General features: G+C 63.9%; 96 protein-coding genes, 15 pseudogenes and 1 other annotated feature (1 of these 112 only partly in view). Of the genes and pseudogenes, 62 read left to right on the top strand and 49 right to left on the bottom strand.

Annotated elements, in window-relative coordinates; all coding sequences use genetic code 11:
• The 12 genes from brxC to ACIDOCELLA78_RS97940 form a co-directional block, all read right to left on the bottom strand.
• Window positions 1-55: the 5' portion of a BREX system P-loop protein BrxC gene (brxC, locus tag ACIDOCELLA78_RS97995; RefSeq protein ID WP_201727547.1), read on the bottom strand. It extends 1,898 nt beyond the left edge of the window; only the first 55 of its 1,953 coding nucleotides appear in the window; it begins with the start codon at window positions 53-55; its stop codon lies beyond the left edge, outside the window.
• 26 nt (window positions 56-81) lie between these two features.
• Window positions 82-657 carry a BREX protein BrxB domain-containing protein gene (locus ACIDOCELLA78_RS97990; RefSeq protein ID WP_201727546.1) on the bottom strand — a complete coding sequence of 192 codons (576 nt, stop codon included), beginning with the start codon at window positions 655-657 and terminating at the stop codon, window positions 82-84.
• The gene (locus ACIDOCELLA78_RS97985) at window positions 638-1,426 is read right to left on the bottom strand and encodes a BrxA family protein (protein WP_201727545.1); all 789 of its coding nucleotides are present in this window, start codon (window positions 1,424-1,426) and stop codon (window positions 638-640) included. The genes ACIDOCELLA78_RS97990 and ACIDOCELLA78_RS97985 overlap by 20 nt, the downstream gene beginning before the upstream one ends.
• Entirely contained in the window at window positions 1,423-1,947 is a 525-nt protein-coding gene (locus tag ACIDOCELLA78_RS97980; RefSeq protein ID WP_201727544.1) for a BrxE family protein, read from the bottom strand. The genes ACIDOCELLA78_RS97985 and ACIDOCELLA78_RS97980 overlap by 4 nt, the downstream gene beginning before the upstream one ends.
• Before the next feature lie 47 nt (window positions 1,948-1,994).
• Entirely contained in the window at window positions 1,995-2,249 is a 255-nt protein-coding gene (locus tag ACIDOCELLA78_RS97975) for a transposase (protein ID WP_201727543.1), read from the bottom strand.
• 514 nt (window positions 2,250-2,763) lie between these two features.
• Window positions 2,764-3,291 carry a GNAT family N-acetyltransferase gene (locus tag ACIDOCELLA78_RS97970; RefSeq protein WP_201727542.1) on the bottom strand — a complete coding sequence of 176 codons (528 nt, stop codon included), beginning with the start codon at window positions 3,289-3,291 and terminating at the stop codon, window positions 2,764-2,766.
• Window positions 3,291-3,587 carry a DUF1778 domain-containing protein gene (locus tag ACIDOCELLA78_RS97965; RefSeq protein WP_201727541.1) on the bottom strand — a complete coding sequence of 99 codons (297 nt, stop codon included), beginning with the start codon at window positions 3,585-3,587 and terminating at the stop codon, window positions 3,291-3,293. Before ACIDOCELLA78_RS97965 ends, ACIDOCELLA78_RS97970 begins: the two co-directional genes overlap by 1 nt.
• 89 nt (window positions 3,588-3,676) lie before the next feature.
• Window positions 3,677-3,994 (bottom strand): DUF2274 domain-containing protein, encoded by a 318-nt coding sequence (locus ACIDOCELLA78_RS97960; protein WP_201727540.1) that lies wholly within the window; start codon window positions 3,992-3,994, stop codon window positions 3,677-3,679.
• A gap of 11 nt (window positions 3,995-4,005) precedes the next feature.
• A complete protein-coding gene (locus tag ACIDOCELLA78_RS97955) occupies window positions 4,006-5,145 on the bottom strand; it encodes a TrbI/VirB10 family protein (protein WP_249674929.1) in 1,140 nt (379 codons plus the stop codon).
• Between the two features lie 119 nt (window positions 5,146-5,264).
• Complete coding sequence (gene trbG / locus ACIDOCELLA78_RS97950) at window positions 5,265-6,245, bottom strand: P-type conjugative transfer protein TrbG (RefSeq protein ID WP_201727538.1); 981 nt, start codon at window positions 6,243-6,245, stop codon at window positions 5,265-5,267.
• On the bottom strand, window positions 6,242-6,952 hold the full coding sequence (gene trbF, locus ACIDOCELLA78_RS97945) for a conjugal transfer protein TrbF (protein ID WP_201727537.1): 711 nt from the start codon (window positions 6,950-6,952) through the stop codon (window positions 6,242-6,244). Before trbF ends, trbG begins: the two co-directional genes overlap by 4 nt.
• Window positions 6,949-7,365 carry a hypothetical protein gene (locus tag ACIDOCELLA78_RS97940; protein ID WP_201727691.1) on the bottom strand — a complete coding sequence of 139 codons (417 nt, stop codon included), beginning with the start codon at window positions 7,363-7,365 and terminating at the stop codon, window positions 6,949-6,951. Before ACIDOCELLA78_RS97940 ends, trbF begins: the two co-directional genes overlap by 4 nt.
• Between ACIDOCELLA78_RS97940 and ACIDOCELLA78_RS97935 the strand changes: the two are divergent.
• Window positions 7,321-7,437, top strand: a pseudogene (locus ACIDOCELLA78_RS97935) (HTH domain-containing protein); the annotation flags it as partial. The gene ACIDOCELLA78_RS97940 and the pseudogene ACIDOCELLA78_RS97935 sit on opposite strands and share 45 nt — an antisense overlap.
• A gap of 103 nt (window positions 7,438-7,540) precedes the next feature.
• Here the strand turns inward: ACIDOCELLA78_RS97935 and ACIDOCELLA78_RS97930 are convergent.
• On the bottom strand, window positions 7,541-9,217 hold the full coding sequence (locus ACIDOCELLA78_RS97930; RefSeq protein ID WP_201727475.1) for an IS1634 family transposase: 1,677 nt from the start codon (window positions 9,215-9,217) through the stop codon (window positions 7,541-7,543).
• A gap of 184 nt (window positions 9,218-9,401) precedes the next feature.
• On the opposite strand from ACIDOCELLA78_RS97930, the pseudogene istA (ACIDOCELLA78_RS97925) reads away from it, so the two are divergent.
• From istA (ACIDOCELLA78_RS97925) to ACIDOCELLA78_RS97900, 6 genes and pseudogenes are all read left to right on the top strand, one after another.
• Window positions 9,402-10,808, top strand: a pseudogene (gene istA, locus ACIDOCELLA78_RS97925) (IS21 family transposase); the annotation flags it as partial.
• Window positions 10,798-11,592 (top strand): IS21-like element helper ATPase IstB, encoded by a 795-nt coding sequence (gene istB, locus ACIDOCELLA78_RS97920; protein WP_013641220.1) that lies wholly within the window; start codon window positions 10,798-10,800, stop codon window positions 11,590-11,592. The pseudogene istA (ACIDOCELLA78_RS97925) and the gene istB (ACIDOCELLA78_RS97920), both read left to right, overlap by 11 nt.
• 247 nt (window positions 11,593-11,839) lie before the next feature.
• Complete coding sequence (locus ACIDOCELLA78_RS97915; protein ID WP_201727535.1) at window positions 11,840-12,148, top strand: DUF4326 domain-containing protein; 309 nt, start codon at window positions 11,840-11,842, stop codon at window positions 12,146-12,148.
• A 98-nt stretch (window positions 12,149-12,246) separates the two neighbouring features.
• Window positions 12,247-16,581 carry a strawberry notch family protein gene (locus ACIDOCELLA78_RS97910; RefSeq protein ID WP_201727534.1) on the top strand — a complete coding sequence of 1,445 codons (4,335 nt, stop codon included), beginning with the start codon at window positions 12,247-12,249 and terminating at the stop codon, window positions 16,579-16,581.
• Complete coding sequence (locus tag ACIDOCELLA78_RS97905) at window positions 16,581-17,675, top strand: toprim domain-containing protein (RefSeq protein ID WP_201727533.1); 1,095 nt, start codon at window positions 16,581-16,583, stop codon at window positions 17,673-17,675. Before ACIDOCELLA78_RS97910 ends, ACIDOCELLA78_RS97905 begins: the two co-directional genes overlap by 1 nt.
• Before the next feature lie 286 nt (window positions 17,676-17,961).
• On the top strand, window positions 17,962-18,891 hold the full coding sequence (locus ACIDOCELLA78_RS97900) for a DUF2493 domain-containing protein (RefSeq protein WP_201727684.1): 930 nt from the start codon (window positions 17,962-17,964) through the stop codon (window positions 18,889-18,891).
• A 74-nt stretch (window positions 18,892-18,965) separates the two neighbouring features.
• On the opposite strand, the gene ACIDOCELLA78_RS97895 is transcribed toward ACIDOCELLA78_RS97900, so the two are convergent.
• Window positions 18,966-19,175, bottom strand: a complete 210-nt coding sequence (locus ACIDOCELLA78_RS97895) for a hypothetical protein (RefSeq protein ID WP_201727683.1) — start codon at window positions 19,173-19,175, stop codon at window positions 18,966-18,968.
• A 318-nt stretch (window positions 19,176-19,493) separates the two neighbouring features.
• On the opposite strand from ACIDOCELLA78_RS97895, the gene ACIDOCELLA78_RS97890 reads away from it, so the two are divergent.
• The 3 genes from ACIDOCELLA78_RS97890 (at window position 19,494) to ACIDOCELLA78_RS97880 (ending at window position 22,327) form a co-directional block, all read left to right on the top strand.
• On the top strand, window positions 19,494-19,676 hold the full coding sequence (locus tag ACIDOCELLA78_RS97890) for a hypothetical protein (protein WP_201727532.1): 183 nt from the start codon (window positions 19,494-19,496) through the stop codon (window positions 19,674-19,676).
• Between the two features lie 160 nt (window positions 19,677-19,836).
• Window positions 19,837-19,889, top strand: a sequence feature (sul1 is cis-regulatory element that is thought to sense ions involved in sulfur or methionine metabolism; They are found in Alphaproteobacteria).
• A gap of 93 nt (window positions 19,890-19,982) precedes the next feature.
• Window positions 19,983-21,467 (top strand): SulP family inorganic anion transporter, encoded by a 1,485-nt coding sequence (locus ACIDOCELLA78_RS97885; protein WP_201727531.1) that lies wholly within the window; start codon window positions 19,983-19,985, stop codon window positions 21,465-21,467.
• Between the two features lie 11 nt (window positions 21,468-21,478).
• A complete protein-coding gene (locus ACIDOCELLA78_RS97880) occupies window positions 21,479-22,327 on the top strand; it encodes a universal stress protein (RefSeq protein WP_201727530.1) in 849 nt (282 codons plus the stop codon).
• A gap of 419 nt (window positions 22,328-22,746) precedes the next feature.
• Here the strand turns inward: ACIDOCELLA78_RS97880 and ACIDOCELLA78_RS97875 are convergent.
• Window positions 22,747-22,872, bottom strand: a pseudogene (locus ACIDOCELLA78_RS97875) (ATP-binding protein); the annotation flags it as partial.
• 227 nt (window positions 22,873-23,099) lie between these two features.
• On the opposite strand from ACIDOCELLA78_RS97875, the gene istA (ACIDOCELLA78_RS97870) reads away from it, so the two are divergent.
• Entirely contained in the window at window positions 23,100-24,626 is a 1,527-nt protein-coding gene (gene istA, locus ACIDOCELLA78_RS97870; protein WP_201727680.1) for an IS21 family transposase, read from the top strand.
• A 17-nt stretch (window positions 24,627-24,643) separates the two neighbouring features.
• Entirely contained in the window at window positions 24,644-25,390 is a 747-nt protein-coding gene (istB, locus tag ACIDOCELLA78_RS97865) for an IS21-like element helper ATPase IstB (protein ID WP_201727488.1), read from the top strand.
• A 144-nt stretch (window positions 25,391-25,534) separates the two neighbouring features.
• On the opposite strand, the pseudogene istB (ACIDOCELLA78_RS97860) reads toward istB (ACIDOCELLA78_RS97865), so the two are convergent.
• From istB (ACIDOCELLA78_RS97860) to ACIDOCELLA78_RS97840, 5 genes and pseudogenes are all read right to left on the bottom strand, one after another.
• A pseudogene (gene istB / locus ACIDOCELLA78_RS97860) lies at window positions 25,535-26,233 on the bottom strand (IS21-like element helper ATPase IstB); the annotation flags it as partial.
• Entirely contained in the window at window positions 26,223-27,752 is a 1,530-nt protein-coding gene (gene istA, locus ACIDOCELLA78_RS97855; RefSeq protein ID WP_201727493.1) for an IS21 family transposase, read from the bottom strand. The gene istA (ACIDOCELLA78_RS97855) and the pseudogene istB (ACIDOCELLA78_RS97860), both read right to left, overlap by 11 nt.
• 90 nt (window positions 27,753-27,842) lie before the next feature.
• Complete coding sequence (locus ACIDOCELLA78_RS97850) at window positions 27,843-28,199, bottom strand: LysR substrate-binding domain-containing protein (RefSeq protein WP_249674927.1); 357 nt, start codon at window positions 28,197-28,199, stop codon at window positions 27,843-27,845.
• A 192-nt stretch (window positions 28,200-28,391) separates the two neighbouring features.
• Window positions 28,392-28,544 (bottom strand): annotated as a pseudogene (locus ACIDOCELLA78_RS97845) (LysR family transcriptional regulator); the annotation flags it as partial.
• A gap of 92 nt (window positions 28,545-28,636) precedes the next feature.
• Window positions 28,637-29,812 carry a Fic family protein gene (locus ACIDOCELLA78_RS97840; protein WP_201727528.1) on the bottom strand — a complete coding sequence of 392 codons (1,176 nt, stop codon included), beginning with the start codon at window positions 29,810-29,812 and terminating at the stop codon, window positions 28,637-28,639.
• A gap of 720 nt (window positions 29,813-30,532) precedes the next feature.
• Between ACIDOCELLA78_RS97840 and ACIDOCELLA78_RS97835 the strand changes: the two genes are divergently transcribed.
• The 3 genes from ACIDOCELLA78_RS97835 (at window position 30,533) to ACIDOCELLA78_RS97825 (ending at window position 32,769) form a co-directional block, all read left to right on the top strand.
• A complete protein-coding gene (locus ACIDOCELLA78_RS97835; protein WP_201727527.1) occupies window positions 30,533-31,846 on the top strand; it encodes a site-specific integrase in 1,314 nt (437 codons plus the stop codon).
• 228 nt (window positions 31,847-32,074) lie between these two features.
• Window positions 32,075-32,617, top strand: a complete 543-nt coding sequence (locus ACIDOCELLA78_RS97830) for a DUF6088 family protein (RefSeq protein WP_307850849.1) — start codon at window positions 32,075-32,077, stop codon at window positions 32,615-32,617.
• On the top strand, window positions 32,614-32,769 hold the full coding sequence (locus ACIDOCELLA78_RS97825; protein ID WP_201727525.1) for a hypothetical protein: 156 nt from the start codon (window positions 32,614-32,616) through the stop codon (window positions 32,767-32,769). Before ACIDOCELLA78_RS97830 ends, ACIDOCELLA78_RS97825 begins: the two co-directional genes overlap by 4 nt.
• A gap of 81 nt (window positions 32,770-32,850) precedes the next feature.
• Here the strand turns inward: ACIDOCELLA78_RS97825 and ACIDOCELLA78_RS97820 are convergent, their stop codons facing one another.
• Window positions 32,851-33,867, bottom strand: a complete 1,017-nt coding sequence (locus ACIDOCELLA78_RS97820; protein ID WP_201727524.1) for a nucleotidyl transferase AbiEii/AbiGii toxin family protein — start codon at window positions 33,865-33,867, stop codon at window positions 32,851-32,853.
• The gene (locus ACIDOCELLA78_RS97815; protein WP_201727523.1) at window positions 33,860-34,453 is read right to left on the bottom strand and encodes a DUF6088 family protein; all 594 of its coding nucleotides are present in this window, start codon (window positions 34,451-34,453) and stop codon (window positions 33,860-33,862) included. The genes ACIDOCELLA78_RS97820 and ACIDOCELLA78_RS97815 overlap by 8 nt, the downstream gene beginning before the upstream one ends.
• Window positions 34,454-34,684: 231 nt before the next feature.
• Here ACIDOCELLA78_RS97815 and ACIDOCELLA78_RS97810 point away from each other — a divergent pair, with 231 nt between their 5' ends.
• From ACIDOCELLA78_RS97810 to ACIDOCELLA78_RS97785, 6 genes are all read left to right on the top strand, one after another.
• Complete coding sequence (locus ACIDOCELLA78_RS97810) at window positions 34,685-35,647, top strand: ArdC family protein (protein WP_201727522.1); 963 nt, start codon at window positions 34,685-34,687, stop codon at window positions 35,645-35,647.
• 224 nt (window positions 35,648-35,871) lie between these two features.
• Complete coding sequence (locus ACIDOCELLA78_RS97805; protein WP_201727521.1) at window positions 35,872-37,812, top strand: ParB/RepB/Spo0J family partition protein; 1,941 nt, start codon at window positions 35,872-35,874, stop codon at window positions 37,810-37,812.
• 24 nt (window positions 37,813-37,836) lie between these two features.
• Window positions 37,837-38,262 carry an IS66-like element accessory protein TnpA gene (gene tnpA / locus ACIDOCELLA78_RS97800; RefSeq protein ID WP_201727520.1) on the top strand — a complete coding sequence of 142 codons (426 nt, stop codon included), beginning with the start codon at window positions 37,837-37,839 and terminating at the stop codon, window positions 38,260-38,262.
• The gene (tnpB, locus tag ACIDOCELLA78_RS97795; RefSeq protein WP_201727519.1) at window positions 38,259-38,606 is read left to right on the top strand and encodes an IS66 family insertion sequence element accessory protein TnpB; all 348 of its coding nucleotides are present in this window, start codon (window positions 38,259-38,261) and stop codon (window positions 38,604-38,606) included. Before tnpA ends, tnpB begins: the two co-directional genes overlap by 4 nt.
• Window positions 38,607-38,687: 81 nt before the next feature.
• The gene (tnpC, locus tag ACIDOCELLA78_RS97790; RefSeq protein ID WP_201727518.1) at window positions 38,688-40,295 is read left to right on the top strand and encodes an IS66 family transposase; all 1,608 of its coding nucleotides are present in this window, start codon (window positions 38,688-38,690) and stop codon (window positions 40,293-40,295) included.
• Complete coding sequence (locus ACIDOCELLA78_RS97785; protein WP_249674923.1) at window positions 40,256-40,519, top strand: hypothetical protein; 264 nt, start codon at window positions 40,256-40,258, stop codon at window positions 40,517-40,519. Before tnpC ends, ACIDOCELLA78_RS97785 begins: the two co-directional genes overlap by 40 nt.
• Here the strand turns inward: ACIDOCELLA78_RS97785 and ACIDOCELLA78_RS97780 are convergent.
• Both ACIDOCELLA78_RS97780 and istA (ACIDOCELLA78_RS97775) read right to left on the bottom strand, forming a co-directional pair.
• Window positions 40,488-40,838: an ATP-binding protein gene (locus ACIDOCELLA78_RS97780; RefSeq protein WP_249674919.1), complete on the bottom strand. Its 351-nt coding sequence runs from the start codon at window positions 40,836-40,838 to the stop codon at window positions 40,488-40,490. The genes ACIDOCELLA78_RS97785 and ACIDOCELLA78_RS97780 overlap by 32 nt on opposite strands.
• 11 nt (window positions 40,839-40,849) lie before the next feature.
• Window positions 40,850-42,391 (bottom strand): IS21 family transposase, encoded by a 1,542-nt coding sequence (gene istA / locus ACIDOCELLA78_RS97775; RefSeq protein WP_201727517.1) that lies wholly within the window; start codon window positions 42,389-42,391, stop codon window positions 40,850-40,852.
• A 128-nt stretch (window positions 42,392-42,519) separates the two neighbouring features.
• Here istA (ACIDOCELLA78_RS97775) and ACIDOCELLA78_RS97770 point away from each other — a divergent pair, with 128 nt between their 5' ends.
• A complete protein-coding gene (locus tag ACIDOCELLA78_RS97770) occupies window positions 42,520-42,939 on the top strand; it encodes an IS5 family transposase (RefSeq protein WP_201727516.1) in 420 nt (139 codons plus the stop codon).
• A gap of 121 nt (window positions 42,940-43,060) precedes the next feature.
• On the opposite strand, the gene ACIDOCELLA78_RS97765 is transcribed toward ACIDOCELLA78_RS97770, so the two are convergent.
• The 5 genes from ACIDOCELLA78_RS97765 to ACIDOCELLA78_RS97745 form a co-directional block, all read right to left on the bottom strand.
• Window positions 43,061-43,351 (bottom strand): helix-turn-helix transcriptional regulator, encoded by a 291-nt coding sequence (locus ACIDOCELLA78_RS97765; protein WP_201727515.1) that lies wholly within the window; start codon window positions 43,349-43,351, stop codon window positions 43,061-43,063.
• A 109-nt stretch (window positions 43,352-43,460) separates the two neighbouring features.
• Window positions 43,461-43,679 carry a hypothetical protein gene (locus ACIDOCELLA78_RS97760; protein WP_201727514.1) on the bottom strand — a complete coding sequence of 73 codons (219 nt, stop codon included), beginning with the start codon at window positions 43,677-43,679 and terminating at the stop codon, window positions 43,461-43,463.
• Window positions 43,680-43,692: 13 nt separating this feature from the next.
• A complete protein-coding gene (locus ACIDOCELLA78_RS97755) occupies window positions 43,693-44,037 on the bottom strand; it encodes a hypothetical protein (protein ID WP_201727513.1) in 345 nt (114 codons plus the stop codon).
• A 79-nt stretch (window positions 44,038-44,116) separates the two neighbouring features.
• Window positions 44,117-44,359 (bottom strand): YMGG-like glycine zipper-containing protein, encoded by a 243-nt coding sequence (locus tag ACIDOCELLA78_RS97750; protein WP_201727512.1) that lies wholly within the window; start codon window positions 44,357-44,359, stop codon window positions 44,117-44,119.
• A 216-nt stretch (window positions 44,360-44,575) separates the two neighbouring features.
• Window positions 44,576-44,857 carry a hypothetical protein gene (locus ACIDOCELLA78_RS97745; protein ID WP_249675001.1) on the bottom strand — a complete coding sequence of 94 codons (282 nt, stop codon included), beginning with the start codon at window positions 44,855-44,857 and terminating at the stop codon, window positions 44,576-44,578.
• Between ACIDOCELLA78_RS97745 and ACIDOCELLA78_RS97740 the strand changes: the two genes are divergently transcribed.
• Window positions 44,738-44,995: a chemotaxis protein CheB gene (locus ACIDOCELLA78_RS97740; RefSeq protein ID WP_249674964.1), complete on the top strand. Its 258-nt coding sequence runs from the start codon at window positions 44,738-44,740 to the stop codon at window positions 44,993-44,995. The two genes, ACIDOCELLA78_RS97745 and ACIDOCELLA78_RS97740, sit on opposite strands and share 120 nt — an antisense overlap.
• Window positions 44,965-45,402, top strand: a complete 438-nt coding sequence (locus tag ACIDOCELLA78_RS97735) for a chemotaxis protein CheB (protein WP_249674917.1) — start codon at window positions 44,965-44,967, stop codon at window positions 45,400-45,402. Before ACIDOCELLA78_RS97740 ends, ACIDOCELLA78_RS97735 begins: the two co-directional genes overlap by 31 nt.
• A 207-nt stretch (window positions 45,403-45,609) precedes the next feature.
• Here the strand turns inward: ACIDOCELLA78_RS97735 and ACIDOCELLA78_RS97730 are convergent, their stop codons facing one another.
• Window positions 45,610-49,974, bottom strand: a complete 4,365-nt coding sequence (locus tag ACIDOCELLA78_RS97730; RefSeq protein ID WP_201727511.1) for a chemotaxis protein CheB — start codon at window positions 49,972-49,974, stop codon at window positions 45,610-45,612.
• A 368-nt stretch (window positions 49,975-50,342) separates the two neighbouring features.
• On the opposite strand from ACIDOCELLA78_RS97730, the gene ACIDOCELLA78_RS97725 reads away from it, so the two are divergent.
• Both ACIDOCELLA78_RS97725 and ACIDOCELLA78_RS97720 read left to right on the top strand, forming a co-directional pair.
• On the top strand, window positions 50,343-50,975 hold the full coding sequence (locus ACIDOCELLA78_RS97725; RefSeq protein ID WP_201727510.1) for a sugar transferase: 633 nt from the start codon (window positions 50,343-50,345) through the stop codon (window positions 50,973-50,975).
• A 253-nt stretch (window positions 50,976-51,228) separates the two neighbouring features.
• Entirely contained in the window at window positions 51,229-51,423 is a 195-nt protein-coding gene (locus ACIDOCELLA78_RS97720; RefSeq protein ID WP_201727509.1) for a hypothetical protein, read from the top strand.
• A 442-nt stretch (window positions 51,424-51,865) separates the two neighbouring features.
• Here the strand turns inward: ACIDOCELLA78_RS97720 and ACIDOCELLA78_RS97715 are convergent.
• A pseudogene (locus tag ACIDOCELLA78_RS97715) lies at window positions 51,866-52,060 on the bottom strand (IS256 family transposase); the annotation flags it as partial.
• Between the two features lie 248 nt (window positions 52,061-52,308).
• On the opposite strand from ACIDOCELLA78_RS97715, the pseudogene ACIDOCELLA78_RS97710 reads away from it, so the two are divergent.
• The 8 genes and pseudogenes from ACIDOCELLA78_RS97710 to ACIDOCELLA78_RS97675 form a co-directional block, all read left to right on the top strand.
• Window positions 52,309-53,118, top strand: a pseudogene (locus ACIDOCELLA78_RS97710) (IS110 family transposase); the annotation flags it as partial.
• Window positions 53,119-53,142: 24 nt separating this feature from the next.
• Window positions 53,143-53,391 (top strand): annotated as a pseudogene (locus ACIDOCELLA78_RS97705) (transposase); the annotation flags it as partial.
• 82 nt (window positions 53,392-53,473) lie between these two features.
• Window positions 53,474-54,508: an IS630 family transposase gene (locus ACIDOCELLA78_RS97700; protein WP_201727480.1), complete on the top strand. Its 1,035-nt coding sequence runs from the start codon at window positions 53,474-53,476 to the stop codon at window positions 54,506-54,508.
• A gap of 1,015 nt (window positions 54,509-55,523) precedes the next feature.
• On the top strand, window positions 55,524-56,609 hold the full coding sequence (locus ACIDOCELLA78_RS97695) for a patatin-like phospholipase family protein (protein ID WP_249674914.1): 1,086 nt from the start codon (window positions 55,524-55,526) through the stop codon (window positions 56,607-56,609).
• 18 nt (window positions 56,610-56,627) lie between these two features.
• Entirely contained in the window at window positions 56,628-57,365 is a 738-nt protein-coding gene (locus ACIDOCELLA78_RS97690; protein ID WP_201727507.1) for an acetoacetate decarboxylase, read from the top strand.
• A 41-nt stretch (window positions 57,366-57,406) separates the two neighbouring features.
• Complete coding sequence (locus ACIDOCELLA78_RS97685) at window positions 57,407-58,189, top strand: 3-hydroxybutyrate dehydrogenase (RefSeq protein WP_201727506.1); 783 nt, start codon at window positions 57,407-57,409, stop codon at window positions 58,187-58,189.
• Between the two features lie 189 nt (window positions 58,190-58,378).
• The gene (locus ACIDOCELLA78_RS97680; protein WP_201727505.1) at window positions 58,379-58,558 is read left to right on the top strand and encodes a DUF3309 domain-containing protein; all 180 of its coding nucleotides are present in this window, start codon (window positions 58,379-58,381) and stop codon (window positions 58,556-58,558) included.
• 197 nt (window positions 58,559-58,755) lie between these two features.
• Entirely contained in the window at window positions 58,756-60,432 is a 1,677-nt protein-coding gene (locus tag ACIDOCELLA78_RS97675) for an IS1634 family transposase (protein ID WP_201727475.1), read from the top strand.
• Window positions 60,433-60,731: 299 nt separating this feature from the next.
• Here the strand turns inward: ACIDOCELLA78_RS97675 and ACIDOCELLA78_RS97670 are convergent, their stop codons facing one another.
• A complete protein-coding gene (locus ACIDOCELLA78_RS97670; protein WP_201727483.1) occupies window positions 60,732-62,465 on the bottom strand; it encodes an IS1634 family transposase in 1,734 nt (577 codons plus the stop codon).
• 217 nt (window positions 62,466-62,682) lie between these two features.
• Complete coding sequence (locus tag ACIDOCELLA78_RS97665) at window positions 62,683-63,510, bottom strand: IS5 family transposase (protein ID WP_201727504.1); 828 nt, start codon at window positions 63,508-63,510, stop codon at window positions 62,683-62,685.
• A 1-nt stretch (window position 63,511) separates the two neighbouring features.
• Between ACIDOCELLA78_RS97665 and nhaA the strand changes: the two genes are divergently transcribed.
• Window positions 63,512-64,984, top strand: a complete 1,473-nt coding sequence (gene nhaA, locus ACIDOCELLA78_RS97660; RefSeq protein WP_249674911.1) for a Na+/H+ antiporter NhaA — start codon at window positions 63,512-63,514, stop codon at window positions 64,982-64,984.
• Here nhaA and ACIDOCELLA78_RS97655 read toward each other — a convergent pair.
• The 3 genes from ACIDOCELLA78_RS97655 to ACIDOCELLA78_RS97645 form a co-directional block, all read right to left on the bottom strand.
• Window positions 64,925-65,215 (bottom strand): hypothetical protein, encoded by a 291-nt coding sequence (locus ACIDOCELLA78_RS97655; protein ID WP_201727690.1) that lies wholly within the window; start codon window positions 65,213-65,215, stop codon window positions 64,925-64,927. The genes nhaA and ACIDOCELLA78_RS97655 overlap by 60 nt on opposite strands.
• A 277-nt stretch (window positions 65,216-65,492) precedes the next feature.
• Complete coding sequence (locus tag ACIDOCELLA78_RS97650; RefSeq protein ID WP_201727503.1) at window positions 65,493-65,873, bottom strand: type II toxin-antitoxin system death-on-curing family toxin; 381 nt, start codon at window positions 65,871-65,873, stop codon at window positions 65,493-65,495.
• Entirely contained in the window at window positions 65,870-66,100 is a 231-nt protein-coding gene (locus tag ACIDOCELLA78_RS97645) for a hypothetical protein (protein WP_201727502.1), read from the bottom strand. Before ACIDOCELLA78_RS97645 ends, ACIDOCELLA78_RS97650 begins: the two co-directional genes overlap by 4 nt.
• Before the next feature lie 226 nt (window positions 66,101-66,326).
• Here ACIDOCELLA78_RS97645 and ACIDOCELLA78_RS97640 point away from each other — a divergent pair, with 226 nt between their 5' ends.
• The 4 genes from ACIDOCELLA78_RS97640 (at window position 66,327) to ACIDOCELLA78_RS97625 (ending at window position 69,515) form a co-directional block, all read left to right on the top strand.
• Window positions 66,327-67,346, top strand: a complete 1,020-nt coding sequence (locus ACIDOCELLA78_RS97640) for a histidine kinase dimerization/phospho-acceptor domain-containing protein (RefSeq protein ID WP_283770797.1) — start codon at window positions 66,327-66,329, stop codon at window positions 67,344-67,346.
• A 317-nt stretch (window positions 67,347-67,663) separates the two neighbouring features.
• Window positions 67,664-68,767 (top strand): OpgC domain-containing protein, encoded by a 1,104-nt coding sequence (locus ACIDOCELLA78_RS97635; RefSeq protein WP_249674909.1) that lies wholly within the window; start codon window positions 67,664-67,666, stop codon window positions 68,765-68,767.
• A 116-nt stretch (window positions 68,768-68,883) separates the two neighbouring features.
• Window positions 68,884-69,126, top strand: coding sequence for a type II toxin-antitoxin system Phd/YefM family antitoxin (locus ACIDOCELLA78_RS97630; protein ID WP_201727500.1), 243 nt, complete (start codon window positions 68,884-68,886; stop codon window positions 69,124-69,126).
• Entirely contained in the window at window positions 69,126-69,515 is a 390-nt protein-coding gene (locus ACIDOCELLA78_RS97625; RefSeq protein WP_201727499.1) for a type II toxin-antitoxin system VapC family toxin, read from the top strand. Before ACIDOCELLA78_RS97630 ends, ACIDOCELLA78_RS97625 begins: the two co-directional genes overlap by 1 nt.
• 288 nt (window positions 69,516-69,803) lie before the next feature.
• On the opposite strand, the gene ACIDOCELLA78_RS97620 is transcribed toward ACIDOCELLA78_RS97625, so the two are convergent.
• Together ACIDOCELLA78_RS97620 and ACIDOCELLA78_RS97615 are read right to left on the bottom strand one after the other, a co-directional pair.
• Window positions 69,804-70,136 (bottom strand): hypothetical protein, encoded by a 333-nt coding sequence (locus ACIDOCELLA78_RS97620; RefSeq protein ID WP_201727498.1) that lies wholly within the window; start codon window positions 70,134-70,136, stop codon window positions 69,804-69,806.
• Window positions 70,137-70,492: 356 nt separating this feature from the next.
• Window positions 70,493-71,110, bottom strand: a pseudogene (locus tag ACIDOCELLA78_RS97615) (transposase); the annotation flags it as partial.
• A 555-nt stretch (window positions 71,111-71,665) separates the two neighbouring features.
• Here ACIDOCELLA78_RS97615 and ACIDOCELLA78_RS97610 point away from each other — a divergent pair.
• Window positions 71,666-72,529: pseudogene (locus ACIDOCELLA78_RS97610) on the top strand (IS110 family transposase); the annotation flags it as partial.
• A 275-nt stretch (window positions 72,530-72,804) separates the two neighbouring features.
• On the opposite strand, the gene ACIDOCELLA78_RS97605 reads toward ACIDOCELLA78_RS97610, so the two are convergent.
• From ACIDOCELLA78_RS97605 to ACIDOCELLA78_RS97595, 3 genes are all read right to left on the bottom strand, one after another.
• A complete protein-coding gene (locus ACIDOCELLA78_RS97605) occupies window positions 72,805-75,477 on the bottom strand; it encodes a plasma-membrane proton-efflux P-type ATPase (protein WP_201727496.1) in 2,673 nt (890 codons plus the stop codon).
• A gap of 129 nt (window positions 75,478-75,606) precedes the next feature.
• On the bottom strand, window positions 75,607-77,787 hold the full coding sequence (locus ACIDOCELLA78_RS97600) for a DUF3141 domain-containing protein (RefSeq protein WP_249674907.1): 2,181 nt from the start codon (window positions 77,785-77,787) through the stop codon (window positions 75,607-75,609).
• Complete coding sequence (locus ACIDOCELLA78_RS97595) at window positions 77,682-78,014, bottom strand: DEAD/DEAH box helicase family protein (RefSeq protein WP_374223213.1); 333 nt, start codon at window positions 78,012-78,014, stop codon at window positions 77,682-77,684. Before ACIDOCELLA78_RS97595 ends, ACIDOCELLA78_RS97600 begins: the two co-directional genes overlap by 106 nt.
• On the opposite strand from ACIDOCELLA78_RS97595, the gene ACIDOCELLA78_RS97590 reads away from it, so the two are divergent.
• From ACIDOCELLA78_RS97590 to ACIDOCELLA78_RS97540, 11 genes and pseudogenes are all read left to right on the top strand, one after another.
• Entirely contained in the window at window positions 77,946-78,116 is a 171-nt protein-coding gene (locus ACIDOCELLA78_RS97590) for a hypothetical protein (RefSeq protein WP_249674999.1), read from the top strand. The genes ACIDOCELLA78_RS97595 and ACIDOCELLA78_RS97590 overlap by 69 nt on opposite strands.
• A 357-nt stretch (window positions 78,117-78,473) precedes the next feature.
• Complete coding sequence (locus ACIDOCELLA78_RS97585; RefSeq protein WP_201727495.1) at window positions 78,474-79,151, top strand: hypothetical protein; 678 nt, start codon at window positions 78,474-78,476, stop codon at window positions 79,149-79,151.
• Between the two features lie 18 nt (window positions 79,152-79,169).
• Window positions 79,170-79,586 (top strand): hypothetical protein, encoded by a 417-nt coding sequence (locus ACIDOCELLA78_RS97580; protein WP_201727494.1) that lies wholly within the window; start codon window positions 79,170-79,172, stop codon window positions 79,584-79,586.
• A gap of 190 nt (window positions 79,587-79,776) precedes the next feature.
• Complete coding sequence (locus tag ACIDOCELLA78_RS97575) at window positions 79,777-81,111, top strand: DUF3141 domain-containing protein (protein WP_249674905.1); 1,335 nt, start codon at window positions 79,777-79,779, stop codon at window positions 81,109-81,111.
• Window positions 81,112-81,218: 107 nt separating this feature from the next.
• Window positions 81,219-82,748, top strand: coding sequence for an IS21 family transposase (istA, locus tag ACIDOCELLA78_RS97570; RefSeq protein ID WP_201727493.1), 1,530 nt, complete (start codon window positions 81,219-81,221; stop codon window positions 82,746-82,748).
• Window positions 82,738-83,532, top strand: a complete 795-nt coding sequence (gene istB, locus ACIDOCELLA78_RS97565; protein WP_013641220.1) for an IS21-like element helper ATPase IstB — start codon at window positions 82,738-82,740, stop codon at window positions 83,530-83,532. Before istA (ACIDOCELLA78_RS97570) ends, istB (ACIDOCELLA78_RS97565) begins: the two co-directional genes overlap by 11 nt.
• Window positions 83,533-83,623: 91 nt before the next feature.
• Window positions 83,624-83,818 (top strand): hypothetical protein, encoded by a 195-nt coding sequence (locus tag ACIDOCELLA78_RS97560; protein ID WP_201727492.1) that lies wholly within the window; start codon window positions 83,624-83,626, stop codon window positions 83,816-83,818.
• Window positions 83,818-84,798, top strand: a complete 981-nt coding sequence (locus ACIDOCELLA78_RS97555; protein ID WP_201727491.1) for a F0F1 ATP synthase subunit gamma — start codon at window positions 83,818-83,820, stop codon at window positions 84,796-84,798. The genes ACIDOCELLA78_RS97560 and ACIDOCELLA78_RS97555 overlap by 1 nt, the downstream gene beginning before the upstream one ends.
• A gap of 209 nt (window positions 84,799-85,007) precedes the next feature.
• Window positions 85,008-86,081: a universal stress protein gene (locus ACIDOCELLA78_RS97550; protein WP_201727490.1), complete on the top strand. Its 1,074-nt coding sequence runs from the start codon at window positions 85,008-85,010 to the stop codon at window positions 86,079-86,081.
• Between the two features lie 10 nt (window positions 86,082-86,091).
• Complete coding sequence (locus tag ACIDOCELLA78_RS97545) at window positions 86,092-94,548, top strand: GH36-type glycosyl hydrolase domain-containing protein (RefSeq protein WP_201727489.1); 8,457 nt, start codon at window positions 86,092-86,094, stop codon at window positions 94,546-94,548.
• Between the two features lie 181 nt (window positions 94,549-94,729).
• Window positions 94,730-95,447, top strand: a pseudogene (locus ACIDOCELLA78_RS97540) (IS6 family transposase).
• Between the two features lie 257 nt (window positions 95,448-95,704).
• Here the strand turns inward: ACIDOCELLA78_RS97540 and istB (ACIDOCELLA78_RS97535) are convergent.
• Window positions 95,705-96,451, bottom strand: a complete 747-nt coding sequence (gene istB / locus ACIDOCELLA78_RS97535; RefSeq protein ID WP_201727488.1) for an IS21-like element helper ATPase IstB — start codon at window positions 96,449-96,451, stop codon at window positions 95,705-95,707.
• Between the two features lie 17 nt (window positions 96,452-96,468).
• The gene (istA, locus tag ACIDOCELLA78_RS97530) at window positions 96,469-97,995 is read right to left on the bottom strand and encodes an IS21 family transposase (RefSeq protein ID WP_201727680.1); all 1,527 of its coding nucleotides are present in this window, start codon (window positions 97,993-97,995) and stop codon (window positions 96,469-96,471) included.
• Window positions 97,996-98,352: 357 nt separating this feature from the next.
• On the opposite strand from istA (ACIDOCELLA78_RS97530), the gene ACIDOCELLA78_RS97525 reads away from it, so the two are divergent.
• On the top strand, window positions 98,353-98,532 hold the full coding sequence (locus tag ACIDOCELLA78_RS97525) for a HigA family addiction module antitoxin (protein ID WP_249674903.1): 180 nt from the start codon (window positions 98,353-98,355) through the stop codon (window positions 98,530-98,532).
• A 57-nt stretch (window positions 98,533-98,589) separates the two neighbouring features.
• Here the strand turns inward: ACIDOCELLA78_RS97525 and istB (ACIDOCELLA78_RS97520) are convergent.
• The 5 genes and pseudogenes from istB (ACIDOCELLA78_RS97520) to ACIDOCELLA78_RS97500 form a co-directional block, all read right to left on the bottom strand.
• Window positions 98,590-99,383: pseudogene (gene istB, locus ACIDOCELLA78_RS97520) on the bottom strand (IS21-like element helper ATPase IstB).
• Window positions 99,373-100,901, bottom strand: a pseudogene (gene istA, locus ACIDOCELLA78_RS97515) (IS21 family transposase). The pseudogenes istB (ACIDOCELLA78_RS97520) and istA (ACIDOCELLA78_RS97515) overlap by 11 nt, the downstream one beginning before the upstream one ends.
• 97 nt (window positions 100,902-100,998) lie before the next feature.
• Entirely contained in the window at window positions 100,999-102,414 is a 1,416-nt protein-coding gene (locus ACIDOCELLA78_RS97510; protein ID WP_249674893.1) for an IS1634 family transposase, read from the bottom strand.
• 75 nt (window positions 102,415-102,489) lie between these two features.
• The gene (locus ACIDOCELLA78_RS97505) at window positions 102,490-102,858 is read right to left on the bottom strand and encodes an HD-GYP domain-containing protein (RefSeq protein WP_201727487.1); all 369 of its coding nucleotides are present in this window, start codon (window positions 102,856-102,858) and stop codon (window positions 102,490-102,492) included.
• 7 nt (window positions 102,859-102,865) lie between these two features.
• Window positions 102,866-103,075: a hypothetical protein gene (locus ACIDOCELLA78_RS97500; protein WP_214006261.1), complete on the bottom strand. Its 210-nt coding sequence runs from the start codon at window positions 103,073-103,075 to the stop codon at window positions 102,866-102,868.
• 1,112 nt (window positions 103,076-104,187) lie between these two features.
• On the opposite strand from ACIDOCELLA78_RS97500, the gene ACIDOCELLA78_RS97495 reads away from it, so the two are divergent.
• From ACIDOCELLA78_RS97495 to ACIDOCELLA78_RS97475, 5 genes are all read left to right on the top strand, one after another.
• A complete protein-coding gene (locus tag ACIDOCELLA78_RS97495; protein WP_307850837.1) occupies window positions 104,188-104,316 on the top strand; it encodes a hypothetical protein in 129 nt (42 codons plus the stop codon).
• 6 nt (window positions 104,317-104,322) lie between these two features.
• Window positions 104,323-104,451, top strand: a complete 129-nt coding sequence (locus ACIDOCELLA78_RS97490) for a hypothetical protein (RefSeq protein WP_307850848.1) — start codon at window positions 104,323-104,325, stop codon at window positions 104,449-104,451.
• A gap of 113 nt (window positions 104,452-104,564) precedes the next feature.
• Complete coding sequence (locus ACIDOCELLA78_RS97485) at window positions 104,565-105,143, top strand: site-specific integrase (RefSeq protein ID WP_201727486.1); 579 nt, start codon at window positions 104,565-104,567, stop codon at window positions 105,141-105,143.
• A 77-nt stretch (window positions 105,144-105,220) separates the two neighbouring features.
• Window positions 105,221-105,646 carry a hypothetical protein gene (locus tag ACIDOCELLA78_RS97480; RefSeq protein ID WP_201727485.1) on the top strand — a complete coding sequence of 142 codons (426 nt, stop codon included), beginning with the start codon at window positions 105,221-105,223 and terminating at the stop codon, window positions 105,644-105,646.
• Window positions 105,643-106,086 (top strand): DUF2442 domain-containing protein, encoded by a 444-nt coding sequence (locus tag ACIDOCELLA78_RS97475; RefSeq protein WP_201727484.1) that lies wholly within the window; start codon window positions 105,643-105,645, stop codon window positions 106,084-106,086. Before ACIDOCELLA78_RS97480 ends, ACIDOCELLA78_RS97475 begins: the two co-directional genes overlap by 4 nt.
• A gap of 174 nt (window positions 106,087-106,260) precedes the next feature.
• Here ACIDOCELLA78_RS97475 and ACIDOCELLA78_RS97470 read toward each other — a convergent pair whose 3' ends face one another.
• Complete coding sequence (locus ACIDOCELLA78_RS97470) at window positions 106,261-107,994, bottom strand: IS1634 family transposase (protein WP_201727483.1); 1,734 nt, start codon at window positions 107,992-107,994, stop codon at window positions 106,261-106,263.
• A gap of 209 nt (window positions 107,995-108,203) precedes the next feature.
• Here ACIDOCELLA78_RS97470 and ACIDOCELLA78_RS97465 point away from each other — a divergent pair.
• The 5 genes and pseudogenes from ACIDOCELLA78_RS97465 to ACIDOCELLA78_RS97445 all read left to right on the top strand — a co-directional run.
• Window positions 108,204-108,347, top strand: a pseudogene (locus tag ACIDOCELLA78_RS97465) (AAA family ATPase); the annotation flags it as partial.
• Between the two features lie 71 nt (window positions 108,348-108,418).
• Window positions 108,419-110,066: pseudogene (gene istA / locus ACIDOCELLA78_RS97460) on the top strand (IS21 family transposase).
• The gene (gene istB / locus ACIDOCELLA78_RS97455) at window positions 109,963-110,691 is read left to right on the top strand and encodes an IS21-like element helper ATPase IstB (protein ID WP_201727481.1); all 729 of its coding nucleotides are present in this window, start codon (window positions 109,963-109,965) and stop codon (window positions 110,689-110,691) included. Before istA (ACIDOCELLA78_RS97460) ends, istB (ACIDOCELLA78_RS97455) begins: the two are co-directional and overlap by 104 nt.
• Window positions 110,692-110,900: 209 nt before the next feature.
• The gene (gene istA, locus ACIDOCELLA78_RS97450) at window positions 110,901-112,241 is read left to right on the top strand and encodes an IS21 family transposase (RefSeq protein ID WP_283770795.1); all 1,341 of its coding nucleotides are present in this window, start codon (window positions 110,901-110,903) and stop codon (window positions 112,239-112,241) included.
• Between the two features lie 48 nt (window positions 112,242-112,289).
• Window positions 112,290-113,324, top strand: coding sequence for an IS630 family transposase (locus ACIDOCELLA78_RS97445; protein WP_201727480.1), 1,035 nt, complete (start codon window positions 112,290-112,292; stop codon window positions 113,322-113,324).
• The last annotated feature ends 111 nt before the right edge of the window (window positions 113,325-113,435 follow it).

Here is a 113,435-nt window from a genome sequence, read left to right as displayed (position 1 = left end):
CGATGGCGCGATAGATGTCCTTGCCGGCATCAAAGAGGGTGCGAATCTGGGTCATGGAGCTTCCTGTCGTGTCCTCTTATGTTAGCCGCCGACGTGGACCGATCGGTAGTTGCCGTCCTCGGGATAAAAGCCAAGGAATCTGAGCCTCGTCTTGCCCGTCCGAGTGCCCGGGTACAGGAAGACCGTGGGGACGTGGAACTTTCCCTGGAGCTGCGCCTCGATCGCTCCGATTCGGAGGTATGGGTGCAGGGCTTCCAGGTCGGTTACCAGCATGATCGTCGACGATTGGCCTTCAAGGGCGGCGAGCCGCTCTTCCAGCCGGGACTGAAGACGCCCCTGGGCCGTGAGCGCATTGGCCAGTGAGGCGTTTGTCTTCCCCCAGGAGAGGGGGGCCTTGTGGTCGGCCTCAAGCCAGACCTTGCGGAGTGGCGCCTTTGCCAGGATGTCAGCTATGTGCTCGGCGATGGAGAACGTCTCGACACGCCAGCCCGCGTTTGCCAGTTTGGAGGTCCAGGCTGGCATCAGCCGCTTTACCTCAATCAGCTGGCTCGGATGGAAGACGAGATAGAAGATCGGCTCGAAGCTTGCGTGCGCGAACTCACGTCCGGCTTCAATCCGGCGGATCAGCTCGTCGAAGTCAGCCTTTAGCGATGCCATCGGCAAGCTCCTCCATCGACTTGTATTTCCAGGATACCTGGGTAAGGCCGCCGGCTGATTGCACGATGAGCTCTCCCCGCAGGGATAGCCGCTTCAGCTCGCCAAGCGCGTCGTCGGACTCCAGCCCGAAGAGTCCCCAGTCCGGACTCCGGAGCAGGGCATGGTCGCTCAATCCCTTAAAATGCAAGTCGTGGGCAAGGACCGAGGAGACGATCGGAGTGATTCGAAAAGTGGTAATTGACCTAGCATTCGCCTTCATGGGTCCAAGAAGGCCGAAATCTGCACACGCTCCGAGCAGGTAGCGAGCCACACGGATAACCGTTGCTTCCGACCACCGGGTGGTCGTTCGGCCGTTCGACACCGCTGAAGTAACATAATTCAGGGAGTCCTCCTTGGAGACAGGGTTACCCCCGGCCGCATACTGATGCCAATAGACCTCACGGACGAAGTCGCCGAGGATAGGATTCGCGCGGCACGTGAAAACGAAGCAGAGCGCTCGAAAATCTTCCCGGGAGATACCTCCCGAAATGGCCTTAAGTAGCCTGGCGGGCAGTCCGCCATCGATGAGATATCTAGGACAGAATGCCTCAATTATAATATTGCGCAGTCGCCGCGCAGCCATCGTCGGAAAATCTCCGGAAGCGAGCGCGGCCTTGAGTAGATCCTGTCCGCTCATACCCGGATCCCAGGCGTGCAGCAGCTTTACGGTCTCGGGTACGAGACCGAGCCCGGCCTGGAGCTGTGTCGTGTATTTCCGCGCACCCGTCATCGCGGGTCCCTGAAATAGGGGAAGCACTGGATGCCGACCGCAAACGCGGCGGTATAAAGAGCGGCTGCCCCCGAGGCCCATTCCAGCCCCTCAAGCATGTCCGCCGGCCCAAGTAGGGTTGGCCCCTCCTTGGCTTCGACCGGGGTACCGGCAAGGCTTGCAAGCATGCCCCTCGCTGTATCGGCGGAGAACACGCTGTCGGCAAGCTTCTGGCCGGCAGCTTGCACGGCCTCATCTAGGCGTTGCTCGACGGTTTCAGGGAGGCGGAAGGGGTGGAAGGCGCGGCCTATGCCGATCCGCTCGTCGTGGACCCGCCGGGCGGCCTCAAGGACGCCCTGGTACCGGGCCTGAACCGCACCCGCGCCGAAGATCGGGGTCAGGAACGCCATGCTCGTCGGCGACATGAACCCGGATGCCCACCAACCCGCGTTGTCACGCTCGCCCAGCAAGCCGACGGCCAGTCTCAGTGAGACGATTCGCGTGACCGCAGCTTCGTCCCGGGCGGCGGAGTGTCCGTTCATGCATCTTCCTCTGCGGGTGGCTGATAGTACTCCCGCTATGTCAATCCTTAGTCGTCGCTGCAAGGTAAGTGCCCAACCACCGCAACTCGCGTCGACGGACGGCGCGGTGGTCGGGCGCTTACCGGCGGCATGGTCCGCTCGACCGTGCTCGGGTCGATCTCGATGCCGCCGTCGTCGACGAACCGCACCAGCCGATTCCAGAGGTTCAATGCGTAGCCTATGGCTTCGGCGGTCGAGCCGCGCGCGAACAGATTCGCGTGCCTCGTGCCTGCGGCCGGCGGCCGGAGATCTCGGTCATCCATATGGCGATCTCGGCCGCCTCCACGTCACAGAACAATGGGCGCGGCCCCAGCCGCCGGTCGTGGCGACGCTAGTGCTTGAGGAGCCGCTGGGGGGCGGGCGTGACACCACAGTCCGCCGAGTTGTGCAGGTCCCGCAAGGAGGTGACCTGGTTCCGGATCTCGTTGATGATCGGCGTCGGGTTGTTGGCCTGCTCGTCGGTGGACAGGTTGGGGGGATCGCCGAGCCCCAGGCTTGCTTGCCCTTGCCCTTCTGCTTCCTGGGCGAAGGCACGGGGGCCACGTAAAGCGGGTCGCGGCGCCCCTCGATCGGGGGCAGGTCAAGGGGCTGGCCGTCCGCGTCCAGCGCATGGTGGCGAGTCGGGACGGCATAGGGGGAGTTCAGAATCGGCTGTTCGAAGAATGGCTTAGTCATGATTCCGCCTCCCTACCAATGGCTGGCCGCCTTGTCACATGGACGTTACAACCATGTCGTCGGCGTGCCAAAGAGGGCAGCGGAGACCGGCGGTTCGCCGGATCATCTCAAACTGGGATCCGCTGCCGTCAGGGAGGCGGCGATGTCGGCGATGGACCGGAACAGCACCAGTGCGTCGTCCCTTGACGGCAGGAACCCGCGGCGGCGCCAGAACGCTGCCGCCTCGTCATCGACGGCATTGACGACCAAGGCGCGCCCGCCGATCAGCGCGGCGCCACTGACGCTCCGGGCGAGCGCGTGGTTGAACAGCCCGGTGCCGATCCCCCGCCCGACCCAGGCCTGATCGGTGGCAAGCTGACCGAGCAGAATGCACGGCACCGGGTTCGGCGGCTGGCCGGTGCGGATCGATCGCGGCAGGGCGGCGGGAACGATGGCGGTTGGCGCCAGGCCGTAATAGCCGACCACTCGGCCTGCCACCTGGACGACCATGACCACCGTGAACCCCTTCTGCTGATTGGCGAGCGCACGGGTCTTCAGCCAATGATCCAGCGAGGGCTTGCCGCAGGAGAACCGGGATACGTCGTGGCCGGCATTCAGCAGTTCGGGCGTGGAGAGCGGCGGCTCCGCCATCAGCGCTTCGCCGCGCCTTTCTCCCACGGCGCTTTGCGGCGGAGGGATGCCACCATCTCGGGGACCGGGGCGGCGGGCGCGGAGACGGCTTGGACGAACGCCTCAAAGCCCTCGGGGGTCATGCGCAGCAGCGTGCTTTCCATGAGGACCTCCTCGGCGGCCCGGACCGCCGCCTCCCGCACGAAGTCGGTCCGCGACCGGCCGCGCAGGTCGGCGGCACGGTCGATGATGGCGATGTCGCCTTCCGGGAGCCGCATCGAGAGCGGGTAGTCTTTGCGTTTGGCCGTGCCGGTCATGGTGGTCCCCTTCGCCATGGCGCGAATGTAGGAGACCGTAGCTCTTTTTGCAATACGCAACGCGCTGCTGCGCGCTCTCCCGACCGCAGTCACTCCGACCCGGCGATGGTTGGCTGATCTCCCTCGCGTTCCCGGCTGGACGGTGACGGTTCTGAATTTGGCGGCGGCTTATGCGGCACGGGCGGCGGCACCCGGTGAACAGGAGCCCGAAACGCCCGGTCGGAGGCAATGAAGCGTTCGACGATGATCGGCACCAGCTTCTCGACGGGTGGCGCCTGGGACAGGCCCTCCTGTGCCGCGAGTGCGGCGGCGTAGTCGCGGATCAGCGAGTCCAGCGCCGCAGTGAAGGTGATGGTGCGCTTCACCGGCCTATCGTCGGGCAGCGAGCCGATGCGGAGTTTGGCCATCGTCGTCCTCCTCACCCGCCCCCATAGGGCCGCAGCACGATATCGCGGTTGACCATCACATCGAGCGGGAAGCCCGGGCGCACGGTCAGGGTCGGCTGAACGCCGAGGTCGCGCGAGACGATCGACTGCCCGGCCTGGTTGGCGGCCTGGTCCGCGCTCTGGCCGAGGGCGATGATCACGTTGCCCGTCCCGGTACCGCCGACCACGTTGTTGGTCGCGAGCGCGCTGGAAACGCCGAGCAGCGAGGACAGCGCGACGCCGCGCAGCAGCCGCCAGAAATGGTAATCGACGCCGTCCTCGAGGCCCGCATAGCCCTGGGTATCGGCGCCCGGCAGGTTGTCGAGCACCACCGAACTGCCGTCGGGCATGATCAGCCGCGTCCAGATCAGCAACACTCGCGATTGGCCGTAGGCGACGACGCTGTCGTATTTGCCGATCAGTTTCGCGCCCTGGGGGACCAGCAGGGTGCGGCCGGAGACGCTGTCATAGACGTCCTGCGTCACCTGGGCGATCACCTGCCCCGGCAGGTCGGAATTCAGCCCGGTGATCAGCGCCGCCGGAATCACGGTGCCGGCCATCAGTTCGTAAGGGCTGAGCGGGGTCTGCAGCCGGTCGGGCGAGTAGATCGCGCGATCGATCGGGCTGTTCAGGAAGGCCTGCTTGGCGTCCTGCTGGTTCTGGTCGCCATGCGGTGCGGCGAGTGCGCCGTCACCCCCCGCAGTGCCCGGAGCCGGCTGGCCCAACGGGGCGGCGCCTGACGCGGTGCCGGCTGCACCGTTGGTGCCGCCCATGTTCGCAGCAACGGTGAAGAACACCCCCGCATTGGCGGCCTGCGCCCGCAGCCGCGCGGCGGCCTGGTCCGCTCCATTCGGTGGTGTCGCGAAGGCAGTGGACGCTCCTTGCCCCAGCATCGGCCGCCCGAGGTCACCCGGCAGTGGCGGCCCGAGCCGGGGCACCGAAGGTGGTGGCGCCGGCGCCGGCTTGGGCTTGGTCAGGCCGGCATAGCCGTTCGGCAGGCCGCCGATCGCATCGGCCGAGGGTCGAACATTGGTATTGTAGAGCTCCTTGCCGGTGGTGATCCGGAAGCTATGCAGCGCGAACGCCCACCACACCGCGCCCACCACGCAGACCGCAAGTCCGCCGGCGGCCACGACCAACGCCCGGCGAGAGAGACGTGTCACCGCACGTGGCCGCGATCGCAGCGCGAAATCGGCCGGGTCAGCCTTGGGTGACGGCCGCTGCCCGCCCCCCGGATCTTCGGGACCCGCCATCAGCCGTGCCCATCGGTCCGCGTGATTCGCACGACCTGCTGCGGCCCGGCGCCGAGGCGAAGTTCGGCGGCGGCGAACAGCCGATCGACGATCATGGTGTTGCCGCGCACGCGGTAATTGACGATCTCCGCCTTGCCGCCCGGCGCGCCGAGGATGAACAGCGGCGGCATGTCGCCCTGGGCGATCCCCGGTGGGAATTGGACATAGACCTTGGAGCCGTCATCGAAGACCTGCACCGGCCGCCAGGGCGGATCATCGCCGCTGATCCGATACCGGAAATGCAGCGCCGCGATGTTCACATCATTCGCCGCCACGGCGTTCGCGTAATCCGTCGCCGCGGCGTTCTGCGTCCGCAGCGCCAGCAGATCATCCTGCGGGTAGTTCCAGGACACCGCGGCCATGTAGGTGTCCTTGGTCGGGTGCACCTCGAGATGATAGGCGCGCCGGTCGGTCATGATGACGATGTTGTTCATCGGCAGATCGGCCGAAATCGGCTTGATCAGCACGTGCACCTGCTGATCAGCCCCCGCGCCGCTGGTGGTGTTGCCGATCTTCCACTGCACGGTATCGCCGGCGGCGATCGAGATCAGGTGCTCGCCCGGCTGGAGCGCGATATCGGTCACGTGCAGCGGCGAGGCGTAGATCTCGTAAAGCGCGCCGTCGGACCAGGGGAACACCTGCATGGCGTTGATGTAGCCGTCGCGCGTCGGGTTGATGCGCGCCGCGGCGTTGGCCAGGGCCACGCGCGCGATGGGGTTGGCGGGCTGCGGTGATGGTCGGCCCGCCGTGGTCGGCGGCAGCTTCTTGAGTTGCCCCGGCAGCGGCAGCGGTTCGGGCAACGTCACGACCTGGACCGGCGCTGGCGGCGACGGCAGCAAGTGCGCGGGCTGGGGGTTGTCGTAGGCGATCTTCGGCACAGGTTGGGCGCAGGCCGAAAGTGCCAACGCACCGCCACACGCGAGGGCGAACGAAAACCTCATGGCGTCGATCCTTCGGTCTGGGTGGTGTTCACCTCGCGCGCCCAGCTGATCGCATCGATGTAGATGCCAAGCGGGTTCTGTCGCAGCGCCGCCTCGGTATGCGGGGTCTGGATCACCACGGTCAGGATCGCGGTCCAGTGCTCGGGCGGCAGGGCGGTGCCGTCCTGGAACGGATGCTCAACCCATGCGATGCGGAAGGAATTTGGGCTGGCGCGGACGACGCTGGTGACGTCCACGGTCACGGCGCGCTTGCCGATCTGGCCGAATGGATCGGCCTGACGGGCATAGGTATCGAGCATCGGCTTGGCGTGGCTGGTGATCTGCGCATAGGCGTCGAGCCAGGCTTGGCGGACGACGACGGGATCGACCGAGAGGCCACGCACGCGCTCGATGAACTGGGCGAGGAAGTAGGCGATCTCGGTATCGGTCGGCTGCACGTCGGCCCGTGCCGGGGCGACCGCCTGTACCGCGCCGAGATGATCGACCTCGACCACGAAGGGCGTGACCATGGCGCGGGCATGGGTGCGGATGTCATCGGCGGTGACGACCGCGGCAAGGGCGAGACAGCCGAACGCCATCAGGCGCCAGTTCGCGGCCTGCACGCGGGCGGAGCCGATGCGCTGGTCCCAGAGTTGCCCGGCGCGCTGATAGGGCGTGGCCGGCGTCTCGGTGTCGCCGAGACGGGAGGAGAAGCGGCGCCACCTCATGTTCCGTCTCCCCGCAGATTGGGCCGCATGCCGCCGCCCCGGCCTTCGCCTTCGTGGATGATGTTCTGCGCCGCCCGGGAAACGGCTTGCCGCCGCAGGCGCTGGGCCCAGGCCGGCGCGCCACTGGGCGCCGCTGCGGGCTGGGATGCGCCGGCAGCATCTCCGCCAGATCCGCCGGTGGCCGACCAGGCGGCGCGTTGGCCGGCGGCGAAGCGGTCGCGCAGCGCCGTCGAGGCGCGCTGGGTTGCGCCGCGCTGTTGATTTCCGCTGAGATCTGACCCGGGAAGGCCGGATTTTTCCACTGAGATTTGACCCATGTTTGACTGTTTCCCCGTCTGGAAGAGGCGGGGGCGAACGGAGTGTTGGACATGGCGTTTTTGAGCATTATCCGCCGGTGGCATAAGCGTGAGCATGTGCCGATCCGAGAGATTTCCCGGCGCACAGGCGTGTCGCGGAACACGATCCGCAAATATCTTCGGTCTGACCCGACTTGAACAGCGACCTGAAAATAGTCCAATGAAAACAGCCATGTATTGTGGGCGCGTGGTTTCTTAGCACCACACCCTGCGGCTTTCGGGAGGATTTGGATCAGGAAGCGGATGCGTCTCGCACGTTGGCTGGCAGGGCGACGCCGGCGGCCTTGAAGATCGGCCCGATCGAGTTGGTTGCTGGGGTGCGCAGGACGATCTGCTGCCCGCGCTTGCTGATGGTGACCTCCTGGAGGCGGTCGAGATCACGCAGGAGATCGGCCCATTCGACGCGCTTGCCGGCCCGGCGGAGTTTTTCGTCGAGCGCCTGGTGCAGGATCAGCGCGAGGAACGAGCAGAAGACGTGGCCGCGGATGGCGGCGTCGGAGGAATGGTAGATTGGCCGGGTGCGCATTGTCGCCTTCGCGACACGGAACAGCCGTTCGACATTCTGCAGGTCCCGGTAGCGGATCACCGCCTGCAGCGGTGAAATCCGGGCGTTGGAGCGCAGCACGAAGACGCCGTCGAAGCGGGCTTCCTCGGCGAGCTTGCCGGCGTCGATCTCGAACAGCTTGTGCTTGCGGCCGGGCTTTGCGTCACTGACCGGGCGCAGGAAGCGGCGATAGGCGGAGTTGCCGATCAGCGCCTTATCGCCGCGCGTCAGCTGACGATCGAGGGCGGCGACCACCTTGCGCCTGGTCTCGGCCTCTTCGATGGCCACCGCCTCGTTGCGGCAGACGATATAGCGCTTGCCCGCGACCTTGACCTCCTTGATGAAGAGCTGGGTCTCGTCGCCACCGGCGCGCTCGAGGCAGAGCGGGGTGTAGGGGCGCTCATCGGCCAGCACCACCTCGCGGACGATGCGGTCGGTGCGTTCCCTTGCGCCGAGCACGTATTCCAGCCCGCGCTCCTCCAGCGCGGCGATCGTCGCGGCACTGATCATGCCGCGATCGGCGACGACGCAGACCCGGCCGATGCCGAAGCGCGACCGCAGGCGGTCGATCACCGGCACCAGCACCGAGACATCGGCGGTGTTTCCTGGCCACATCTCGGTGCAGATTGGCCTTCCGTCCTGATCGATCACCACGCCGAGGATCATCTGCGCGAGCTGTGGGCGGTAATCCTTGGAGTGGCCCCGCGCGCCCAGCGTCTCGCCGCCGGCACCTTCGAAATACAGCGAGGTGGTGTCCATGAACACGACCGAGAGGTCGGTGAACAGATCATGCCGTCGGGCGAAGAGACGCTCTTCCACCAGATCCTTCACCGTCCGTGGCGCAAAGGGCGTGGCATCCCCCTGTTCCTCGTCCGGCAGCTCTTCGCCGAGCCAGGCCATGGCGCGGTAGAGGTGATGCAGGCCGAGCTCCTCGGTGCCGGGAATGTCGTAATCCTCGAGCCATTTGTCGCAGGCGCGATCCGAGCCCGAGACCATGATCCGGTGGAGCACGGTGGCGAACACCGCGCGCTCGACCGGGAACTCGAACTGCCGCCCGGCCAGCAGCTCCTCGAACACAGCAGCGATCCCGCTCTCCTGCCACAGTCGGCCGAACAACAGCGGCGCGCCGATCCGCTTGCAGCTCAGCCCGTCCGGATTGCCTGCCGCCAGCTGGGCCAGGACCGAGGCACGGTCGGCATAGCGCGCGATCGAGGCGGCGAGGCGGTCGAGACCTCCATCGGCCAGGACGACTTCCTTCCGGCCCAGGTTCTTGATGATGCGCTGCTTGCTGCGCCCGTCCTCACGGACGCTCTCGACCAGATAAAGGTAGCTGTAGCCGTTGATTCGCTTCTCGCGCACGAACATGCCGAATTGGCAGCCGAAAACCAATCATAAATCAAGTTAAAAGAAGCAATTTGCGCAATTATTTAGCACCACGTTTTTGCAAAATCCCGACGTGCCTACGAAAATCTCGAGTGAAATCAAAGATCTCAACTTACGATACCGTATCGTTCCGGGTTTGACTGTTTAAGTCGGGTCTGATGTGATTGAGCCGAAGTTTCAGGTTCCGGACCGGCCGAGCAAGCTTGATCCTTATGCCGAGAAGCTTTTGGCGTGGCTGCGCCGTGAAGCTGGCCGGCCGCGCAAGCAGCGGCGGACGGTCAAGCAGCTATACGGTGATCTCGTCAGCCTGGGCTATGACGGTTCCTACAATCGTGTGGCGGCCTTTGCCCGGGCTTGGAAGGGGGAGTGCCAACGGCTGCAGCAGACCGCCGGCCGGGGAACCTTCGTGCCCTTGGCCTTTGCGCCTGGCGAGGCGTTCCAGTTTGACTGGAGCGAAGATTTTGCGATCATCGGTGGCGTCCGCGTCAAGTTGCAGGTGGCGCACACCAAACTGTCGCATAGCCGGGCGTTCATTGTTCGGGCCTATCTGCTGCAGACACATGAGATGTTGTTCGACGCGCATAACCACGCCTTCCAAGCTCTCGGCGGCGTACCGCGGCGCGGGATTTACGACAACATGCGCACCGCCGTTGACAAGGTCGGCCGTGGCAAGGAGCGCAGCGTCAACGCCCGCTTCCTGGCGATGACCAGCCATTATCTCTTCGAGGCCGAGTTCTGTAATCGGGCCGCCGGTTGGGAGAAGGGGCAGGTTGAGAAGAACGTCCAGGATGCACGCCACCGCCTGTGGCAGTCCATGCCTCCGTTCGAAAGCTTGGACGCCCTGAACGACTGGCTGGAGCGGCGCTGCCGGGAGCTGTGGGAGCAGACCGCGCATGGCAACGAGCCGGGAACCATTGCCGATGTCTGGGCCAGCGAGGTTGAGAGCCTCATGCCTGTGGGCCGTCCGTTCGATGGGTTCGTGGAACACACCAAGCGGGTCTCCTCGACCTGCCTGATCCACTTGGAGCGTAACCGCTACAGCGTGCCGGCCTCTTTTGCCAACCGGCCGGTCAGCCTGCGGGTCTATCCCGACAGGCTGGTGGTGGCGGCGGAGGGGCAAATCATCTGCGAGCATCCGCGCATCATCGACCGGACGCACAACGGCCCAGGGCGCACTGTGTATGACTGGCGGCATTATCTGGCGGTGATCCAGCGCAAGCCGGGCGCCTTGCGCAACGGTGCGCCGTTCCTGGAATTGCCCGATGCCTTCAAGCGGCTGCAGCAACATCTCCTGCGCCGTCCTGGCGGTGACCGGGAGATGGTGGAGATCCTGGCCCTGGTGCTGCACCATGACGAGCAGGCGGTGTTGGTGGCGGTGGAACTGGCGCTGGAGGACGGCGTGCCGTCCAAGACGCATATCATCAACCGGCTCCACCGGCTGATCGACGGCAAACAGGCTCCGCCTCCGGTCATCACCGCGCCACAGGCACTGACATTGGCCAATGAACCCAAGGCTGACGTCGAGCGCTACGATAGCTTGCGCCAATCTGAGGAGGCCCGCCATGCGTCATGATCCCGCCACCGGCGCGCTCGTCATCATGCTGCGCAGCCTCAAAATGCACGGCATGGCACAGGCCGTCGATGAACTGGCCCAGCAGGGTGCCCCGGCCTTCGAAGCCGCCATCCCGGTACTCTCCCAGTTGCTCAAGGCCGAGACCGCTGAGCGCGAGGTCCGCTCCATGGCCTATCAGTTCAAGGCCGCCCGCTTCCCGGCCTATCGCGACCTGGCCGGCTTCGACTTCGCCAGCAGCGAGGTCAATGAGGCCCTGGTCCGCCAGTTGCATCGTTGCGACTTCATCGAACCCGCCGACAATGTCGTGCTCGTCGGCGGCCCGGGCACGGGCAAAACCCACATCGCCACCGCGCTCGGCGTGCAGGCCGTCGAGCATCACAAAAAGCGCGTCCGCTTCTTCTCCACCGTCGAGCTGGTCAATGCTCTGGAGCAGGAAAAAGCTCAGGGAAAGGCTGGGCAAATCGCCGGCCGTCTGATCCATGCCGACCTCGTCATCCTCGATGAGCTTGGCTATCTGCCCTTCAGCGCCTCAGGCGGAGCTTTGCTGTTCCATCTGCTCAGCAAGCTCTACGAGCGCACCAGCGTCGTCATCACCACCAACCTGAGCTTCAGCGAATGGTCCGCCGTCTTCGGCGACGCCAAGATGACCACCGCGCTCCTCGATCGCCTCACCCACCACTGCCATATCCTCGAGACCGGAAATGACAGCTTCAGGTTCAAAAATAGCTCCGTGCAGAAATCCCAAAAACGAAAGGAGAAAAATCCAGCCTTGACCCCATCATGAAACTCAAATCATAAACTATGGGCGGGTCAAATCTCGATGGAATTCCCGGGTCAGATCTCAGCGGAAATCAACAGTCAGCCTTTTGCTCCCCGAACCTTGTAACGCTCGCCCACGATCCTCGGGCGTGTCTTGCCTGGACGCCGCGTAGCGCCGGTCAACGGGCAAGCCGTTTCCGCGCTGGGCGCGTGACCGTCGCCGCTCTACGCCGTCCTTGGCCGAGACCGTCTAACGGATCGGAGGCGGCCCAATGTGCAAGGTTCTCAACAAGCGAGTGACTGGCGTCCCAGCCGGTGCCGTGTACATCGGCCGCGGCAGCAAATGGGGCAATCCGTTTCGGATTGGCCCCGACGGCGATCGGACCGCCGTCATTGCGAAGCACGAACGCTGGCTCGCGGATCAGCACCATCTGCTGCGCGCGCTCGACGAGCTGCGCGGCCGCGACCTCGTCTGCTTCTGCGCGCCGCTCCCCTGCCACGGCGATCTCCTACGTCGGCTGGCAAACGCCAGCCGCGAAGAGCGGATCGCGTGGTGGCGCGCCGTGAAGGCGGCGGCGTGATGAGAGGAAGAGGGCGGCCGGGACGGGTTTGAGCCGGTGCGGTCCGAGAGAGAGCAGCCGGCCGGCTCGTCCGTTCCCGCTCTCCCGAGGCTCCCTTCATGAACGACCTTTCTCTGATCACGGCCGACCAGGCCGCGCCGCTGACACCTGTTCCTCATCCTGACGCGGCCGGCGCGATCATCGCCGCCGCAGAGCGACTCCTCCCTCACCTCGAGCGCGGCCAGCGGGTTGATGCCGCGATCCTGCGCGCCGCAATGGAAGCGGCGTTCGGCGCTTCCGACGCTTCCGGTGCCTGGGACTGGAAGACGGCTTACGATGCCTGCGAGGCCGCGACCGTCCTCTTCCTGCGCAAATACGGAAAGGCGCTGTTCCGGCAAGCCGGCTCTCCGGCTTTGCGTCTTTCCGCCCTGGCCAAGATCGCCGGCCTTCTCCCCACCCACACACGCCGCTCGACCGAGAGCGAGACCTTCCAGCAGTTCTCGACGCCGACCCCGCTCGGCCTCACGGCCCTGACCGCGGCCGCCATCGGACCGGCGGATCGCGTGCTGGAGCCATCGGCCGGCACCGGGCTCCTCGCCATCCTGGCCGAGATCGTCGGCGGCGCGCTTGTCTTGAATGAGTTGGCCGAGGTCCGGGCCGCGCTGCTCTCTTCCCTCTTTCCGGCCGTCGCCGTCACGCGCCTCGACGCCGTCCAGATCGATGATCACCTCGACCCGGCCGTCGTCCCGAGCGTCGTGCTGATGAACCCGCCGTTCTCGGCAATGGCGAATGTGTCCGGCCGTATGGCTGATACCGCTTATCGCCACATCGCCTCGGCCCTTGCGCGCCTCGCCGATGGCGGGCGGCTGGTGGCGATCACCGGCGCGAACTTTTCGCCCGACGCCCCGGCCTGGCGCGACGCCTTCATCCGCTTGCAGGAGCGCGGCCGCATCGTCTTCACGGCAGCGATCGATGGGGCGGTCTATGCCAAGCACGGCACGAGCATCGACACGCGGCTGATCGTCATCGACAAGGCACCGTCTGACGACCCGTCCGCCTTGCCGGCGTCACGAGGCATGGCACCCGACGTCGCCACGTTGCTGAGCTGGATCGGCGAGCAAGTTCCGGCGCGTCTGACGCCCGCGCCGAGCTTCGCCATCCCCGTGTCGGCCGCCGCCGGACCGCGGACGGTGCGCGGCTATCTCACCCGCGCTGCTGGGGCACACCCAGTCAAGCCTTCGGTCGCCGATCCGGAGGCGGTCGATCTCGCCTACGAGACCATCGACTGGACGCCGCCCGAGGGCGCGCGTCTCAGCGATGCGATCTATGAGGAATACCGGCTCCAATCGATCCGGATTCCCGGAGCCCAGGCGCATCCCACCAAGCTGGTGCAATCCGCCGCCATGTCCTCGGTCGCGCCGCCGAAGCCCAGCTATCGGCCGCGCCTCCCGATCAGTCTCGTCAGCGAGGCCGTTCTCTCTGACGCCCAGCTCGAGACCGTGATCTATGCCGGCGAAGCGCATGGCGACTATCTCGCAGGCGCCTGGACGGTGGACGAGACCTTCGATCTCGTCACCGCCTCGCGCGACGATGCGCCGAACGCCGTGCGCTTTCGCCGGGGCTTCATGCTGGGTGACGGCACCGGCGCCGGCAAAGGCCGCCAGTCGGCCGGCATCATCCTGGACAACTGGCTGAAGGGGCGCCGCAAGGCGGTCTGGATCTCCAAGTCCGACAAGCTGCTCGAGGACGCACAGCGCGACTGGTCGGCACTCGGCATGGAGCGCCTGCTCATCACGCCGCTGTCGCGCTTCCCCCAAGGCAAGCCGATCCGCCTGGCCGAAGGCGTCCTATTTTTAACCTACGCTACGCTGCGGTCCGACGACCGCGGCGAGAAGCTTTCGCGCGTCCGCCAGATCGTTGAATGGTTGGGCTCCGACTTCGACGGAGTGATCATTTTCGACGAGAGCCATGCCATGCAGAACGCCGGTGGCGGCAAGGGCGAACGCGGCGATGTCGCGCCCTCGCAGCAGGGCCGTGCAGGCTTGCGCTTGCAGCACGCGCTGCCGGACGCGCGGGTCGTCTATGTCTCGGCGACGGGTGCCACGACCGTCCACAATCTCGCCTACGCCCAGCGGCTTGGCCTTTGGGGCGGCGAGGACTTCCCCTTCGCCACGCGCGCGGAGTTCGTGGAGGCGATCGAGGACGGCGGTGTCGCCGCCATGGAAGTGCTCGCCCGCGATCTCCGTTCGCTCGGTCTCTACACGGCCCGCTCGCTCTCCTATGACGGCGTCGAATACGAGCTGGTCGAGCATCCGCTCACCGCCGAGCAGCGCCGCATCTACGACGCCTATGCCGGCGCGTTCGCCATCATCCACAACCATCTCGACGCCGCGATGCAGGCCGCCAACATTACCGGCGAGACCGGCACGTTGAACCGGCAGGCGAAGTCGGCGGCCCGCTCGGCTTTCGAGAGCGCCAAGCAGCGCTTCTTCGGCCACCTGCTGACCTCGATGAAGACGCCGACGCTGATCCGTTCGATCGATCAGGACCTGGCGGACGGCCACGCCGCCGTCATCCAGATCGTCTCGACCGGCGAGGCGCTGATGGAACGGAGGCTCGCCGAGATCCCGACCGAGGAATGGAGCGACGTTCGCGTCGACATCACACCGCGCGAGTACGTTCTCGACTACCTGGCCCATTCCTTCCCGGTGCAGCTCTACGAGCCGTTCACCGACAGTGAGGGCAATCTCTCCTCCCGGCCCGTCTTCCGCGACGGCCAGCCGGTCGAGAGCCGCGAGGCCGTCGCCCGTCGTAACGAGCTGATCGAGCGGCTTGCTTCGCTGCCGCCAGTGCCCGGCGCGCTCGACCAGATCGTCCAGCGCTTCGGCACGGACCTCGTGGCCGAAGTGACCGGACGCTCGCGCCGCGTGGTGCGCAAGGGCGACCGCCTCGTCGTCGAGAACCGCGCCGCCTCCGCCAATCTCGCCGAGACCGCCGCCTTCATGGACGACCTGAAGCGCATCCTCGTCTTCTCGGAGGCGGGCGGGACGGGCCGGAGTTACCACGCCGAGCTGTCGGCGCGGAACCGCCGCCTGCGCGTCCACTATCTGCTCGAACCCGGCTGGAAGGCCGACGCCGCGATCCAGGGCCTCGGGCGGACGAACCGCACCAACCAGGCGCAGCCGCCGCTTTTCCGACCGATCGCCACCGACGTGAAGGCCGAGAAGCGCTTCCTCTCGACCATCGCCCGTCGCTTGGACACGCTGGGCGCCATCACCCGCGGTCAGCGCCAGACCGGCGGACAGGGATTGTTCAGGCCCGAGGATAATCTGGAATCCCACTATGCCCGCGACGCGCTGCGCCAGCTCTATCTGCTGCTTGTGCGCGGCAAGATCGAAGACTGCTCGCTCCAGATGTTCGAGGACGCCACCGGCCTCAAGCTCATGGACACAGGCGGCATCAAGGACGAGCTGCCGCCGATCACGACCTTCCTCAACCGCCTGCTGGCGCTCACCATCGACCTTCAGGGCGTGCTGTTCACGGCGTTCGAGCAGTTGTTGAACGCCAAGATCGAGGGCGCCATCGCCAGCGGCGTCTATGACGTCGGCCTGGAGACGCTGCGGGCCGAGAGCTTCGTCGTCACCGATCGCCGCGCGATCTACACCCATCCCGCGACGGGCGCGGAAACCCGGCTGCTCACGATCACCGAGCGCCGGCGCAATCATCCGGTGACGCTGGACGACGCGCTCGATCACCTCGCCGATCCCCGCGCGATGCTGCTGATCAACGAGCGTTCGGGCCGGGCCGCCGTACAGATCCCGGCGCCAAGCCTGATGCTCGACGATGGCGAGATCGAACGCCGCGTTCGACTGATCCGGCCGATGGAGCACCATCACGCCTCGCTGAAGATGATGGACGAAAGCCATTGGCAGGCGGCCGACCGCGAGGTGTTCGCCGCCGCATGGACTCGCGAAGTGTCGGAGGTCCCCGAGTTTGCCGACAGCACGATCCACATCGTCGCCGGCTTGCTGTTGCCGATCTGGAAGCGCCTGCCGAACGAGTCGACGCGCGTCTATCGGCTACAGACCGACGCAGGCGAACGCATCATCGGCCGCAGGGTCTCAGCCGTTTGGGCAGCGAACGCCTCGCTGACCGGGGCGACCGCCATGACGCCGGATGCGGCCTTCGCGGCGTTGATCGAGGGACGAACCGTCCTCGACCTCGCCGACGGCTTGCAGCTCCACCGGGTGCGGGTCATGGGCGCTCACCGCATCGAGCTGTCAGGCTTCGCCGACACCATGCGCGATCGCCTGCGCGCCTACGGCCTCTTCAGTGAGATCATCTCCTGGAAGCTGCGTATGTTCGTGCCAACGGATGCGACCGGCGCCGGTGTGCTGACGAAGGTGCTCGACCAATATCCGGCCCTGCGCATCAGCGAGCGGGAAACCGCGTGATGGCCCGCCACGACGCCTCCGAACTGGCACACCGTCTCGCGCGCGACGCCGAGGCGGTGTGTCGCCACTACCTTTCTGCCGGGCGGCGGGAGGGCCGCTACTGGCTCGTGGGTGACGTCCGCAACACGCCGGGCCGTTCGATGTTCGTCCGGCTTCAGGAATCAGCCAAAGGGCCGGCCGGCAAGTGGACTGACGCCGCTACCGGCGAACATGGCGACCTGCTCGATGTGATCCGGGAGAGTTGCGGACTGGTCGATTTCAAGGACGTCGCCGATGAGGCGCGTTCGTTCCTCAGCCTGCCACATCCCGAACCGGAGCCGGAACATCCCCGATCGCGCACACCGACTGCTCCGACAGGATCGCCGGAAGCGGCGCGGCGACTGTTCGCCATGTCACTGCCGCTGTCTCGCACTCTCGTAGAAACGTATCTCCGCAATCGCGGCATTACGGCTTTGCACGGAACCGGAAGCCTGCGCTTCCACCCGCGCTGCTACTATCGGCCTGACGAGCACAGCCCGACCGAGACCAGGCCGGCGATGATCGCTTCCGTCTCCGATCTCGCGGGTCATTTGACCGGGGCGCATCGTACCTGGCTCGATCCCGGCGGCTTCTCCGAGGCGACGCTCGGCAAGGCGCCGATCGACACCCCGAGGCGAGCGATGGGCGACTTGCTCGGTCACGCCGTTCGATTTGGCGTGGCGGGCGAGGTGATGGCGGCCGGCGAGGGCATCGAGACGATGCTGTCGCTCCGGTGCGTCCTTCCCGCCATGCCGATGGTCGCGGCGCTCTCGGCGGCGCATCTCTCCGCCATCCTGTTCCCGGACACGTTGCGCCGACTCTACATTGCCTGCGACGACGATCCGGCCGGCGACGGCGCGATGGCGACGTTGATCGAACGCGCGCAGGAGGCCGGAATCGAGGCGATCGTGATCTCGCCGCGGCTCGGCGACTTCAACGAGGATCTCCGCTTGCTCGGGATCGACACGCTTCGGGCCGCAAGCCGGGTGCAGATCGCGGCGCAGGATGTCGCCCGATTCATGGAGCTGGCGGCACAGCCGGAACGGGGATGGGGCGCGGCAGCGCCGTCGCCATAGGGTCGGCGGTTATGCTTTCCGTCAGCGTCGGAGAGAACCACGCCCACGGCCTTCTGAGAGGGCGATCGGGCGGCAAACGGCCCGGACCGGCAACCTTGTGGGCCGACTATTTTCCGTCGGCGGCAAAGCCGCCTTTACATCGCGAGACAAAATAGTCGGCCCCCTTCGGTCCTCCGCCGAGGCTCCGGCCCGCAGCTCACGCTGCGGGTGCAGGTCCGCTCCGCCCGCCGCCTTCGTCGCCATGAAGGCCGCGATGGGCGCGGCCGATCCGACGAGGAAAGCCGCGATGACCACCGACAACGACGACGATTTCGAGCCGCGCCACAGCGCATCCCCGACCGACCAAGTCCTCCACGAACTCCAGCTCTATGGCTACCGTCCCTTCCACGACGAACCCGACCCCAGGCCGCTTCCCGAAGCACAGATCCTCGCCGGCAGCATCGCCGACATCTTCGACGCCCTCGTGGTGGCGCTGTTAGACACGCGCCTCGAACCCGACCTCGAGGACCTGCTCTGGTCGACGGTGAATGTCTTCCACCGCGCCATCGACCGGATCGAGCGCGAACTCGACGACAACGAGCTGGCGCAGCATCGCTCGCAACGGGAACAGGATGGCAGTGAGGTCAAGTCCGTCGAGCTGGAGCGCCTGACGGCGGAAGGGCAGACGCTGATCGAACGCCGCAACGCCTTCGAGCTGATGCGCGACCAAGCCGCCGACCAATTCGAGCACCACACCCATTCGGCCTGGCGGCCCCGCAACGGGTCGAAGGTCAACCATCGCAACCTCACCGCGGCGATGATCGACAGCCGCGACTTCCTGGCCGCGAAGAGGCGCGCCGACAACCAGGTGCTCCTGCCCGCGGGGCCGAAGGTGGCTCTGACCGGCGGGCTCGACTTCAACGATCACCGGCTGGTCTGGGCCAAGCTCGATCAGGTCCACGCCAAGCATCCGGACATGGTGCTGCTGCACGGCGGCTCGCCAAAGGGCGCCGAGCTGATCGCCGCCAAATGGGCCGACAACCGCAAGGTCCCGCAGATCGCCTTCAAACCTGACTGGACGAAACACGCCAAGGCCGCGCCGTTCAGGCGCAACGACGCCATACTGGAGGTCCTGCCGATCGGTGTGATGCACTTCCCCGGCACCGGCATCCAGGACAACCTCGCCGACAAGGCCAAGAAGCTCGGCATCCCGGTCTGGAAATTTGGCGGCGCGTGAGCGCCGCCTTGCCCTTTCTGCACAGTGACGTGAATCCGCAGAGGTGGATTATCGGCTTTCCGCAAAACCGCCTTTCAATCCGGTTCACCCGTGACCGCGATCCGGGCCGCGTGAGCATAGTGCGCCAACTCCGTATCGTTCTCGATCAAGCCGTCGAGGAGCGCCTTCATGTCGCTCTGATCGGACGCCGATTGAAAAGGCCCTGGCTGCCGCTCGATCGCCAACACCGCAATGGCGAGCGCCTTCTTCACCAGGTGCAGGTCGCGTCCCGTGAACTCCGCCATGCCGCGCACCTCGACCGTCACTTCGTCTCGAGAGCACACCTTAGCTGATCGGCCTGCGCACCGTGAGGGTGACGAGGTTCCACCCGCTGGCGGCGGGCTTTCAGACGCGGCTCCTGCCGGCGGTCGCCGTCCCTGCGTCTATCAGCGCTGATCCTTGGTCCGTCCGCGGGCCTGACGCCATCAACCCGCAAGGGGTCGGCTTACGCTGGAGCGTGCCGCCGCTTGTCTTCGCCTGCGCGGTGATCGCGGCCCTCGGCCGGACACATCGGGCGCCTGTCGCGCGGGGATGGTCCCCGCCTCAGCACAGGAGCCGGATCAATGTCTCAAGCCCTCGCATTCGCCAACGGCTGGAACCTCGCCACCACCCTCATGGTCTGCGTCGTCGTCTTCCATGCTGACACTGGCAACTACGGCGTCATGCTGGCCGCCGAATATGACGGCGATCCCGCTGCCGTCATCCACGATTATGATCCGTGGGAGATTATGGACAGCTCGGACTGAAGAGTCTGGCGATAGCGCAGCCCGGCGCGAGTCGGGCTGCGCATAATCTGGGCGATTCCAACGGGATCGTGATTTGGCGCGGTCGCGCGCGATGCGCTGGAGCGCGATGCGTTCGCACTTGCAGCAAAAATGAACGTACGCTAGAAGGAATGCGCAGTTCGTCGGACCCGGTTTTTCGGGTGGCTCGGCCCGGCGCCAATCCCCGGGGCAACCAAAGCATCGCGGCCTCATCGAGGTCGTCGACGCCAGCATGCCGCTTTATCGAGCGAGCGCGGCGGGTGCTTTACTTTCAGTACTGAACAATAAATGCCAAGTTTCGCCTCCATTCGACGCGATTGGTTCGCCAATCCGCGCGCCGACATCCTTGCCGGGATTGTGGTCGCCCTGGCGCTGATTCCGGAAGCAATCGGGTTTTCTGTCATCGCCGGCGTTGATCCTCGGGTCGGCCTATACGCCTCCTTCTCGATCGCCGTCATTATCGCTTTCACCGGCGGCCGTGCGGGGATGATTTCGGCGGCGACCGCCTCGGTCGCTGTGGTCATCATTCCGCTCGTGCGCGACTATGGTGTAGAGTATCTGTTCGCCGCCACGATCCTGATGGGCGTCTTCCAGGTGATCGCCGGATTGGTTCGGCTCGACCTCCTGATGCAGTACGTCTCGCGATCCGTTATCACGGGCTTCGTCAACGCGCTCGCTATCCTGATCTTCATGGCGCAGTTGCCGGAGCTGATTCACGTGCCACCAATCACCTACGCGTTGGTGGCTGGCGGGCTGGCGATCATCTACCTGTTACCCCGCCTCACCAAGGCAGTGCCGTCGCCTCTCGTCGCCATCGTCATCCTTACGATCATCACCATCTATGGCGGCATCCATGTGAACACCGTCGGTGACATGGGCAAGCTGCCGACATCGCTTCCGGTCTTTGCACTGCCGCATGTGCCCCTGACGTTCGAGACGTTCAGAATCATCCTTCCCTATTCGCTGACGATGGCGGCCGTGGGCTTGCTCGAGTCGATGCTGACAGCTCAGATCGTGGATGACTTCACCGACACGCCCTCGAACAAGGCCCGAGAGATGCGCGGCCAAGGCATCGCCAACTTCTTCACCGGCTTTCTCGGGGCCATGGGCGGCTGCGCGATGATCGGCCAGTCGGTCATCAACGTGAAGTCGGGTGGCTCGACGCGTCTGTCCACGCTGGTCGCGGGCGTGTTCCTTCTCTTCCTGCTGGTGGTGCTCAATCCACTCGTCGCACGTATTCCGATGCCCAGCTTGGTCGCGGTGATGATCATGGTCTCGATCGGCACCTTCTCCTGGCGATCGATCAAGGATATCCGCCGTCATCCCTGGCAGTCTTCGCTGGTGATGGTGGCCACCGTTGTGATTGTGGTGTGGACCGGAAACCTGGCGGCGGGCGTGGTCACCGGCGTCGTGCTGTCCGGCCTGTTCTTCGCCTCAAAGGTCAAACGCATGTTCATCGTGACATCCGCGCTATCGGACGATGAACGCACACGCACCTACAAGATCTCCGGGGAGATTTTCTTCGCGTCGGCTGAACGCTTCGCCGAAGCGTTCGACTTCAAGGAGGTGTTGGACCGTGTGGTCATCGATCTCAGCGATGCGCACTTCTGGGACATCACGGGTGTCGGGACGCTCGACAAAGCCGTGATCCGCTTCCGACGCGCAGGAACGGAGGTCGAAGTGGTTGGCTTGAACGAACCGAGCGCGGCGATGGTCGAGCGCTTCGCTGTCCATGACAAGCCGAATGCTGAAAAGCTTCTGGCGTCGCATTGAGGAGAGATAAGATGGAGAACGTTCTCGCCTGTATCGACGCCTCCAGCTACGCCGCCTCGGTCTGTGACCTTGCCGCCTGGGCCTCTCGAAAGCTGGAACTGCCGATCGAGCTTCTTCACGTGGTCCAGCGCAAGGACGCCGTTGCCGAACGGCACGACCTTTCGGGCGCGATCGGACTCGGCGTCAAGTCCAGCCTGCTGGAGGAGCTCACACAACTTGAGGAAGCCGACGCCAGGCTTCAGGTCGAGCGGGGGCGGGTTTTGATTACTACCAGCACGGAGCGGTTGAAGGCGGCCGGCGCCGTTGATGTGAAGCCGCTTCATCGGCACGGAGGCATCGTCGAGACGATCCTGGAGCGCGAGGCCGAGGCGCGGGTCGTGGTAATCGGCAAACGCGGCGCCAGCCACGAATTTGCGCAGGATCATATCGGCTCGAAGGTTGAGCGCGTCGTACGTGCGAGCAACCGGCCAGTCCTCATCGCTTCCCGCGCCATAGAAACTCCGCGAGTTGTCGTGCTCGCCTATGACGCCAGCCAGGCTGCAGGCCGCGCGCTCGAACGCTGCGCCAACTCGCCGCTATTCCGCGGCCTGCCCGTCCATATCGTGTCGGCCGGTGCCGAGGACGACAAGCATCGCGAGTTGCTCAACGATGCGCTTACCAAGCTCGAGGGTCGCGACGTGACCACAACCCTCCGCCAAGGCAAGGCCGAGGAGGTGATCACCAACGTTGTGGGGGCGACACCGGGCGCGATCTTGGTGATGGGTGCTTATGGTCACTCACCGCTCAGGACCCTGATCGTTGGCAGTACGACAACCGCGATGATCCGCACTGTCCGCGTGCCCGTGCTGCTCATGCGCTAATAGTGCTATCGCAGAGCCAGTCGTTTCACGTTGAAATGCACATAATCCAGAGGCCTGCTCGAAATCCCCAGAATGGAGATCGAGCATGCCGACACCCTCACGACTTCAGATCAGGATCGAAGATCCAGATAATGTTCTCTGGCCCATCATGGGCTTCTACACCGACTATCTCGTGCGCAGCCGTTATGGAGCTAAGCGCCGTCGCCGATATACGGCCTCAGCTCTTCACTTTGGCGACTGGCTACATAGCCAGGGCGCTGGACCAGGCGACATCGACGAGACTCGGATAGGCCGGTTCCTCACGGGTCACTTGCCTACCTGTTCATGCGATCATCCGACCCCGCACTGTTGATTTCCGCTGAGATCTGACCCGGGAATTCCATCGAGATTTGACCCGCCCATAGTTTATGATTTGAGTTTCATGATGGGGTCAAGGCTGGATTTTTCTCCTTTCGTTTTTGGGATTTCTGCACGGAGCTATTTTTGAACCTGAAGCTGTCATTTCCGGTCTCGAGGATATGGCAGTGGTGGGTGAGGCGATCGAGGTGCTGATTCCGGGCTCAATTCGCCCGGGATTCCGAGATTAACTCGCCCGGGATTCCGGGAATTATTCGCCCACCTATTCCGAGATTAATTCGCCCACCTGTTCCGACTTTTATTCGCCCAGGCGGGCGGGGTTGGCCGGGTTGGCTTGAGGTCTCTGCTGGCTGGTTCAGGTTCCCTCCCTTTGGCTGATCGAGGGAGCGGATGAATGCCAGTGGAGCGGATTGCGATGCGCGATGTGCGCGAGATTGTCAGATTGAGGATGGCGGGGCTTTCGACCCGCCAGGTGGGGATCCGGGTCGGGGTTGCGGCATCGACGGTGCGCTTGACGCTGCGGCGACTGGAGGCGGCCGGGCTCGATGGGCCAGGGGCTCTGGCGCTGTCCGAAGCGGCATTGGAAAGGCGCTTGTTCGACGGCGCGGTGGGCAAGCGGCCGGGGCATCGACGTGTGGATGAGCCGGACTGGGGGCGTATCCGCCGCGAGTTGCAGCGCAAGCACGTGACGCTGTCGATCCTGTGGGACGAGTATATTGCCGAGCACCCGGATGGGTATCGCTACAGCCGGTTCTGCGAGCTCTACCGGAGCTGGGAAGCCCGGCTACCGGTGACGATGCGCCAGACCCACGCATCGGGCGAGAAGCTGTTCGTCGATTATGCCGGCGACACGGTGCCGGTGGTGATCGACCGGCTCACCGGCGAGACGCGTGCGGCCCAGATCTTCGTCGCCGTTCTCGGCGCATCGAGCTTCACCTATGCTGAGGCGACCTGGACCCAGACCCTGCCGGACTGGATCGAGGCGCATAATCGCACTCTGGCAGCAATTGGCGGCGTGCCGGCGCTGCTGGTGCCCGACAACGCCAGGGTCGCGATCATCCGCGCCTGCCTCTACGATCCACAGGTCAACCGGACCTACACCGATATGGCGCGCCATTACGGCACGGCCATTCTCCCGGCGCGGCCGCGGCGGCCGCGTGACAAGGCGAAGGTCGAGGTGGCGGTTTTGCTGGCGGAGCGGTGGCTGCTGGGCAAGCTGCGCAACCGGGCATTTTACGGCCTCGCCGAACTGAATGCCGCGATCGCTGAATTCTGCCGCTGGCTGAACGAGGAGCGGGTCGTCCGTCGCCTGGGGGCGACAAGACGGCATCTGCTGGAAACACTCGATCGTCCCGCGCTGAAGGAACTGCCGGCCGAACCCTATGTGCTGGCGCAATGGCGGCGCCGGCGGGTCGGCATCGATTATCACGTCGAGATCGAGAAGCATTTTTACTCCGTCCCCTACCGGCACGCCCGCGCCGAGGTCGAGGCCCGGTTCACCGTGCGCACGGTCGAGATCTTTCTCCGTGGCGAACGGATCGCCGTGCACGCACGCAGGCCGGGTAACGGCAAACACACGACGATCGCCGAGCACATGCCCTCGAGCCACCGGCGTTATGGCGACTGGACCATCGCACGGATCCATCAGGAAGCCGCACGGCTTGGTCCCTCGGTCGCGACACTCTGCACCCTGATCCTCGAACGCCGGCCTCATCCGGAGCAGGGGTTCCGCGCCTGCATCGGCATCCTTCGCCTGGCCCGCAGTGTTGGCGCCGACCGGCTCGATGCCGCGGCCGAGCGCGCGCTCACCATCGGCACCCTGACCTACGGCTCGGTCAAATCCATCCTCGATAACCGGCTGGAGCGAGCCGCCGGCACCGCCAGTCCCGATCCCACCCCGATCCGCCACCCCAACATCCGGGGCGGCGGATATTTCCACTGATGACAAGGAGAAGCCTCATGCTGAACCATCCGACCCTCGATCAGATCCACCAGCTCGGTCTTGCAGGCATGGCCCGCGCGTTCACCGAGCTGCACGCCAATCCCGAAACCCCCAGCCTCAGTCACGCCGAATGGCTCGGTCTTCTGCTCGACCGCGAGATCACCGTCCGACGTGACAAGCGGTTGAGCACAAGGCTGCGCCATGCCAGGCTGCGCCATGACGCTGCAATCGAGGATGTCGATTACCGGAGTGCCCGCGGCCTCGATCGGGCTCTGTTCCAGAAGCTGATCCAGGGTGAGTGGATCGACGCGCACGACAATCTCGTCCTGAGCGGGCCGACAGGGGTCGGAAAATCGTGGCTGGCCTGTGCCCTCGGTCACAAGGCATGTCGCGATGACAGGACCGTGCTCTATCAGCGCGCCCCCAAACTCTTCGCAGAACTCGCGGTCGCCCGCGCCGAAGGGCGTCACGGCCGGATGATCCGCACCCTCGGTGCCGTCAATCTACTGATCCTCGACGACTTCGGCCTTGCTCCACTCGACGCCGGCGCCCGTCACGACCTGCTCGAGATCGTCGAGGATCGCTACGGCCGCCGCGCCACCATCATCACCAGCCAGATCCCCCCGGCGCATTGGCATGAGCTGATCGGCGATCCGACCTACGCCGACGCCATTCTCGACCGTCTGCTCCACAATGCCCACCGCATCGAACTCACCGGCGAAAGCCTGCGCAAGATCCGCAAGCAAACCCCAAAAACCGCTTGACCCAACGAGAACAGGAGAGCAACGAAATCAACAGCCACAGAGACCGCTACCCGGGCGAATAAATCTCGGAATCCCCGGGCGAATAAACGTCGGAATCGTGGGCGAATTAAAATCGGAATCCATGGGCGAATTCTCCGGAATCCGCATATGGCAGTGGTGGGTGAGGCGATCGAGGAGCGCGGTGGTCATCTTGGCGTCGCCGAAGACGGCGGACCATTCGCTGAAGCTCAGGTTGGTGGTGATGACGACGCTGGTGCGCTCGTAGAGCTTGCTGAGCAGATGGAACAGCAAAGCTCCGCCTGAGGCGCTGAAGGGCAGATAGCCAAGCTCATCGAGGATGACGAGGTCGGCATGGATCAGACGGCCGGCGATTTGCCCAGCCTTTCCCTGAGCTTTTTCCTGCTCCAGAGCATTGACCAGCTCGACGGTGGAGAAGAAGCGGACGCGCTTTTTGTGATGCTCGACGGCCTGCACGCCGAGCGCGGTGGCGATGTGGGTTTTGCCCGTGCCCGGGCCGCCGACGAGCACGACATTGTCGGCGGGTTCGATGAAGTCGCAACGATGCAACTGGCGGACCAGGGCCTCATTGACCTCGCTGCTGGCGAAGTCGAAGCCGGCCAGGTCGCGATAGGCCGGGAAGCGGGCGGCCTTGAACTGATAGGCCATGGAGCGGACCTCGCGCTCAGCGGTCTCGGCCTTGAGCAACTGGGAGAGTACCGGGATGGCGGCTTCGAAGGCCGGGGCACCCTGCTGGGCCAGTTCATCGACGGCCTGTGCCATGCCGTGCATTTTGAGGCTGCGCAGCATGATGACGAGCGCGCCGGTGGCGGGATCATGACGCATGGCGGGCCTCCTCAGATTGGCGCAAGCTATCGTAGCGCTCGACGTCAGCCTTGGGTTCATTGGCCAATGTCAGTGCCTGTGGCGCGGTGATGACCGGAAGCGGAGCCTGTTTGCCGTCGATCAGCCGGTGGAGCCGGTTGATGATATGCGTCTTGGACGGCACGCCGTCCTCCAGCGCCAGTTCCACCGCCACCAACACCGCCTGCTCGTCATGGTGCAGCACCAGGGCCAGGATCTCCACCATCTCCCGGTCACCGCCAGGACGGCGCAGGAGATGTTGCTGCAGCCGCTTGAAGGCATCGGGCAATTCCAGGAACGGCGCACCGTTGCGCAAGGCGCCCGGCTTGCGCTGGATCACCGCCAGATAATGCCGCCAGTCATACACAGTGCGCCCTGGGCCGTTGTGCGTCCGGTCGATGATGCGCGGATGCTCGCAGATGATTTGCCCCTCCGCCGCCACCACCAGCCTGTCGGGATAGACCCGCAGGCTGACCGGCCGGTTGGCAAAAGAGGCCGGCACGCTGTAGCGGTTACGCTCCAAGTGGATCAGGCAGGTCGAGGAGACCCGCTTGGTGTGTTCCACGAACCCATCGAACGGACGGCCCACAGGCATGAGGCTCTCAACCTCGCTGGCCCAGACATCGGCAATGGTTCCCGGCTCGTTGCCATGCGCGGTCTGCTCCCACAGCTCCCGGCAGCGCCGCTCCAGCCAGTCGTTCAGGGCGTCCAAGCTTTCGAACGGAGGCATGGACTGCCACAGGCGGTGGCGTGCATCCTGGACGTTCTTCTCAACCTGCCCCTTCTCCCAACCGGCGGCCCGATTACAGAACTCGGCCTCGAAGAGATAATGGCTGGTCATCGCCAGGAAGCGGGCGTTGACGCTGCGCTCCTTGCCACGGCCGACCTTGTCAACGGCGGTGCGCATGTTGTCGTAAATCCCGCGCCGCGGTACGCCGCCGAGAGCTTGGAAGGCGTGGTTATGCGCGTCGAACAACATCTCATGTGTCTGCAGCAGATAGGCCCGAACAATGAACGCCCGGCTATGCGACAGTTTGGTGTGCGCCACCTGCAACTTGACGCGGACGCCACCGATGATCGCAAAATCTTCGCTCCAGTCAAACTGGAACGCCTCGCCAGGCGCAAAGGCCAAGGGCACGAAGGTTCCCCGGCCGGCGGTCTGCTGCAGCCGTTGGCACTCCCCCTTCCAAGCCCGGGCAAAGGCCGCCACACGATTGTAGGAACCGTCATAGCCCAGGCTGACGAGATCACCGTATAGCTGCTTGACCGTCCGCCGCTGCTTGCGCGGCCGGCCAGCTTCACGGCGCAGCCACGCCAAAAGCTTCTCGGCATAAGGATCAAGCTTGCTCGGCCGGTCCGGAACCTGAAACTTCGGCTCAATCACATCAGACCGAAGATATTTGCGGATCGTGTTCCGCGACACGCCTGTGCGCCGGGAAATCTCTCGGATCGGCACATGCTCACGCTTATGCCACCGGCGGATAATGCTCAAAAACGCCATGTCCAACACTCCGTTCGCCCCCGCCTCTTCCAGACGGGGAAACAGTCAAACATGGGTCAAATCTCAGTGGAAAAATCCGGCCTTCCCGGGTCAGATCTCAGCGGAAATCAACAGGGAGCCCACCGCATGACGAAGCTTCGCTGTGAGCAGCCCTTCCAATTCCGGTCCAGGGCCTTGCTGCGGGACGAGGAACTTTTCATTTGCAAGATCCGCCCAGCGAATCCTCGGATTTTGGCCAAGTGCATGATGCTCGGGGAAAGCCACGATCACCCGCTCGCTCCATAGTGGAAGCACGCGGCCGTCCCACGCCGTCGCTTGGCCGGTCATGATCGCAACATCGACGGCGTTGCCCGCGAGGGCGCAAAGTAGCCGCTCATGGCTTCCATCGACCGTGCGCACATCCACATCCGGAAAGCGCCGATGGTATTCGACCAGCGTCGTGTGCATGTTCCCTGCCGAAGGGGAGGCATGAACGCCGATCGCCAGCAGGCCAAGTTCGCCACGGCTCCTGCTCCTGAGCCGCTGGAGTTCCGTATCCACGTCATCAAGTATCCGCTTGGCGCTCGCGACGAACTCCAGGCCTACCGTGGTGAGGCGGGTGCCCCCATTCGTCCTTTCGAACAACACCACGCCGAGCTGGCGCTCGATCTCGTGCAGCCGGCGGCTCAGGGTCGATTGGCGTATGTTCAGAGCTTCCGCTGCCTGTCGCAGGCTGCGGTGCTGTGACGTTACGAGCGCCAAACGCAAATCACGAAGCTCTATATCCACGCCGTTCACATCGTCGGCCCGCATACGCGCCGACGCCTCCTACAAACTTTGCCGCCCCTCCCTGTTCGCCTCCATCTCGATATACGTTGCGCTTGGTTTCGATTTCCCCCGGCGCGTCATGCCGGCAACGGATCCGTGCCGCGATCGAGCAAGGCCAGATAGTCCGAATAGGCGTAGATCCGGCCGCGTTGCCGTCCCGTGGTCTCGCGCACGACGTTGATCTTGGCGAGGTTTTCCAGCGCCGTGCTGGCGGTCGGGAATGAGACGGCGAGTTTTTCGGAGACAGTCTGGATGGTGACGATCGGGCTGGCTTGCATCAATTCGTGGACGCGGAGCGCGGATGGGGCCGCGCGGCCGAGGCCGGCGATCTGCTGTCGGTGAGCATCGAACATGGCGATCAGATCGCGCGCCGTCGCGGCGGCTTGTTCCGCGGTCTCCGCGACGCCGGTCAGGAAGAACTCCATCCAGGTCTCCCAGGTCCCAGCCTGGCGGACCTCCTGCAGGAGCCGGTAATAGTCGTCGCGCCGGGTCTTCAGGAACAGGCTGAGATAGAGGATTGGCTCGCGCAGCACCCCCGCCTCGCACAGGATCAGCGTGATGAGAAGCCGACCCAGGCGCCCGTTGCCGTCGAGGAAGGGGTGGATCGTCTCGAACTGGACGTGGGCCAGGCCCGCCCGGATGAGCGGAGGCAGCGCCGCATCCTCGCTGTGCATGAAGCGCTCGAGCGCATCGAGGCATTCGTCCAGTCGATTGGGCGGCGGCGGCACGAACAGGGCGTTGCCGGGCCGGGTTCCGCCGATCCAGTTCTGCGAGCGGCGGAACTCGCCCGGTTGCTTCGCGGCGCCTCGTCCCGACTTGAGCAGGATGGCGTGCATTTCGCGAATCAGCCGGAGTGACAACGGAAATCCGCCGCGCATCCGGGAGACGCCATGCTCGATCGCCGCGACGTAATTCGAAACCTCGGTCACGTCGTCGAGTTCGACGGCCGGCGCCTCATGATTTTCGAACAGCAGCAGATCCGACAGCGAGGATTGCGTCCCCTCGATCTGAGAGGACAGCAGGGCTTCCTTGCGGACGTACATGTAGAGGAACAAAGGCGTCGAGGGCAGGATCGTCGTCACACCGTCGAGACGCCCGACCGCGGCGATGGCGCGCTCATAGACCTGCATGAATCGCCCGAGTTCGAGCGGCGGATTCGGCGGCAGTGGCGCAGGTACATAGGCGCGCACGCGCTCGCCTCCCGCGCTCGTTTCGACATAGGCCCCGAGCCTTTGGTTCTCTCCGTTCGTCACAAGCGATCCTTTAATTAGCCTTACCGCTATTAAAGCATATCGCCATATATCTTAATAGCGAGCGGGGCTAATTCAAGGCTGCCAGCATGCTGGGCACCCGCACGGAAAGGGGTCTGAGACCGCGATAGGAACCGACGCGGTTGAAGCGGTAAGTCCCGGCCCATTGGACTGGCACCGCGCCGTCATGCGCGAGATCGCGGAGATCCATTCACACAATGCGATTCCCCGCCGGTGCTTATCCGAGTTGCTTACCCGCCTGCGGACGGCCCTTGGGGTAAGCGCGGATCCGTAGGCTGAGCTCGCCGTTCGTTGCCATGCACTGACAACGCCAGATCCAGCGCTAACAATGGCATCGGCCGCCAAAAACCGGTCTTCGCGAGCTTACCCCTTGCTTACCCGATATACAGCGGCACCCCAGGTAAGCAAAAACGGCCCCGAAGGGCCGTCTTTATCTCTCTGATTTTCCTAAGAAAACTTGGAGCGGGCGAAGGGATTCGAACCCTCGACCCCAACCTTGGCAAGGTGCCCGAGTAGCCTACGCCAGTGTATCCGGCTTCCCGCTAGAGCAAGCGTTTATAGGATAAATCAACTAGATAGCCACGAACATCTCTGCCGTCAGTATCCCGACCTACCCCGCGACTTGCTTTCAAGTGCTTGGAATTTGCTTCGTTGAGGTCTATAATCGGCTAATTCTAAACAAACTTCCAGTAGGTGCCTGATATGGCTGGAGAAAAGCTCACCAAGCGCGTCGTGGACGCCCTCAAGGCTCCGGAACCTTCGAAGGTTGGGGTCAAGGTTCGGGAGAGTTTCCGATGGGATCGCGAGCTGCGAGGCTTCGGCGTCCAAGTCATGCCGTCGGGCCTCAAGAGCTTCGTCATCCAGTACCGCACCCCCGAGGGCAGGCCCCGACGGGTAGTGATCGGGCGCTATGGGCTGATGACCGTCGAGGAGGCTCGTATCATCGCCCACGAGAAGCTCGTCGCCGTGTCCAAGGGCATCGACCCTGTCGCCGATGAAGCTAAGGCGGCGAGACTCCTGACCGTCGCCGAAATTTGCGATTGGTACATCGTCGAGGCTGAGACCGGGCGCATCCTCGGCCGGCGCCGACGCGCCATCAAGGCGTCCACCTTGGCGATGGATCGGAGCCGTATCGAGGCCCACATCAAACCTCTGCTCGGGCGCCGGCAGATCGGCTCGCTCAAGCTCGGCGACATCGAAGGTGCGCAAGCCGACATTGCCGCGGGTAAGACGTCGAAAGCGCGCGTCGGCAGCCGTGGCGGCGCCACGACCGGCGGCGAAGGCGTCGCGGCGCGGACAATATCGACGCTCCACGCCATCTTCGAACATGCCGTGCGCCTTGGACGGATCGAAGCCAATCCCGCCAAGGGCGTTCGAAAGCTCGCCGCGCAGCCCCGTGAGCGGCGTCTCAGTCGCGCGGAGATCGAGCGGTTGGGCAAGACGCTTCGCGCCGTCGCCGAGGAGGGGGAGAATCCGACCGGACTTGCGGCCATACGCTTCCTGCTGCTCACCGGCTTCCGACGCATGGAGGGCCTGGGACTGCAACGCGCATGGCTGGATGAGGAAGAAGAGGCGATTCGGTTCCCTGACACCAAAAGCGGTGCGCAAACGCGGGTGATCGGGCGTGCCGCCATCGAGCTGTTGCTCGGTCAACCAAAAACGAAATCGCCCTACTTCTTTCCAGCTGATTGGGGCGGAGGCCATTTTGTCGGCGTGGTGCGCGTGCTTGATCGCGTCTGTGAAAAGGCGCGGCTGGCCGACATCACGCCGCACACCTTGCGCCATACCTTTGCCAGCCTGGCCGGCGATCTAGGTTTTTCCGAATTGACCATCGCGGCACTGCTCGGTCACTCGGCCCGCGGCGTCACCCAGCGCTACATCCACATTGATGAAGCGCTCAGAATGACTGCCGACCGTGTGGCTGCAGAGATGGCTGGTATCCTTGACGGCCGGGCGACACCGGCGCGCACAAGCGGCGATCGCGCCGAGCGGCGCCTGGAAGCCGCCATCTCATGAGCATGGAATAGGGTAAGTGTCAGGCGACTATTTGTGCGAAATGTGTAGCAAACTTCGGACTATCTTTGGCGCCTTGCCGCCGCCGTGTTCCCAGCGCCAGCGTCGGAATAAAGCAACATGTTTCGGTCAACCCGTGAAGGCGTCCGAAAAATGTCGTATCGTTTGGACATGGCGGATATTCGCCCCCAATACCGACAGTAAGAATGATGGCGCCGGTGGTTCTCGTGCATCTGTCGTAGCAAGCGATATGGCGTTCGAGTAAAGTGGGCACAGCGGGGTGTCCTTCGCGCCCAGCTGCTCGATCGAATCGCGTCAGACCCAGAGGAGGTTTGGACGCCAAGCGACTTCGTGGATCTCAGCAGCCGCGCCGCCGTGGATAAGACGTTGCAGCGTCTCGTCCCCTCCGGAGAGCTTCGCCGCATTGACCGGGGGCTCTATGACCGGCCCCGCAAAAGCAGTCTGACGGGCCACACAACCGTTCCCGACTATCGGGCCGTCATCCGCGCCGTGACACGTCGCGATCAAGCTGGCGCCGTAGTGGACGATATGACCGCCGCCAACGACCTCGCCCTCACCACAGCCGTGCCGGCCCGCATCGAGGTCCTCGTCGATGCTCGCCTGAAGCACATCAAGCCCGGCAATCGGGAGATCCACTTCAAGTACGCAGCACCCAGCCGCCTCTTCTGGGCTGGTCGGCCCGCCATGCGGGTTGTTCAAGCGCTCCACTGGATGCAGGACTGCTGGACAACGACGATGAGCGGGCGCGGGTGAGCGCCGCACTGCACCGTCTATTCGCCGATCCCAGCCACGGACAAGCGATCCGCGACGACCTGCGGTCTGGCCTGTCGGCCTTGCCGATCTGGATGCATGAGTTCCTCCGCGACCTTCTTAGCCCGAACACCACGGACGGCGCGCGCCAATGACGACCGCCGCCTACCAGCAAATCATTGCCGCGCCGCCGCGCGACCGTCTCGATCTGTTTCTCGCCACCGCCAACCAGTTTCTTATTTGGCCGCGCTGTTCGCGCGCGTGGCTAAATCTGCGCACCGCGCCATGAGCGCCTCGAACGGCTCGGCGTCATCGAAGAGCAGCCCATCCTCGACCATGCTGATATAGTCATCTTCCAACACCTTCGCTCCATCGCCGACCGGTACGAGCATCAAGCCGCCGTTGACCCCCGATGCGTAGTCGATCGGCGCGCGGTCGGCTGCCTTCTCTGCGAAAAACATCGACTTGTGGCGGGCGACGGCGTTGGCCAAGGTGCGATCGGCGATAGCAGCCTCCGCGAAGCCGGCTTCATCCAGCCGGACAACATCGTGCCAGTGTCGTGCGAAGCGGTCGCCGCGCAGCCGTTCCTGGAGGCAGAAGACATGGATGGCGGTCGCCTTCTCCCAGAAGGTCCGCTCGGCGTGCATAACGCGCGGTCGCGCCGTTGGGAATATTAACCCATCCATCAGGCCGGCCGCATCGCAAATGACATCGCGCAGGCTCGCCGGTTCTCCCGTCGAACGGGCGCCGAACTCCAGCATGACGCTGGGCGCCACATAGCCGGACCCAACGGCGGTCGCCTCATAGTCGATAAAGAGCTTACGCTCCTCGACGCGGATCCTCGCTGCAAGTCCTTCGGCGGTGAGAGCATTCGCGATCAAGGGCTGCACGGTTTCCGCGACCCATGCCGGTAACCGCCGACGGACCTCGCTGGACCAGCGCTTCTCCTCGCTTCGCGTCTTCGGCAGCCCTTCGCCATTGTCCCCGACCAGATCGGGCGCAATCGCCCGAATGTCATAGGTCAGATCCACGTCCTCCGAAAACCGGCGAATGATCTGATAGGCTTTCGACAGCGACGTGCCGCCTTTGAAAACCAGATGCTCGCCGAGTGGTGCGGCATAAAGGGTCGCCAGCGACCACACCACCCACACATCCTTTTCAAGAAGATGGGCGGGACGGCCGGATCGGTCGGCCGCGATGCCCAGCGCGTCGCGCCGATCCTGAGCCGAAAGCTGGAGAAAGAAGTCAGCCATACGCCGCCCTTCCGACGCTTTGCGCGAGCCACGTCGGAAGCTGCGGCGCGGCGGCGACCAGTTCGCCGAACACGCCTGGCGGCATTTTCCGCTTCAATGTCGTGAGTGCAGCTTCTGCCCTTTCGGGGCCGAGCCAGGCCAGCGCCCGCACGACCTCCCCCGCCGGACGGTTGGCCAGGGCCAGTTGCCAGCGCGGCGCGTGCCGCAATTCCACGACCTGCTTGCCAAGGTGCATCTTTCGGCTGCGGCCGGAGGTCAGATAGACTGAACGGACGGGCACCTGCGTCGTCAAGCCAAGAGCGTTCGCCGCAGCGGCGCCGTTCGACACGATGATCTCGCCCCTTTGGGTCGCGACAGCCTCAATAGCCTGTTCGACAGACGGCGCGCGCGTGCCGAATCGGCTGGCGACGGGACGCATATAAACGCCGCGGCCGGCACGGATGAGCTGCCCGCGTTCGGTCAGACGCGACAATGCCTGATCCACGGCCGCCCGGTTCCCGAGGTGGAGCAAGCCCTTGGCGGACATAGGGGCGCCTTCGGGCAATCCCGTCGTATGCGCCAAAATCTGTTCGGTCAGTCGCGTCATCGTCTTTCTCCTGTTGGAAATATAGATAAATTTCTGACAGTTTTCAAGGAAGCCATAAAGACAAGTCCGGATAAGCGGGAAAGCCTTCCCCTCCGACCGAGCCTCTCGTCTCGGCCTACCCCTTCTGAGGGGAGATCACGCAACGCCCAAGAGTGAGAGTGCAGATCGGTTTTTCCGTGACGGGTTCGATGTCGCGAGAGAGGCTCGCGGCGCCCGTCGCGGAGATGTGCGATGTCCCGATATACCGAACGCGCCCGCACCGGTCAGGACCGGGCGGGGCTCTATGCCGAAATCACTGACAAAATCATCGCTGAGTTGGAGGCTGGCCGGGCTCCATGGGTCCAGCCCTGGGGGACGATTGCGGCAAAAGCCCCGCTATCCATGCCCAAAAATGCCTCGACCCAACGTTGCTACACCGGGATCAATGTGTTGATTCTCTGGGGTGCTGTTATCGAGCACGGCTTTGCCGGCCAGAGCTGGCTGACCTTTCGTCAAGCGCTCTCGCTCGGTGGCCATGTGCGCAAGGGTGAGCGCGGCACAATTGTTGTTTATGCTGACCGATTCACACCGGACGATGAACGCCGCCGCGCGGCGGAAGTTGGCGAGGAAGCGCAAGCCATCCCGTTCTTGAAACGCTTCACGGTGTTTAACACCGCGCAGTGTGAGGGGCTGCCGGATCAAATAACCGCAACGGCGCCACCGGTCGAAACCGATCTCGTTCTGCCGCAGGCGGAGGCGTTGATCCGGGCAACCGGCGTTGATTTCCGGATCGGCGGTGAGCGAGCCTTCTACGATCCTCGCCATGATTTCGTGCGGGTGCCGCCACCGCAAGCCTATTTCGAGCCGATCAACTGGCATCGGACCGCCCTTCACGAAATCAGCCATGCTAGCGGCCATCCCTCGCGCCTGAACCGCGATCTGACCGGATCATTCGGCTCGAAGAAATATGCGTCTGAGGAGCTCATCGCCGAAATTTCGGCCGCCTATTTATGCGCATCGCTCGGCATCGCGCCGACGGTGCGCCATGCCGATTATATCGGGGCCTGGCTTGAGGTGCTGCGCGAGGATAACCGGGCCATCGTGCGTGCTGCCAGCGCCGCGTCGAAAGCGGCCGACTACATACTGGGGTTTCGATCGGATACGGCCGGAGCGGCTCCGGCAGCTGTAGCCCATGATGGGATGCAAGCCGCCTAAGATCATTGCGCCCGCCTTACCGGGTTTCAGCGGGAACGTACACCCAGATAACCGCGTTTCCGCCTCTCCGGTTTGCCGAGTTTCCTTTTGTCCGGTGTTGCGATTTTCCGGTTCTCCGGCTTACCGGTTGCACAGCGAAGCAGAGTGAAAGGACGGCGCAAAAATTCGTGACGGTGCAATCGGTTGGGAGAGTGGCTTCCAGCGGCCCGTCGCGGAGAAAAATCATGGCCAGTGCCATTCAGAAAATCACCCTCAGCGCCTCGCGCGATATTCCGTTCAACAAATTGATCCTCAGCCAATCGAATGTCCGCCGGATAAAGGCCGGGATTTCGATTGAAGAACTGGCGGAGGACATTGCCCGGCGCACTTTGCTGCAAAGTCTCAGCGTGCGCGCTGTCATCGATGCTGACGGGCTCGAAACCGGCATGTTCGAGGTCCCGGCCGGTGGGCGGCGGTTTCGGGCGTTGGAATTGTTGGTCAAGCAAAAGCGCCTGGCCAAGACGGCGCCGGTTCCGTGCGTGGTGCGCGCGGGGGGGATTGCGGAGGAAGATTCGCTCGCGGAGAACGTCCAACGCGTGGCACTCCATCCGCTCGACCAGTTTCGCGCGTTCCAGGCCTTACGTGAGAAGGGGCTCGGCGATGAAGAGATCGCGGCGCGGTTCTTCGTGAATGCCAATGTGGTGAAGCAGCGCCTGCGCCTTGCGGCAGTCTCACCCAAACTGCTCGATCTCTATGCTGAGGACGGCATGACGCTGGAGCAATTGATGGCCTTCACCGTCACCGGCGACCATGACCGCCAGGAACAAGTTTGGGAGTCTCTCGCGCATGCCTATAACAAGGAGCCCTACACGATCCGCCGCCAACTGACCGAGGGGGCGGTTCGCGCCAGTGATCGGCGGGCCTTATTCGTCGGCGTGAATGCCTATGAGGCTGCTGGCGGCGTGATCATGCGCGATCTGTTTCAGCATGATGATGGGGGTTGGCTGCAAGACCCGGCACTGCTTGATCGGTTGGTGGCCGAGAAGCTTCGCAGCGAAGCCGAAATTTTGCGCGATGAAGGCTGGAAATGGATCACCGTCGCGACGGAGTTTCGCTACGGCCATAGCGCGGGCCTGAAGCGCCTGGTCGGCAAGATTGTTGAACTCACCGAGGCGGAGAGCTCAAGCCTTCGGGCGCTGCAGGCCGAGTATGCGACGCTGGAGGCAGATCATGCTGACGCTGACGAATGGCCTGAGGCGGTTGATCGGCGCCTTGGAGAGATCGAAGCCGCTATCGCGGCGCTGGAGAACCGGCCGATCCGGTATGACCCTGCCGATGTCGCGCGGTCGGGTATTTTTGTCAGCATTGATGGAGAGGGAAGCTTGCGGGTCGAGCGCGGCTTCGTGCGACCGGAGGATGAAACGCCCGTCGAGCCAATATCGGTTGAGGGCGAGGATGCGGATGGTGTTGTGACGACGACGGCACCGAGCAACACCGATGCGCCGGTGCACCGCGCGTTGATCACGATTGGTGGCGTATCGGGTGCAGAACCAGAAACGGCCGAGGATGAGAACACCATCCGGCCGTTATCGGATCGGCTGGTGACGGAACTGACTGCCCATCGCACCTTGGCGCTGCGCGACAGCGTGGCGAACGAGCCGCAATTGGCGTTTCTGGCGGTGCTGCATGCGCTCTGCCTCAGCGCCTTCTATCGCTACGCCGCATTCTCCTGCCTGGAGATTACGGCCAAGCAGTCCAGCTTCTCGGCACAGGCGCCGGGCCTTGCCGAAACTGCATCGGCCCAGGCGATCGATGCCCGTCATGCACAATGGGGCAAGCAATTGCCGGAGCAGCCTGCCGATCTCTGGGACGTGCTGATGGGCTTCGATTACGATAGCCAGGCGGCGTTGTTTGCTCATTGTGCGGCTCTGACCATCAATGTGGTTAAGGAACCATGGAACCGGCGAGCCGATGCGCTGGCGCATGGCGATCAACTGGCGCGTGCCGTCAATCTCGACATGGTGGCTGCGGGCTGGAGACCGACGGAGGAGAACTATTTTGGTCGGGTGCCGAAGGCACGGATTCTTGAAGCGGTGCGGGAGGGCAAGGGGGAAACGTATCCATCCGGTGTGAACCGCCTGCCGGTACGGCAAGGAGGCGTGCATAAGAGCGCTGCTACGAGCTGATTCATGGTAAGGGGCGGCGGGCGGATGGAGATTATCACGGGGGTAGAGCGCCGGCGCCGCTGGCGGGATGAGGACAAGCTTCGGATTGTGGCGGAGGCTGAGGCGCCGGGTGCGGTGTTTGCGCTGGTTGCGCGGCGGCACGCGATTTCGAGAGGGCAATTGTGGAAGTGGCGCGGTCAGGTTCGGCGTGGTGAGTTGGTGCCGGTGCCGATGGTACCGGAATTCATTCCGGTGCGGGTAATGGCGAGTGCGGCACTGTCGATGCCGCGGGCGGCAGGCAAGTCAGCTTCGGTGAACGACGCGAGCGTTGATCCGATGTCGCAGAGGCGAGCCACGCGATGCGATGCGAGCCGGATCGAGATCGTGCTGCCGGACGGGACGTGTGTTCGGGTTGATGATGGAGTTGGGGTTGCCGCCTTGCGTCGGGTGCTGACGGCGGTGCGGCGGTGATCCCGGTCTCGGCCGGTGTGCGGGTCTGGCTGGCGTCGGGGCATACGGATATGCGCCGCGGGATGAAGGGGCTCGCGTTGCAAGTGCAAGAAGGTCTGGGACGGGAGCCGTTCTGCGGGGATGTTTTTTTCTTTCGCGGACGCGGCGGGTCGCTGGTCAAGGCGATCTGGCACGACGGCGTGGGGATGTCGCTGTATTCGAAACGCCTTGATCGAGGGCGGTTTATCTGGCCGCAGACTGCGGACGGCGTTGTGTCCCTCACCGCTGGTCAGATCGGTTATCTTCTGGAGGGGATCGACTGGCGAAATCCACAACAAACCTGGCGGCCGCAAGCGGCCGGGTAGGCGCGAAGATTCTGGGGAAAATCCTGGTCCAGAGCGGATTTCTGTAGCGAAACCCTGGAAATTCGTGATTCTATACGGGGCATGGATCTCGATCCTTCGACCCTGCCGAATGATATCGCTGCGCTGAAGGCGATCATTCTGGGCGACCGTGCTCGGCGGTCCGATACCGCAGCGTATATCGCGCATCTGAAGCTGCAGATCGAGAAGCTCAAGCGTGCGCTCTACGGCCCCAAGGCGGAACGCACGGCGCGGCTGCTTGATCAGATGGAACTGGAACTCGAAGATCTCGAGACCACCGCGACCGAGGACGAACTCCGCGCCGAGCAGGTGGCCGCGAAGGCCAAAACCACGACTGTCGCCGGCTTCACTCGCAACCGCCCATCACGCCAACCCTTCCCCGAACACCTGCCACGCGAGCGGGTTGTGCTGCCAGGTCCGACCCAGTGCGCCTGCTGCGGTGGATCGCGGCTCGCCAAGCTCGGGGAGACGGTGACCGAGACACTGGAATCCATCCCCCGCCAATACAAGGTGATCCAGCATGTGCGGGAGAAATTCACCTGCCGCGATTGTGAGAAGATCAGCCAGGAACCAGCACCCTTCCACACCATTCCACGCGCTTTTGCCGGTCCCGGCCTGCTCGCGATGATCGCCTACGATAAATTCGGCCAGCATCAGCCGCTGAACCGTCAATCTGAACGGTTCGCACTGGAAGGCATCCACCTCAGCGTCTCGACCCTGGCCGATCTGATTGGTGCTACCTGCGTGGCGCTGGAGCCGGTGTTCAAGCACATCGAGACGATGGTGTTCGCGGGTGCGCGCCTGCATGGCGACGACACCACCGTGCCGGTGATGGCACGAGGGCAGACCGATACGGCGCGCGTGTGGGTTTATGTGCGTGATGATCGGCCGTTCGGCGGATCGGGTTCCCCCAGCGCGGTGTTCTACTATTCACGTGACCGCGCCGGCGTTCATCCGCAAACCCATCTCGCCGGATACCGCGGCATATTCCAGGCCGATGCCTATGGCGGCTACAACAAGCTCTACGAGTTGAACCGATCTCCTGGACCGATCATCGAGGCGGCGTGCTGGTCGCACGCCCGACGAAAATTCTTCGAGCTGGCCGATATCGCGCGGAACGCGAAGCGCAAGGCCCAGGGTAAGACCCCCGCCTTCGTGGCGCCGATGGCCTTGGCCGCGGTGCAGCGCATCGACGCGCTGTTCGAGATCGAGCGGGAGATCAACGGTCAGTCACCCGCTGAACGCCTGGCGGTGCGCCAGCAACTCGGCGCCCCGCTCGTCGCTGAACTCGAGATCTGGATGCGCGCCGAGCGCGCCAAACTCTCACGCCACAACGATGTGGCGAAGGCGATCGACTATATGCTGAACCGTTGGTCATCATTTACCCGGTTCCTGACCGACGGGCGGATTTGTCTCAGCAATAACGCGGCCGAACGTGCCCTACGCACCCTTGCTCTGGGCAGAAAATCCTGGCTATTCGCCGGCTCCGATCGCGGTGGTCAAAGGGCCGCCATGTTGTACAGCCTGATCACGACGGCAAAGATGAACAACGTCGACCCACAGGCATGGCTCGCCGACATCCTCGCGCGCATCGCCAGTCATCCAGTCGCCAGCATCGAGAAATTGATGCCATGGAACTGGACACCGCAATCCTGGGCCCTGGCCGCCTGATCGTGCAGACCAATAAAATCCACCACGTCTTCACGATTGACCGTGTCGCCAGGGACCTCGGCGAGGATGAGGAGTGGCTCGCGGACATCGCCAATGAGATGGAACCCGAAGACGGCCTGATCTGGGTTTACAACCTCAGCGACGGCGGCGTCATAGCCTTCACCGACTTTGGTATCGAAAATCTGCGCGAGCTCATCCTGATCCACCGAGATAGAGCCAAATAGACTCGTCCGCGGCTCTGACCGGATGGGTACGGATCCAGTCGCATCCGGCGAGTTTGAGGAACATCGCGCGATCCAGACCACGTGCGGTCCGATAATCGATATCTTCGACGGTGGCCGCCTGGCGCAGCTTGGCCACGCGGGCCAGCCGCTCAAAACGCTTCTGCCGCCGCAGCGTTGTCTCGTGATCGAGCAGCAACGCCAGCCACGCGGCATGATCGAGGCTGGCGGTCTCGGGATGCGCCCCAAGATCCTTGAATCCCTTGGCCATGCCATGCAGGCCAAGGTCGTGCAGTTGATCGAGGGTCGGATGGGTCAGCATGGTTGGTCCTTTTAATGAAAATAGCCGGAACCACGGAGATTGCCGTGGGTAATGACCGCCTGGGGCTCGCCCGCCGCGGCGGTTGAACGATCGAGCTTGTTGGCGACGATCGAGGCGAGACTTTTGTAGGTGAACGCACCGATCGCGACGGCGCGGTCGGCTACGGCCTCAGCGCGGGCGGGTTCGAGGTCCTTGAACAATCGGAGAATGCCGAGATAGGTCCGGAACCCCTGTTCGGGATGCGGCCGGCTGGCGAGGATGGCGGTGATCAGCCCTTCGGTATGCGGGCCGATGGAGGCGCCCCAGCGGCGGAACCGCTCCGGCGTCCATTCGGCGTAGCGCCGGTGGGCACTCGGCATGTGCTCGATATCGGTGCCATGCTTGCGGCCGCCGTAGCGACGCTGGTGAACCGCAATGCGCTTGCCGTGGTGGAATATCTCAATGCCGCGTTCGGTCGCGCGGGTATCGACCTGCTGGCGGATCAGTTCATGCGGCACCGAGTAGAAAAACCCGCAGACCTCGACGTGATAATCCAGCGCGACCCGTGCCAGACCCCATTCGGCGAATTCATAGTCGGATGCCGGCAACGCCGCGAGCGCGGGCCGCTCGATCGTCTCGAAGAGATGCCGGCGGCTGACGCCGATCCGGCGCATGACATAGTCGTTGATCCGATCGACCATGCCGGCGATCGCCTGGTTGGCCTCGGCCAGCGAGAAGAACGTCTGCCGGCGCAGACGCCCCAGGATATAGGTTTGAGCAAAGCGTACCCCGGATTCCACCTTCGCTTTATCGCGGGGCCGGAACGGACGCGCAGGGAGCACACCGACCCCGTAATGTGACGCCATGCGCCCGTAGCTGAGGTTGATCTCGGGATCGTAGAACGATGGCTTGTTGACGCCGGACTTCAGATTATCCGGCACTATCAGCCGCGGAACACCGCCAAATGCGCGGAACATGCGGACATGCGCGCCAATCCAGTCCGGCAGCGTCTGGGTCCAACTCGCCTCCGCATAGGTGAAGCTCGATGCGCCGAGCACGCCGACGAAGATCTCCGCCTGTCGAACTTCGCCACTCGCCCGATCGACAATGCCAATCCGCTTGCCGGAATAATCGACGAAGACCTTGTCGCCAGCACGATGATCCTGGCGCATGACCGGTGACAGGCGGGCCTCGAATTCCCTGAACAGTTCGCAGAACCGCGAATATCCGTAACCGTCCGGGTGCTGGTCACGGTACTCCTCCCAAAGCACCTGCAGATTCATCCCAGGCCGCTTCAGTTCGCAGACCAGTTCGTCCCAGGCCGGCTCGGCACGGCGCCGAACCCCCTGCTTGTAGCCACTGCGGGCAAACAGCCGCTCTTCGATCGCCGCATCGGTCAGCTCGGCCGGCACCGGCCACGCCAACCCCGCCTCCTGTGCCCGCTTCAGGTTATCCTGGATCGTACTGCGCGCCACACCGAGCATCCGCCCGATCTCCCGCGCGCTGATGCCGTCCCCGGCAAGCCGCAACATCTGTCGTATCTGCCGCATCGTCAGCTCTCTCCTGGCCGGCATCCAATCCTCCACGTGGTTGATCACGAGAAGGCAGATGCCCGAGTCGCTGACCCAGCCAAATAACGCTCAAAACCTCAGTCAGGTGGCCGGAATGAAATCGGAATGCCGGCCGGCTTCAAATCGGAACGGTGGCCGGCTTCACCTCGGAATACCTGGCCGGCTTCAATCGGAATCCGCAGCTGCCCATCGGCATCATCCTGAGCCCCGGCGAGGCTCACGACAGCACAGCTTATGCCGACCTGATGGAAGAGCGCGACAGTGATCCCGGCATCCTGCTCGCTGATCGGGGATATGACAGCGACGCGATCAGGCAGGACGCACGCGACCGCGGGACAATCCCCGAAATCCCGACCAAGAGAAACCGCCGCATCCAGCATTCCGTCGACCGCCCTCTCTACACACTCCGCAATCGTATCGAGCGTTGCTTCAACAAACTCAAGAACAGCCGCCGGATCGCCACAAGATACGATCAAACCGCCAGCAGCTTCCTCGGTTTCACTCTCCTCGCCTCAATCCGCCTCTGGTTCAGGTTTGTCCACGCCTCCTAATACCAAATCCTGTGGGGAGTGACTCACGATAGTGCTTCCGCGACGCGGGGACGCTGTGAAACTGGTGTTCCTTGAGAGGTTCACCATGCCGCGAGCTTACGGACAATCGGCGCAAATCCGCCTACGGCGAGAAGCTCGGCTCCGCATAAAAATAGGCTAGGTTGACGCCAAGTGTCTGTGCCATTTGGCTCAGTTCCTCTGGCCCAATATGCTGACTGCCGATCTCGTAAGCGGCGATCCTTGCGTCCGGCAAACGCAATGCCGTGGCGAGTTGCTTACTGGTCAGTCCAAGTTCCGTGCGCCGCGCCTTGATCTGCCCGCCGATATGGGCGTCGAGCGGCGCAGCCCTTAACAAATAGATATTGCTTCCCTGTCTTATTCTAACTCCCATATCCTCAACCTCGTTTTTCATACCATTGATGCATTGCGGGCGGCTGGCCGTGAAATCTGGCAGATCCGGCCGCTCGCTGAACAGGTTCGGAAACTACGTATGCGACGAGATGGCGTGCAACTTCGTCACGTCACTGCGTCGTCGTAGAATGCGTGGTTTGAGTAGTCGTAGTACCGGGCGTGCCCGGCATCGGCGGCATCGGCGCCGGCGCGGTCGTCGAGGTGCTCGTGCGTTCCGTCGTTGTCGTCGCGGTTTCGGTCGAACCGTACCCGCAACTGGCGAGCGTCAGGGCGGCGCCGATCATCCACGTTGCAAGCACGGCGCGTGCCGCGATCTTGTTTGGGCTCATGATATTCTCCAGTTCATTTCGTTGTCGAGTAGGACGAAGTGGTGTCCGTCGTCGTGGTCGATTGCGGTGGCGGCACCACCGTGGTGGTTTTGGTGGATTCGCTGACCGCCCCGTCTTCGTTGCCATAGGTTGTCTCCCGCGATTCCGACGTATTCCCCGCCGCATCGACGCTTCGGTTGGTCTCGGTCGTGCTCAGCGTGCCGCTCGGCGGCGCCATGACCGGCGCCGGAACCGTCTCGTCGGTCGGTGGTGACACCGAGGTAGATGTCGTTGTCGATGATGTCGTCTGTGCGTTCGCGCCGGCGGTGGCAAAGGCGAGGCCGGCGCCGATTGCGGTCATGAATAGAATGCGTTTCATCGATTTTCTCCTGGTTTCAAGCTGTGTAAGTGGCGTGGAGGCCGCGCGTGGCGCACCGCTCCGGGATCGGGCGACCCTGTCAGCCGCGTGACAGATTGATCGTGTTCGGGCTAGTCAGACCACCGACCGCGGCGCCAACGCCGCCGCCGATCAGCGCGCCGCCACCCGGCCCGATGCCGGTCACCGACCCGATAACCGCACCCGTCCCGGCACCGATCGCGGCGCCGGACAAGGCCCGGCCTCCTGGCGAGGTGCCGCAGCCACCAAGTGTGGGGGCGGCTCCGATGGAAACGGCGAGCCAGTCCGCTCTGCGCGATTTCATGGGAAAGCTCCTGATGGCGCCGCGGCGGCCAGACGGGTCGCTCTGCGAGCCCCTGTGTCATTCGCGGCGATGGGGATTTCCCTGAAGCGCGTGCGGCAGGGAAATTCCGCTGCTCAATAGAATAGGAACTTGCATGAGGATCGGGCAGGATCGGAATCTACCCTATGCGAAATGTTCGTCCGGCATCGGCTGCGCCGCATGGATTCGTTGTCATGATCAGCGAAGTTCTCTATCGTAGACGAAATGGAACCGGGAAAGACGCAACCTGAACAGGATTAACCGGGAAAGGAGTATCGGCATGACGAAACCGTCGCCGCCCGGCAACCTCACCGACACGTGGCACCAGACGTGTCTGAGATAACCGCGCCAAGCGGCTTTCTGGCCGTCGGCATCGGTGCGTCCGCGGGCGGCCTCGATGCGTGCCGCAAGCTTCTCGAGGCGATACCCGATCGTTCCGGGATGGCTTTCATTATCGTCCAGCATCTCGACCCGCCCCATCCGAGCATGATGGCCGAGTTGCTTTCGGTCCACACCGGTATGACGGTGCGCGAGGCGGAGGACGGATTATCGGTCGAGCCCGAAACCGTCTATCTCAACCGCCCGGCGTGTATCTGGCGGTCGATAACGGCGTGCTGAAACTGTCGCCGCCCCCGGCCCGACATGGGGCGCGCCTGCCGTTCGATTTTCTGCTGCCCTCGCTGGCCGCCTTCTACGGGCAGCGAGCGGCGGCGATCGTGCTGTCGGGCACCGGTGCGGATGGCAGCATCGGAATCCGGGCGATCCGCGAGCACGCCGGACTCATCATCGCCCAGCATCCGGACGACGCGGCGTATGATGGCATGCCGGCCAGCGCGATCGCAACCGGGATGGTGGACGCGGTGCTGCCGCTGGCCGAGATTCCCGCCCGCGACCAGAAGAGCAGAGCCAGCTCCGCCTTGCCGTCCCGGGCACGAACCCGGGGCCGCTCGATCACGACCTTGCCGCCATTGAAGCCGATCGGTCCCCGGATCCTGCCCCATCGATGCCCAACCTTGCCAGCCTAACGGCCATGATGCGGCCTGCACAGCGCCGCCGCGTCCTGCTCCATCATCACGGTCAATGTCGCCACCCCCGCGCTGAGGCAGAACCGTTCAAAGCTCGCCCCAACAGCCTCCCAGGCATCTTTGACAATTCCAGGCAGCGTCGCCGCTGCGCATCTGCTATCTCTCTTCATGGCGTTGCCTTTCCTCAGTGGATCACACACCCCGAGCCTAGCGGCTCAAGGCAGGCAACGCCGCTCCCCCTAATTCAACATTCCGCGGGACATCCCCGTTGTCCGCCGCCGCCATCGCCAGCCGCGCCAATGCCGGCAGCGAGCGGGCGCCGGTGCGCTGCATGACCTTGGCACGGTGGTTTTCTACCGTCCGCTGGCTGATCCCGAGATCGGCGGCTATGTTTTTGTTCGGCTGCCCGGCGAGCACCCGCTCCATGATCTCGCGCTGGCGCCGCGTCAGCCCCTTGATGTGGCTGCTCGCGGTGGCGCGCCAGGCGCTGCGCGCATTCTGATCGCGGGCGTGTTCGAGGGCGCGCGCGACTGCGGCCAAGAGATGGGTGCGGCTGATCGGTTTCTCGATGAAATCCTCCGCTCCCGCCTTCATCGCTTGCACCGCCATGGCGACGTCGCTGTGGCCGGTGATGACGATCGCCGGCAGCGGGGCGGCGATTTCGCGCAGCCGCTGCAAAACCGCGAGCCCGCTCATGCCCGGCAGATAGGCGTCCAGCAGCAGGCAGGTCTCGCGGTAGGGGCGATAGGCGGCGAGGAACGCCTCGCCGGAGGCGTAATCCTCCACCGCCCGGCCATCCGCTTCCAGCACCGCGCGGATCTCGTTGCAGATGTGATTATCGTCGTCGACGACGTAGATGACCACCGTATCCGGCGCCACCGTCGATCGCGGCGCCGGCGCCGGCACGTCGGGCGCCGTCGGCAGCAGGCGTTGGATCGCCCGAATCAATTGCGGCACCTTCACCGGCTTGTAGAGCAGCAGACACTCCGCGCGGGCGACGTCACGCATGGCGCCGAGCGAGATGTCGCCGGTCAGGAGGATCGCCGGGATATGCCGGCCCCACGCCTCGCAGAGCGCCGCCGTCAGGCGCAGCCCGTCCATCGCGCCGGGCAGGTTGTAATCGGCGATGATCAGGTCCGGCCGCACGCCGCCACGCCGCACCAGGTCGAGCGCCGCGCCGCCACCGGCGGTGCGCGCCACGCGATGCCCGGCGCCCTCGAGTAAAAGGGTCAGCAGGTCACTCACTTCGGGATCGTCCTCGACCACCAGGATGGTGCCGAGACGGGGAAGGATATCGCCGGCGCTCTCGGCATCGTCGTCGGCGACCGCTGCCGCCGCGCCCGGCTTCGGCGCCAGCGCGACCTCGATCGCGAACATCGACCAGCGGCCCATGCGCGAGCGCACTGATACCCGATGCCCGAGCAAGTTCCCGAGCCGGCGCACGATCGCAAGGCCGAGGCCAAGCCCGCGGCTACGTTCGCGCGCCGGATTGCCGAGCTGGTGATACTCCTCGAAAATCCCGTTCAGTTCGGTGTCAGGAATGCCGATGCCGGTATCCCAGATCTCGATGCGGAGCGTCCTGCCATGGCGGCGGCAGCCAAGCAGAAGCCGGCCTTGCTCGGTGTATTTCACGGCGTTGGAGAGCAGGTTGCGGATCATTTGGCCCAACAGGCGGGCGTCGGTTGCGATCGTCGCGCCACAGCGCACGACGCGCAGCGCAAGCCCACGCGCCTCGGTATGATAGAGGAACTCCTCCTGCAAAGGCGCGAAGATCTCATCTACCGGCACGGCGACGATCTCCGGCTGCACCGCCCCGACCTCGAGCTGGTTGATGTCCAACAGCGTGTTCAGCATGCCGGCCATGGCGCCGAGGGTTTCATCGAGACGCGCAACCAGCGCCCGCGCCCGCTCGCCCTGCACCGTCTGCGCGAGCAACCCCTGCACCAGCGTGATCGACTGTAGCGGCTGGCGCAGATCGTGGCTGGCAGCGGCGAGGAAGCGCGATTTCGTGACATTGGCGAGCTCCGCCTGCTGGCGGGCGCTTTGCGAGATCTCCGTGGTTCGTTTGCGCTCGGTGATATCGGTAAAGGTGAGGACGACACCATCGATCGCATCGTCCTCGCCGCGATAGGGCAGGATGCGGCGGACGAACCAGGTGCCGGCATCGGTCTCCACCTCGCGCTCGATCGCCGCCGCCCCGCTCAGCACCGCGCGCGCATCCGCAGCCAGCGCGCGATCGACTGCAAGCGATGTCAGATCGCGCAGCGGACGGCCGACATCGCCCGGAATGATGTTGAACAGCGCGCGCGTGGCAGGTGTAAAAAAGCGGATGTTCAGCGCGCGGTCGAGAAACAAGGTCGCAACGTCGGTGCTGTAGAGGATGTTCTGCAGGTCGTTGGACGTGGTCCGCTGCCGCTCCAGCGTCTCCTGCAACTGGGTATTGAGCGCGGTCAGCTCCTCGTTCAGCGATTGCAACTCCTCCTTCGAGGTCAACAGCTCCTCGTTGGTGGATTGGAATTCCTCGTTGATCGAGAGCGCCTCCTCATGGGCGATGCGCTGGTCTTCGCCGGAGATTTCGAGATTGCGGATGGCGCCTTGCAGTTCCGCGCCTGTCGCGGCGAGTTCTTGTTCGAGTTCGGCGATCCGTTGGCTCTCGCCCGGCGTCGCCGCGCGGCCAGGAGGGTTTTCCGGCGCCGGCTCGTCGAGGAAGCAGAGCAGCAACAAGGCCTCCCTCTCGCTTTGCAGCGGATGGACGGCGATCGAGAAGCGGCCACCCCCATCCCCGGGAGCGCCACGCCCGCCGGCGACGACGACACGCGCGCCGCTCGTTGTCGCTTCATGCACCGCAGCTCGAATCCGGATGCGCAGACCCGGACGCGCCATGGCGAGCAGGTCATGGGTGGGCGCGCCAGGGGCCACGCGCAGATAGCGGTCGATCGGCCCGAGCGCGTAACGCTGCTCGTAGCCATGGGTGATCAAAACCGCCGCCGGGGCATAGGTTTCAAGCACCACCCGCCGGCAGAGTTCGCCATAGGCGGCATCGCGCGAGGGCGGCTGGCCTGGCCCCGACCGCGCTAGCAGCCGGGTGCCGTCGGCGGTGGCCAGAATCGCGCCGAGTTCCCCCGCCCGCGCGCGGCCGACATGGCTATAGATACGCTCGGATTTGGCGATGACCTCGAAATTCCCTTCCATGCTGCCCACCGTCTCCGAACTGCCGAGCAGCAGGATGCCGCGTTCGACGAGCGCGAAATGGAACAGCGAGAGCACTTTCGTCTGGGCATCGGGCATCAGATAGATCAACAGGTTACGGCACGATATCATGTCGAGCCGGGAGAAGGGCGGATCGGCCAGCACGTCTTGGATGGTGAACACCACCACCGCGCGCAGTTCCGGCGAAACGCGATAGCCCTGTTCCTCGCGCACGAAAAAACGCGACAGCCGCGCCGGCGAGACGTTCTTGGCGATCGCCTCCGGATAGACCCCCTCGCGTGCCGTGGCGACGGCCTCGGGGTCGACGTCCGAGGCGAAAACCTGGAGCCTGATATTGAGTTTGGCGGCGGTGATCGCTTCACGAAACAGCATCACCAGGGAGTAGGTTTCTTCGCCGGTGCTGCAGCCGGCTACCCAGAGACGGATCGGCTGATCAGACCCGCGGCCGTGGAGCAGGCCTGGGATGACCTGGGCGGCCAGCACGTCGAACACCCGCGGATCACGAAAAAACCTGGTGACGTTGATGAGCAGATCCTTGATCAGAAGATCGCGCTCGCGCTGGTCGGTGCGGAGGATTTCGAGGTAGTCTTCGACGTCATCGGCGGCGAGCGCGGCCATCGCCATGCGCCGCTCAATGCGGCGTTGCAGGGTTCCGGGCTTGTAATGGGTGAAATCGTGCTCGGTCTGGCCGCGCAGGAACCCGATCACGCGCGCCAGGTGATCGGGCGCCAGGTGATCAAACGCCGACGCGGGCGGCGGCGCCTCCGGGCCGTGGGTCGGCGCCGCCCGTTGGGGGCTGAGCGCCGAGGAGATTTCCTCCACCACCAGCACGCGATCGACGAGACCGGTCGCGATCGCGCTCCGCGGCATCCCGTCATAGCTCGCCTCGGTGGGATCCTGGGCGAGAACCATGCCGCCATGCTGCTTCACCGCCTTGAGACCGAGACAGCCATCGGCCCCGGTCCCTGAGAGGATCACGCAAATCCCGCGCTGACCATAAGCGAGCGCAAGCGTGGTGAGGAGATGATCGAACGGCAGACGGGCGCCGTGGCGCGCTTCCGGTTGCGAGATATGGAGCGCGCCGGCGGCGACAGAGAGATAGCGCCCGGGGGGAATGACGTAGAGATGATCAGGCACGATCGGCATGCCCTCGCTCGCCTGCACGACGGCCATGGTGGTGGCGCTGGAAAGCAGATCGACCAACATGCTTTCATGGTTGGGATCGAGATGCTGGACCAGGATGAACGCCAAGCCGGTGTCGGCCGGCAAGGCATGCAAAAGCCGCCGACAGGCCTCGAGCCCGCCCGCCGAGGCGCCGATCGCCACCACCGGGAAATCGTCCCGATCTTTCTCGACGCCCATCGCCGCCCGTGAACGCGCCGTAGGTTGCGCGCGCGTAGCACCGGCGTCTGGCGATTTTGCATGACGCATGAGCGTTACCTTCCAACTGGGCGCGAAGTGGCAGAGCCAGACCCCATTGTCCATCGCCTCCGGTCACACTGATGAGCGTTGGCCCGGCGCCGCGCGATGTCAACCAAAAAGGCGCATGCAAACCGCCTGAGCGGGTTTGGGTACTCTCCGAGTCTGGCCTTCACGCGCCGCGCGCCTAGGGTTGCAGGGATGGTGGTCGATCTCGACACCTTCGTTTCAACCCCTGAGCCATTCCGCGATGGGGTAGGCGGGATCGCAGCCGTTTCCATCACGTGGGCCGGACAGAGGGGAAGAAAGCGATGGCGGTCGTGAGGCGGAGCAGGCTTTGGGCGATCACTGCCGGACGCTGGAGCGCCACTGAGCGGCGGGGACGCGATCTCATCGCCGGCAGTGCATTGCTGGTGTTGACGCTGCCGGTCACGGTGGTCGCGGCGGGGCTGATCAAACTCGATTCGCCAGGCCCGGTTTTCTATCGTCAGACCCGGGTCGGGCAGCATGGCAAAATTTTCACCCTGCTCAAATTCCACAGTATGCGGGTCGATGCCGAGCGCGACGGTCCACGCTGGGCCAGCGTCGGCGACCCGCGGGTGACGCGGGTGGGCAGGTTTTTGCGCCTGACGCGCATTGACGAATTGCCGCAGCTCCTCAATGTCCTGCGCGGCGACATGAGCCTGATCGGGCCCCGGCCCGAGCGGCCGCATTTCGTCGACCAGCTCGCCGAGGTCGTTCCGAACTATCAGAGCCGGCACGAAATCCCACCGGGGATCACCGGTTGGGCGCAGGTCAATTATCCTTATGGTGCCTCGGTTGAAGACGCGCGTCACAAGCTGAGTTATGACCTCTATTATCTCCGACATCGCAGCCGCGGGTTGGATTTTCGGATCCTGTTGCGCACGGTACGAGTGGTGTTGTTCGGAATCGGCGCGCGTTGACCGCGCGCGGTCTCTGATCGCGTTCCGTCAACGTGTACAGACGCACGAGTGGGATTTCCTCACATTCCGGCCTCACCGGAAAGACTCGGAATCTACCCAAAGCCGGATGATTGACCGACCATGGCATCCTGGCTGAGTAAAAGCCGATCCTCGCGCACTCGCGGCGGGGGCCTATATGGAGATAGTTGGCCGCGAACTTCGATTCCGGCTGGCATGACTAGAAATGACAGATTTAGAAACAAGGAAATACACCATGCCCTCCATGAGCCACACGAAGGCGGCCGAAGCCCATGAATCCGCCGCCAAGACCGCCCGCATGGCCGCCGAAGCACATCAGAAAGGCGACCACAAGACCGGCCTCGAACACGCCGACAAGGCAATGACGCTCTCCACCACGGCGCATGAGGCGTCCAAGGCGGCCAGCGCCAAAAGCAAGAGCGCCCACTAATCGCTAGTCCAACGCCACTGGGCTCGATGATAGGGTCGATCAGCATAGCTTTGTGCGAACCAAAGAGCGATAACTAACGCTCTGACACTGATTGGTTATCAGTAATACGAGCGCGCTGTCGTCAGGCGGGCGCGCTAATCGACTGCGCCAGGGCACGGCTCGGTTCCACGCATGGAGTCGGGACGTTGCCCTGGCGAGCCTTGGCGCCGAGACCAGCCTTCAAGAACAAGAGCTATCGCCAGCAGCCGCCTCGAAACTTTCGCATCCGTCGCACGAGCCGCCCGCTCACGCAGCGCCATAGCCGACAAGTCCAAACGCGGTATCGCTACCGTCACCGCAAACCTCATCCAAGGAAGCCCACTCATACCCCGCCCAAGATGGCGTCGCGGTTTGTGTGGAAATTGCCTTTGGCGGCGTCTCCGGTTTGGGGAGCATGACGAGGTCAGGCGACGAGATCAAGAGGCATTGAGGCGGGTGGCTCTCCGAGGCTCTGCCACCCGTCGACTTTGCGCATGGTGATCTGCCCGGATGCGAGCAATGACCAGAACAACATGGCCGCGGTCTCGGCGGAGGGGAGGACGGTCTGGGTTTTGATCCGGCGCTTGAACTCCTCGTGCAGACGTTCGATCGCATTCGTAACCGGTATGAGATGATCGGTGCCGATGTTCCTTCCTTGATCTTCGAATCGAGGTGTATGCTGCGAGCATCCGGGACAGAGGCACCGGGAGCACGAAGGTGCGGGCAGGCCGTCGCGTACGATGAGCTTCGAGCTCGGGTTAGTAGCTGGCCGCCTCTGCGACTCGCCCGGTTGCGCTGAGAGCGCGGATCCGTAGTTGTCGTGTCGCCCGGCCGCTCCCGTCGTCATTGGCAACGATAGGAGGTTGCATGCGCCGCGTGATTGGCATCGACATCCACCGAACCTTCGGCGAGGTGGTGATATGGGAGAACGGCGTGCTTCGGCACGCCGGGCGGGTCGACATGACCCGCACAGGACTGGAAGGCTTCGGCAAGCGGCTTCAGGCGACAGATGAGGTGGTCATCGAAGCGACAGGCAACTGCATGGCGGTTTCGCGCGTGCTGTCACCTTTCGTGGCGCGGGTCATCATCGCCAATCCGTTGCAGGTGAAGGCGATCGCCCATGCGCATGTGAAGACCGACAAGGTCGATGCGGGCACCTTGGCGAGCCTGCATGCAGCCGGATTCCTGCTGGAGATCTGGACACCGGACCCGGCAACCGAGCGCATGCGCCGCCTGGTGGCGCGGCGCTATCAGGTTGTTCGACATCGGACGCGGATCAAGAACGAGGTACACGCCATCCTGCACGCCCACCTGATCCCGAGATGTCCACATTCTGATCTATTCAACGCCCGCGGCCGAGCTTGGCTGGGTCGCCAGCCGGTGCCGGACGATGAGCGCGCCGCCATTGAACGGCACGTTCGGGAGCTTGATCGTCTGGCGGAAGATCTAGAGGAACTTGATCGAGAGGTTGCGAAAGGAGCGCTGGACGATCCTGCCGTGAAGCGGCTCCTGACGATCACTGGCGTCAACTTGGTGGTGGCTACGGGCCTGATGGCGGCGATTGGTGACATCCGCCGCTTCAAGAGCCCGCAGAAGCTGGTGAGCTATTTCGGGCTGAACCCCCGCGTGCGCCAGTCTGGCCTTGGGGCCGCACATCACGGCCGGATCAGCAAGGTCGGGCGTAGCCAAGGCAGCCGGGTGGCCGGCCCCAAACTCAATGGGCGCCTCGCCAAAATCGGCAAATAGACCATACAGATCGTCAAGCGCTCCGACACCGCTAGCGGGTTCGAACTCCTGCCACGACGCTGGGTAGTGGAAAGAACCTTCGCCTGGCTCGGCAGATGCCGGCGCCTCGCAAAGGATTTCGAGGCTACCGTTACCAGCGCCACCGCATGGCTATTCCTCGCCCATATCCGCCTGCTCACACGGAAAATCGCCCGTCATCGATAGCCATACTACCATTTACTCACCAGTCGGTAATTAAGACGACATTTTGCTAGTCGTATGTTTGCGGGGATGATATAATTCTGGCATGAAACGGGACGGTCGCAGATTTGATCATCGCACCCTGGAAACCATCCGGCTGATGGCTGTAGAGCGGGTGCGCGAGGGCGAAGCGGCCTCTTTGGTGATTGCCTCATACGGGTTCAGCCGCACAACAATCTATAAATGGCTCAGCGCGGCATCGAAGCCTGGGGTCGGGGTGAAAGCCTTGCGGTCACGGCCGGCAACCGGCCGGCCGCGGCGTCTGACGCCGCGCCAGGAGCAGCAGGTGTTGCGTTGGATCAATGGCCGCGATCCGCGCCAATACGGCCTGGATTTCGGGCTGTGGACCCGGCACGTTGTGGCCGAACTGATCGAGCGCAAGTTTGGTATCAAACTCGGTGTGACGGCTGTGGGCGAACTGCTGTCGAAACTGGGCCTGACGCCGCAAAAGCCGTTGCAGCGTGCCTATCAGCGCGATCCGGAGGCGATCGAGGCATGGCGACGTGAGCGGTTTCCTGAAATCGCCAGGCAGGCCAAGTCCTGTGGCGGCGAGGTCTTTTTCTGGGACGAGTCCGGCTTTCGGGCCGACGCCGTGCATGGCAAGACCTGGGGCGTGAAGGGACAGACGCCGATCGTCGAGCGTCCGGGCCAACGGCAATCGATCAGCGCCGCCTCGGCGGTGACAGCCCGCGGCGGGTTCTGGTATTGCACTTATGAAGGCGGCCTGAATGCTGAGTTGTTCGTAGCGCTGCTACGCCGGATGATGCGGCACCGCACGAGGCCGGTGCACCTGGTCCTCGACGGGCTGCCTGCCCACAAAACAGCGCTGGTGAAAGCCTACGTGGCGTCGACCAATGGAATGCTGACGTTGCATTTTCTGCCAGGCTACGCCCCTGACCTGAACCCAGATGAACTGGTCTGGAGCCACATGAAGCGGACGGGCGTCGCCCGGACTCCGCTACGCCAAGGCGAAAAGCTTCAGGACAAAATCGAAGCCCAACTCGCCGCCATCAAGCGCAAACCACGTCTCGTGCAATCATTCTTCAAAGCACCAACTGTCGCCTATATTACCGACTGCTGAGTAGATTCGAGCTCTCAGCGAATCATACCCGCCCGAGCCGCACCAACTCACATTCGAGTAAACGGAACCTCAGGTTGGTATAACACCCGTGTTATGAGTAGAATCCGAGCCTACAACGATCCGTGCCCAGGGGCCATTATCCATAGTGACGCCAGGTCTCGAACACCCCAGGCGGTACGAATTGGAAACCATGACATGAACAAGTTCCTAATTGTCGGCGTCGCGGCGATGACGGCGCTCGCCGGCGGCGCAATGGCGCAGACCTTGACATCACAAACCACCACGACCGTGACACCACGGTGATGCCGCCGCGAGAATGGGCTATGGCAAAGGCTCAGTTCTCCGTCATCTTCGGCGATCGCTTCGTAAGGGCCATGGCGGCAGATGTTCAACCGCCACCCATACACGGAATTCCTGACACTACCGCTTCCGATTATTGCCAATCACTGCGAATCCCAGCTGATGTGGACGCATTTGGTACGCGAGAAAGCGGATCGCACCGAAATTGTGCTGCCATAGCCCCGGAGTCTCGTTCAGAAAACAAGCGACGAGCGCTTGGTATGCAACAGTTCCGAAAGGCCACGACGCTATGGTGGGCGCAAACGATCTTCCTCGTAGGCGACGGCTGTTCATGATGCAGAGATATTGCTGGCCGATCCTTCGCGCCGGACTCCAAGAACACTCTCGTCCGGAGCAGAAGCATTGACTATCTCTGTGTTCGTTCGCGCCCAGCGTCAAGCAGATCCGAGGACCACACAGCCTGGTGAGCGGCCTGCCGCACTGCACAACATCGGATTATGCAGACTTGCTAACAAGCGAGATCCTGCGCACCTGAGATGAGCTTCCAGATCCCGATGCGCGCGCCACGCAAGCTCACCCCATTCCGGTGCGTCCGCACCTGCTTCCGCGGCCTTCCTCGAATCTGACGGCTCTGTCCGAAAGGCTCTTTTCCATGCCTGCTACATCCAATCGAAATCTTCAGCCAGCTCGCGTTGCGTCCCCGACTTCGACTAAGATGCCTCGCAACATTCTCTTGTTACAAGGCGGCGGTGCGCTCGGCGCGTATCAGGCTGGGGCATATGAAGCGCTCGCTGAGCATGCATACGACCCAGACTGGGTGATCGGCGTTTCCATCGGCGCGATAAATGCCAGCCTGATCGCCGGCAATCCGCCTGAACGCCGCCTTGAACGCCTCCGCGAATTCTGGCGCCGGATCACCACACCGCCGCCCAGTTTCATCCCCACCCCTATGCCACTGCCTGCCGCGGCGGAGCAGAAGCTCAGCGCCCTCAGCGCCGTCCTATTCGGACAATCAGGCTTCTTCCGCCCTCGCCCGCCTTTCGACTTCATCGCTGCAAGCCCGCTCAGCTTCTACGACACCACCCATCTACGCCAAACACTGGAAGAGCTTGTCGATTTTGATCGGATCAACAGTGGCACCACGCGCCTCGCCGTTGGCGCCGTGCAGGTCCGGACCGGCAATATGATTTATTTCGATAGCGCCCAACACCGCTTGACACCCGAACACATCATGGCGAGCGGCGCCCTGCCGCCCGGTTTCCCGCCGGTTGAGATAGACGGGGAAGCCTATTGGGATGGCGGCCTCGTATCCAACACCCCGCTCGAATACATGATGCGCAGCGAACCGCGTGAGGACAGCCTCGTCTTTCAGGTCGACCTCTTCCCATCCAGCGGCATCATGCCGACCACGCTCGACGAAGTCGCCGAGCGAGAGAAGGACATCCGCTATTCCAGCCGCACGCGCTACAACACCGATGCGGAAAAGCGCCGGCAGGATCTGCGCCGGCGTGTCAGCGCCTTCCTCGAAAGACTCCCGCCGGAGCTGCGCGGCGATCCGATCACCCAACATCTCGAAGAATTCTCCTGCCCTGCGCAGATCGACGTCGTCCATCTGATCTACCGGCCTGGTCGTCCGCAGGGGGCCAACAAGGACGTGCAGTTCGACATGGCGACAGCCGAGCGCCGCTGGCAATACGGCCGTGGCGACGCCACCCGTGCCCTCACCGCCGCCCCCTGGCGGGAACCGCACCCGCATGATCTCGGCATGAGGACTTTCGACATCACCAAGATCAAATCTTAACCATCAAGGATAGCAACAATGGACATTGCGACGATCAAGAGAACAGCTTTCGCGATGCCGCTGACCAGCCCCGGCTTCCCGAAAGGCCCCTACCGCTTCGTCAACCGCGAATACCTTATCATCACCTATCGAACCGACCGCGCGGCGTTAGAGAAGCTGATCCCTGAACCGCTCGAACTCGCTGATGACGTCGTGAAATACGAATTTATCCGCATGCCGGACAGTACCGGCTTCGGCGATTACACAGAATCCGGCCAGGTCATCCCTGTGCGCTACAAGGGCAAGTCAGGCGTCTATGTCCACTCGATGTTCCTGAACGACCATCCTCCGATTGCCGGCGGCCGAGAAATCTGGGGCTTTCCAAAGAAGCTCGCGAGGCCGGTCCTCGAAGTCGAGATCGACACGCTGGTGGGCACGCTCGATTATGGCCGCATCCGGGTCGCGACCGGCACTATGGGCTATAAGCACCACACACTTGACCCGGGCCCCGTCCTCGCCTCGATGCGCGAACCGAACTTCCTCCTCAAGATCATCCCCCATGTCGATGGATCGCCGCGCATCTGCGAGCTTGTGCGCTTTCATATGAGCGACATCGAGCTGAAAGGCGCCTGGACCGGCCCCGCCGCGCTCGCACTCTATCCGCACGCGCTCGCCCCGGTCGCCGATCTGCCGGTGCGCGAGGTTCTCTCCTCGGCTCATATTCTCGCCGATCTCACGCTCGATCTCGGTGAGGTCGTGCACGACTATCTCGCCTGATTCGCCCCTTCGGAATCACCACGCAGCAATAGGAGTTCTCCATGGTCCGTTTCGACGGCAAGGTCGGTATCATCACCGGCGCCGCCAGCGGCATCGGCCGCGCCATCGCCGAACAATTCGCCCGCGATGGGGGGCACGCCGTGATTGCCGACCTTGATATCGAGGCTGCTCGCAAGGCTGCCTATGAAATTGGGAAGCTTGGCCCCGAGCCGATGGCGGTGGCAATGGACGTCACCAACGAGAATCAGGTGGAGGACGGTGTTGCTTCGGTCGCAAAGAAATTCGGCCGGATCGATGTGCTGGTGAGCAACGCCGGCATCCAGATCGTCAAGCCGCTCGCTGAATTCCCCTTCCAGGATTGGAAGAAGTTGCTCTCGATTCATCTCGACGGCGCCTTCCTCACCACGCGCGCCTGCCTGAAATACATGTATGCCCAGAAAAGCGGCGCAGTTGTTTATATCGGCTCGGTGCATTCGAAAGAAGCGTCGAAGCTAAAGGCGCCATACGTCACCGCGAAGCACGGACTTATCGGCCTCTGCAAGGTGGTGGCCAAGGAAGGGGCTGAGCACAATGTCCGCGCAAATGTCGTCTGCCCCGGATTCGTCCGTACACCACTTGTTGAGAAGCAGATCCCGGAGCAAGCAGCGGAACTCGGCATCAGTGACGACGAGGTGGTTCACAACGTCATGCTCAAGGACACCGTGGATGGCGAATTCACGACGGTAGGCGACGTTGCCGACGCCGTACTCTACTTTGCGGGCTTTCCGAACAATGCGCTCACTGGTCAGTCCCTAGTCATCAGCCACGGTTGGTTCATGCAGTGATTGTTGGTTGAACCGACGGCGCCTTGATCGGGCTAAATGCTTATCGGAGGCTGAATCCGATGGCTCGTAGCGCCAGGCTGTAAATTCGCTTGCAATAGTGACCCCCTGAGGGCCGATACCATCGGGCCGGATGGCAGCTGCAACGCCTGATCAGACCGACCTGTAACCTAATTTGGAATGGAGACAATCATGGGCCTCATCCTGCTGATCCTGGTGCTGATCTTTCTCTTTGGCGGCGGCGGATACTACGGCTATCGGTCGGGTTATTATGGAGGCCGCGGGTTCGGCGGCCTCTTGACCGTGCTTATCATTATCCTTGTCCTGTTCATGTTGTTCGGCGGCGGGTTCCACGGTCAGCTCAACTATTGATCGGTGCTCGCCGGCATCTGTCAGACCCGACTTAAACAGTCAAACCCGGAACGATACGGTATCGTAAGTTGAGATCTTTGATTTCACTCGAGATTTTCGTAGGCACGTCGGGATTTTGCAAAAACGTGGTGCTAAATAATTGCGCAAATTGCTTCTTTTAACTTGATTTATGATTGGTTTTCGGCTGCCAATTCGGCATGTTCGTGCGCGAGAAGCGAATCAACGGCTACAGCTACCTTTATCTGGTCGAGAGCGTCCGTGAGGACGGGCGCAGCAAGCAGCGCATCATCAAGAACCTGGGCCGGAAGGAAGTCGTCCTGGCCGATGGAGGTCTCGACCGCCTCGCCGCCTCGATCGCGCGCTATGCCGACCGTGCCTCGGTCCTGGCCCAGCTGGCGGCAGGCAATCCGGACGGGCTGAGCTGCAAGCGGATCGGCGCGCCGCTGTTGTTCGGCCGACTGTGGCAGGAGAGCGGGATCGCTGCTGTGTTCGAGGAGCTGCTGGCCGGGCGGCAGTTCGAGTTCCCGGTCGAGCGCGCGGTGTTCGCCACCGTGCTCCACCGGATCATGGTCTCGGGCTCGGATCGCGCCTGCGACAAATGGCTCGAGGATTACGACATTCCCGGCACCGAGGAGCTCGGCCTGCATCACCTCTACCGCGCCATGGCCTGGCTCGGCGAAGAGCTGCCGGACGAGGAACAGGGGGATGCCACGCCCTTTGCGCCACGGACGGTGAAGGATCTGGTGGAAGAGCGTCTCTTCGCCCGACGGCATGATCTGTTCACCGACCTCTCGGTCGTGTTCATGGACACCACCTCGCTGTATTTCGAAGGTGCCGGCGGCGAGACGCTGGGCGCGCGGGGCCACTCCAAGGATTACCGCCCACAGCTCGCGCAGATGATCCTCGGCGTGGTGATCGATCAGGACGGAAGGCCAATCTGCACCGAGATGTGGCCAGGAAACACCGCCGATGTCTCGGTGCTGGTGCCGGTGATCGACCGCCTGCGGTCGCGCTTCGGCATCGGCCGGGTCTGCGTCGTCGCCGATCGCGGCATGATCAGTGCCGCGACGATCGCCGCGCTGGAGGAGCGCGGGCTGGAATACGTGCTCGGCGCAAGGGAACGCACCGACCGCATCGTCCGCGAGGTGGTGCTGGCCGATGAGCGCCCCTACACCCCGCTCTGCCTCGAGCGCGCCGGTGGCGACGAGACCCAGCTCTTCATCAAGGAGGTCAAGGTCGCGGGCAAGCGCTATATCGTCTGCCGCAACGAGGCGGTGGCCATCGAAGAGGCCGAGACCAGGCGCAAGGTGGTCGCCGCCCTCGATCGTCAGCTGACGCGCGGCGATAAGGCGCTGATCGGCAACTCCGCCTATCGCCGCTTCCTGCGCCCGGTCAGTGACGCAAAGCCCGGCCGCAAGCACAAGCTGTTCGAGATCGACGCCGGCAAGCTCGCCGAGGAAGCCCGCTTCGACGGCGTCTTCGTGCTGCGCTCCAACGCCCGGATTTCACCGCTGCAGGCGGTGATCCGCTACCGGGACCTGCAGAATGTCGAACGGCTGTTCCGTGTCGCGAAGGCGACAATGCGCACCCGGCCAATCTACCATTCCTCCGACGCCGCCATCCGCGGCCACGTCTTCTGCTCGTTCCTCGCGCTGATCCTGCACCAGGCGCTCGACGAAAAACTCCGCCGGGCCGGCAAGCGCGTCGAATGGGCCGATCTCCTGCGTGATCTCGACCGCCTCCAGGAGGTCACCATCAGCAAGCGCGGGCAGCAGATCGTCCTGCGCACCCCAGCAACCAACTCGATCGGGCCGATCTTCAAGGCCGCCGGCGTCGCCCTGCCAGCCAACGTGCGAGACGCATCCGCTTCCTGATCCAAATCCTCCCGAAAGCCGCAGGGTGTGGTGCTAAGAAACCACGCGCCCACAATACATGGCTGTTTTCATTGGACTATTTTCAGGTCGCTGTTCAAGTCGGGTCAGATGCGAGGCGTGCGTTGGATTGCTGGCCGGCGAAAGTGCCGGCGCTCCGATCGATGACGACCGGCTCCGGCACGGCCCGGTACGCGCTGTCCCTGCCCGACCCGACGCCAGCAGGATAAACTGAAGTTTTCACTGATTCGAAAGCAAATTCCCTGTATTTATCGGTGAACTTCGAGATCTGATTTTGCCGCTTACTGGACACGCATGGGGTCGATCCCGATCAGGGCGAAGGCGGTGGTTTGCAGCGACGTGGGGTTTGCCAGAGCGGTGAAGGTGGCGTTCGGCGCCTTGGGTAGGGAGGCGGTGTTGAGGGTCTGTGTGGCGAGATGCGCCATCAGGTCGGTGAAGCTCGAAATCGGCAGGTTCTGGTCGTTGCGGCGTCGCCCGCGCTTGCGATCGGCGGCCGGGGATATCGATGCGGGGGCAACCGGCGATGAGCGTTCAGTTTCCGCGCCTGGCCGGTCGTGATCCTGGAACAGCAGGGGCTTGAGGGCGTCGCGCAGATGCCATTCGACGTAATAGGCCATCATGCAGAGGAAGACGTGGGCACGCACCCGCGGCGAGAGCCAGTGATGCACCGGGCGGATCGCGAGATCGACCGATTTGAGGGACCGGAACGCCCGTTCCACCCGTGAGAGATCCTTGTAGGCTGACACGGCTTCGGTCTCGCTCATGACGTCCGCGCTCACACTGGTGCGGATGACATAGATGCCGTCGAGGGCCGCCTCGCGCGCGATGCTGGCGGCGTTGCGCTGGAAATCGAAGCGGCTGGCGGTGATGGTGAGATCGAAATGCTTGGCCATCTTGCGCTGGTTGATCACCGCCCCCACCGCCAGCCCGATCGCGGCCTCGCCATGAAGAGGAGCGCGTTTGCGCCGTGTCGCATCCCGGATCCGCGCCAGTTCCGTCTCGGTGGCCACGAGCAGCGCCTCGCGCTTGCGCCGTCGTTCGGTCGCCAGGGCGGCGTTGCGACAGGCGATCAGCCGCTCGCCCGGATAATCGGGCGACGTGATCGCGGCGATATCGCGCTCGTCGAACAGCGACATCTGCAGCGGTCCCTCGGCAAGATCCTGGATCTGCCCCGCGCGCAGGCAGCTGATCCAGTCCAGCCCCGCCGGCTTGATCGTCTCGCGGATCCGCGCCGTGGTGATCATTCCGCGATCACCCACCAGGACGACGCGCTCGAGATGGAACCGGCGCTTGAGTTTCTCCACCTGGGCGGCGATCGTCGCCGGATCGGCGGTGTTGCCTTCGAACACTTCCACTGCGATCGGCCGCCCCTCGCGATCGCACAGCAGACCATAGACGATCTGCGGCCGATCGGGCCGGTGATCCCGGCTGTATCCGTGGTGTGCCAGTTCGCAATGCCGGCCTTCGAGGTAGGATGAACTGACGTCGTAGAGCACCAGCGTGCCGTCGCGCAGATGGCGCCTTGCAAACTCCCGTTCGATCCGCCCCTGCTGCGTGCCCAGCCAGTCCAGCGCCGCATAGATCTCGCGCTCTTCAATGACACCGAGATCAAGCATCTGCCCGAGGCTCGATGTTGCGGTCTCCGGGTTCAGGCCGCGCAGGGTCGAGAGCTTCGATCCCGGCGCGATCACCCGGCCGGCGATCAGCGCCAGGGCGAGACTGCGCTCGCGCGACGCCCTCCGGCCCAGCAGGCGGGGTATCCCGAGCTTGCGCATCATCCCGAGTGCCGCCGCCACATGACCATGCGGCAGCGAACGCCGGATCTCCAGCGCCTGATCGGCACCACCAACCACCGCGCCACCCGCGAGCAGCGCTCGTAGGCCATCGATCAACGCGGGCGGCATCTGGCTCAGATTGGCGATGGTACGCTTGTGAACCTTCCGCCCCTCGCGGAAACTCTCCCGCAACAGCACGGCCGGCGCCGATCGGCCATTCGGAACCACATCGATGAACATAACCCGAGCGAATCACAGATCGAGTCGCACCGCAAGCCCCATTTATGGACACAAAACGCTCGCAAGAAATCAGCGCTACGCGAGGCTATCCGCCACGTTCAGGTCATTCCCAAGTAAAAACTTCAGGATAAATCGGGCTGAACCGGACGGATTGCCTCCGAACAACCCTGCGCGGGTCGGATCGTTCTTGAGAGCCCGAATCTGAATGGTAGTGCGACTATCGGTGACGGGCGATTTTTCGTGTGAGCAGGCGGATATGGGCGAGGAAGAGCCATGCGGTGGCGCTGGTAACGGTGGCCTCGAAATCCCTTGCGAGACGTCGGCATCTGCCGAGCCAGGCGAAGGTTCTTTCTACCACCCAGCGCCGCGGCAGGAGTTCAAACCCGCTCGCGGCGTCGGAGCGCTTTACGATCTGTATGGTCCATTTGCCGATTTTGGCGAGGCGTCCATTGAGTTTAGGACCGGCATAACCGCCGTCAGCGAATATGTGCCGCAACCAGGGATACAGGGATTTGACGGATTTGAGCACGTCGGGCGCCCCGTCGCGGTCCTGAATACCGGCATGATGAACGACGGCACCGACGAGGTGGCCGATTGTATCTGTGATGATGTGGCGCTTGCGGCCCTTGATCTTCTTTCCGGCATCGAACCCGCGCGGCCCGCCGGCTTCGGTGGTCTTGACCGACTGACTGTCGATCACACCGGCTGTGGGTGAAGCCTCGCGTCCGGCCATTTCCCGCGCCTGCATGACTAGGACGTGATTGATGCGATCGAACGTGCCGTCACGACAGAAGCGGTAGAAATACCCCTGCACGGTGGTGAACGGAGCGAATTCCTTCGGGATCTGGCGCCACTGACAGCCGGTTGCCAGCATGTAGAAGATGGCCTCCACAATCCTTCGAAGCGCCACCCTTCGGGGTCGGCCTCGATGCTGCGGAGCGGGCATGAACGGCTCGATCATGGCCCATTCAGCGTCGGTGAGGTCGCTTGCGTAGCGCAATCCGGCCCGGCAATATCGTCGCCGAGCGATTTCAGTCCAGGTCATCGTGTCTCCGTCCGTCTTCGCAAACGAACTGAATCACAACTTACTGAAATCGCTCAACTATCTTTTTCGGTCCGGCTCTGAGATATTCTTTGGAACAGCAGAAATGAATCCAGACCAGAAGGGCGAGCTGCAGCACAACGAGCTGCCGATCACGCATATCGACGCGCTGACCAACTCGTTTTCACAGTTCCTGCGCATCGAAACCGCGAGCGGTGGCATTCTCCTGTTGGCCGCGGTCATTGCACTGACGCTTTCCAACTCACCCTGGGCCGATGGCTTCAGAACTCTCTGGGAGACACCGATCGGCATCCGGATCGGAGCATTCCAGTTTCTGCGCTCGTTGCGGGATCTGATCAACGACGGACTGATGACGCTGTTCTTCTTCATCGTTGCGCTGGAGATGAAGCGCGAAGTGGTGCTTGGTGAGCTTCGGAATCCACGCATGGTGGCTCTCTCGGTCGCAGCTGCGGCGGGAGGTATGCTTGTGCCCGCGGCCTTGTATCTGGCACTGCAGCATGGCCAGCTTGGACAGCATGGCTGGGGCATCGTGATGCCGACCGACACAGCTTTCGTCATCGGCTGCCTGGCACTCCTCGGTTCGCGTGTACCACCGGGCCTGCGCGTCTTTCTGCTGTCGCTTGCGGTGGTCGACGACCTGGCCGCCATCCTGGTAGTCACCGTTGGCTACAGCCGACCACTCGACTGGATTGCCCTTGCGCTCGGTGTTGTTGGGCTGGCGATGGTTCGGGGAATGGCGCTACTCGGCGTTCGTAACATCCGCGCCTACTTTCTGGCTGGGGCGATAATCTGGCTTGCCGTCGACGCGTCTGGCATTCACGCGACGATTGTCGGCGTCATACTCGGGCTCATGACACCTACGGCTGGCTGGGTGAGCGACCAGCGTCTGGGGGACATCTTGCGAAAGGTGCTCTCCTACCCGCCAGGGGATCACTGGAGCGGTAATACCGAAGATAATCGGGCACTGCAGGTGGCCGCCATCGCGGTGCGCGAGACGTTGTCGCCTGTCGAAAGACTCGAGGCCATGCTCCATCCCTGGGTCGCATTCGGGATCATGCCGCTCTTCGCGCTCGCGAACGCGGGGGTTCCGATCTCGAGCAAGGGGCTTATTAACCCTGTCTCGTTGGCGGTGATGGCGGGCTTTGTCTTCGGCAAGCCGATCGGCGTCACAGGATTCGCCTGGCTGGCGGTGCGCACGGGTGTCGCCATTCGGCCGGCGGGGCTCAGCTGGGGGGCGCTGGTCGGCGGCGCTCTTCTTACTGGCATCGGTTTCACCATGGCGCTATTCATTGCCGATCAGGCATTTCAAGATGTCTTACTCAACGAAGCCAAGCTTGGAATTCTTTCCGCCTCGCTCGTCTCTTCTGTTGCGGGTCTCACGCTGTTGAGTGTGTTGCTATATCGGAATGGTTCTCTCGATTTGAGGGGAAGCAACGGCGGAGACGGACGCACATGACACACTCCGCTTTGGCTGCTTGCGACGTGAGCTGGAGCCGTCCGAGAAGTAGGTCGGCTCGACCTGCCTCATCGCATCGATAACCAAAATCGCGAGCTGGCCGCTTGCTTCGAGTTCGTCGATCCGGCCGATGGTCAGCCGCACAACCTGGCGGACCTTGCCATCGACCCGCTTGTTCTCGACGATCTGCAGGTAGCGACGGCCATCTGATGGTTTGATGCGGAAGAACATGACCCCGACTCCAGACACCACGCTACGGAGCCGATGCAAGCAAAAAGCAACACACAATCGCGCGATACGTGGCACTACGTTTTTGAAAAATCTTCAAACGGCTCCGAAAAAACCGTTATCTTCCAATCCTATATCGTGCCGTTACCGTATCGTTCCGGGTTCCACTGTTGAAGTCGGGCCTAAGGGAACAACCTCTTCTAACCCCGCCGTTCAAGGCCAAAACTGGCTTCTGCCGCCCCCCGCCAGCTGCCCCAATTTTGCTACGGCAGGAGAATCATCAGGCGTTAGGCGGCACCACCACCCGCCGCAGCCAGGCGACCAGCGGCTCAAAGCTGAAACTGTCCGCTTCATACAGACTGACGATAAAATCGTAAGTCTCATCTGGATCGGCCTGCATCCCAGCACCATTGATGACCAGGAAGGTATAGGTAACAGCAAAAGCCGTGCGCTTGTTGCCATCGATGAACGGATGATTCTGCGCCAGACTCTCCCACAACGCGGCAGCCTCGTCGATCAGATCGCCATAATATCCCGTCCGCGGGCGATACAGGGCCGCCTCCAGTTGGCCAGGATCACGCACGCCATGGGCGCCACCGTAGCGCTCGATTTGGTCTGCATGGATAGCCAGAACCTCGATGACGGTCAGATAGTCTGTCATTCAGCCAGCTTTTTATACAGCGTCCCGAATTTTTCGTGGCTCGCCTGATAGGCGGCCATCACATTGGCGCGGGGCCGGCCCTGCTTGCGCTTTTCAATCAGGTCGGCGAGCGCCTCATCCACCAGCGCTTGCAACTGCCGCCCCTCGCTTTGCGCGAGGCGGCGCACCGCGGAGAGAATCTCAGAATTCACCTGGGTCGCAAATTTTTCACGGATTTGGGCTGCCATGATACATCTCCAATCTTTCCTTGATTTATCATGATACGTCATGAAATATCAAGAATGCGCACGGCTGTTGTTTCCTCAATATCCCTTAAGCACGCGATATTCGCCGCTTTTCCCGTATGCCCCTGCTCTTTGGTTGATGGCGACGCAGGGACGATTGCCTGGTTCGCAGCGTGTCAGCTTGCCTGAGCCTCTGGCGTGTCGCGCGCCGATCGGTCACGCTCCGAGGATGCGTTCGCTTCGCGCCCGACTCGCGCTGCTCTGGTCAATCTCGCTGATCGCCGCGATCATCGCGGGCGGGCTGATCATCGGGCTGTTCCATCAATCGGCGACGGCGAGCCTCGCGCGTGACCGGCAGGTCGCCGCCCGGGCCTGCGATTCGATTGCGCGCGCCTATGGATTCTATAGCGCCGGGCTCGGATCGGCGCCGCAGGACGAGGTGTTTCGCAAGGGGCTGATAGGTGTTGCGGCCTTCGGGCTCCGGCCGTTTCCCGATGTCGCCGGCGGCATCGTCTCGGGCGGTACGGCACTCGCGTCGATCGGCGTCGTTACGCCGCATGACGCGGGCATCTCCGCGGCGACCGCGGCAGCGCTGGACGCGGACCATCTGGTGCTGCGCCAGCGCGGAGGGTTCGGCGACCGTGCGGTGATCGCCGCCTGCCCACTTGGCAGCCCGGCTGAAGACCTTGCGGGGTTCACCATCGTCCGGCTCGACCTGCTGCGCACGCCCTTCTCGAAACTTGCCGCCGGCGGCCTGGCCGTGCTGCTGCTCTTCCTTCTGGTCTCGGCCTGGCTCCTCACGCGTCTGGTGCTCGGCTTCCCCCGCCGCCTCACCGCCGTCGAAGCCGGCCTCGCCACCGACCCCGAAGCAAAACTACCACTGACCGGCGAACCCGATTTTGATCGACTGATCGCCGCGTTGAATGGCGCTACCGCCCGCCTCGGCCGCGCCCGCGCGCGCATCGCCGAGCAGGAGAAACTCGCCTCGCTGGGACGGATGGCGGCGGGGCTGGCGCATGAAATCCGCAATCCGCTGGGCGCGATTCGCCTCCGCGCGGAATCCGGCCTCGCCGGCGACGCCGCACGACGCGGCGCGGGCCTCGACCGCATCCTCGCGGACGCGCTGACCCGGATCGCGCCGCCGCACCGCCCGCACCGTTTCCAGCATCGCGGACCGATGGCGGGACCGGGCGCCTGGCAGCATGCGGGATGGCAGCCCAGCCCTTGGCAGCCGGCGCCCGCAAAATAACAGGACGACGGCTTCTCCACACCGAAACGCGGCCGGGAAATCACCTTCCGGTCGCGTGCTTCGTTTCGTTAGATCACGGAGATCGCCTTGCGACAACGCCGATTGAAAGATCGGGGCAAACGAAGGGCGGAATATGCCATTTCGCTGCAAAACCAGCGAGAATTGTGTTGCCGAGGCAGGTCATGGCCGTTCGGATTGGCAACTTGGCCTCTACAGAGGCTGCCGCCACCCCAATTCGTCTTCCGGTTGGTCAATTATCAGCCTATTCTAGCGTCAATTAGGGGCGGACGGGCCGTCCATCTGGGAAATGTCGAATGATGCAACTTGTCCGCGACGGGCGCGACCTCAGGGTCGATTTCTTCCGCGGCATCGCGCTGTTCTGCATCTTTCTCGACCATATCCCGCACGACACCTTGGCCCGCTTCACCGTGCGCAACCTTGCGCTGAACGACGCGACGGAGATTTTCATCCTCCTTGCCGGCTTCGCGGCCGCTCTTGTCTATGGCCGCAAGATGGATCGGGCGGGGCCGCTCTCCGCCTCGGCGGACATGCTGAAGCGCGCGTGGACGCTGTATATCGCGCATATTTTCCTCTTCGTGCTCTTCGCAGCACAGGTAGCGCTCGCTGCGATCTGGTTCGCGCGGCCGCAATACATCTCCGGCGTCGGCATCGATCATCTGGTGGCGAAGCCGTTGTCGGCGATCATCGAGGCCGTGCCGCTGCTCTACCAGCCCGCCTATCTCAACGTCCTGCCGCTCTATGTCGCGATCATGGGCGGCATTGCGCCGCTGCTCTTCATGCTTCGCTTTCCGCGCACGTTGCTCGTGCTCAGTGTCGGCCTCTATGCCGGCGCACGGATTTTTGGCTGGAACTTGCCGACACAAAGTGGTCATGGCTGGTTCTTCAATCCGTTCACCTGGCAGTTGCTCTTTGTGCTCGGCATGCTGTTTTCGCGCTACGGGAAGCCGGATCTGCCCGGTCTCGCGACCGATGTGGTGGCGGTCGTGCTGCTGCTGATCGGCTTTGCGATCCTGCTGACCACCTGGATCGAGCCCTCGCTCGCGAAGCATATCCCACCGATGCTCAAGCCCTTCGTGAGCAATATCGACAAGACTGGCCTGCATCCCTACCGGCTCGCCTCGATTCTCTCGCTTGCCTGGTTCGCCTCCCGCCATGTCCGCGCCGGTGGGCGATTTCTGGCCAGCCGCCTGGCCCGTGTCTTCGTCCTGATCGGCCAGTACGGCCTGCCAACCTATTGCGCGAGTATCCTGCTCTCGTATGCCGGGCGGATCGTCATGGACACGGATGACGGATGGGCGATGCAGATCGTCGTCAATCTCGGCGGTCTCGGCGCGCTGCTCGGCGTCGCCGCGATCGCCGCCTGGTACAGGGTGAAAGATGCCAAACCGTCTGCTGCCTAGTTCTCATTGGCGCATAAACTCAACATTTACGCGACCACCCTCCTATAATTCCCAATAAATATCGACTGGACTAAGTCTAGTCCGATATGATACGGGGCGCTCTTCGGAGTTCTCTCATGCAAACCGTCAATATTCACGCCGCCAAAACCCATCTCTCCCGCTTGCTAGACGCCGTCGCCGATGGCGAGGAGATTCTTATTGCCCGCGCCGGCAAACCCATCGCGCGCCTGGTGCCCTTGCAAAGCACGGTGGAACCAAAACCTCGCCGTCTTGGCCGGCTAACCGGAAAATTCACCGTGCCGGCAGATTTTGACGCTCCTCTGCCAGAGAATATCAACAACGACTTTGAGGGGCGTTGATGCGCCTGTTGCTCGATACCCACCTGCTGCTGTGGGCCTTGGCCGAACCAGATCGGCTAGACGACGCCACGCGGTGGACGCTTGAGGATCCCGGCAACGAGGTGATGTTCAGCGCGGCCAGCCTTTGGGAAATCGCCATCAAGGCCGGCCTCGGCCGGCCAGATTTTGTATTCGACGAACAACAGATTCTGCGCGCCGCTTTGGATACAGGCTTCACGGAGCTACCCGTTCATTCCGATGCCGCGATACTGGTCGCCAAACTGCCAGCGCACCATCGCGATCCTTTTGACCGGCTCCTGATCGCCCAGGCTATGAGCCAGCCGATGCGCCTCTACACCGCAGATCCTTTATTGCCACCCTATTCCGAGTTGGTCACCTTGGTCGGATAAGCCGGCTGCGCAGCATTCAGAGCCGGACCGTACCGCTCTAGGTTATTGATAAAAAATAATTTTCAACTGATTGGAACGGAAACCTCCCGCATTCACCGATGAAGTTCTGATCTGGATTTGACGCTTACTGGACACGCATGGAGTCGATCCCGATCAGGTCGAAGGCCAAGGATGTCGATGCGGGTGGGACGGGCGACGCGCGTTCAGCCTCGGCCCCAGGCCGGTCTTGATCCCGGAACAGCAGAGGTTTGTGGGCATCGCGCAGATGCCACTCGACGTAATAGGCCATCATGTAGAGAAAGACGTGGGCACGCACCCGCCGTGATGCACCGGGCAGAACGCGAGATCGACCGATTTGAGGGTCTGGAATGCCCGTTCCACGCGGGAGAGATCCTTGTAGGCCGACACCGCCTCGGTCTCGATCATGACGTCCGCGCTCACACCGGTGCGGATGACATAGATGCCGTCGAAAGCCGCCTCCCGCGCGATACTGGCCTCGCTGCGCCGGAAATCAAAGCGGCTTGCGGTGATGGTGAGATCGAAATGCTTGGCCATCTTGTGCTTGTTGATGACGGCTCCCACCGCCAGCCCGATCGCCGCTTCGCCATGAAGGTGGGGCACGCCTGCGCCGTGTGGCATCCCGGATTTGTGACAGGTCCGTCTCGGTGGCCGCCAGCAGCACCTCGCGCTTGCCCGGCGTTCGTCCGCAAGGGTCGCGTTGCGACAGGCAAACAGCCGCTCGCCCGGATAATCGGGCGACGTGATCACGGCCATCCAGTAGGAGATTTGCCCGACCCTAGCAGCCTGTCGGAGTTAGCTTTGGGATGTTTGGCGGGACGAAGTCATTGGCGCCTGCATGAGGGTTCCCGCTGCGTGACTGGATAGCGGAATCCGCGTTTGAGACCTCGGCCGGTGTGCCGACGATCACTGCGCCCCTCACAGGCGTCCCAAATCGACGCAAAAGGGCATGATCTGGCTCAGTTTGCCTCTGCCAGGGCGAACATCCGCTTCATGTTCCACGCCATGGTCACGAGGCTCCATTCTCCGCGGACCTTGTCGAGGCCACGCAGCAGGAACTGGCGGAACCCGAGTACCGATTTTATGATGCCGAATACTGGTTCAGGAGTTTGCTTGCGCAGAGCGTAGCGCTTTTTGCCTTCTTTCGTCTGGAGCCGATGACGCATTGATGCAACCGGCGTGGGATCCTCCGGCGGCACCGGGTCTTCTGCGAACCGTTCGGCCAGCGAGGGATGATGCGCTTCACGCCCCATCGCGATCACCGGTTCAATCCCCGCGGCGGCGCAGGCGTTCACATTGCCCTCGCTAAAATAACCGTTGTCGGCCAGCAACTCTTCGATTTTGCCAAGTGCGGCAGGCAGTTCAGCAATCTTGTCCAACATCGGCTCAAGCTGCTGCTTGTCATTCGGCGCCTGCACTACATCGGTGGCCACCACCAGCAGGCTGTCCGCCGACACCACCGCCTGCGCGTTGTAGCATTGCTCAAACCCGCCGCCCGCTACTGGCATGATCCGCGATTCCTCGTCCGTCAGATTGACCTGATCGCTCGGTAGCGGGCCCTCCACTGGCGGCTGCGGCACCAATGCCCACGACAAGGAATCGCCCCGGCGTTGTCATGGCTGCTATATCTGATACCGCTTGGTGGCGCGTTTGCTGGGCGGCAGGCTGCGGCGGTTTCATGGCGCCGATACTCCTGTCCCGGATCAATTACCCAACCAATACGCTGTCTCACCCAAAATGACAACGAATTGATCCGAAGCTGCCGGGTATGCCTTTGGCCCATAATAGGCTCCGATCCTGCATCGTCGCCGCGCGGATTTCCATTCGAGTGGCCGGACTCCGCGAAACCAATCGCCCCATCAATGATGCGCGCTAAGAGGCCATTTCGGAATGAGGGTGTAACGGTTTTGATGAGGGGTTGGATGGTTGGGCCGGCTGTGATTCCGGGCAGGTGTTCGAAGCCTTGCCGGAGACACCATGTGGAGTAAGCGCAGTGGGGACGACCTTTTTGCTGTGATGTCGTCTGAGGCTGCTGTTTGTGGGCATGAGCGACGTCTGTGATTATGGGATGGCCCGCCCCTCTCGTGGCGATCGGGTAGTATCGCCGCTGGTTTGGAGAGAGGAGCAGACCGATGGATATCATGATTCTCGGCATCGATCTTGGGAAGAACTCTTGCAGCGTGGTGGGCATGGACGCCGCCGGCCGGGTTGTTTTGAGGCGGAGACTTCGGCGGGGAACGTTGGAAAGTTTCGTTGGCGAGCTTGGGTCGTGCATTGTGGCAATGGAAGCATGTTGCGGCGCTCATCACCTCGGGCGGATTTTCGCCGCGCGGGGCCACGAGGTGTGGCTGACGTCGCCGGAATATGTCCGTCCGTACGTGAAGGCGCAGAAGAACGATGATCTCGACGCGGAGGCGATCGCAGAGGCTGCGACGCGGCCAACGATGCGTTTCGTGCCGGTGAAGAGCCAGGACCAATCTGATCTCCAGGCTTTGCACCGAGCCCGGGAGCGCCTCGTCTCGGAACGGACGGCGCTGATCAATCACTTGCGGGCGTTGCTGCTGGAGCGAGGGATCGTCGTTCCGCAAGGCCGGAGGAAACTGGAAGCCGAGCTTGAGACATTGGCCGAAGATGGCGGTTTTGCCGCGTTGAGCCCGCGCATCCGGACGTTGATCGAAGATCTTCGGGCGGAATGGCGTTCACTCGACCAGAGGATCACCGGCTTCGACGCCGAGTTCGTTCAGTTGGCTCGTGACGACGTGGCTGTGCGACGTTTGACCAAAATCCCAGGAATTGGAACGATAAATGCTACGGCGCTGGCGGCGGCGGTCGGCGAGGCGCAGGCATTCAAACGTGGGCGAGACATGGCGGCGTGGCTGGGGCTCGTTCCACGGCAAATGACAACGGGTGGAAAACCGCGCCTGCTCGGCATCAGCAAACGCGGCAATCGTTATTTGCGGAAGAACTTGATCCATGGCGCACGAGCGGCGCTGCCCTGCTCACAAAATTTGCAACAGAGCCGTTGTACTTGGGTTTACCGTCCGCTTTACGTGAGCTGGCCTTGCCAACGAACCGATCGACGGACTTCGGTCGCGTCGATATCCGGTCGATCCGAGGCTGGCGTGAAAGAAGCTCCTACAAGAGCGTTTCCAGCGTCTTGGCGATGGGAAGCAGCGTGTTGTCGTAACGCGCACGATAGTCGGCTTCGACGGTCATCTGCCCTTCTCCAGCTTCTCGCTCACAATGGAGCCAACGGTGCTGAACTGCATTTTCACTCAGGTTCGGGCTTCGGCGCTGCCGCGGACTTGCCTTGGATCGTGGCGTCAGGTCCGGCTTCGCTGGTGGCGGTGGCATTGGCACCGACTTCGGTCGTGGCCGTTGGCCTGGCGCGGGAGTCCGGCTCGCGCCTGGCTTTGGCTCGAGTTTCGGGTTCGGGCCTGCTCGCGTCTTTGACCGGATCGAGGAGCCGATACGCCAGCAGTTTCACCGGGTCGGTCACGAGGAACCACGCCAGGGCGTAGGCCCAGACGAACAGGACCAACCGCCAGTCAAGCGGCGCCATGAGCACCCCGAACAGCACCAGCAGAGTGGCCACCGTCCACGCGCCGGTCACCGCGCCCAGGAAGATCGGCGCCGGGCGGATCGACCACCACGGCCCATGGGTGCGGGCCTGAAAGATCGTCATCAGACCGGCGACCGACAACATCAAATACATCATGGTCTGGAGCTGCGGATGGCTGAGATGGAACACGCGATTGCCGAGGAAGAACAGCCCGAACGCGGCAATCGGCCCGACCGCGCCCAGCACCGTGGCGATCCCCAGCACCAGGCGCATGTTCCACACCTCCGGCGCGTTCTTGTAGCGGACGTTGTCATAGGCGATGGATAGGATGGCGCCGTCGTTGAGCAGCGCCAGGAACACGATCATCACCGCCGTCAGCGGATAGAAGTTGAATATCAGGATGGCGAGCGTCATGAACAGCAGCACGCGCAGGGTCTCCGCGATGCGGTAGATCGCGTAGCTGTTCATGTGCTGGAAGATTTTCCGGCTCTCCTGGATCGCGTCGATGATCACCGACAAACCGGGTGTCATCAGCACGATGGCCGCCGCCGCGCGCGCCGCATCCGTGGCGCTTGCGACGGCGATGCCGCAATCGGCCTGTTTCAGCGCCGGCGCGTCGTTCACCCCGTCGCCGGTCATACCGACGATATGGCCGCGACTTTGCAGCGCCGCGACGATGTGGAATTTGTGCTCGGGGAACACCTGCGCGAAGCCCTCGGCATCGTCGATCGCCTTGGCCGCCGCCGGGGTCTTCTGCTGCGCTTCGTCGCCCAGGGTGCTGGCATCGAGGATGTTGCACCCGATGCCGAGCTTGCCGGCGGTCTCCTGCGCGATCGCCAGCGCATCGCCGGTCACCATCTTGACCTTCACGCCCATGCGTTCGGCCGCCGCGATCGTGGCTCTGGCGTCCTCGCGTGGCGGATCGAACAGCGGCAGAACACCAAGGAACTGCCAGTCGCCATCGCCCTCGGCCCGCGCCACGCCCAAGGCCCGAAAGCCGCGCGCGGCGAATTCGCCGACCGCCTTATCGACGGCGGATTTCACCTGCGGGGCATTGGCGGCGAGCGCCAGGATCACCTGCGGCGCGCCCTTCGTCACCTTGAACGCCTTGCCGTCAGGACCGGTGACGGCGGCCTCGGTGCGCTTGTGCACCGGGTCGAATGGCTGGAAATGGCCAGGCTCATAGCCTTTGAGGGCCTGATCGTCTTTCAGCCCGCCCAGAACCGCCAGATCGATGGTGTCGTCATTGTCGACGCGCGACGCCAAAGCGCCGGCCAGCACCACCTCCGCCGGCGTGACGCCATCGACGCCGAACGGATCGCCCAGCGTGAGCTTGTTCTGCGTCAGCGTGCCGGTCTTGTCCGCGCACAGCACATCGACGCCCGCCAGCTCCTCGATCGCCACCAGCCGTGTGACGACCGCCTTCTTTCTGGCCAGCATGCGCGCGCCGACCGCCATCGTCACTGACAGAACCGTCGGCATCGCCACCGGAATCGCCGCCACCGTCAGCACCAGGGCGAACTGCAGTGTGGTGAGGATCGGATCGCCGCGGATTACTGCGACGGCGATGATCGCCGATACCATGACCATCGCCAGGATGATCAGATAATTGCCGATCTTCAGGACCGCGCGTTGGAAATGGCTGACGCTCTTCGCCCCCTGCACCAGCTCGGCCGTTCTGCCGAAATAGGTCTTCGCGCCGGTGGCATAGACCAGCGCGCCGATCTCGCCCCGACGAATGATCGAGCCGGAAAAGATCGCCTCGCCGGATTTGCGGGTGGCCGGCAGCGACTCGCCGGTCAGCGCCGACTGGTCCACCTCCACCGGGTCGCCGTCCAGCAGGCGCGCATCCGCCGGCACGATGTCGCCCAGGCGAACGCGAATGACGTCGCCCGGCACCAGCTCCCGCGCCGCCGGCGCGACCCACTTGCCGTCCCGCAGCACCCTTGTCTTGACCGCCAGCGTGGCCTTCAGGGCGGCGATCGCGTTTCCCGCCTCGTGCTCTTCCCAGAATCCGACAAGGGCGTTGGCCAGCAGCAGCACCAGGATGATCACGAAGTCCGGCCAATGCCGCGCGACCGCCGACAGGATCACCGCCACTTCGATCATCCACGGGATCGGCCCCCAGAAATAGCCGAGGAAGGTCAGCAACTCGCTGGTCTTCTTCTCCTCGATCTCGTTCGGACCATACTGCTTCAGGCGCCGTTCCGCCTCGGCCTGGCTGAGACCGTCGGGCGAGGAGCGCAGCTCTTTCTCGACCGCCGCCAAAGGCAGCGTCTTCAAATCGTCCTTCGCCTCGGATTTCGATCCCGCCTTGGCCACGGCTTCGGCGTTCGGCTTGGAGGCGGGCGCGTCGGCGTGACCGACAGCGGTCTTCGTCATGTCTCATCGTCCTGTCTGCGCCGCGCCTCGCGTCGGGTGAGCCGCGGCATGGTTGATGTCACGCCTGGGTCACCAGGGCATTGCCATCGTCACGCGCCGTCCCGCTCGCCGAGATCGGGCACGTTCGATTCAGTGCGACACCGCCTGCGGCTTTCCCGAGGCCGCGGCGGTGGCGGTCGGGCGGCGCGGTGGCGGCGCCAGCGCTTGTTTCAGTCGGAGCAGGCGGTCGCTCTCGGCCGAACTCGGCGGGCCGGCCGCGCCGACGATCGCGCGCACCTGGCTCAGCAGCGCTGTCCGCGCGTCCGCCTCAGGTACCAGCACAGCGAGCGCCGCCATCGCCTGCTCGCGCTCGAGCTGCAGCAGGAATGCCTGATCCCGCACCACCGCCTTGAACGCGGCAAGCGACAGGTGCATGACCGTCCGGCGCGCGGCGTTGAGCGCGAGCGCGCAGCGCTGGTCGAGCACGTGGTCGGCCGCGAGCACGTAGAGCACCGCCCTGGTCAGCGCTTCGTCGAAGCCGCCGGACTTGAGCTTGGCGGCGTATGCCTTTGCATGGACCTCCTGCAGCGCCCGTTGTTCGGGGGACGGGCCGGGCGGTGGCCTTGCTTCGGTCCTGTCCGTGATGCCGAGCAGCGCCTGCACGAACGGCGAGCCATAGACACCGAAGAAGACCTGCTCGGCCATCATGTCCCGCGCGGCGCGGTAGGCATCCAGTCCGGCGATGATCTGGTCGGAAACCTGCGTCTGCAGCGCGAGGAACGGATTGTCGGCCGCCACCGGCCGGCGCGCCGCGTCCACGCCGGCGGCCATCGTCCGCACAACCTGCATCCATGGATTGCGGTCGGCAAAGATCGTGTAGCTCAGCCGCAGCGGATTCAGGGCGCGGGTGAGGTCGGCCATCGGCTGGTTCGCGAGCGCGCGCACCAGCGGCTGGAGGACCCTGCGATAGGCCGCGAGGTTGAGGGCCGACAGGCGCGCGACGGCGGCGAAGGCGCGATCGTCCTCGGAGCTGTTGCGCCCAAGCGCGCAGATGTCGTCGAGTGGGCGGGTCTCGAAGCGGGCGATCCAATCGCCGGTGACGAAGCCGCCACGCGGCGTTTCGGCCGGCCGCGGCGAAATGATCATTTCATGCAGACCCGGCGGCAGGCAGTCGATGACATCCATCATCTGTACGAACTCCTCGTCCTGCTCGGCGCCCACCTTGGTGGAGACGAAGATGGCGAGATGCCCGATCTTGTGGTCCAGACAATAGACGATCGTCTGATCGGCGGCACGGATCTCATCGACGCTGCGATACAGATCGAGAATCCAGCCAAGCGACTGCGGCGGCGGGCTGATGTTGTCGGCGGTCGAGGCGAAAGCGATGATCGGCGATCTGATGTTGCGAAGATCGAAGATCCTGCCATCGCTCGACGCCAACTGACCGCGCGTCAATTTATCGCCGATGAACAAATTGTCGACGAGGAACTGCAATTCATCGCCGTTGAGCTGGATGAAGTCGCCCCACCACTTCTCGAATGCGAGGTAGCGCGCGCCGCCGGTGTCGATGTGGGTATAGACGTCATACTGCTTGCCCCACAGCCAGTTCGCCGGGTTCAGGCTGTCGAAGTTCATCACCAGCGCGGTGCCGTCGAACCTGCCGCGGCCGAGATCGCTGGTCATCGCGGTCAGCCAGCTGCCGCCGAGCAGACCGCCGGCATAGCGCATCGGATACTTGCCGTGCACGCCCTGCCAGTACGACATCGGCGAGCCGGCGACGAGGCACGGCCCGAACAGGTCCGGCCGCAGCATCGCCACCATCAGGGTCTGGTAGCCCGCCTGGCAGTTGCCGATCGCGAACGGACGCGGTGCGCCGGGATGCAGCGCGACGACGCGCTCGAAGAACGCCACCTGACCTTCGACGACGTCGAGGAATTGCTGGCCAGGTTCGGGCGTCGCCGCGAAGCTGATGAAGTAGACCGGATGCCCGGCGTGCCCGATCGCGGGCAGCGTCCAGATCTCGACGGCGGGCGGTCGATCGGGCCGACCCCAGGTCCGATGCCGATGCCCCGATGCCACCTCGTCGGTCCTCGGCGCCGTATCCTGGCCATGCAGCTCGCCCCATTGCGCCGCAAGTATCTCGGCGTTCGCCGGATCAACCGTGCGGTCTCGGCCGCCTTGCCAGATCGAGACGCGTGGCCACGACCGTCGCGAACGGGCCTGCGTCACTGCACGGACGTCGCCAGCGAGCGCCTGCCGCGACCGAGACATGTTCGCCCGTCGCATGTGAAGCATCGCTGCGACCTGGGTTTGCGCGCAGCCGACTGGCATGCCCGCGACAATGCCCCCGGCAGCGAACACTGCAGGGTATATTGCATGAAGATGATTGGGTGATAGCCGTCCTTGCGGGCCACGGTCGCGGACAAGCCCACCACATACCGTGCCTTCGATCGCCGAGCGACAAGCTCGAAGCTTGCCGCCGACGGGTGATGGCATTCATCGACGATCAGATAGCCATAATCGGCAACTGTGTCCGCGACGTCCCCGTTGCGGACCAGGCTCTGGATGAGCGCGACTTCGATGATGCCGGGCGGATTGCCCACATCCTCGCCGGCCTCAAGGCGGTCCGCTATCAGATCGCCGGCCGGACAATTGTTTAGAAGACCAAAATCAGCCCCGAAGCTGCCGAGATCCTTAAAAACCTCGGAATATCAGAGCCAAAGAAGCTACTCACAGTCATCGAACCGTCCCAAGCCAAACCCACCGCTTAGGCACACGCCCCGAATCCGCATCGAAAATCCGCCGCAAAACAGGGGATCTTTCCTCAGGTCTGCCTCATGACCGCGAACCCGGGCATGGCTTTGCAGATATAGCGATCGGCGTCCGGGCGCGCAGAGCCCGTAGATTCCGACCCTGACGCGGATTTCGGAACTGTCCTATGGTCGCCTCATCGCTCAGCCTCGTGGCGGTCGACCATGACCCGCCCATTGCAGCGAACATGAAAGGCGGTAGCCGAAATGGCCCGCGCGCAATTCAATACCCGCTCACCCTTCGATGCGTTCCTGTTCGCACCCATCGGCGAGGACAGCAAAGGCCTGATCGTCAGCGTGCTCTCTGCGCTGGCCAGGCTCGATTTCGACCCCTGGCAGGAAGCCGCCGTGTTCGCGCGGCTGCCGAAGGAAGCCGCTCAGGCGCGGCTGACCAGGATGATCGCCGATCTGCCGAATGCGTCGCCCCTGCAGGCGGAGCCGGGCACCATCGCGACACAGGTGCTTGCCCTCCTGCCCGATCGGCCCGAACCCACGGCAGTTCCCGATGCCACGGCGACCGCCCGCAATTCGACGACCGTGCTGCGCCCGGCCGGGCTGCTGGTCGCCTTGGGTCCGACCGTGCTGCTGATCGCATCGGCGGTCGTCTTCGCCCTGTGGTCGGCCTCGATCATCACGATGGCGAGCCAGCAGGTCCCGACGGCGAAGGCAAGTCAGGTCGATGCACGCGGCGGCAATCGACCCGACGCCGCCCGCGTACCGCTCCCAGCCGCAACCGGCATGGCGGCGGCCGCCGGTGCCGGGCGCGCGACCGACGGCCGAGGGACGTCCACGACTGAAGCTGGAGATGGCGGAGATGCTCATGCTCGAACCGACATGCCGGCTGCTTCGGGACCGGCGACCCGGTCGATCATCTCGCCGCATTGATGGCAAAGGAGGATCGCGATGATGCGGGCAATTGCGGTGATCGCTCTGGTTATGGCGCCGATCGTCGCCGGAGCGGCGCAACCCGAAGAGAAGGCCGCGGCGTATCAGGCGCAGATGCAGCCGATGAGCAGGATCGTCGCGGTCGCCGCGCGCGCCGCCTCGTGCGAGGTGCGAAGTCGGCAGTGGAACGCGCTGATTCAGGGCGCATCGGTGATCCAGGCCTATGCCCTGGCTGGCGCTCTGTGGGGGATGCAGGGCAAGTACCTGTCGCCGGCCGGCCTGGTTCATTTCGAGAAGATGGGCGATGCGCTGCAGCGGATCCGACTTGCCGCAGCCCGGAAGACACCGGATGCCTGCGCAAGTCTTCGCAACGATCCCTCGATCATGCGCAGCCTGGACCATCTGGCCGTAATGGAGGGCTGGCCAGAGCGCTGAATGATGCGCGACCGGCCGCTGGCGGCAGCCGGGCGTCCGGCGGAATGGCGCAGACGGATCGATCGTTGCCGAACCTGTCTGTCGCCGCGTCGGGTAACGCCATGCCTCAACGCAGGATCCGCGCTTTTCCCGGCATCCGGATGGCGCTGCCGCCGGGCTGGGACGTGCAGCCGCGCCGTGCAGCGGGCCGATGGCCGCAAGCAACCAAACCGCCTTGGCGGCCGCCGCGCGATGCGGCGGTTGCGTGGCAATCGCATCCGGGCCCGAGCGACGCCCCAGGGAGATCGGGATGACCATTGATTTCGCAGCGCGACACAAGCCGGCGCCGGGCAGGGCCGGGCACGGACCGGCGACAGCCGACGCCGGCCCTGCGGCGGTCCAGCTTGCCACCGCCTGGCCCGAATACATGATCGACGCGTTCCAGCGCAGCGTTCTGTTCCTCGAGCTGTTGCGGCAGCGTGGCAACGACGAGATCGCGATCACCGCACGGCCGGTGGCGACGGTGTTGCGGTTCGACCATGACCTGGTGATGAGCGGCCAAGCGCTGCCGCGGCCGATGAACTACTCGCTGCTGCGCATCACGCCACCGCCAGGGGTGATTACCGACCCACGCAAGCGGCCGGTCGTGGTGGTGGACCCGCGGGCCGGCCAGGGTCCCGGCATCGGCGGCTTCAAGGCGGAGAGCGAGATCGGCGACGCCCTGGACGCCGGGCATCCGGTCTACTTCATCAGCTTCGCGGCGACGCCCGAACCTGGCCAGCAATTCCTCGACGTCGTCGAAGGTCAGGTGGCGTTCTTCGAGCGCGTCGTCGCGCTGCATCCCGGCGCACCGCGTCCGTTCGCGATCGGCAACTGCCAGGCGGGCTACCAGACCCTGATGGTGGCGATGCTGCGGCCGGACCTGTTCGGGCCGTGCCTCGTCGCCGGCTCGCCGATGTCGTACTGGCAGGGCGTGCACGGCAAGTATCCGATGCGCTATGCCGGCGGTCTGCTCGGCGGCAGCTGGCTGACCGCGATGACCAGCGATCTCGGCCGCGGCAGGTTCGACGGCACCGCGCTGGTGATGAACTTCGACAGCCTGAACCCGGCGAACTGGCTGTGGGGCAAGCAGTATGACGTCTATACCCACATCGACACCGGCGGCGCGCGCTACCTCGCATTCGAGAAGTGGTGGGGCGACTTCATCCAGCTCAACGGCGATGAATTGCAGTTCCTCGTCGACAATTTGTTCATCGGCGATAAATTGACGCGCGGTCAGTTGGCGTCGAGCGATGGCAGGATCTTCGATCTTCGCAACATCAGATCGCCGATCATCGCTTTCGCCTCGACCGCCGACAACATCAGCCCGCCGCCGCAGTCGCTTGGCTGGATTCTCGATCTGTATCGCAGCGTCGATGAGATCCGTGCCGCCGATCAGACGATCGTCTATTGTCTGGACCACAAGATCGGGCATCTCGCCATCTTCGTCTCCACCAAGGTGGGCGCCGAGCAGGACGAGGAGTTCGTACAGATGATGGATTGTTGATTTCCGCTGAGATCTGACCCGGGAAGGCCGGATTTTTCCACTGAGATTTGACCCATGTTTGACTGTTTCCCCGTCTGGAAGAGGCGGGGGCGAACGGAGTGTTGGACATGGCGTTTTTGAGCATTATCCGCCGGTGGCATAAGCGTGAGCATGTGCCGATCCGAGAGATTTCCCGGCGCACAGGCGTGTCGCGGAACACGATCCGCAAATATCTTCGGTCTGATGTGATTGAGCCGAAGTTTCAGGTTCCGGACCGGCCGAGCAAGCTTGATCCTTATGCCGAGAAGCTTTTGGCGTGGCTGCGCCGTGAAGCTGGCCGGCCGCGCAAGCAGCGGCGGACGGTCAAGCAGCTATACGGTGATCTCGTCAGCCTGGGCTATGACGGTTCCTACAATCGTGTGGCGGCCTTTGCCCGGGCTTGGAAGGGGGAGTGCCAACGGCTGCAGCAGACCGCCGGCCGGGGAACCTTCGTGCCCTTGGCCTTTGCGCCTGGCGAGGCGTTCCAGTTTGACTGGAGCGAAGATTTTGCGATCATCGGTGGCGTCCGCGTCAAGTTGCAGGTGGCGCACACCAAACTGTCGCATAGCCGGGCGTTCATTGTTCGGGCCTATCTGCTGCAGACACATGAGATGTTGTTCGACGCGCATAACCACGCCTTCCAAGCTCTCGGCGGCGTACCGCGGCGCGGGATTTACGACAACATGCGCACCGCCGTTGACAAGGTCGGCCGTGGCAAGGAGCGCAGCGTCAACGCCCGCTTCCTGGCGATGACCAGCCATTATCTCTTCGAGGCCGAGTTCTGTAATCGGGCCGCCGGTTGGGAGAAGGGGCAGGTTGAGAAGAACGTCCAGGATGCACGCCACCGCCTGTGGCAGTCCATGCCTCCGTTCGAAAGCTTGGACGCCCTGAACGACTGGCTGGAGCGGCGCTGCCGGGAGCTGTGGGAGCAGACCGCGCATGGCAACGAGCCGGGAACCATTGCCGATGTCTGGGCCAGCGAGGTTGAGAGCCTCATGCCTGTGGGCCGTCCGTTCGATGGGTTCGTGGAACACACCAAGCGGGTCTCCTCGACCTGCCTGATCCACTTGGAGCGTAACCGCTACAGCGTGCCGGCCTCTTTTGCCAACCGGCCGGTCAGCCTGCGGGTCTATCCCGACAGGCTGGTGGTGGCGGCGGAGGGGCAAATCATCTGCGAGCATCCGCGCATCATCGACCGGACGCACAACGGCCCAGGGCGCACTGTGTATGACTGGCGGCATTATCTGGCGGTGATCCAGCGCAAGCCGGGCGCCTTGCGCAACGGTGCGCCGTTCCTGGAATTGCCCGATGCCTTCAAGCGGCTGCAGCAACATCTCCTGCGCCGTCCTGGCGGTGACCGGGAGATGGTGGAGATCCTGGCCCTGGTGCTGCACCATGACGAGCAGGCGGTGTTGGTGGCGGTGGAACTGGCGCTGGAGGACGGCGTGCCGTCCAAGACGCATATCATCAACCGGCTCCACCGGCTGATCGACGGCAAACAGGCTCCGCTTCCGGTCATCACCGCGCCACAGGCACTGACATTGGCCAATGAACCCAAGGCTGACGTCGAGCGCTACGATAGCTTGCGCCAATCTGAGGAGGCCCGCCATGCGTCATGATCCCGCCACCGGCGCGCTCGTCATCATGCTGCGCAGCCTCAAAATGCACGGCATGGCACAGGCCGTCGATGAACTGGCCCAGCAGGGTGCCCCGGCCTTCGAAGCCGCCATCCCGGTACTCTCCCAGTTGCTCAAGGCCGAGACCGCTGAGCGCGAGGTCCGCTCCATGGCCTATCAGTTCAAGGCCGCCCGCTTCCCGGCCTATCGCGACCTGGCCGGCTTCGACTTCGCCAGCAGCGAGGTCAATGAGGCCCTGGTCCGCCAGTTGCATCGTTGCGACTTCATCGAACCCGCCGACAATGTCGTGCTCGTCGGCGGCCCGGGCACGGGCAAAACCCACATCGCCACCGCGCTCGGCGTGCAGGCCGTCGAGCATCACAAAAAGCGCGTCCGCTTCTTCTCCACCGTCGAGCTGGTCAATGCTCTGGAGCAGGAAAAAGCTCAGGGAAAGGCTGGGCAAATCGCCGGCCGTCTGATCCATGCCGACCTCGTCATCCTCGATGAGCTTGGCTATCTGCCCTTCAGCGCCTCAGGCGGAGCTTTGCTGTTCCATCTGCTCAGCAAGCTCTACGAGCGCACCAGCGTCGTCATCACCACCAACCTGAGCTTCAGCGAATGGTCCGCCGTCTTCGGCGACGCCAAGATGACCACCGCGCTCCTCGATCGCCTCACCCACCACTGCCATATCCTCGAGACCGGAAATGACAGCTTCAGGTTCAAAAATAGCTCCGTGCAGAAATCCCAAAAACGAAAGGAGAAAAATCCAGCCTTGACCCCATCATGAAACTCAAATCATAAACTATGGGCGGGTCAAATCTCGATGGAATTCCCGGGTCAGATCTCAGCGGAAATCAACAGTCGCCCATCAGATCGCGTTGCTGCTGGCCGTGGCCGAGGGGCTGTTCGATTCCATTGCCGTCGACGGGATGGCCGCAGCGGCCGCCGATGTCATCCGGGCGGTGAGCGCAACTGAGGAAGCGGGAGAGATCGCGGCCGGCGCCCCGCTCGAGGGCACACGGCGGGCGGCGATCCTGTCCGCGGCGCGTGCGGCCCTTGGCCAGGAGGTGTGATGGCCACGCTCGAGGAACTGTCCCGCCACATCGAGACCGCCGGGAAACTGCAGGCGGTGGTGCGCACGATGAAGACGATCTCGTCCGTGGCCATCCGCCGCTACGAACTGGCCGAGCAGGCGATGGCGCGCTACCTGGAGACGGTGGAGATGGGCCTGCAGGTCGTCCTTCGCGCGCTCGATGGCGCCGAGATCGAGAGCCGTGCACCCAGGCGCGGCCGCACGGCGGTGATGCTGGTCGGCTCCGAAATCGGCCTTTGCGGCGCCTTCAACGAAAGGCTCGTGGCTTTCGCACTGGACAGCCTTGCCACTTCCGGCGCGGCGGTCGAAACCCGCCTCGTGCTGACGATCGGGTCGCGCGTCGATGCAAGCTGGCGCGCCGCGGCCGAACCGCCGGACGGCCATCAGCAGGCCCCCGCGACGCTGGAGGGGCTGTCGCACACGGTCGGCGCGGTGCTGACCCGTCTCGATCACTGGCAGGAGAATGAGGGCGTCGATCAACTGGTGCTGTTTTACCAGCGCCCGGGCGAGATGGGAGCGGTTACGCCGGTGCAAACCCGCCTGCTGCCGCTCGATCCGGCCTGGCTTGCCGGGCTGCGCGCGCGACATTGGCCGTCGCATCGCCTGCCGGTCCCGCTAGGGGCGCCGGAATTGCTCTTTCGCAGGCTGGTGCGCCAGCTCCTGTTCGCCCGCGTCTTCACCGCGATCATCCAGTCCCAGACGGTCGAACACGCCGAGCGTCTCGAGGCCATGCAGGCGGCCGACCACAGCATCGCCGAGAAGATCGATGAGCTGCACATCGAGCATCGGCGGATCCGGCAGAACGCGATCACCTCGGAACTCCTCGACATCGTCTCGGGCTACGGTGCCATCATGGATGAGGAACCTGAAGAAGCGGCGGCAGAGAAGGATGCGCAAGCGGTAGTCCGCACGGCACCGCCGCATCCTGCCCCCTCGTCGCGCGCGGGATCGCGAACATAGCACTGAGGCAGAACCGCTCGAAGCCTGCCCACCCGCCTCCCGTGCCGCTGCCGCAACGGCATTCGGCGCGCCGCCCGCCCTGTTTCGGAATTCCGGGCGACATCCCGATCCGGACCGATACAGTCGTCGCGACAGAACATTGACGCAGGTCAATGTCGCGCATGGCGGCTTGGACTAGCATTTTTTTCTCATGCAGAGGCGAGGGCGCCATGACGAGCGAAGCTTTCGCCTTGGAAGGTTCGATGATGACGAATCCACCGGCCAATCGAGATTCCGGCATACCTGCCGAAGCGCCCTCCGCAACTCATCCTTCCACCGCGCCTCCGCGCATAATGGCATGTGTCGACACCTCGGCCATGGGGCGGAAGGTGATGGCGCATGCGGCCGCGATCACGCAAGCACTGGACGGCGAGCTGACCCTGATCAGGGTCATCGAGACGCAACCGGCGGGCGGATCCCCGCCCGATCCGGTCGAATGGGAAATCCACCGCCGCGAGACGTGGGAGGCCATGCTGCAGATCGTGGCGGCACAGGACATCGCGCCGGCACGGATCCAGGCACAGGTCATCGAGGGCGAACCGGGCGAACAGATCGCGTTATGGGCCCGCGACCACGATGTCGACCTCACGGTGCTTTGTACACAGGGCGAGGACCAGGCGACGACCGGAAGTCACGGCAACACGGCACGCAGCGTCATCGCCCATGCGATCGGCTCGGTGTTGCTGGTGCCCGATGGCGTCGCCGATGGCGGCCCCGTTGCGTATCGGAAGATCCTGGTGCCACTTGACGGATCGTGCCGGGCCGAGAGCGCTGTGCCCATGGCCGTCCGCCTGGCACGCGCCCGGGAGGGAGAAATCGTGTTCGTTCATGTGGTGCCAGTTCCGGAACTGACCGAAATCGGGCCGCCAGAGACCGAAGCTCGGGAACTGTCCGACACCCTCGTCCGCCGCAACGAACGGGTGGCGCGGGAGTATCTCGACCGGACCCGGAGCCATCTGGCGGATCAGGGTATCCATGCCCGCAGCCTCGTGCTCCGGGGCGGCGACGTCCGCAGGCGCCTCGCACGGGCCATCGTTGACGAGGCGGCGGACCTTGTTGTCCTGTCATCGCATGGCCGCAGCGGCTATGTGGACGTTCCGCACGGCAGCACCGCGGCGTATCAGATCGACCATCCGACAACGCCGCTTTTGATCGTGCGCCCCCGGACGGCGCGGTCGCAGCGCCACCCGGTTCCTGCGCCGACATGCGCACGCCACCGCGTATCTGACCAGGCCTCGCCCTGAGGCCGCGGGAATGGATACGGACCCGGATCTGATCAGAACGACAGCCGGGGAACTCCGGGACCTGCACCGGGTCAGCAATCAGGCGCCGGAAGCCATTGCGGCTTGGCAGCACATCACGGCGCTTGCAGCTTGGCTTGATCGTGCCCGGGCCAGCTGCGCCGATCCGGAACCCGAGGCGACGAAAGCGGCCGACTGGCTGCTGGACAACGACTATCAGGTCCTTCGCGCGGCCCGACAAATTCGCGAGGATCTGCCGCGGGCTTTCTACAGAAGGTTGCCGCGTCTGGCCGGGCCCGGGAATGACGAAGGTCTGCCGCGAATCTTCTATCTTGCGCACGGGTTGCTGCGCGCCTGCCGGCTGCAGGTTTCGCTTTCGGCTGCCGTACGGTTCATCCGCGCCTACCAGGAAGAGGCACCCCTCACGATCGCCGAGTTGTGGGCGTTCCCGACCATGCTGAGGCTCGCGTGCCTGGAGCTTCTGGTGGCCGCGTTCGCGCGGCTCGTTCCCGGACTGAAGCCACCCTTCGCGCTCTCGTCCTGTGTCGCCATGCTCGGGCCGCTGGACGACACCGAGTGCGTATCGCGTGCGCTGGGCAATCTCGGCGTCATCGACACTGTCTCGTGGAATGATTTCTTCGACAGCTCCAGCCAGGTCGAGGCGATCCTGCAAACTGATCCGGCCCAAATCTATGCGCGCATGGATTTCGAAAGCCGCGACCGTTATCGCAAGGTGATCGAGCAACTCGCGGATGATGTTGCCCGCCCCGAGACGGACGTGGCCCGGGAAGTCATCAACCTGGCGAAGGCCGCGGACCCGTCGCAACAGGCCGGGCATGTGGGCCACTGGCTGATCGGACATCGCCGGGACGAGACGGAGACGGCGATCGGCTACCACCCGTCCCTGGCAGCATCGGCACGAGGCTGGGCGCAGCGGCACCCCGGCCGGCTCTATGCGTCTGCGCTCGTGATCACCGGCGTGGCGGCGCTGCTGCCGCCGGCCTTCTATCTCGCCAGCGCCGACGCGGGGCCGCTTGGGTGGACGTTCGGCATCCTGCTGGCTGTGCTGCCGGCATCCATACTCTCGGTCGCCGTCGTGCACTGGGTCATCACACTGCTAGTGCGACCACGCGTCCTGCCCAAGCTCGACCTCAAGAACGGCATTCCGCCCGAGTGCGCCACCGCGGTCGTCATGCCGATCATCATCGGTGCCACGAGCGAGGTCCCCGGGCTCATCGAACGCCTGGAACTGCACTGGCTCTCCAACCCCGATGCCACGCTCCGCTTCGTGCTGCTGAGCGATCACACCGATGCGCCTGCCGAGCACATGCCCGGTGACGATGCGGTGGACGAGGCGCTGGTGGATGGCATCCGCCGGCTCAACGGGCGGTATGGACAAGGCGGCGACGGCCCGTTTCACCTGCTGCACCGCGCCCGCCGCTTCAACGCCGCCGAAGGAAGCTGGATGGGGTGGGAAAGGAAGCGCGGCAAGCTCGAGCAGTTCAATCGCCTCGTGCTGGGAGACCAGACGCCCGCCTTCCCGCTGCAGGAGGGAGATACCGAAGCCCTTCGCGGGCGGCGCTTCGTCGTCACCGTCGATGCCGACACCATCTTGCCGCCGGGTGCCGTCAATCGTCTGGTGAGCGCATTGGCACACCCGCTGAACAGCCCGGTCATCGATGCGGCTACGGGGCGTGTGCGGTCCGGCTACACCGTGATCCAGCCGCGTGCGGAAATTCGGCCAGATAGCGGCATGCGATCGCTGTTTGCCCAGCTTGCCACGGGGGATACGGCAATCGACATCTACAGCCGGGCCGTTTCGGATGTGTACCAGGATCTCTTCGGCGCGGGGAGCTATGTCGGCAAGGGGATCTACGAGGTCGCGCCGTTCCAAGCGGGCCTCGATGCCAGAGTGCCCGAGAATGCGCTCTTGAGCCACGATCTGTTCGAAGGTGCCCACGGTCGGGTCGCGCTGGCATCCGACATCGTTGTCTATGAAGGCTTTCCCGCCGGCTATCTCGAGTTCAGCCGCCGATGGCACCGTTGGGTGCGCGGCGACTGGCAGTTGCTGCCCTGGCTGTTCAGGCGGGTTCCCGCCGCCCATGGGCAGCGTGTCGAAAACCCGTTGTCGACACTCGATCGCTGGAAGATACTTGACAATCTTCGTCGCAGCCTGGTTCCGATAGCGCTCGTAGCACTCCTCGTGGCCGGCTGGCTGATCCTGCCTGGAAGCCCCTGGGTGTGGACCCTCGTCGCGATCGCCCCGCTCGGTATCGCCCTGTTCACCGAGGTCCTGAGCGATTTCGCGCGCGGCCGCCCGCGCGAACTGATGCGCGGCACGTGGAGGCGCCTGACCGAGCACGCCGGGCGATGGGGGCTGACCATCGTCTTCCTGACGCAGGATGCGGCCATCGCGCTCGATGCCATCGCGCGAACTTTGTGGCGGCTCCTGGTTTCGCGTCAACACCTTCTGGAATGGACTTCAGCCGCTCATTCCGAGATCCATTTCGCCGCCACCCGGTCGCATGCCACCGCCTGGCGGGTGCTGTGGATCAGCCCGTTCGTGGCGATGGCCTGCACGGTCCTGATCGCGGTCAGCGACCCTTGGGCGTTCCCGTCCGCTGCGCCCATACTCCTGCTCTGGATCGCAGCGCCGGGAATTGCCGTGTGGACCAGCCGTTCGTCCCGATTGTCCCGGCCGGACCTGACAACCGACGAGCGCGCCTACCTGCGCCGTCTGGCACGGCGGACGTGGCTCTATTTCGAGGTCTTCGTCGGCCCTGAGCACAACTGGCTGCCACCGGACAATTTCCAGGAGCAACCCTACGCGGAGCTTGCCCACAGAACGTCGCCAACCAACGTCGGCATGATGTTCCTCTCGACGGTCACCGCCTGGGACCTGGGATATCTCGGCTCGAGCGATCTGAACGCCCGTGTCCACGCCGCTCTCGACACGCTTGACCGGCTCGAGCGCTACCGAGGCCATTTCCTCAACTGGTATGACACGAGGCTGCTGCACCCGCTTGAACCGCGTTATGTCTCGACGGTCGACAGCGGGAATTTGGCGCTCTGCCTTGTCACCTTGAAGGAATGCTGCCTGGAGGCGGCGGATGCGCCGGCACTGCGCAGCAAGCTGTGGGACGGTCTGGCCGATACCCTTGGTCTGCTGGCGGAGGCCCTGGAACGCGTTCGGCACGCAGAGGTGGCAGACTTGCGCGCGACCGCTGCAACGCTCGCAGGGTATGCCGTGACGGTTCGCGCAGACCCGGAAAGCTGGCGGACCGCCCTCGTCGGGATCTGCGAGCGTCAGTGTCCCGAACTCGAGGCGATGATCACGGAGACGATCGCAGGCGCGTCCGATGCACTCCCCGCCGGATCGTTGCGCGAACTGCGCATTTGGCTGGAGCGCGTGCACCATCATCTCGCCAGCATGCAGCGGGATCTCGACCGTCTCCACCCCTGGCTGGCCCTGATGGACACGGCCCCGCCGGCATGCGCGGACCTGGTCCGGCAGATGAAGGACGAGCTGTCTCCCGTCTTGCCCCCGGCGAAGGCCGGCGACGCGCGGGCGCGGATACGCAGGGCCGTGGCCGAAGCGGCGGCGCTGGCACCGGATCCGGCGAGCGCGCAATGGTTGTCGGAACTCGATGCCGCGCTCGCCCGCAGCGGCGTTGCACAAGACGGATTGGGCGACAGCCTGCGCGCCCTTGCGGCACGAGCCGACGCCATGGCGACGGCCATGGAGTTCGATCTGCTCTACGATCGGGACTCCAGGCTTTTTCATATCGGCTACAACGCCAGTTCCGACAGGATCGATCCCCACCACTACGACCTCTTCGCGTCCGAGGCGCGGATGGCCAGCTATTTCGCGATCGCGAAACGAGACGTTCCCGCCGAGCACTGGTTCTTTCTCGGCCGCCCGATCACCCGCCTGCGCAGCGGCATGTCGCTCATGTCCTGGAACGGGTCCATGTTCGAATATCTGATGCCCTCGCTCCTCCTGCGCGGTGGCCCCGATACGCTGATGACGCGCAGCGAGCGGACGGCGGTGGATACCCAGCGCCGATACGCCGGCAGTCTCGACATCCCATGGGGCGTTTCCGAATCGGCGTATGCCGTGCTCAATTCTGACCATCACTACCAGTACCATGCCTTCGGCGTGCCCGGGCTCGGCCTGCGCCGCGGGCTGGCGCGGGATCGCGTGGTCGCCCCCTATGCGAGCGCCCTGGCACTTGCCGTTCGTCCGGGCGAGGCGGTGCGGAACCTGCGGACGCTTGAAGAGATCGGACTGTCCGGCACCTACGGCGCGTTCGAAGCCGCGGATTTCACGCCGGAGCGGGTGCCGGTCGGACGCACCTTCGCCACGGTAGGCAGCTACATGGTGCACCACCAGGGCATGATCCTGGCGGCGATCGGCAATGCCGTGCACGACGATATCCTGGTGACCCGCCTGCGCCGGGACCCGCGCATCCGGGCGATCGAACTCCTGCTCGAGGAGCGGGTTCCCTGGGAATTGCCACCGGAACCTGTGCGCGAGCAGGCGGAGGAGGACGAGAGCAAACCCGTCTCGCAGCGCGCCGCGCTGCCGGCACCGCAGGCATGGGCCCCGGCAACCGGGAGCGGCTTCCCCCAGATGAATGTTCTTGGAAATGGCAGCCTGACCTGCTGGATTTCAGAGGCCGGCGGCGGCGCGCTCTGGTGGCGCCGGCAGGCGATCACCCGCTGGCTGCCCGACGCCACGCGCGACGACCATGGGCTGTGGATCTATGTGAACGACGAGGACAGCGGTGCGGTCTGGTCCGTCGGTCGCCAGCCCTGCGGTATCGAGTCGGACGACGCACGGGTGGTGTTTCATGCCCATCTCGCCGCGTTCAACCGCCGCGACCATGAGATCGGCATCGGCATGGAAGTCGCCATCGTGCCCGGTGATGACGTGGAAATCCGCCGCGTGACCGTCGTGAACAACAGCGACCGGCCGCGTGTCGTGCGGCTGAGCAGCTATGGTGAGGTCGTGCTGGCGCCGCCGCTGGACGACGAACGCCACCCCGCGTTCAGCAAGCTGTTCGTCGGCAGCGAGCATGTGGCCCGGTTCGATGGCCTGCTGTTCACCCGCCGGCCCCGCAGCCCCCACGATGCCCCACCGGTGCTGCTGCATCGTGTCGTGTTCGACCGGCCCGACATGGAGCTCGCCGGGTTCGATACCGACCGCCGGTCGTTCCTCGGTCGCGGCGGCGACATGCGGCGCCCGCGCGGCATCGTCGAGGGGCTGGCCGGAACGGTCGGCTGGACGCTCGATCCCGTCATGTCCCTGCAGGTACGGCTCGAACTCGCGCCGCAGGAGCGCCGGCAGTTCGCGTTCCTGACCATGGTGTCCGGCTCCCGCGGGTCGGTCCTGGAACTGGCGGAACGCTACGCCGAACTTACCGCGCTCGACTGGGCGCTGGGTGACGCAGCCGCCGCGGCGGGGCGGGAGGCGCAGCGGATCGGCCTGCGGCCTGAACGCCTGCCGGAAATCGCCACCCTCGCGTCGCTGCTCATTCATCCACATGAGACCTTGCGCGCCACACCGGCCGGGATTGCCGCCAATCGGCTCGGCCAGCCGCGTCTCTGGGGGCTCGGGATCTCGGGCGACCTGCCGATCCTGCTGCTGCGGGCGAGCGGCCAGAATGAAATGGGACTCCTGCCGCTGCTCGTTCGCGCCCTGCAATTCTGGCGGCGACGCGGGCTTCAGGTGGATCTCGTGATCCTGCGGGTGGGCGTCTCGGGATACGAGGAACCCGTGCGCGAGCGTGTTCTTGCCCTGTTGCACGAGGGCGGCGCGCACGAACTGCTCGGCCGTGCCGGCGGAATCCATCTGATCTTTTCCGACCTGATCCATGGCGAGGACCGGGGCCTGCTTGAATCCGTCGCGCGTGTCGTGCTGGACGAGACACAGGGCTCGCTCTCCCGGCAGCTCGAGCGCGCGGCCGAGCCGCGTGCCATGCTGCCGCGCTTCGAGCCGACCGGCGCACCGCCGGTCGCGCCGGCCGACCCGCCACTCACCCGTCCGACCGGCCTGGTGTTCGACAACAATTTCGGCGGCTTCTCCGAGGATGGGCGCGAATATGTCATCCACCTCGAGCCGGGCACGCGAACGCCGTCCCCCTGGAGCAACGTGCTGGCCAACGATGAATTCGGCTGCCTCGTCACCGAGGCCGGTGGCGGGTACACCTGGGCCGTCAACAGCGGGGAAAACCGCCTCACCGCCTGGACCAACGATCCGGTCGCCGATCCACCGAGCGAAATAGTCTATCTGCGCGACGAGGAAACCGCCGAGATCTGGACCCCGACGCCCGAGCCCGCCGGCGCGGATGCCGCCTGCCAGATCCGCCACGGCGCGGGTTACACCATTTGGCGCCAGCACAGTCACGGGCTGGAGCAGGAACTGCTGATTTTCGTGTCGTCCGATCAGCCCGTGAAGCTGGCGCGGCTGCGGTTGCGCAACCTGCGCCCCCGCGCGCGGCGGATCACGGCAACCTATTACGCCGCGTGGCTGCTGGGCGCGCTCGGCAGCATCGTCCGCCCGCAGGTGGTCTGCGACTACGATCCCGAATGCCAGGCCCTGTTCGCACGCAATCCATGGAACCCGGACTTCACCGAACGCGTGGCGTTCCTGACCTCCGACCATGCACCCCACAGCCTTACCACGGACCGTCAGGATTTCCTGGGGCGCGAAGGCCGTCTTGACCGGCCTGCGGGTCTGCTCGGCTGGGATCTGGGCGGCCGCGTCCGGGCCGGCGCCGATCCGTGTGCGGCCTTGCAGGTGCATCTCGATCTTGCCGCGAACGGCGAGGCGGAGGTCGTCTTCGCTCTCGGCCAGGGAAATGATCGCGCGCATGCGGCCGAACTGGCGCAAACCGTTCGCCAGGCAGGATATGCCGATCACGCCTTCGCGGCACTGAACCGCTGCTGGGAGCAACGGCTGGGCGCGGTCCGGGTGCGCACGCCGGATGCGTCGTTCGACCTGCTGGCCAATCGCTGGCTCCTGTACCAGACCCTCGCCTCACGAATCCTGGCGCGGGCGGGGTTCTACCAGGCCGGTGGCGCGCTCGGGTTTCGCGACCAGTTGCAGGACATTCTCGCCCTGTTTCATGTCGCACCGGCGCGGGCGCGCGCTCATATCCTGACCTGCGCGGCCCGGCAGTTCGAGGAAGGCGACGTGCTGCACTGGTGGCACCCGCCGCAGGATCGCGGCGTGCGGACCCGGTGCTCGGACGACCTGCTCTGGCTTCCCTACGTCACGACCCGATACGTCGAAGCGACCGGGGATGCGTCGATCCTGCAGGAAGATGTGGCCTTCCTGCGCGCCGCCCCGCTGCTGGCGGACGAGGACGATCGCTACGCGCAGTTTGATGCGGGACCGGAACGCCGGTCCCTGTTCGAGCACTGCCAGCGCGCCCTGGAGCATGGGGATACGCGCGGCGCGCATGGCCTGCCGCTGATGGGTGCGGGCGACTGGAACGATGGCATGAACCGGGTGGGCGCGCGGGGGCGCGGCGAGAGCGTCTGGCTCGCCTGGTTCGCCATCGCGACGATGCGCGGCTTCGCCGGCCTGGCAACCCGCCTGGAACGCGGCGACCTCGCGACACGCTGGACACGCCGGGCCGAGGAACTCGGAAACGCCATCGAACAGCACGCCTGGGACGGGCAGTGGTATGTGCGCGCATTCGACGATAACGGACAGCCATGGGGCGCCTCCGACATCGCCGAGTGCCGCATCGATTCGATCTCGCAATCATGGGCCGTTCTCGCAGGGACGGGCGTGACGGAGCGGGCGCGCACCGCCGTCGCGGCCGCGGCAGGGGAACTCGTCCGCCCGGACGAGAGGATCGTGCGGCTGCTCTGGCCGCCATTCGACCGTACCTCGCGCGATCCTGGCTACATCAAGGCCTATCCACCGGGAATCCGTGAGAACGGCGGGCAGTACACGCATGCCGCCGCGTGGCTTGGCCTTGCCTGCGTCGGTCTTGGCGACGGCGATCGCGCATGGGAAATCTTCGACCTTCTCAGCCCGATCCGGCATGCCGCGTCGCGGGCCGATGCCGCGCATTATCGGGTGGAACCTTATGTGCTTGCGGCGGATATCGCGAGCGTTGCGCCGCATGCCGGACAAGGCGGATGGAGTTGGTACACCGGCTCGGCGGCCTGGACCCTGCGGCTTGGCATCGAGGGGATCCTCGGGCTGCGGCTACGCAACGGGGCACTCCTGATCGATCCGTGCCTGCCCAGGGCCTGGGGGCTGGCCGAAGCGGAGATCAGGGGGCCGGACGGCGTCCTTTCCATCCGGATCGAAGACCAGGACCATGTCGGCCGCGGCATCGTCGAGACGACCGTGGACGGCGTGATCTTCACAGGTGACGCCATAGGCTTTCCTACCGACGGCGCGGTTCGCCATGTCGTCGTGCGGCTGGGCCAGTCGCCGCCGACCTGAACCTCAGCGCAATCGCAACCCTCGCCTCCCCGCACGCCGTCGAGCAATCTTCCCCTGCTCTCCCAAGCGGTCGTTGCGGTTACGACCGCCCTCCCGGCATTCAGTCGGACAGCGTGAGGGCTCTGTTGCGAATTCTGGTTGTCTCTGATGGGATTGGATGCGGGCTGGAGGAGGAGCGGTGGTGTCAGCGTTCAGAGGGCGGCATTACGAGGGTGAGATCGTGCTTTGGGCGGTGCGATGGTACTGCCGGTATGGGATCAGCTATCGGGATCTTGAGCAGATGATGGCTGAGTGCGGCGTGAACGTTGATCATTCGACGATTTACCGCTGGGTTCAGCGATATGCCCGGAGATTGAGAAGCTGCTGCGCTGGCAATGGCGGCGGCCAACCTCGACGAGCTGGCGGGGCGGCGAGACCTATATCAAGGTCCGTGGCGCATGGGCCTATCTGTACCGTGCCGTCGACAAGCAGGGGAACACGATCGATTCCTAACTATCGCCAACGCGGAATACGAAGGCGGCAAAGCGTTTTCCGGGCAAGTCACTGAACGGATTGAAGGACTTGGAGAAACCCGAGATCATCAATACCGACAAGGCGCCGACCGACGCCATCGCCAGGTCAAATACTTGAACAACGTCGTCGAGGCGCACCACGGCAAGCTCAAGCACCTGACCCGCCCGGTGCGCGGCTTCAAGACACTGAAGACGGCCTATGCCACGATCAAGGGCTTCGAGGTGATGCGGGTCTTGCGCAAGGGGCAGGCCGCCATGTTCAATCTCACGCGTGACATTTGCGGCGAGGCACGTCTGGTCGAGCGTGCCTTCGGCCTCGGCGCCTGCGCCCTTGCCGACGCAGTCCAGCTCATCGGCCAACAAACGGACCGCGAGGCGGCCCGATAAGCCCGGCTCTCATCCAGAATACGTCACTCCCCCCTGCTCACAAAATTTGCAACAGAGCCAGTTGGAGAGTGACGTTTCGGTTCGTTGAGACTGGCGTTGAGTTGGTAAACTTGCGGATTCCGGAGAATTCGCCCATGGATTCCGATTTTAATTCGCCCACGATTCCGACGTTTATTCGCCCGGGGATTCCGAGATTTATTCGCCCGGGTAGCGGTCTCTGTGGCTGTTGATTTCGTTGCTCTCCTGTTCTCGTTGGGTCAAGCGGTTTTTGGGGTTTGCTTGCGGATCTTGCGCAGGCTTTCGCCGGTGAGTTCGATGCGGTGGGCATTGTGGAGCAGACGGTCGAGAATGGCGTCGGCGTAGGTCGGATCGCCGATCAGCTCATGCCAATGCGCCGGGGGGATCTGGCTGGTGATGATGGTGGCGCGGCGGCCGTAGCGATCCTCGACGATCTCGAGCAGGTCGTGACGGGCGCCGGCGTCGAGTGGAGCAAGGCCGAAGTCGTCGAGGATCAGTAGATTGACGGCACCGAGGGTGCGGATCATCCGGCCGTGACGCCCTTCGGCGCGGGCGACCGCGAGTTCTGCGAAGAGTTTGGGGGCGCGCTGATAGAGCACGGTCCTGTCATCGCGACATGCCTTGTGACCGAGGGCACAGGCCAGCCACGATTTTCCGACCCCTGTCGGCCCGCTCAGGACGAGATTGTCGTGCGCGTCGATCCACTCACCCTGGATCAGCTTCTGGAACAGAGCCCGATCGAGGCCGCGGGCACTCCGGTAATCGACATCCTCGATTGCAGCGTCATGGCGCAGCCTGGCATGGCGCAGCCTTGTGCTCAACCGCTTGTCACGTCGGACGGTGATCTCGCGGTCGAGCAGAAGACCGAGCCATTCGGCGTGACTGAGGCTGGGGGTTTCGGGATTGGCGTGCAGCTCGGTGAACGCGCGGGCCATGCCTGCAAGACCGAGCTGGTGGATCTGATCGAGGGTCGGATGGTTCAGCATGAGGCTTCTCCTTGTCATCAGTGGAAATATCCGCCGCCCCGGATGTTGGGGTGGCGGATCGGGGTGGGATCGGGACTGGCGGTGCCGGCGGCTCGCTCCAGCCGGTTATCGAGGATGGATTTGACCGAGCCGTAGGTCAGGGTGCCGATGGTGAGCGCGCGCTCGGCCGCGGCATCGAGCCGGTCGGCGCCAACACTGCGGGCCAGGCGAAGGATGCCGATGCAGGCGCGGAACCCCTGCTCCGGATGAGGCCGGCGTTCGAGGATCAGGGTGCAGAGTGTCGCGACCGAGGGACCAAGCCGTGCGGCTTCCTGATGGATCCGTGCGATGGTCCAGTCGCCATAACGCCGGTGGCTCGAGGGCATGTGCTCGGCGATCGTCGTGTGTTTGCCGTTACCCGGCCTGCGTGCGTGCACGGCGATCCGTTCGCCACGGAGAAAGATCTCGACCGTGCGCACGGTGAACCGGGCCTCGACCTCGGCGCGGGCGTGCCGGTAGGGGACGGAGTAAAAATGCTTCTCGATCTCGACGTGATAATCGATGCCGACCCGCCGGCGCCGCCATTGCGCCAGCACATAGGGTTCGGCCGGCAGTTCCTTCAGCGCGGGACGATCGAGTGTTTCCAGCAGATGCCGTCTTGTCGCCCCCAGGCGACGGACGACCCGCTCCTCGTTCAGCCAGCGGCAGAATTCAGCGATCGCGGCATTCAGTTCGGCGAGGCCGTAAAATGCCCGGTTGCGCAGCTTGCCCAGCAGCCACCGCTCCGCCAGCAAAACCGCCACCTCGACCTTCGCCTTGTCACGCGGCCGCCGCGGCCGCGCCGGGAGAATGGCCGTGCCGTAATGGCGCGCCATATCGGTGTAGGTCCGGTTGACCTGTGGATCGTAGAGGCAGGCGCGGATGATCGCGACCCTGGCGTTGTCGGGCACCAGCAGCGCCGGCACGCCGCCAATTGCTGCCAGAGTGCGATTATGCGCCTCGATCCAGTCCGGCAGGGTCTGGGTCCAGGTCGCCTCAGCATAGGTGAAGCTCGATGCGCCGAGAACGGCGACGAAGATCTGGGCCGCACGCGTCTCGCCGGTGAGCCGGTCGATCACCACCGGCACCGTGTCGCCGGCATAATCGACGAACAGCTTCTCGCCCGATGCGTGGGTCTGGCGCATCGTCACCGGTAGCCGGGCTTCCCAGCTCCGGTAGAGCTCGCAGAACCGGCTGTAGCGATACCCATCCGGGTGCTCGGCAATATACTCGTCCCACAGGATCGACAGCGTCACGTGCTTGCGCTGCAACTCGCGGCGGATACGCCCCCAGTCCGGCTCATCCACACGTCGATGCCCCGGCCGCTTGCCCACCGCGCCGTCGAACAAGCGCCTTTCCAATGCCGCTTCGGACAGCGCCAGAGCCCCTGGCCCATCGAGCCCGGCCGCCTCCAGTCGCCGCAGCGTCAAGCGCACCGTCGATGCCGCAACCCCGACCCGGATCCCCACCTGGCGGGTCGAAAGCCCCGCCATCCTCAATCTGACAATCTCGCGCACATCGCGCATCGCAATCCGCTCCACTGGCATTCATCCGCTCCCTCGATCAGCCAAAGGGAGGGAACCTGAACCAGCCAGCAGAGACCTCAAGCCAACCCGGCCAACCCCGCCCGCCTGGGCGAATAAAAGTCGGAACAGGTGGGCGAATTAATCTCGGAATAGGTGGGCGAATAATTCCCGGAATCCCGGGCGAGTTAATCTCGGAATCCCGGGCGAATTGAGCCCGGAATCAGCAGGTAAACTATCAAGACTACCATCAGGAGAAGGCAAAATGATGCTTAATCCGCCACATCCTGGCGAACTGCTCAGAGAGGATGTCATCGGCGAGCGGGGCTTTCCGTTACCGAGGCCGCCCACAGGCTGGCTATGTCCCGCGCTGCGTTGTCGCGCGTGTTGAACGCCAGGGCTGTCATTAGCCCTGATTTGGCGATCCGGCTTGAACAGGCTGGCGTGAGCACGGCGCAGGCATGGCTTGGGATGCAGGCAAACTATGACCTTTGGCTTGCACGACAACACAAGCAGCCACCAGTTGTTGATTTCCGCTGAGATCTGACCCGGGAATTCCATCGAGATTTGACCCGCCCATAGTTTATGATTTGAGTTTCATGATGGGGTCAAGGCTGGATTTTTCTCCTTTCGTTTTTGGGATTTCTGCACGGAGCTATTTTTGAACCTGAAGCTGTCATTTCCGGTCTCGAGGATATGGCAGTGGTGGGTGAGGCGATCGAGGAGCGCGGTGGTCATCTTGGCGTCGCCGAAGACGGCGGACCATTCGCTGAAGCTCAGGTTGGTGGTGATGACGACGCTGGTGCGCTCGTAGAGCTTGCTGAGCAGATGGAACAGCAAAGCTCCGCCTGAGGCGCTGAAGGCAGATAGCCAAGCTCATCGAGGATGACGAGGTCGGCATGGATCAGACGGCCGGCGATTTGCCCAGCCTTTCCCTGAGCTTTTTCCTGCTCCAGAGCATTGACCAGCTCGACGGTGGAGAAGAAGCGGACGCGCTTTTTGTGATGCTCGACGGCCTGCACGCCGAGCGCGGTGGCGATGTGGGTTTTGCCCGTGCCCGGGCCGCCGACGAGCACGACATTGTCGGCGGGTTCGATGAAGTCGCAACGATGCAACTGGCGGACCAGGGCCTCATTGACCTCGCTGCTGGCGAAGTCGAAGCCGGCCAGGTCGCGATAGGCCGGGAAGCGGGCGGCCTTGAACTGATAGGCCATGGAGCGGACCTCGCGCTCAGCGGTCTCGGCCTTGAGCAACTGGGAGAGTACCGGGATGGCGGCTTCGAAGGCCGGGGCACCCTGCTGGGCCAGTTCATCGACGGCCTGTGCCATGCCGTGCATTTTGAGGCTGCGCAGCATGATGACGAGCGCGCCGGTGGCGGGATCATGACGCATGGCGGGCCTCCTCAGATTGGCGCAAGCTATCGTAGCGCTCGACGTCAGCCTTGGGTTCATTGGCCAATGTCAGTGCCTGTGGCGCGGTGATGACCGGAAGCGGAGCCTGTTTGCCGTCGATCAGCCGGTGGAGCCGGTTGATGATATGCGTCTTGGACGGCACGCCGTCCTCCAGCGCCAGTTCCACCGCCACCAACACCGCCTGCTCGTCATGGTGCAGCACCAGGGCCAGGATCTCCACCATCTCCCGGTCACCGCCAGGACGGCGCAGGAGATGTTGCTGCAGCCGCTTGAAGGCATCGGGCAATTCCAGGAACGGCGCACCGTTGCGCAAGGCGCCCGGCTTGCGCTGGATCACCGCCAGATAATGCCGCCAGTCATACACAGTGCGCCCTGGGCCGTTGTGCGTCCGGTCGATGATGCGCGGATGCTCGCAGATGATTTGCCCCTCCGCCGCCACCACCAGCCTGTCGGGATAGACCCGCAGGCTGACCGGCCGGTTGGCAAAAGAGGCCGGCACGCTGTAGCGGTTACGCTCCAAGTGGATCAGGCAGGTCGAGGAGACCCGCTTGGTGTGTTCCACGAACCCATCGAACGGACGGCCCACAGGCATGAGGCTCTCAACCTCGCTGGCCCAGACATCGGCAATGGTTCCCGGCTCGTTGCCATGCGCGGTCTGCTCCCACAGCTCCCGCAGCGCCGCTCCAGCCAGTCGTTCAGGGCGTCCAAGCTTTCGAACGGAGGCATGGACTGCCACAGGCGGTGGCGTGCATCCTGGACGTTCTTCTCAACCTGCCCCTTCTCCCAACCGGCGGCCCGATTACAGAACTCGGCCTCGAAGAGATAATGGCTGGTCATCGCCAGGAAGCGGGCGTTGACGCTGCGCTCCTTGCCACGGCCGACCTTGTCAACGGCGGTGCGCATGTTGTCGTAAATCCCGCGCCGCGGTACGCCGCCGAGAGCTTGGAAGGCGTGGTTATGCGCGTCGAACAACATCTCATGTGTCTGCAGCAGATAGGCCCGAACAATGAACGCCCGGCTATGCGACAGTTTGGTGTGCGCCACCTGCAACTTGACGCGGACGCCACCGATGATCGCAAAATCTTCGCTCCAGTCAAACTGGAACGCCTCGCCAGGCGCAAAGGCCAAGGGCACGAAGGTTCCCCGGCCGGCGGTCTGCTGCAGCCGTTGGCACTCCCCCTTCCAAGCCCGGGCAAAGGCCGCCACACGATTGTAGGAACCGTCATAGCCCAGGCTGACGAGATCACCGTATAGCTGCTTGACCGTCCGCCGCTGCTTGCGCGGCCGGCCAGCTTCACGGCGCAGCCACGCCAAAAGCTTCTCGGCATAAGGATCAAGCTTGCTCGGCCGGTCCGGAACCTGAAACTTCGGCTCAATCACATCAGACCGAAGATATTTGCGGATCGTGTTCCGCGACACGCCTGTGCGCCGGGAAATCTCTCGGATCGGCACATGCTCACGCTTATGCCACCGGCGGATAATGCTCAAAAACGCCATGTCCAACACTCCGTTCGCCCCCGCCTCTTCCAGACGGGGAAACAGTCAAACATGGGTCAAATCTCAGTGGAAAAATCCGGCCTTCCCGGGTCAGATCTCAGCGGAAATCAACAATCATGCAGAGGAAGACGTGGGCACGCACCCGCGGCGAGAGCCAGTGATGCACCGGGCGGATCGCGAGATCGACCGATTTGAGGGACCGGAACGCCCGTTCCACCCGTGAGAGATCCTTGTAGGCTGACACGGCTTCGGTCTCGCTCATGACGTCCGCGCTCACACTGGTGCGGATGACATAGATGCCGTCGAGGGCCGCCTCGCGCGCGATGCTGGCGGCGTTGCGCTGGAAATCGAAGCGGCTGGCGGTGATGGTGAGATCGAAATGCTTGGCCATCTTGCGCTGGTTGATCACCGCCCCCACCGCCAGCCCGATCGCGGCCTCGCCATGAAGAGGAGCGCGTTTGCGCCGTGTCGCATCCCGGATCCGCGCCAGTTCCGTCTCGGTGGCCACGAGCAGCGCCTCGCGCTTGCGCCGTCGTTCGGTCGCCAGGGCGGCGTTGCGACAGGCGATCAGCCGCTCGCCCGGATAATCGGGCGACGTGATCGCGGCGATATCGCGCTCGTCGAACAGCGACATCTGCAGCGGTCCCTCGGCAAGATCCTGGATCTGCCCCGCGCGCAGGCAGCTGATCCAGTCCAGCCCCGCCGGCTTGATCGTCTCGCGGATCCGCGCCGTGGTGATCATTCCGCGATCACCCACCAGGACGACGCGCTCGAGATGGAACCGGCGCTTGAGTTTCTCCACCTGGGCGGCGATCGTCGCCGGATCGGCGGTGTTGCCTTCGAACACTTCCACTGCGATCGGCCGCCCCTCGCGATCGCACAGCAGACCATAGACGATCTGCGGCCGATCGGGCCGGTGATCCCGGCTGTATCCGTGGTGTGCCAGTTCGCAATGCCGGCCTTCGAGGTAGGATGAACTGACGTCGTAGAGCACCAGCGTGCCGTCGCGCAGATGGCGCCTTGCAAACTCCCGTTCGATCCGCCCCTGCTGCGTGCCCAGCCAGTCCAGCGCCGCATAGATCTCGCGCTCTTCAATGACACCGAGATCAAGCATCTGCCCGAGGCTCGATGTTGCGGTCTCCGGGTTCAGGCCGCGCAGGGTCGAGAGCTTCGATCCCGGCGCGATCACCCGGCCGGCGATCAGCGCCAGGGCGAGACTGCGCTCGCGCGACGCCCTCCGGCCCAGCAGGCGGGGTATCCCGAGCTTGCGCATCATCCCGAGTGCCGCCGCCACATGACCATGCGGCAGCGAACGCCGGATCTCCAGCGCCTGATCGGCACCACCAACCACCGCGCCACCCGCGAGCAGCGCTCGTAGGCCATCGATCAACGCGGGCGGCATCTGGCTCAGATTGGCGATGGTACGCTTGTGAACCTTCCGCCCCTCGCGGAAACTCTCCCGCAACAGCACGGCCGGCGCCGATCGGCCATTCGGAACCACATCGATGAACATAACCCGAGCGAATCACAGATCGAGTCGCACCGCAAGCCCCATTTATGGACACAAAACGCTCGCAAGAAATCAGCGCTACGCGAGGCTATCCGCCACGTTCAGGTCATTCCCAAGTAAAAACTTCAGGTTAGAGACGCCAAGTTTGCCGATGTCATGGAGCAGCGCGCCGCGTCGCGACCGCCTACGCTGCGATCCTGTCCAGCCGATCCGGGCTCCGATGGCATCTGCATAAAAGGCAACACGTCGGCTATGGCCACTCGTGAAACTGCTCTTTGCATCGATGACGTCGGCAAAGGCAGCGGTCGTACGATCCAGCCCGTCCTCGTCGATTGTCAACACCAGATCGGATGGTTCAAGCACCTGGACGCGTGCGTCGAGCCCCTCGGCTGCTAGGCCCTGCCATAACCATCCCTCTTGGGAGATATCGGCAAAGACCGCTGCCACAGTCGGATCAAACCAGGTTCCAGCGAGCCGCTACCAGCCCCGCAAGGATCTCGCCGACGACCCCAAACTGCCAGCCGCCATCTACCGTACTGCCCTCGAGCACGGTGTCTTCGACAACACGGCCTGAACCTGATCGCGTGAACCAAAAATGGCCAAAGTCAAGGTTATGTCTTGGCCAAACCACTGGTAAGAAACCTCCAATGAACGCCTTGTGCATCGGAGCGAAAGCGTACGGTGGCGCCGTCGCTAATATTGGTCAATGACCAGTCCACACCGGCTTCTCCAAAGTCATCTTTTAGAACTTGTAGCCAACTCTTTTGCGGGTCGGCTGGACAGCAGCCTTGCGGCACCGGGTATTGCTCCGGTTGCAATAGCGTTCGCGGTGCATCGTTCCGTCGCGACAGTGCGGTGGATTTCTTGTCAATAGTCATTGCAGGGCCTTTCGGTCATTACGATGATAGTCACTTGAACCATCCGATGGCTAAGTAGACTCCGTTGGTCGCCCCATCGGCGTTTGCTTGGCCGAACCGCACCGCCCCCGCGACCGCCGAAACCCCTGTCAAGTAGAATGCAGGTGCATCATTTCCCGATTCAAAATTCGGTGATACTGTAATTTTGCAGATTACTTCATAATTCCTGCGGCTTCAAGCCAACAGCGCAGACTTTGTCGTTCGGCCCCTACCGATCCCGACCGCTTGGCGCGCGCTCGTAGCCAGACTCCCCCGCGGCACGGTTGAATGAGACACCTCATAAGCGGACGCTGTGCGCGCTGGAGGTGTACGATGGCTGATCAGAAAACGACAACGACGGAGCGGCCGAGCGCCGCGGAGCGACCCGTGCAGGAGTCTGGCGCAGCGGCGCTCGGCTGCGGTGGCCTGTACCGCGCCCGGTTTTCGAGACACATGGTTGAAGCCTGTGCGGCGCGTGAAGCCGCTGCAAGTTGACCGCCTCGAAAGGCAGCCAGGGGTCGGAAGCTGTGTCGTTCAATGATCCAGGTTTGGTAATAGTGTAACAGGCGGGCCCCCTGCCCTCGCCTGACGGATGCCCGGATTCATGCGCCTGAAGCATTGCGGTACGCCAGCCCCGGCCGTAGCCGGATCGGCAAACCTGCCCTGATCATCACGGAAGATCGCGCGACCACCCTGCCCTGCCCCGCAGCGGGTTTGGGCGGTGGCCGCGGACTTTCGCCTGGCGGTCGGGCGCCCGATCTGATACGATTCTCGGGTAATGACGCCCAAACCGTCGACTCATCCCGACATCGGATCGAATGCGACCCCGTCCCGGAGCCGTCGGCGCCCGCGTCGACCGCGCAATCGCGGCGCCGCGCCGGTGCAGCTGTCACTGTTCCCGGAGCGCGTCGCGTTGACCCGGATCCGCCCCGAGTGGAACGAACGGCGCTTCTACCGGCTCGAGGTCTGGCCCGATCTGTTCGGCCGGCCCCAGCTCGCCCGGATCTGAGGGCGGATCGGCACCAGCTCGCGGCTGCGGGTTGACCCCTATCCCGATCTTGGCAGCGCCCTCGATGCCCTCGCCGATCTCGCCCGCGCGAAGCGCCGGCGCGGCTATCGCGACCAGCCCGCCCTGCCATGGTGAGCCGGCCAGCTGCGTCCCGGGCGAGAACGCGGGTCAAAGCTGCGCGTCGGCGCTCCACAACGACTGCGGCATCTCCCGTGCCGCCGGCGCCGTACCCTGCCCGGCCCCAGGGGATGAGCCTCTATGACGAGACCGGCGCCCGGAAATATCTCACCGAGAGCGAACGGAAAGCCTTCCTCGCCGCGGCCGAACGCGTCGATCGTCAGGTGCGGACCCTCTGCATGACCCTGGCCTTCGCCGGCTGCCGCCTGTCCGAGGCGCTGGCGCTGACCGCCGACCGGGCCGACCTCGCCGGCGGGGTGATCGTCTTCGAAACGCTGAAAAAGCGCCGCGCGGGGATCTACCGTGCCGTGCCCGTCCCCCCTGCCCTGCTCGAGGCGCTCGATCTGGTTCACGGGATCCGCGAACTGCAGTCCCGCCGGGATAAGGGACGCGGCACAAGGCTCTGGCCCTGGTCGCGGATGACCGGCTGGCGTGCCGTCCATCACGTCATGGAAGACGCCGGCCTGTCCGGGCCGCACGCTTCGCCCAAGGGACTGCGGCACGGCTTCGGAGTGGCCGCCGTCTCCGCCGGCATCCCCCTCAACCTGGTGCAGAAATGGCTTGGCCACGCCCAGCTCTCCACCACCGCGATCTACGCCGACGCGGTCGGCGCCGAAGAGCAGGACATCGCCCGCAGAATGTGGGGATGAATCCGGTTTCGGCCTGATCGGCGTACCCTTGAAAACCCAAGCCGATAGGTTATTATCAAGCCATGAGTCGGGTGTTCGTGTCCGAGGCGACCGGTGCCGTGGTCTACGTCTTTGCCGACGATCACTGTCCGCCACATGTTCATGCCCGGCATCGAGGCGACGATTGGATCGCGCGGATCGGGTTTTTGTATCTCGGTGACGATGTGACGCTGCTCAGCATCGCGCCGCTGAAGAACATTCCCCTGCAGCGCACGCTTAATCGTCTCCTCGGCGAGGTCGAGGCGCGCTTGCCGGATTGCCGAAAGGCCTGGTGGGAGATCCGGCGGACCACGTGCCTGACGAACCAATGGGCGCGTGTTCTTGATGCCGGAGCCGTCGAGCTGCTGCCGGGCCGAGAATCGGGGGCGCGTCAGATTGCGGAGGCGGACTATGACCCCGGGAATGAAGTGCTGCGGCTGATCCTTCGGGACGGCACGACGAGAGAAGTGAGATTGCGATCATGACCAAGCAGCGGATCACGGATGCGGACTATGCGAATGCTCTGGCGGCCGGTCGGACCGAGGCGGAGACGGAGATTCGAGCCCAATCGGTTCGCTACGTACCGGAGCGCGATGCGCTCGAGATCATCACCACCCGGAATGCCGGTTTTCTGATCCCTCTTCAGTGGATCGGGGCGCTTCAGGACGTGAGCAAAGAGGATCTCGCCGGGCTGGAACTCTGGCCGGACGGATCGGCGATCGCGTTGGAGGATCGCGATATCCATGTCGGCGTGAACGGTCTCCTGACGGCCGTTCTCCCGGCGATGCTGCCGGCGCCGAGCGTCGCTGCGCTTTTTGCGAGCCGCGGCGGCAAGGCAACTTCGTCAGCGAAGCGGAGTAGCGCCCAGGTGAACGGACGTAAGGGCGGACGACCACGTAAGGCAGGTCGCGATGAGGCTGCTTGAGTTGGGCCGGCATTTTAGGCATACCTAAAAGCACGAAAGCACGAAAGCACGAAAGCACGAAAACACGAAAGCACGAAAGCACGAAAAGAAAAAATCGTTTAAACTGAAGTTTTCACTGATTCGAAAGCAAATTCCCTGTATTTATCGGTGAACTTCGAGATCTGATTTTGCCGCTTACTGGACACGCATGGGGTCGATCCCGATCAGGGCGAAGGCGGTGGTTTGCAGCGACGTGGGGTTTGCCAGAGCGGTGAAGGTGGCGTTCGGCGCCTTGGGTAGGGAGGCGGTGTTGAGGGTCTGTGTGGCGAGATGCGCCATCAGGTCGGTGAAGCTCGAAATCGGCAGGTTCTGGTCGTTGCGGCGTCGCCCGCGCTTGCGATCGGCGGCCGGGGATATCGATGCGGGGGCAACCGGCGATGAGCGTTCAGTTTCCGCGCCTGGCCGGTCGTGATCCTGGAACAGCAGGGGCTTGAGGGCGTCGCGCAGATGCCATTCGACGTAATAGGCCATCATGCAGAGGAAGACGTGGGCACGCACCCGCGGCGAGAGCCAGTGATGCACCGGGCGGATCGCGAGATCGACCGATTTGAGGGACCGGAACGCCCGTTCCACCCGTGAGAGATCCTTGTAGGCTGACACGGCTTCGGTCTCGCTCATGACGTCCGCGCTCACACTGGTGCGGATGACATAGATGCCGTCGAGGGCCGCCTCGCGCGCGATGCTGGCGGCGTTGCGCTGGAAATCGAAGCGGCTGGCGGTGATGGTGAGATCGAAATGCTTGGCCATCTTGCGCTGGTTGATCACCGCCCCCACCGCCAGCCCGATCGCGGCCTCGCCATGAAGAGGAGCGCGTTTGCGCCGTGTCGCATCCCGGATCCGCGCCAGTTCCGTCTCGGTGGCCACGAGCAGCGCCTCGCGCTTGCGCCGTCGTTCGGTCGCCAGGGCGGCGTTGCGACAGGCGATCAGCCGCTCGCCCGGATAATCGGGCGACGTGATCGCGGCGATATCGCGCTCGTCGAACAGCGACATCTGCAGCGGTCCCTCGGCAAGATCCTGGATCTGCCCCGCGCGCAGGCAGCTGATCCAGTCCAGCCCCGCCGGCTTGATCGTCTCGCGGATCCGCGCCGTGGTGATCATTCCGCGATCACCCACCAGGACGACGCGCTCGAGATGGAACCGGCGCTTGAGTTTCTCCACCTGGGCGGCGATCGTCGCCGGATCGGCGGTGTTGCCTTCGAACACTTCCACTGCGATCGGCCGCCCCTCGCGATCGCACAGCAGACCATAGACGATCTGCGGCCGATCGGGCCGGTGATCCCGGCTGTATCCGTGGTGTGCCAGTTCGCAATGCCGGCCTTCGAGGTAGGATGAACTGACGTCGTAGAGCACCAGCGTGCCGTCGCGCAGATGGCGCCTTGCAAACTCCCGTTCGATCCGCCCCTGCTGCGTGCCCAGCCAGTCCAGCGCCGCATAGATCTCGCGCTCTTCAATGACACCGAGATCAAGCATCTGCCCGAGGCTCGATGTTGCGGTCTCCGGGTTCAGGCCGCGCAGGGTCGAGAGCTTCGATCCCGGCGCGATCACCCGGCCGGCGATCAGCGCCAGGGCGAGACTGCGCTCGCGCGACGCCCTCCGGCCCAGCAGGCGGGGTATCCCGAGCTTGCGCATCATCCCGAGTGCCGCCGCCACATGACCATGCGGCAGCGAACGCCGGATCTCCAGCGCCTGATCGGCACCACCAACCACCGCGCCACCCGCGAGCAGCGCTCGTAGGCCATCGATCAACGCGGGCGGCATCTGGCTCAGATTGGCGATGGTACGCTTGTGAACCTTCCGCCCCTCGCGGAAACTCTCCCGCAACAGCACGGCCGGCGCCGATCGGCCATTCGGAACCACATCGATGAACATAACCCGAGCGAATCACAGATCGAGTCGCACCGCAAGCCCCATTTATGGACACAAAACGCTCGCAAGAAATCAGCGCTACGCGAGGCTATCCGCCACGTTCAGGTCATTCCCAAGTAAAAACTTCAGTTTAAACGTTATAGTGGTATTGCACGTTTTCACGCTTTATGGGATGAACGAAAACACGCAATCGTTCTAAACATAAAGCCAAAATGCACGTTATCGTTCTTGCAAGCCAGAAGGGCGGTTCAGGGAAAACCACTCTTGCTGCGCATCTCGCTGTGGCGGCCGAGATTGCTGGAGACGGGCCTGCGGTCCTGATTGATACTGATCCGCAGGGCTCCTTGTCAGCCTGGTGTGTAAATTCGCTTGCAATAGTGACCCCCTGAGGGGCGGAAATCGCGTCGAATTTCGACCCCTCTGACGAATGGTGTCAGGACCCTCCCTAACGCTCGTGGTGAGTTTGGGAGATTTCTCGGGGGATGATCGGATTGGGGAGATTCGGCGGGCTTATTTTGATGAGCATCTGCCGATCAAGGAGATTGTGCGGCGTCTGGCGGTTTCGCGTGCGACGGTGCGCAAGGTCGTCCGGGGTTCGGCGACGGCGTTTCGGTATGCGCGTGACGTGCAGCCTGCGCCGAAGCTTGGGGAGTGGGTTGAGCGGCTGACGGCGATCCTGGAGCGGGAAGCGGGCTTGCCGCGGCGGGGGCGGCGCTCGACGCAGCGTCTGTTCGAGGAACTGCGGGGGCTCGGGTATGAGGGCGCGCATGACAGCGTGCATCGATTTGCCAAGGCGTGGCGGCGTGAACATGCCCGGGTTCCGGTGCGGGCTTATGTGCCGCTGAGCTTTGCGCCGGGGGAAGCCTACCAGTTCGATTGGAGCCATGAGGCGATCACGCTGCAGGGGCTGCCGGTGACGGTGAAGGTTGCGCACATGAAGCTGTCGCACAGCCGGATGCCGTTCGTTCGGGCGTATCATCGGGAGACCCAGGAGCTGGTCTTCGATGCGCACGACAAGGGTTTCGCGTATTTTGGTGGCGTTTGCCGGCGTGGGATCTACGACAACATGAAGACGGCGGTGGAGGCGATCTTCCTGGGCAAGGAGCGTCGCTACAACCGGCGATTTCTGCAGATGTGCTCGCATCACCTGGTCGAGCCGGTGGCCTGTACGCCTGCGGCAGGGTGGGAGAAGGGTCAGGTCGAGAACCAGGTCGGCAATCTGCGTGACCAGTTGTTCCGGCCCAGGCCGCGGGTCGGCAGCCTTGCCGAGCTCAACGCGTGGCTCGAGGACGAATGCGTCGCCTTTGCCAGGCGGACGCCGCATCCCGAGGTCAAGGACCGGAGTATCTGGGCGGTGTTCGAGGACGAACGCCCGCAGCTGATGGCGATGCGCGGACCGTTCGATGGCTTCGTCGAGAAGGTGGTGCGTGCGAGCACGACCTGCCTGATCATGGCGGACCACAACCGCTACAGCGTCGATGCCCGTGCCGCTGGACGGATGGTTCAGGTGCGCTCGCATGCGGCGCGCCTTGTCGTGCTGCTGGACGGCGAGGTCGTCGCCGAGCATCCGCGGGACTTCCGGCGTGGCCAGGTGATCTACGATCCCTGGCACTACCTGCCGATCCTGGTGCGCAAGCCGGGGGCGCTGCGCAATGGCGCGCCGTTCAAGGACTGGCAGCTGCCGCCTGGCCTTGCGGCCGCCCGGGCGAAGCTGAAGCAGCACGCCGACGGCGACCGCCAGTTCGTCAAGATACTGGCAGCCGTGCTCGATCACGGTCTGGCCGCGGTCGAGGCGGCCTGTGCCGAGGCGCTCGAGGTCGGGATCGCCAGCGGCGACGTCATCCTCGCCATCCTGGCGCGCCGGCTGCAGCCGCCGGTGCCGCCGAGCATCATCACGCCCGACGCCCTGCGCCTGAAAGTCGAGCCCCTTGCCGATTGCGGCCGCTACGACAGGCTCAGGAGTGCTGCCTGATGGAACGGCAGGACATCCTCGAAGCGATGGCCGAGCTGAAGCTGCACGGCATGCGCGCAAGCTTCGACGAGATCGCCGGCAAGGGCGTGGCGCGGCGCGATGAGTTCTACGGTCTGATCGCCAGCCTGATCCGCGCGGAACGCACCTTCCGGCAAGCCCGGTCGATCACCTATCGGATCAGCAGCGCCAAGTTCCCGGTGTTGAAGGATCTCGACACGTTCACCTTCAAGGGCACGCCGATCGACGAGGGACTGGTGCGCGAGCTGGCGACCGGCAGCTTCCTGGAGGGCAAGCGGAACGGCATCTTCATCGGCGGCACCGGCACCGGCAAGACGCATCTGTGCATCGCCGTGGCGGCCGCCGTCATCCGCGCCGGGGCGCGCGGCCGGTTCTATAATCTCGTCGATCTGGTCAACCAGCTGGAACAGGAGAAGGCCGCCGGTCGCAGCGGCAATCTGGTTGAACGGCTGCTTCGCCACGATCTGATCGTCATCGACGAACTCGGCTACCTGCCGTTCAGCCAGGCCGGTGGCCAGCTCCTGTTCCACCTGATCAGCAAGCTCTACGAAAACACCTCGCTGCTGATCACCACAAATCTCGCCTTTGCAGATTGGCCGCAGGTCTTTGGCGACGCCAAGATGACCACAGCCATGCTGGATCGCCTCACCCATCACTGCGACATCATCGAAACCGGCAACGAAAGCTGGCGCTTCAAGAACCGAAGCTGACTAAAAACCCTCCCCAGACCCCCACCCGGCTTATCCACGTGGGCGCACAGGAACCCCCCACGATCTCCGCCGCTCGCGCTCTATGGCGCGCGACGAAGATCGCGGGTCCCCCCTATGCACTACGTGGATAAGCCCACGTCGATAACGCCTCGTCTAACGCCCAAAGGGGTCGGAATTGGACGCGAAAAGGGGTCACGGTTGGACGCGATTTGACAGCAGGGGTTCGGCGCCGTGCCGAGCCGGCCTGGGACGAACTGGTCTGCGAACTGAAGCGGCCTGGGATGAATCTGCAGGTGCTTTGGGAGGAGTACCGTGACCAGCACCCGGACGGTTACGGATATTCGCGGTTCTGCGAACTGTTCAGGGAATTCGAGGCCCGCCTGTCACCGGTCATGCGCCAGGATCATCGTGCTGGCGACAAGGTCTTCGTCGATTATTCCGGCAAGCGGATTGGCATTGTCGATCGGGCGAGTGGCGAAGTTCGACAGGCGGAGATCTTCGTCGGCGTGCTCGGCGCATCGAGCTTCACCTATGCGGAGGCGAGTTGGACCCAGACGCTGCCGGACTGGATTGGCGCGCATGTCCGCATGTTCCGCGCATTTGGCGGTGTTCCGCGGCTGATAGTGCCGGATAATCTGAAGTCCGGCGTCAACAAGCCATCGTTCTACGATCCCGAGATCAACCTCAGCTACGGGCGCATGGCGTCACATTACGGGGTCGGTGTGCTCCCTGCGCGTCCGTTCCGGCCCCGCGATAAAGCGAAGGTGGAATCCGGGGTACGCTTTGCTCAAACCTATATCCTGGGGCGTCTGCGCCGGCAGACGTTCTTCTCGCTGGCCGAGGCCAACCAGGCGATCGCCGGCATGGTCGATCGGATCAACGACTATGTCATGCGCCGGATCGGCGTCAGCCGCCGGCATCTCTTCGAGACGATCGAGCGGCCCGCGCTCGCGGCGTTGCCGGCATCCGACTATGAATTCGCCGAATGGGGTCTGGCACGGGTCGCGCTGGATTATCACGTCGAGGTCTGCGGGTTTTTCTACTCGGTGCCGCATGAACTGATCCGCCAGCAGGTCGATACCCGCGCGACCGAACGCGGCATTGAGATATTCCACCACGGCAAGCGCATTGCGGTTCACCAGCGTCGCTACGGCGGCCGCAAGCATGGCACCGATATCGAGCACATGCCGAGTGCCCACCGGCGCTACGCCGAATGGACGCCGGAGCGGTTCCGCCGCTGGGGCGCCTCCATCGGCCCGCATACCGAAGGGCTGATCACCGCCATCCTCGCCAGCCGGCCGCATCCCGAACAGGGGTTCCGGACCTATCTCGGCATTCTCCGATTGTTCAAGGACCTCGAACCCGCCCGCGCTGAGGCCGTAGCCGACCGCGCCGTCGCGATCGGTGCGTTCACCTACAAAAGTCTCGCCTCGATCGTCGCCAACAAGCTCGATCGTTCAACCGCCGCGGCGGGCGAGCCCCAGGCGGTCATTACCCACGGCAATCTCCGTGGTTCCGGCTATTTTCATTACTCACCAGTCGGTAATTAAGACGACATTTTGCTAGTCGTATGTTTGCGGGGATGATATAATTCTGGCATGAAACGGGACGGTCGCAGATTTGATCATCGCACCCTGGAAACCATCCGGCTGATGGCTGTAGAGCGGGTGCGCGAGGGCGAAGCGGCCTCTTTGGTGATTGCCTCATACGGGTTCAGCCGCACAACAATCTATAAATGGCTCAGCGCGGCATCGAAGCCTGGGGTCGGGGTGAAAGCCTTGCGGTCACGGCCGGCAACCGGCCGGCCGCGGCGTCTGACGCCGCGCCAGGAGCAGCAGGTGTTGCGTTGGATCAATGGCCGCGATCCGCGCCAATACGGCCTGGATTTCGGGCTGTGGACCCGGCACGTTGTGGCCGAACTGATCGAGCGCAAGTTTGGTATCAAACTCGGTGTGACGGCTGTGGGCGAACTGCTGTCGAAACTGGGCCTGACGCCGCAAAAGCCGTTGCAGCGTGCCTATCAGCGCGATCCGGAGGCGATCGAGGCATGGCGACGTGAGCGGTTTCCTGAAATCGCCAGGCAGGCCAAGTCCTGTGGCGGCGAGGTCTTTTTCTGGGACGAGTCCGGCTTTCGGGCCGACGCCGTGCATGGCAAGACCTGGGGCGTGAAGGGACAGACGCCGATCGTCGAGCGTCCGGGCCAACGGCAATCGATCAGCGCCGCCTCGGCGGTGACAGCCCGCGGCGGGTTCTGGTATTGCACTTATGAAGGCGGCCTGAATGCTGAGTTGTTCGTAGCGCTGCTACGCCGGATGATGCGGCACCGCACGAGGCCGGTGCACCTGGTCCTCGACGGGCTGCCTGCCCACAAAACAGCGCTGGTGAAAGCCTACGTGGCGTCGACCAATGGAATGCTGACGTTGCATTTTCTGCCAGGCTACGCCCCTGACCTGAACCCAGATGAACTGGTCTGGAGCCACATGAAGCGGACGGGCGTCGCCCGGACTCCGCTACGCCAAGGCGAAAAGCTTCAGGACAAAATCGAAGCCCAACTCGCCGCCATCAAGCGCAAACCACGTCTCGTGCAATCATTCTTCAAAGCACCAACTGTCGCCTATATTACCGACTGCTGAGTAAACAGTCAAACCCGGAACGATACGGTATCGTAAGTTGAGATCTTTGATTTCACTCGAGATTTTCGTAGGCACGTCGGGATTTTGCAAAAACGTGGTGCTAAATAATTG

The organism is Acidocella sp. C78 (assembly GCF_907164655.1).
This window is presented reverse-complemented; position numbering and strand designations above follow the sequence as displayed.

Coding starts and splice junctions, on each gene's coding strand:
- ACIDOCELLA78_RS97990 (WP_201727546.1), bottom strand. CDS start 657: ATGGCATCGCTAAAGGCTGACTTCGACGAGCTGATCCGCCGGATTGAA.
- ACIDOCELLA78_RS97985 (WP_201727545.1), bottom strand. CDS start 1,426: ATGACGGGTGCGCGGAAATACACGACACAGCTCCAGGCCGGGCTCGGT.
- ACIDOCELLA78_RS97980 (WP_201727544.1), bottom strand. CDS start 1,947: ATGAACGGACACTCCGCCGCCCGGGACGAAGCTGCGGTCACGCGAATC.
- ACIDOCELLA78_RS97975 (WP_201727543.1), bottom strand. CDS start 2,249: ATGGATGACCGAGATCTCCGGCCGCCGGCCGCAGGCACGAGGCACGCG.
- ACIDOCELLA78_RS97970 (WP_201727542.1), bottom strand. CDS start 3,291: ATGGCGGAGCCGCCGCTCTCCACGCCCGAACTGCTGAATGCCGGCCAC.
- ACIDOCELLA78_RS97965 (WP_201727541.1), bottom strand. CDS start 3,587: ATGACCGGCACGGCCAAACGCAAAGACTACCCGCTCTCGATGCGGCTC.
- ACIDOCELLA78_RS97960 (WP_201727540.1), bottom strand. CDS start 3,994: ATGGCCAAACTCCGCATCGGCTCGCTGCCCGACGATAGGCCGGTGAAG.
- trbG (WP_201727538.1), bottom strand. CDS start 6,245: ATGAGGTTTTCGTTCGCCCTCGCGTGTGGCGGTGCGTTGGCACTTTCG.
- trbF (WP_201727537.1), bottom strand. CDS start 6,952: ATGAGGTGGCGCCGCTTCTCCTCCCGTCTCGGCGACACCGAGACGCCG.
- ACIDOCELLA78_RS97940 (WP_201727691.1), bottom strand. CDS start 7,365: ATGCTCACGCTTATGCCACCGGCGGATAATGCTCAAAAACGCCATGTC.
- ACIDOCELLA78_RS97930 (WP_201727475.1), bottom strand. CDS start 9,217: ATGTTCGTGCGCGAGAAGCGAATCAACGGCTACAGCTACCTTTATCTG.
- istB (WP_013641220.1), top strand. CDS start 10,798: ATGCGTCATGATCCCGCCACCGGCGCGCTCGTCATCATGCTGCGCAGC.
- ACIDOCELLA78_RS97915 (WP_201727535.1), top strand. CDS start 11,840: ATGTGCAAGGTTCTCAACAAGCGAGTGACTGGCGTCCCAGCCGGTGCC.
- ACIDOCELLA78_RS97910 (WP_201727534.1), top strand. CDS start 12,247: ATGAACGACCTTTCTCTGATCACGGCCGACCAGGCCGCGCCGCTGACA.
- ACIDOCELLA78_RS97905 (WP_201727533.1), top strand. CDS start 16,581: ATGGCCCGCCACGACGCCTCCGAACTGGCACACCGTCTCGCGCGCGAC.
- ACIDOCELLA78_RS97900 (WP_201727684.1), top strand. CDS start 17,962: ATGACCACCGACAACGACGACGATTTCGAGCCGCGCCACAGCGCATCC.
- ACIDOCELLA78_RS97895 (WP_201727683.1), bottom strand. CDS start 19,175: ATGGCGGAGTTCACGGGACGCGACCTGCACCTGGTGAAGAAGGCGCTC.
- ACIDOCELLA78_RS97890 (WP_201727532.1), top strand. CDS start 19,494: ATGTCTCAAGCCCTCGCATTCGCCAACGGCTGGAACCTCGCCACCACC.
- ACIDOCELLA78_RS97885 (WP_201727531.1), top strand. CDS start 19,983: ATGCCAAGTTTCGCCTCCATTCGACGCGATTGGTTCGCCAATCCGCGC.
- ACIDOCELLA78_RS97880 (WP_201727530.1), top strand. CDS start 21,479: ATGGAGAACGTTCTCGCCTGTATCGACGCCTCCAGCTACGCCGCCTCG.
- istA (WP_201727680.1), top strand. CDS start 23,100: ATGCGCGATGTGCGCGAGATTGTCAGATTGAGGATGGCGGGGCTTTCG.
- istB (WP_201727488.1), top strand. CDS start 24,644: ATGCTGAACCATCCGACCCTCGATCAGATCCACCAGCTCGGTCTTGCA.
- istA (WP_201727493.1), bottom strand. CDS start 27,752: ATGGCGTTTTTGAGCATTATCCGCCGGTGGCATAAGCGTGAGCATGTG.
- ACIDOCELLA78_RS97850 (WP_249674927.1), bottom strand. CDS start 28,199: ATGCACACGACGCTGGTCGAATACCATCGGCGCTTTCCGGATGTGGAT.
- ACIDOCELLA78_RS97835 (WP_201727527.1), top strand. CDS start 30,533: ATGGCTGGAGAAAAGCTCACCAAGCGCGTCGTGGACGCCCTCAAGGCT.
- ACIDOCELLA78_RS97820 (WP_201727524.1), bottom strand. CDS start 33,867: ATGGCTGACTTCTTTCTCCAGCTTTCGGCTCAGGATCGGCGCGACGCG.
- ACIDOCELLA78_RS97815 (WP_201727523.1), bottom strand. CDS start 34,453: ATGACGCGACTGACCGAACAGATTTTGGCGCATACGACGGGATTGCCC.
- ACIDOCELLA78_RS97810 (WP_201727522.1), top strand. CDS start 34,685: ATGTCCCGATATACCGAACGCGCCCGCACCGGTCAGGACCGGGCGGGG.
- ACIDOCELLA78_RS97805 (WP_201727521.1), top strand. CDS start 35,872: ATGGCCAGTGCCATTCAGAAAATCACCCTCAGCGCCTCGCGCGATATT.
- tnpA (WP_201727520.1), top strand. CDS start 37,837: ATGGAGATTATCACGGGGGTAGAGCGCCGGCGCCGCTGGCGGGATGAG.
- tnpC (WP_201727518.1), top strand. CDS start 38,688: ATGGATCTCGATCCTTCGACCCTGCCGAATGATATCGCTGCGCTGAAG.
- ACIDOCELLA78_RS97785 (WP_249674923.1), top strand. CDS start 40,256: ATGGAACTGGACACCGCAATCCTGGGCCCTGGCCGCCTGATCGTGCAG.
- ACIDOCELLA78_RS97780 (WP_249674919.1), bottom strand. CDS start 40,838: ATGCTGACCCATCCGACCCTCGATCAACTGCACGACCTTGGCCTGCAT.
- istA (WP_201727517.1), bottom strand. CDS start 42,391: ATGCCGGCCAGGAGAGAGCTGACGATGCGGCAGATACGACAGATGTTG.
- ACIDOCELLA78_RS97765 (WP_201727515.1), bottom strand. CDS start 43,351: ATGAAAAACGAGGTTGAGGATATGGGAGTTAGAATAAGACAGGGAAGC.
- ACIDOCELLA78_RS97760 (WP_201727514.1), bottom strand. CDS start 43,679: ATGAGCCCAAACAAGATCGCGGCACGCGCCGTGCTTGCAACGTGGATG.
- ACIDOCELLA78_RS97755 (WP_201727513.1), bottom strand. CDS start 44,037: ATGAAACGCATTCTATTCATGACCGCAATCGGCGCCGGCCTCGCCTTT.
- ACIDOCELLA78_RS97750 (WP_201727512.1), bottom strand. CDS start 44,359: ATGAAATCGCGCAGAGCGGACTGGCTCGCCGTTTCCATCGGAGCCGCC.
- ACIDOCELLA78_RS97745 (WP_249675001.1), bottom strand. CDS start 44,857: ATGGGGCGGGTCGAGATGCTGGACGATAATGAAAGCCATCCCGGAACG.
- ACIDOCELLA78_RS97730 (WP_201727511.1), bottom strand. CDS start 49,974: ATGGGCGTCGAGAAAGATCGGGACGATTTCCCGGTGGTGGCGATCGGC.
- ACIDOCELLA78_RS97725 (WP_201727510.1), top strand. CDS start 50,343: ATGGCGGTCGTGAGGCGGAGCAGGCTTTGGGCGATCACTGCCGGACGC.
- ACIDOCELLA78_RS97720 (WP_201727509.1), top strand. CDS start 51,229: ATGCCCTCCATGAGCCACACGAAGGCGGCCGAAGCCCATGAATCCGCC.
- ACIDOCELLA78_RS97700 (WP_201727480.1), top strand. CDS start 53,474: ATGAAACGGGACGGTCGCAGATTTGATCATCGCACCCTGGAAACCATC.
- ACIDOCELLA78_RS97695 (WP_249674914.1), top strand. CDS start 55,524: ATGCCTCGCAACATTCTCTTGTTACAAGGCGGCGGTGCGCTCGGCGCG.
- ACIDOCELLA78_RS97690 (WP_201727507.1), top strand. CDS start 56,628: ATGGACATTGCGACGATCAAGAGAACAGCTTTCGCGATGCCGCTGACC.
- ACIDOCELLA78_RS97685 (WP_201727506.1), top strand. CDS start 57,407: ATGGTCCGTTTCGACGGCAAGGTCGGTATCATCACCGGCGCCGCCAGC.
- ACIDOCELLA78_RS97680 (WP_201727505.1), top strand. CDS start 58,379: ATGGGCCTCATCCTGCTGATCCTGGTGCTGATCTTTCTCTTTGGCGGC.
- ACIDOCELLA78_RS97675 (WP_201727475.1), top strand. CDS start 58,756: ATGTTCGTGCGCGAGAAGCGAATCAACGGCTACAGCTACCTTTATCTG.
- ACIDOCELLA78_RS97670 (WP_201727483.1), bottom strand. CDS start 62,465: ATGTTCATCGATGTGGTTCCGAATGGCCGATCGGCGCCGGCCGTGCTG.
- ACIDOCELLA78_RS97665 (WP_201727504.1), bottom strand. CDS start 63,510: ATGACCTGGACTGAAATCGCTCGGCGACGATATTGCCGGGCCGGATTG.
- ACIDOCELLA78_RS97655 (WP_201727690.1), bottom strand. CDS start 65,215: ATGTTCTTCCGCATCAAACCATCAGATGGCCGTCGCTACCTGCAGATC.
- ACIDOCELLA78_RS97650 (WP_201727503.1), bottom strand. CDS start 65,873: ATGACAGACTATCTGACCGTCATCGAGGTTCTGGCTATCCATGCAGAC.
- ACIDOCELLA78_RS97645 (WP_201727502.1), bottom strand. CDS start 66,100: ATGGCAGCCCAAATCCGTGAAAAATTTGCGACCCAGGTGAATTCTGAG.
- ACIDOCELLA78_RS97640 (WP_283770797.1), top strand. CDS start 66,327: ATGCGTTCGCTTCGCGCCCGACTCGCGCTGCTCTGGTCAATCTCGCTG.
- ACIDOCELLA78_RS97635 (WP_249674909.1), top strand. CDS start 67,664: ATGCAACTTGTCCGCGACGGGCGCGACCTCAGGGTCGATTTCTTCCGC.
- ACIDOCELLA78_RS97630 (WP_201727500.1), top strand. CDS start 68,884: ATGCAAACCGTCAATATTCACGCCGCCAAAACCCATCTCTCCCGCTTG.
- ACIDOCELLA78_RS97625 (WP_201727499.1), top strand. CDS start 69,126: ATGCGCCTGTTGCTCGATACCCACCTGCTGCTGTGGGCCTTGGCCGAA.
- ACIDOCELLA78_RS97605 (WP_201727496.1), bottom strand. CDS start 75,477: ATGACGAAGACCGCTGTCGGTCACGCCGACGCGCCCGCCTCCAAGCCG.
- ACIDOCELLA78_RS97600 (WP_249674907.1), bottom strand. CDS start 77,787: ATGCCAGTCGGCTGCGCGCAAACCCAGGTCGCAGCGATGCTTCACATG.
- ACIDOCELLA78_RS97590 (WP_249674999.1), top strand. CDS start 77,946: ATGGCATTCATCGACGATCAGATAGCCATAATCGGCAACTGTGTCCGC.
- ACIDOCELLA78_RS97585 (WP_201727495.1), top strand. CDS start 78,474: ATGGCCCGCGCGCAATTCAATACCCGCTCACCCTTCGATGCGTTCCTG.
- ACIDOCELLA78_RS97580 (WP_201727494.1), top strand. CDS start 79,170: ATGATGCGGGCAATTGCGGTGATCGCTCTGGTTATGGCGCCGATCGTC.
- ACIDOCELLA78_RS97575 (WP_249674905.1), top strand. CDS start 79,777: ATGGCCGCAAGCAACCAAACCGCCTTGGCGGCCGCCGCGCGATGCGGC.
- istA (WP_201727493.1), top strand. CDS start 81,219: ATGGCGTTTTTGAGCATTATCCGCCGGTGGCATAAGCGTGAGCATGTG.
- istB (WP_013641220.1), top strand. CDS start 82,738: ATGCGTCATGATCCCGCCACCGGCGCGCTCGTCATCATGCTGCGCAGC.
- ACIDOCELLA78_RS97555 (WP_201727491.1), top strand. CDS start 83,818: ATGGCCACGCTCGAGGAACTGTCCCGCCACATCGAGACCGCCGGGAAA.
- ACIDOCELLA78_RS97550 (WP_201727490.1), top strand. CDS start 85,008: ATGACGAGCGAAGCTTTCGCCTTGGAAGGTTCGATGATGACGAATCCA.
- ACIDOCELLA78_RS97545 (WP_201727489.1), top strand. CDS start 86,092: ATGGATACGGACCCGGATCTGATCAGAACGACAGCCGGGGAACTCCGG.
- istB (WP_201727488.1), bottom strand. CDS start 96,451: ATGCTGAACCATCCGACCCTCGATCAGATCCACCAGCTCGGTCTTGCA.
- istA (WP_201727680.1), bottom strand. CDS start 97,995: ATGCGCGATGTGCGCGAGATTGTCAGATTGAGGATGGCGGGGCTTTCG.
- ACIDOCELLA78_RS97525 (WP_249674903.1), top strand. CDS start 98,353: ATGTCCCGCGCTGCGTTGTCGCGCGTGTTGAACGCCAGGGCTGTCATT.
- ACIDOCELLA78_RS97510 (WP_249674893.1), bottom strand. CDS start 102,414: ATGTTCATCGATGTGGTTCCGAATGGCCGATCGGCGCCGGCCGTGCTG.
- ACIDOCELLA78_RS97500 (WP_214006261.1), bottom strand. CDS start 103,075: ATGCACAAGGCGTTCATTGGAGGTTTCTTACCAGTGGTTTGGCCAAGA.
- ACIDOCELLA78_RS97485 (WP_201727486.1), top strand. CDS start 104,565: ATGAGCCTCTATGACGAGACCGGCGCCCGGAAATATCTCACCGAGAGC.
- ACIDOCELLA78_RS97475 (WP_201727484.1), top strand. CDS start 105,643: ATGACCAAGCAGCGGATCACGGATGCGGACTATGCGAATGCTCTGGCG.
- ACIDOCELLA78_RS97470 (WP_201727483.1), bottom strand. CDS start 107,994: ATGTTCATCGATGTGGTTCCGAATGGCCGATCGGCGCCGGCCGTGCTG.
- istB (WP_201727481.1), top strand. CDS start 109,963: ATGGAACGGCAGGACATCCTCGAAGCGATGGCCGAGCTGAAGCTGCAC.
- ACIDOCELLA78_RS97445 (WP_201727480.1), top strand. CDS start 112,290: ATGAAACGGGACGGTCGCAGATTTGATCATCGCACCCTGGAAACCATC.